The organism is Bradyrhizobium sp. JYMT SZCCT0180 (assembly GCF_018130165.1).
Lineage (GTDB): Bacteria > Pseudomonadota > Alphaproteobacteria > Rhizobiales > Xanthobacteraceae > Bradyrhizobium.
The window spans coordinates 1-111,429 of record NZ_JAFCLZ010000017.1; the positions used below are offsets into that span (position 1 = coordinate 1).

113 protein-coding genes and 2 pseudogenes (1 of these 115 only partly in view) are annotated in these 111,429 nt (G+C 63.5%); 55 read left to right on the forward strand and 60 right to left on the reverse strand.

Going from position 1 to position 111,429, the window contains the following annotated elements; genetic code table 11:
* Positions 1-180: pseudogene (locus JQ641_RS24035) on the forward strand (hypothetical protein); the annotation flags it as partial.
* 295 nt (positions 181-475) lie between these two features.
* Here the strand turns inward: JQ641_RS24035 and JQ641_RS24040 are convergent.
* Positions 476-760: pseudogene (locus tag JQ641_RS24040) on the reverse strand (REP-associated tyrosine transposase); the annotation flags it as partial.
* Positions 761-802: 42 nt separating this feature from the next.
* On the opposite strand from JQ641_RS24040, the gene JQ641_RS24045 reads away from it, so the two are divergent.
* The 8 genes from JQ641_RS24045 to flbD all read left to right on the forward strand — a co-directional run bounded on the left by JQ641_RS24045 (position 803) and on the right by flbD (position 8,688).
* Entirely contained in the window at positions 803-1,513 is a 711-nt protein-coding gene (locus tag JQ641_RS24045; protein ID WP_211998379.1) for a LysE family translocator, read from the forward strand.
* A gap of 147 nt (positions 1,514-1,660) precedes the next feature.
* Positions 1,661-2,536, forward strand: a complete 876-nt coding sequence (locus tag JQ641_RS24050; RefSeq protein WP_211998380.1) for a tetratricopeptide repeat protein — start codon at positions 1,661-1,663, stop codon at positions 2,534-2,536.
* A 572-nt stretch (positions 2,537-3,108) separates the two neighbouring features.
* Complete coding sequence (gene sciP, locus JQ641_RS24055) at positions 3,109-3,384, forward strand: CtrA inhibitor SciP (protein ID WP_002714638.1); 276 nt, start codon at positions 3,109-3,111, stop codon at positions 3,382-3,384.
* A 179-nt stretch (positions 3,385-3,563) separates the two neighbouring features.
* A complete protein-coding gene (fliF, locus tag JQ641_RS24060) occupies positions 3,564-5,186 on the forward strand; it encodes a flagellar basal-body MS-ring/collar protein FliF (RefSeq protein WP_211998381.1) in 1,623 nt (540 codons plus the stop codon).
* Between the two features lies 1 nt (position 5,187).
* A complete protein-coding gene (fliG, locus tag JQ641_RS24065; RefSeq protein WP_211998382.1) occupies positions 5,188-6,270 on the forward strand; it encodes a flagellar motor switch protein FliG in 1,083 nt (360 codons plus the stop codon).
* Positions 6,270-6,899, forward strand: coding sequence for a FliH/SctL family protein (locus tag JQ641_RS24070; protein WP_211998383.1), 630 nt, complete (start codon positions 6,270-6,272; stop codon positions 6,897-6,899). The genes fliG and JQ641_RS24070 overlap by 1 nt, the downstream gene beginning before the upstream one ends.
* Before the next feature lie 10 nt (positions 6,900-6,909).
* A complete protein-coding gene (gene fliN, locus JQ641_RS24075) occupies positions 6,910-7,260 on the forward strand; it encodes a flagellar motor switch protein FliN (RefSeq protein ID WP_192737547.1) in 351 nt (116 codons plus the stop codon).
* Between the two features lie 48 nt (positions 7,261-7,308).
* Positions 7,309-8,688 (forward strand): sigma-54-dependent transcriptional regulator FlbD, encoded by a 1,380-nt coding sequence (gene flbD, locus JQ641_RS24080; protein WP_211998384.1) that lies wholly within the window; start codon positions 7,309-7,311, stop codon positions 8,686-8,688.
* A gap of 77 nt (positions 8,689-8,765) precedes the next feature.
* Here the strand turns inward: flbD and JQ641_RS24085 are convergent, their stop codons facing one another.
* Positions 8,766-8,957 carry a hypothetical protein gene (locus JQ641_RS24085; protein ID WP_211998385.1) on the reverse strand — a complete coding sequence of 64 codons (192 nt, stop codon included), beginning with the start codon at positions 8,955-8,957 and terminating at the stop codon, positions 8,766-8,768.
* A gap of 273 nt (positions 8,958-9,230) precedes the next feature.
* On the opposite strand from JQ641_RS24085, the gene JQ641_RS24090 reads away from it, so the two are divergent.
* On the forward strand, positions 9,231-9,614 hold the full coding sequence (locus tag JQ641_RS24090; protein ID WP_211998386.1) for a hypothetical protein: 384 nt from the start codon (positions 9,231-9,233) through the stop codon (positions 9,612-9,614).
* Here JQ641_RS24090 and JQ641_RS24095 read toward each other — a convergent pair.
* The 6 genes from JQ641_RS24095 to JQ641_RS24120 are packed head-to-tail and all read right to left on the reverse strand — an operon-like array spanning position 9,607 to position 14,999.
* Entirely contained in the window at positions 9,607-10,215 is a 609-nt protein-coding gene (locus JQ641_RS24095; protein WP_211998387.1) for a flavin reductase family protein, read from the reverse strand. The two genes, JQ641_RS24090 and JQ641_RS24095, sit on opposite strands and share 8 nt — an antisense overlap.
* Before the next feature lie 7 nt (positions 10,216-10,222).
* Positions 10,223-11,068, reverse strand: a complete 846-nt coding sequence (locus tag JQ641_RS24100) for an ATP-binding cassette domain-containing protein (protein ID WP_211998388.1) — start codon at positions 11,066-11,068, stop codon at positions 10,223-10,225.
* A gap of 22 nt (positions 11,069-11,090) precedes the next feature.
* The gene (locus JQ641_RS24105) at positions 11,091-11,897 is read right to left on the reverse strand and encodes an ABC transporter permease subunit (RefSeq protein WP_211998389.1); all 807 of its coding nucleotides are present in this window, start codon (positions 11,895-11,897) and stop codon (positions 11,091-11,093) included.
* The gene (gene ssuD, locus JQ641_RS24110) at positions 11,894-13,060 is read right to left on the reverse strand and encodes an FMNH2-dependent alkanesulfonate monooxygenase (protein ID WP_211998390.1); all 1,167 of its coding nucleotides are present in this window, start codon (positions 13,058-13,060) and stop codon (positions 11,894-11,896) included. The genes JQ641_RS24105 and ssuD overlap by 4 nt, the downstream gene beginning before the upstream one ends.
* A complete protein-coding gene (locus JQ641_RS24115; protein ID WP_211998391.1) occupies positions 13,057-14,010 on the reverse strand; it encodes a sulfonate ABC transporter substrate-binding protein in 954 nt (317 codons plus the stop codon). Before JQ641_RS24115 ends, ssuD begins: the two co-directional genes overlap by 4 nt.
* Before the next feature lie 41 nt (positions 14,011-14,051).
* Positions 14,052-14,999 carry an aliphatic sulfonate ABC transporter substrate-binding protein gene (locus JQ641_RS24120; RefSeq protein ID WP_211998392.1) on the reverse strand — a complete coding sequence of 316 codons (948 nt, stop codon included), beginning with the start codon at positions 14,997-14,999 and terminating at the stop codon, positions 14,052-14,054.
* A gap of 435 nt (positions 15,000-15,434) precedes the next feature.
* Here JQ641_RS24120 and JQ641_RS24125 point away from each other — a divergent pair, with 435 nt between their 5' ends.
* Positions 15,435-16,403 (forward strand): aliphatic sulfonate ABC transporter substrate-binding protein, encoded by a 969-nt coding sequence (locus JQ641_RS24125; protein WP_211998393.1) that lies wholly within the window; start codon positions 15,435-15,437, stop codon positions 16,401-16,403.
* 199 nt (positions 16,404-16,602) lie between these two features.
* Here the strand turns inward: JQ641_RS24125 and JQ641_RS24130 are convergent, their stop codons facing one another.
* From JQ641_RS24130 to JQ641_RS24160, 7 genes are all read right to left on the reverse strand, one after another.
* Positions 16,603-17,112 (reverse strand): Lrp/AsnC family transcriptional regulator, encoded by a 510-nt coding sequence (locus JQ641_RS24130; RefSeq protein ID WP_211998394.1) that lies wholly within the window; start codon positions 17,110-17,112, stop codon positions 16,603-16,605.
* Positions 17,113-17,458: 346 nt separating this feature from the next.
* The gene (locus tag JQ641_RS24135) at positions 17,459-18,400 is read right to left on the reverse strand and encodes an ABC transporter substrate-binding protein (RefSeq protein WP_211998395.1); all 942 of its coding nucleotides are present in this window, start codon (positions 18,398-18,400) and stop codon (positions 17,459-17,461) included.
* On the reverse strand, positions 18,397-19,497 hold the full coding sequence (locus JQ641_RS24140; RefSeq protein WP_211998396.1) for an LLM class flavin-dependent oxidoreductase: 1,101 nt from the start codon (positions 19,495-19,497) through the stop codon (positions 18,397-18,399). Before JQ641_RS24140 ends, JQ641_RS24135 begins: the two co-directional genes overlap by 4 nt.
* A gap of 37 nt (positions 19,498-19,534) precedes the next feature.
* Positions 19,535-20,719, reverse strand: a complete 1,185-nt coding sequence (locus JQ641_RS24145; protein ID WP_211998397.1) for an acyl-CoA dehydrogenase family protein — start codon at positions 20,717-20,719, stop codon at positions 19,535-19,537.
* Positions 20,713-21,510 carry an ABC transporter ATP-binding protein gene (locus JQ641_RS24150; RefSeq protein ID WP_211998398.1) on the reverse strand — a complete coding sequence of 266 codons (798 nt, stop codon included), beginning with the start codon at positions 21,508-21,510 and terminating at the stop codon, positions 20,713-20,715. Before JQ641_RS24150 ends, JQ641_RS24145 begins: the two co-directional genes overlap by 7 nt.
* Positions 21,504-22,544, reverse strand: a complete 1,041-nt coding sequence (locus tag JQ641_RS24155; RefSeq protein WP_211998399.1) for an ABC transporter permease — start codon at positions 22,542-22,544, stop codon at positions 21,504-21,506. Before JQ641_RS24155 ends, JQ641_RS24150 begins: the two co-directional genes overlap by 7 nt.
* The gene (locus JQ641_RS24160) at positions 22,522-23,625 is read right to left on the reverse strand and encodes an ABC transporter substrate-binding protein (protein WP_502754985.1); all 1,104 of its coding nucleotides are present in this window, start codon (positions 23,623-23,625) and stop codon (positions 22,522-22,524) included. The genes JQ641_RS24155 and JQ641_RS24160 overlap by 23 nt, the downstream gene beginning before the upstream one ends.
* Before the next feature lie 484 nt (positions 23,626-24,109).
* Here JQ641_RS24160 and JQ641_RS24165 point away from each other — a divergent pair, with 484 nt between their 5' ends.
* Together JQ641_RS24165 and JQ641_RS24170 are read left to right on the forward strand one after the other, a co-directional pair.
* Positions 24,110-25,093, forward strand: coding sequence for an ABC transporter substrate-binding protein (locus JQ641_RS24165; protein WP_211998401.1), 984 nt, complete (start codon positions 24,110-24,112; stop codon positions 25,091-25,093).
* A 238-nt stretch (positions 25,094-25,331) separates the two neighbouring features.
* Entirely contained in the window at positions 25,332-25,574 is a 243-nt protein-coding gene (locus tag JQ641_RS24170; RefSeq protein ID WP_211998402.1) for a hypothetical protein, read from the forward strand.
* Positions 25,575-25,607: 33 nt separating this feature from the next.
* Here JQ641_RS24170 and JQ641_RS24175 read toward each other — a convergent pair whose 3' ends face one another.
* Positions 25,608-26,819 (reverse strand): LLM class flavin-dependent oxidoreductase, encoded by a 1,212-nt coding sequence (locus JQ641_RS24175; protein ID WP_211998403.1) that lies wholly within the window; start codon positions 26,817-26,819, stop codon positions 25,608-25,610.
* Between the two features lie 184 nt (positions 26,820-27,003).
* On the opposite strand from JQ641_RS24175, the gene JQ641_RS24180 reads away from it, so the two are divergent.
* Positions 27,004-28,113, forward strand: coding sequence for an ATP-dependent DNA helicase (locus JQ641_RS24180; RefSeq protein ID WP_211998404.1), 1,110 nt, complete (start codon positions 27,004-27,006; stop codon positions 28,111-28,113).
* Between the two features lie 147 nt (positions 28,114-28,260).
* On the opposite strand, the gene JQ641_RS24185 is transcribed toward JQ641_RS24180, so the two are convergent.
* Positions 28,261-29,937: a caspase family protein gene (locus JQ641_RS24185; RefSeq protein WP_211998405.1), complete on the reverse strand. Its 1,677-nt coding sequence runs from the start codon at positions 29,935-29,937 to the stop codon at positions 28,261-28,263.
* A gap of 263 nt (positions 29,938-30,200) precedes the next feature.
* Between JQ641_RS24185 and msrA the strand changes: the two genes are divergently transcribed.
* The 5 genes from msrA (at position 30,201) to JQ641_RS24210 (ending at position 32,894) form a co-directional block, all read left to right on the forward strand.
* Complete coding sequence (gene msrA, locus JQ641_RS24190; RefSeq protein WP_211998406.1) at positions 30,201-30,920, forward strand: peptide-methionine (S)-S-oxide reductase MsrA; 720 nt, start codon at positions 30,201-30,203, stop codon at positions 30,918-30,920.
* A 24-nt stretch (positions 30,921-30,944) separates the two neighbouring features.
* Positions 30,945-31,349, forward strand: coding sequence for a peptide-methionine (R)-S-oxide reductase MsrB (gene msrB, locus JQ641_RS24195; protein ID WP_211998407.1), 405 nt, complete (start codon positions 30,945-30,947; stop codon positions 31,347-31,349).
* 270 nt (positions 31,350-31,619) lie between these two features.
* Entirely contained in the window at positions 31,620-31,994 is a 375-nt protein-coding gene (locus tag JQ641_RS24200) for a hypothetical protein (RefSeq protein WP_249150648.1), read from the forward strand.
* Between the two features lie 215 nt (positions 31,995-32,209).
* Positions 32,210-32,374, forward strand: coding sequence for a DUF3309 family protein (locus JQ641_RS24205; protein ID WP_192737573.1), 165 nt, complete (start codon positions 32,210-32,212; stop codon positions 32,372-32,374).
* A gap of 235 nt (positions 32,375-32,609) precedes the next feature.
* A complete protein-coding gene (locus tag JQ641_RS24210) occupies positions 32,610-32,894 on the forward strand; it encodes a hypothetical protein (RefSeq protein ID WP_192737574.1) in 285 nt (94 codons plus the stop codon).
* A 68-nt stretch (positions 32,895-32,962) separates the two neighbouring features.
* On the opposite strand, the gene JQ641_RS24215 is transcribed toward JQ641_RS24210, so the two are convergent.
* From JQ641_RS24215 to JQ641_RS24230, 4 genes are all read right to left on the reverse strand, one after another.
* Positions 32,963-33,499 (reverse strand): DUF4112 domain-containing protein, encoded by a 537-nt coding sequence (locus JQ641_RS24215; protein ID WP_211998408.1) that lies wholly within the window; start codon positions 33,497-33,499, stop codon positions 32,963-32,965.
* A 420-nt stretch (positions 33,500-33,919) separates the two neighbouring features.
* On the reverse strand, positions 33,920-34,342 hold the full coding sequence (locus JQ641_RS24220; RefSeq protein ID WP_211998409.1) for a DUF5413 family protein: 423 nt from the start codon (positions 34,340-34,342) through the stop codon (positions 33,920-33,922).
* A 111-nt stretch (positions 34,343-34,453) separates the two neighbouring features.
* Positions 34,454-36,061 (reverse strand): hypothetical protein, encoded by a 1,608-nt coding sequence (locus JQ641_RS24225; RefSeq protein WP_211998410.1) that lies wholly within the window; start codon positions 36,059-36,061, stop codon positions 34,454-34,456.
* A gap of 37 nt (positions 36,062-36,098) precedes the next feature.
* On the reverse strand, positions 36,099-37,391 hold the full coding sequence (locus JQ641_RS24230) for an adenylosuccinate synthase (protein WP_211998411.1): 1,293 nt from the start codon (positions 37,389-37,391) through the stop codon (positions 36,099-36,101).
* Positions 37,392-37,666: 275 nt separating this feature from the next.
* On the opposite strand from JQ641_RS24230, the gene ybaK reads away from it, so the two are divergent.
* Positions 37,667-38,140 (forward strand): Cys-tRNA(Pro) deacylase, encoded by a 474-nt coding sequence (gene ybaK, locus JQ641_RS24235; protein WP_211998412.1) that lies wholly within the window; start codon positions 37,667-37,669, stop codon positions 38,138-38,140.
* A 128-nt stretch (positions 38,141-38,268) separates the two neighbouring features.
* Here the strand turns inward: ybaK and JQ641_RS24240 are convergent, their stop codons facing one another.
* The 4 genes from JQ641_RS24240 to JQ641_RS38075 are packed head-to-tail and all read right to left on the reverse strand — an operon-like array spanning position 38,269 to position 41,417.
* On the reverse strand, positions 38,269-39,468 hold the full coding sequence (locus JQ641_RS24240; RefSeq protein WP_211998413.1) for an MFS transporter: 1,200 nt from the start codon (positions 39,466-39,468) through the stop codon (positions 38,269-38,271).
* A gap of 17 nt (positions 39,469-39,485) precedes the next feature.
* A complete protein-coding gene (locus JQ641_RS24245; RefSeq protein ID WP_211998414.1) occupies positions 39,486-39,689 on the reverse strand; it encodes a hypothetical protein in 204 nt (67 codons plus the stop codon).
* Complete coding sequence (locus JQ641_RS24250; RefSeq protein ID WP_211998415.1) at positions 39,682-40,287, reverse strand: isochorismatase family protein; 606 nt, start codon at positions 40,285-40,287, stop codon at positions 39,682-39,684. Before JQ641_RS24250 ends, JQ641_RS24245 begins: the two co-directional genes overlap by 8 nt.
* On the reverse strand, positions 40,284-41,417 hold the full coding sequence (locus JQ641_RS38075) for a GNAT family N-acetyltransferase (RefSeq protein ID WP_249150649.1): 1,134 nt from the start codon (positions 41,415-41,417) through the stop codon (positions 40,284-40,286). Before JQ641_RS38075 ends, JQ641_RS24250 begins: the two co-directional genes overlap by 4 nt.
* Positions 41,418-41,668: 251 nt before the next feature.
* Between JQ641_RS38075 and JQ641_RS24260 the strand changes: the two genes are divergently transcribed.
* The 10 genes from JQ641_RS24260 (at position 41,669) to JQ641_RS24305 (ending at position 50,947) form a co-directional block, all read left to right on the forward strand.
* Positions 41,669-42,664 carry a LysR family transcriptional regulator gene (locus JQ641_RS24260; RefSeq protein WP_249150656.1) on the forward strand — a complete coding sequence of 332 codons (996 nt, stop codon included), beginning with the start codon at positions 41,669-41,671 and terminating at the stop codon, positions 42,662-42,664.
* A 9-nt stretch (positions 42,665-42,673) separates the two neighbouring features.
* The gene (locus tag JQ641_RS24265; protein ID WP_211998417.1) at positions 42,674-43,057 is read left to right on the forward strand and encodes a helix-turn-helix domain-containing protein; all 384 of its coding nucleotides are present in this window, start codon (positions 42,674-42,676) and stop codon (positions 43,055-43,057) included.
* Between the two features lie 163 nt (positions 43,058-43,220).
* Entirely contained in the window at positions 43,221-44,147 is a 927-nt protein-coding gene (locus JQ641_RS24270; RefSeq protein ID WP_211998418.1) for a DMT family transporter, read from the forward strand.
* Between the two features lie 76 nt (positions 44,148-44,223).
* Positions 44,224-45,024 (forward strand): MlaD family protein, encoded by an 801-nt coding sequence (locus tag JQ641_RS24275; RefSeq protein WP_211998419.1) that lies wholly within the window; start codon positions 44,224-44,226, stop codon positions 45,022-45,024.
* Between the two features lie 151 nt (positions 45,025-45,175).
* The gene (locus JQ641_RS24280; protein ID WP_211998556.1) at positions 45,176-46,351 is read left to right on the forward strand and encodes an alpha-hydroxy acid oxidase; all 1,176 of its coding nucleotides are present in this window, start codon (positions 45,176-45,178) and stop codon (positions 46,349-46,351) included.
* Between the two features lie 40 nt (positions 46,352-46,391).
* On the forward strand, positions 46,392-47,387 hold the full coding sequence (locus JQ641_RS24285; RefSeq protein ID WP_211998420.1) for an ABC transporter substrate-binding protein: 996 nt from the start codon (positions 46,392-46,394) through the stop codon (positions 47,385-47,387).
* A gap of 201 nt (positions 47,388-47,588) precedes the next feature.
* Positions 47,589-47,885 carry an antibiotic biosynthesis monooxygenase gene (locus tag JQ641_RS24290; RefSeq protein ID WP_192737587.1) on the forward strand — a complete coding sequence of 99 codons (297 nt, stop codon included), beginning with the start codon at positions 47,589-47,591 and terminating at the stop codon, positions 47,883-47,885.
* 203 nt (positions 47,886-48,088) lie between these two features.
* On the forward strand, positions 48,089-48,634 hold the full coding sequence (locus JQ641_RS24295; RefSeq protein ID WP_211998421.1) for a TRAP transporter small permease: 546 nt from the start codon (positions 48,089-48,091) through the stop codon (positions 48,632-48,634).
* 1 nt (position 48,635) lies between these two features.
* Positions 48,636-49,943, forward strand: a complete 1,308-nt coding sequence (locus tag JQ641_RS24300) for a TRAP transporter large permease (RefSeq protein ID WP_211998422.1) — start codon at positions 48,636-48,638, stop codon at positions 49,941-49,943.
* 14 nt (positions 49,944-49,957) lie between these two features.
* Positions 49,958-50,947, forward strand: a complete 990-nt coding sequence (locus tag JQ641_RS24305) for a TRAP transporter substrate-binding protein (protein ID WP_211998423.1) — start codon at positions 49,958-49,960, stop codon at positions 50,945-50,947.
* A gap of 186 nt (positions 50,948-51,133) precedes the next feature.
* Here the strand turns inward: JQ641_RS24305 and JQ641_RS24310 are convergent, their stop codons facing one another.
* Positions 51,134-51,550, reverse strand: coding sequence for a DUF1330 domain-containing protein (locus JQ641_RS24310; protein WP_211998424.1), 417 nt, complete (start codon positions 51,548-51,550; stop codon positions 51,134-51,136).
* Between the two features lie 146 nt (positions 51,551-51,696).
* Between JQ641_RS24310 and JQ641_RS24315 the strand changes: the two genes are divergently transcribed.
* Together JQ641_RS24315 and JQ641_RS24320 are read left to right on the forward strand one after the other, a co-directional pair.
* Complete coding sequence (locus JQ641_RS24315; RefSeq protein ID WP_211998425.1) at positions 51,697-52,632, forward strand: DMT family transporter; 936 nt, start codon at positions 51,697-51,699, stop codon at positions 52,630-52,632.
* Positions 52,633-52,742: 110 nt separating this feature from the next.
* Complete coding sequence (locus tag JQ641_RS24320; protein WP_211998426.1) at positions 52,743-53,720, forward strand: Bug family tripartite tricarboxylate transporter substrate binding protein; 978 nt, start codon at positions 52,743-52,745, stop codon at positions 53,718-53,720.
* 170 nt (positions 53,721-53,890) lie between these two features.
* Here the strand turns inward: JQ641_RS24320 and JQ641_RS24325 are convergent, their stop codons facing one another.
* A complete protein-coding gene (locus tag JQ641_RS24325) occupies positions 53,891-55,234 on the reverse strand; it encodes an amidase (protein ID WP_211998427.1) in 1,344 nt (447 codons plus the stop codon).
* A gap of 136 nt (positions 55,235-55,370) precedes the next feature.
* Entirely contained in the window at positions 55,371-57,056 is a 1,686-nt protein-coding gene (locus tag JQ641_RS24330; protein ID WP_211998428.1) for a methyl-accepting chemotaxis protein, read from the reverse strand.
* Between the two features lie 240 nt (positions 57,057-57,296).
* Here JQ641_RS24330 and JQ641_RS24335 point away from each other — a divergent pair, with 240 nt between their 5' ends.
* The 4 genes from JQ641_RS24335 (at position 57,297) to JQ641_RS24350 (ending at position 61,830) form a co-directional block, all read left to right on the forward strand.
* Positions 57,297-58,340 (forward strand): C-terminal binding protein, encoded by a 1,044-nt coding sequence (locus JQ641_RS24335; RefSeq protein ID WP_192737596.1) that lies wholly within the window; start codon positions 57,297-57,299, stop codon positions 58,338-58,340.
* Between the two features lie 156 nt (positions 58,341-58,496).
* On the forward strand, positions 58,497-59,837 hold the full coding sequence (locus JQ641_RS24340; RefSeq protein ID WP_211998429.1) for an ABC transporter substrate-binding protein: 1,341 nt from the start codon (positions 58,497-58,499) through the stop codon (positions 59,835-59,837).
* A gap of 132 nt (positions 59,838-59,969) precedes the next feature.
* Entirely contained in the window at positions 59,970-60,935 is a 966-nt protein-coding gene (locus JQ641_RS24345; RefSeq protein WP_192737598.1) for a carbohydrate ABC transporter permease, read from the forward strand.
* Entirely contained in the window at positions 60,928-61,830 is a 903-nt protein-coding gene (locus JQ641_RS24350) for a carbohydrate ABC transporter permease (RefSeq protein WP_192737599.1), read from the forward strand. The genes JQ641_RS24345 and JQ641_RS24350 overlap by 8 nt, the downstream gene beginning before the upstream one ends.
* Before the next feature lie 8 nt (positions 61,831-61,838).
* On the opposite strand, the gene JQ641_RS24355 is transcribed toward JQ641_RS24350, so the two are convergent.
* The 6 genes from JQ641_RS24355 to JQ641_RS24380 form a co-directional block, all read right to left on the reverse strand.
* Entirely contained in the window at positions 61,839-62,669 is an 831-nt protein-coding gene (locus tag JQ641_RS24355; RefSeq protein WP_211998430.1) for an energy transducer TonB family protein, read from the reverse strand.
* Between the two features lie 83 nt (positions 62,670-62,752).
* Positions 62,753-63,202, reverse strand: coding sequence for a TonB system transport protein ExbD (gene exbD, locus JQ641_RS24360; protein WP_211998431.1), 450 nt, complete (start codon positions 63,200-63,202; stop codon positions 62,753-62,755).
* Positions 63,203-63,205: 3 nt separating this feature from the next.
* On the reverse strand, positions 63,206-64,000 hold the full coding sequence (exbB, locus tag JQ641_RS24365; protein ID WP_211998432.1) for a tonB-system energizer ExbB: 795 nt from the start codon (positions 63,998-64,000) through the stop codon (positions 63,206-63,208).
* Positions 64,001-64,032: 32 nt separating this feature from the next.
* Entirely contained in the window at positions 64,033-64,548 is a 516-nt protein-coding gene (gene hutX / locus JQ641_RS24370) for a heme utilization cystosolic carrier protein HutX (RefSeq protein WP_211998433.1), read from the reverse strand.
* A 12-nt stretch (positions 64,549-64,560) separates the two neighbouring features.
* Positions 64,561-64,896 carry a heme-degrading protein HmuQ gene (gene hmuQ / locus JQ641_RS24375; RefSeq protein ID WP_211998434.1) on the reverse strand — a complete coding sequence of 112 codons (336 nt, stop codon included), beginning with the start codon at positions 64,894-64,896 and terminating at the stop codon, positions 64,561-64,563.
* Between the two features lie 162 nt (positions 64,897-65,058).
* Positions 65,059-67,431: a TonB-dependent hemoglobin/transferrin/lactoferrin family receptor gene (locus tag JQ641_RS24380; RefSeq protein ID WP_211998435.1), complete on the reverse strand. Its 2,373-nt coding sequence runs from the start codon at positions 67,429-67,431 to the stop codon at positions 65,059-65,061.
* A gap of 261 nt (positions 67,432-67,692) precedes the next feature.
* Between JQ641_RS24380 and JQ641_RS38080 the strand changes: the two genes are divergently transcribed.
* The 5 genes from JQ641_RS38080 (at position 67,693) to JQ641_RS24405 (ending at position 72,239) form a co-directional block, all read left to right on the forward strand.
* Complete coding sequence (locus tag JQ641_RS38080; RefSeq protein ID WP_249150650.1) at positions 67,693-67,899, forward strand: hemin uptake protein HemP; 207 nt, start codon at positions 67,693-67,695, stop codon at positions 67,897-67,899.
* 6 nt (positions 67,900-67,905) lie between these two features.
* On the forward strand, positions 67,906-68,853 hold the full coding sequence (locus JQ641_RS24390) for a heme/hemin ABC transporter substrate-binding protein (RefSeq protein ID WP_211998436.1): 948 nt from the start codon (positions 67,906-67,908) through the stop codon (positions 68,851-68,853).
* The gene (locus tag JQ641_RS24395; RefSeq protein ID WP_211998437.1) at positions 68,850-69,944 is read left to right on the forward strand and encodes a FecCD family ABC transporter permease; all 1,095 of its coding nucleotides are present in this window, start codon (positions 68,850-68,852) and stop codon (positions 69,942-69,944) included. Before JQ641_RS24390 ends, JQ641_RS24395 begins: the two co-directional genes overlap by 4 nt.
* Positions 69,941-70,741 carry a heme ABC transporter ATP-binding protein gene (locus JQ641_RS24400; RefSeq protein WP_211998438.1) on the forward strand — a complete coding sequence of 267 codons (801 nt, stop codon included), beginning with the start codon at positions 69,941-69,943 and terminating at the stop codon, positions 70,739-70,741. The genes JQ641_RS24395 and JQ641_RS24400 overlap by 4 nt, the downstream gene beginning before the upstream one ends.
* A 142-nt stretch (positions 70,742-70,883) precedes the next feature.
* Positions 70,884-72,239: an esterase-like activity of phytase family protein gene (locus tag JQ641_RS24405; protein ID WP_211998439.1), complete on the forward strand. Its 1,356-nt coding sequence runs from the start codon at positions 70,884-70,886 to the stop codon at positions 72,237-72,239.
* A gap of 172 nt (positions 72,240-72,411) precedes the next feature.
* On the opposite strand, the gene JQ641_RS24410 is transcribed toward JQ641_RS24405, so the two are convergent.
* The 11 genes from JQ641_RS24410 to JQ641_RS24460 form a co-directional block, all read right to left on the reverse strand.
* A complete protein-coding gene (locus JQ641_RS24410; protein ID WP_211998440.1) occupies positions 72,412-74,073 on the reverse strand; it encodes a mucoidy inhibitor MuiA family protein in 1,662 nt (553 codons plus the stop codon).
* 322 nt (positions 74,074-74,395) lie between these two features.
* On the reverse strand, positions 74,396-75,985 hold the full coding sequence (serA, locus tag JQ641_RS24415; RefSeq protein ID WP_211998441.1) for a phosphoglycerate dehydrogenase: 1,590 nt from the start codon (positions 75,983-75,985) through the stop codon (positions 74,396-74,398).
* A 126-nt stretch (positions 75,986-76,111) separates the two neighbouring features.
* A complete protein-coding gene (locus JQ641_RS24420; RefSeq protein WP_211998442.1) occupies positions 76,112-77,284 on the reverse strand; it encodes a phosphoserine transaminase in 1,173 nt (390 codons plus the stop codon).
* Positions 77,285-77,363: 79 nt separating this feature from the next.
* Positions 77,364-77,576, reverse strand: a complete 213-nt coding sequence (locus JQ641_RS24425) for a hypothetical protein (protein ID WP_211998443.1) — start codon at positions 77,574-77,576, stop codon at positions 77,364-77,366.
* A 175-nt stretch (positions 77,577-77,751) separates the two neighbouring features.
* Positions 77,752-78,222 (reverse strand): GNAT family N-acetyltransferase, encoded by a 471-nt coding sequence (locus JQ641_RS24430; protein WP_211998444.1) that lies wholly within the window; start codon positions 78,220-78,222, stop codon positions 77,752-77,754.
* 17 nt (positions 78,223-78,239) lie between these two features.
* On the reverse strand, positions 78,240-78,830 hold the full coding sequence (locus tag JQ641_RS24435) for a glutathione S-transferase family protein (RefSeq protein ID WP_211998445.1): 591 nt from the start codon (positions 78,828-78,830) through the stop codon (positions 78,240-78,242).
* A 127-nt stretch (positions 78,831-78,957) separates the two neighbouring features.
* Positions 78,958-79,767, reverse strand: a complete 810-nt coding sequence (locus tag JQ641_RS24440) for an outer membrane protein (protein WP_211998446.1) — start codon at positions 79,765-79,767, stop codon at positions 78,958-78,960.
* Positions 79,768-79,967: 200 nt separating this feature from the next.
* Positions 79,968-80,813: an outer membrane protein gene (locus tag JQ641_RS24445; protein ID WP_211998447.1), complete on the reverse strand. Its 846-nt coding sequence runs from the start codon at positions 80,811-80,813 to the stop codon at positions 79,968-79,970.
* A gap of 279 nt (positions 80,814-81,092) precedes the next feature.
* Positions 81,093-82,352, reverse strand: coding sequence for an MFS transporter (locus tag JQ641_RS24450; protein WP_211998448.1), 1,260 nt, complete (start codon positions 82,350-82,352; stop codon positions 81,093-81,095).
* A gap of 173 nt (positions 82,353-82,525) precedes the next feature.
* Positions 82,526-83,872 carry a phosphoglucosamine mutase gene (gene glmM, locus JQ641_RS24455; RefSeq protein ID WP_211998557.1) on the reverse strand — a complete coding sequence of 449 codons (1,347 nt, stop codon included), beginning with the start codon at positions 83,870-83,872 and terminating at the stop codon, positions 82,526-82,528.
* Positions 83,873-84,080: 208 nt separating this feature from the next.
* Positions 84,081-84,284 (reverse strand): hypothetical protein, encoded by a 204-nt coding sequence (locus JQ641_RS24460; RefSeq protein ID WP_211998449.1) that lies wholly within the window; start codon positions 84,282-84,284, stop codon positions 84,081-84,083.
* 103 nt (positions 84,285-84,387) lie between these two features.
* Between JQ641_RS24460 and JQ641_RS24465 the strand changes: the two genes are divergently transcribed.
* Entirely contained in the window at positions 84,388-85,524 is a 1,137-nt protein-coding gene (locus tag JQ641_RS24465; protein WP_211998450.1) for an alpha-hydroxy acid oxidase, read from the forward strand.
* A 162-nt stretch (positions 85,525-85,686) separates the two neighbouring features.
* Here JQ641_RS24465 and JQ641_RS24470 read toward each other — a convergent pair whose 3' ends face one another.
* The 5 genes from JQ641_RS24470 to JQ641_RS24490 all read right to left on the reverse strand — a co-directional run bounded on the left by JQ641_RS24470 (position 85,687) and on the right by JQ641_RS24490 (position 91,795).
* Positions 85,687-86,304, reverse strand: coding sequence for a single stranded DNA-binding domain-containing protein (locus JQ641_RS24470; protein WP_249150660.1), 618 nt, complete (start codon positions 86,302-86,304; stop codon positions 85,687-85,689).
* Positions 86,305-86,495: 191 nt separating this feature from the next.
* Complete coding sequence (locus JQ641_RS24475) at positions 86,496-87,074, reverse strand: hypothetical protein (protein WP_502754988.1); 579 nt, start codon at positions 87,072-87,074, stop codon at positions 86,496-86,498.
* 122 nt (positions 87,075-87,196) lie between these two features.
* Positions 87,197-88,039: a shikimate dehydrogenase gene (locus tag JQ641_RS24480; RefSeq protein WP_211998452.1), complete on the reverse strand. Its 843-nt coding sequence runs from the start codon at positions 88,037-88,039 to the stop codon at positions 87,197-87,199.
* A 248-nt stretch (positions 88,040-88,287) separates the two neighbouring features.
* Positions 88,288-90,351, reverse strand: a complete 2,064-nt coding sequence (locus tag JQ641_RS24485; RefSeq protein ID WP_211998453.1) for an elongation factor G — start codon at positions 90,349-90,351, stop codon at positions 88,288-88,290.
* Positions 90,352-90,631: 280 nt separating this feature from the next.
* Positions 90,632-91,795 (reverse strand): AraC family transcriptional regulator, encoded by a 1,164-nt coding sequence (locus tag JQ641_RS24490; protein ID WP_211998454.1) that lies wholly within the window; start codon positions 91,793-91,795, stop codon positions 90,632-90,634.
* 166 nt (positions 91,796-91,961) lie between these two features.
* Between JQ641_RS24490 and JQ641_RS24495 the strand changes: the two genes are divergently transcribed.
* Positions 91,962-93,479, forward strand: a complete 1,518-nt coding sequence (locus JQ641_RS24495) for an outer membrane protein (protein ID WP_211998455.1) — start codon at positions 91,962-91,964, stop codon at positions 93,477-93,479.
* A 206-nt stretch (positions 93,480-93,685) separates the two neighbouring features.
* Positions 93,686-95,254, forward strand: coding sequence for an outer membrane protein (locus JQ641_RS24500; RefSeq protein ID WP_211998456.1), 1,569 nt, complete (start codon positions 93,686-93,688; stop codon positions 95,252-95,254).
* A 54-nt stretch (positions 95,255-95,308) separates the two neighbouring features.
* Here JQ641_RS24500 and JQ641_RS24505 read toward each other — a convergent pair whose 3' ends face one another.
* The 3 genes from JQ641_RS24505 to JQ641_RS24515 all read right to left on the reverse strand — a co-directional run bounded on the left by JQ641_RS24505 (position 95,309) and on the right by JQ641_RS24515 (position 98,051).
* Positions 95,309-95,791 (reverse strand): DUF992 domain-containing protein, encoded by a 483-nt coding sequence (locus JQ641_RS24505; protein WP_211998457.1) that lies wholly within the window; start codon positions 95,789-95,791, stop codon positions 95,309-95,311.
* A gap of 290 nt (positions 95,792-96,081) precedes the next feature.
* Entirely contained in the window at positions 96,082-96,612 is a 531-nt protein-coding gene (locus JQ641_RS24510; protein ID WP_211998458.1) for a DUF992 domain-containing protein, read from the reverse strand.
* A 236-nt stretch (positions 96,613-96,848) separates the two neighbouring features.
* Positions 96,849-98,051, reverse strand: a complete 1,203-nt coding sequence (locus tag JQ641_RS24515; protein ID WP_211998459.1) for a pyridoxal phosphate-dependent aminotransferase — start codon at positions 98,049-98,051, stop codon at positions 96,849-96,851.
* 118 nt (positions 98,052-98,169) lie between these two features.
* On the opposite strand from JQ641_RS24515, the gene JQ641_RS24520 reads away from it, so the two are divergent.
* From JQ641_RS24520 to JQ641_RS24540, 5 genes are all read left to right on the forward strand, one after another.
* Positions 98,170-98,511 carry a hypothetical protein gene (locus JQ641_RS24520; RefSeq protein ID WP_211998460.1) on the forward strand — a complete coding sequence of 114 codons (342 nt, stop codon included), beginning with the start codon at positions 98,170-98,172 and terminating at the stop codon, positions 98,509-98,511.
* A 197-nt stretch (positions 98,512-98,708) separates the two neighbouring features.
* A complete protein-coding gene (locus JQ641_RS24525; RefSeq protein ID WP_211998461.1) occupies positions 98,709-99,362 on the forward strand; it encodes a glutathione S-transferase family protein in 654 nt (217 codons plus the stop codon).
* Positions 99,363-99,543: 181 nt separating this feature from the next.
* On the forward strand, positions 99,544-99,720 hold the full coding sequence (locus JQ641_RS24530) for a hypothetical protein (RefSeq protein WP_211998462.1): 177 nt from the start codon (positions 99,544-99,546) through the stop codon (positions 99,718-99,720).
* A gap of 69 nt (positions 99,721-99,789) precedes the next feature.
* A complete protein-coding gene (locus tag JQ641_RS24535) occupies positions 99,790-100,950 on the forward strand; it encodes a PQQ-dependent sugar dehydrogenase (protein WP_211998463.1) in 1,161 nt (386 codons plus the stop codon).
* A gap of 80 nt (positions 100,951-101,030) precedes the next feature.
* Complete coding sequence (locus JQ641_RS24540) at positions 101,031-101,528, forward strand: hypothetical protein (protein ID WP_211998464.1); 498 nt, start codon at positions 101,031-101,033, stop codon at positions 101,526-101,528.
* A gap of 3 nt (positions 101,529-101,531) precedes the next feature.
* Here JQ641_RS24540 and JQ641_RS24545 read toward each other — a convergent pair whose 3' ends face one another.
* On the reverse strand, positions 101,532-101,885 hold the full coding sequence (locus tag JQ641_RS24545; protein ID WP_211998465.1) for a DMT family protein: 354 nt from the start codon (positions 101,883-101,885) through the stop codon (positions 101,532-101,534).
* A gap of 244 nt (positions 101,886-102,129) precedes the next feature.
* On the opposite strand from JQ641_RS24545, the gene JQ641_RS24550 reads away from it, so the two are divergent.
* The 3 genes from JQ641_RS24550 to JQ641_RS24560 all read left to right on the forward strand — a co-directional run bounded on the left by JQ641_RS24550 (position 102,130) and on the right by JQ641_RS24560 (position 104,905).
* A complete protein-coding gene (locus JQ641_RS24550) occupies positions 102,130-102,942 on the forward strand; it encodes a PAS-domain containing protein (protein ID WP_211998466.1) in 813 nt (270 codons plus the stop codon).
* A gap of 131 nt (positions 102,943-103,073) precedes the next feature.
* Entirely contained in the window at positions 103,074-103,535 is a 462-nt protein-coding gene (locus JQ641_RS24555; RefSeq protein ID WP_211998467.1) for a GNAT family N-acetyltransferase, read from the forward strand.
* 428 nt (positions 103,536-103,963) lie between these two features.
* Entirely contained in the window at positions 103,964-104,905 is a 942-nt protein-coding gene (locus tag JQ641_RS24560) for an aldo/keto reductase (protein WP_211998468.1), read from the forward strand.
* A gap of 156 nt (positions 104,906-105,061) precedes the next feature.
* Here JQ641_RS24560 and JQ641_RS24565 read toward each other — a convergent pair whose 3' ends face one another.
* A complete protein-coding gene (locus JQ641_RS24565) occupies positions 105,062-106,300 on the reverse strand; it encodes a DUF1501 domain-containing protein (protein WP_211998469.1) in 1,239 nt (412 codons plus the stop codon).
* 5 nt (positions 106,301-106,305) lie between these two features.
* Positions 106,306-107,862 (reverse strand): DUF1800 domain-containing protein, encoded by a 1,557-nt coding sequence (locus JQ641_RS24570; protein WP_211998470.1) that lies wholly within the window; start codon positions 107,860-107,862, stop codon positions 106,306-106,308.
* A 101-nt stretch (positions 107,863-107,963) separates the two neighbouring features.
* On the opposite strand from JQ641_RS24570, the gene JQ641_RS24575 reads away from it, so the two are divergent.
* On the forward strand, positions 107,964-108,167 hold the full coding sequence (locus JQ641_RS24575) for a cysteine-rich CWC family protein (protein ID WP_211998471.1): 204 nt from the start codon (positions 107,964-107,966) through the stop codon (positions 108,165-108,167).
* The gene (locus JQ641_RS24580) at positions 108,164-108,853 is read left to right on the forward strand and encodes an HAD family hydrolase (protein ID WP_211998472.1); all 690 of its coding nucleotides are present in this window, start codon (positions 108,164-108,166) and stop codon (positions 108,851-108,853) included. The genes JQ641_RS24575 and JQ641_RS24580 overlap by 4 nt, the downstream gene beginning before the upstream one ends.
* Positions 108,854-109,035: 182 nt before the next feature.
* Here the strand turns inward: JQ641_RS24580 and JQ641_RS24585 are convergent, their stop codons facing one another.
* Complete coding sequence (locus JQ641_RS24585) at positions 109,036-109,635, reverse strand: TetR/AcrR family transcriptional regulator (RefSeq protein ID WP_211998473.1); 600 nt, start codon at positions 109,633-109,635, stop codon at positions 109,036-109,038.
* An 85-nt stretch (positions 109,636-109,720) separates the two neighbouring features.
* Here JQ641_RS24585 and JQ641_RS24590 point away from each other — a divergent pair, with 85 nt between their 5' ends.
* Positions 109,721-110,512: a crotonase/enoyl-CoA hydratase family protein gene (locus tag JQ641_RS24590; protein ID WP_211998474.1), complete on the forward strand. Its 792-nt coding sequence runs from the start codon at positions 109,721-109,723 to the stop codon at positions 110,510-110,512.
* 14 nt (positions 110,513-110,526) lie between these two features.
* Here JQ641_RS24590 and JQ641_RS38900 read toward each other — a convergent pair whose 3' ends face one another.
* From JQ641_RS38900 to JQ641_RS24600, 3 genes are all read right to left on the reverse strand, one after another.
* Positions 110,527-110,652: a VOC family protein gene (locus JQ641_RS38900; RefSeq protein ID WP_502754989.1), complete on the reverse strand. Its 126-nt coding sequence runs from the start codon at positions 110,650-110,652 to the stop codon at positions 110,527-110,529.
* The gene (locus JQ641_RS24595) at positions 110,610-110,963 is read right to left on the reverse strand and encodes a hypothetical protein (RefSeq protein ID WP_502754986.1); all 354 of its coding nucleotides are present in this window, start codon (positions 110,961-110,963) and stop codon (positions 110,610-110,612) included. The genes JQ641_RS38900 and JQ641_RS24595 overlap by 43 nt, the downstream gene beginning before the upstream one ends.
* 132 nt (positions 110,964-111,095) lie before the next feature.
* On the reverse strand, positions 111,096-111,429 hold the final stretch of the coding sequence (locus JQ641_RS24600; RefSeq protein WP_211998475.1) for a glutathione S-transferase family protein. 362 nt of this gene lie beyond the right edge of the window; 334 of the gene's 696 nt are visible here — the last part of the coding sequence; the start codon falls outside the window, past its right edge; the stop codon is at positions 111,096-111,098.

The window sequence follows — 111,429 nt, forward strand, 5'->3', positions numbered from 1 at the left end:
ACCCGGCCTTCCCTGCGCAATGGCTTTACGGCTTATGCCGTGATCTCCCCGGAGACGAGTTCTTGGTTGACTCCGTCGCTGCCGGTTCAGCTCGCGCTTCTCCGACAGCTTGACGCCGGCAACGGGCGCCAGGACCACACGGTTTTGCCGTACGCTTATCCACGCCGTCGTCAGGCGTGAACCAGCGTCCACCGCAACCCGTCCAACGTCCGTGACGACGGCCGACGCCCTTCTGACCAGGACGGGATGGGCAGATATATGCACCTGATTGTCGTTCTGGTAAACAGAAATATTTTTTAATTTGGGGCTTGACGCGAATTCCGTAAATCGGAATTGATTTGCCCGTCGGGTTGATTTGTCGCAGGGCGGTTGCGAGATTGCGCTTGTGTGAGAGGCGACGCAGACCGTAGGGCGGATTGAGCCGAAGGCGTAATCCGCCGATCAGAGCCACCAAACCACACGATCACAGTCGTTCGCTGAGCCGCTCCTCTTTCGGAAGCGCTCGCGCGAACCGCGTCTTGATCAGGCGCCAGCGCGTGGAGAAATCATGATCGCCCGGCGGCAGTTGCCAGATCGCATGCAGATGATCAGGCAGCACGACAAAGGCGTCGATCGTGAAGGGATGGTCGCGGCGGGTGATGGCGACGGCCTCGCGCAGGATCGCGACATGATCGACGAGCACGGTTTTCCGCCGCTCCAGCAGGTTGACGGTGAAGAACCAGCAGCCGCCCGGAATGAAGGCGCGACGATAATTCGGTATGGGAAGCAGCATAGCACATGCTATAGTTGTGGCACGGCCAAGATGGCGGATTACGCCTTCGGCTCCAATCCACCCTACGCGCTTTCATGGTATCCAACTTCTATGTTCAACTTTCACTTGCTGCTCGCCTTCACTCTTGCATCGCTGGTGCTGAACATCACTCCAGGTCCCGACATGATGTTGACGCTCACACGCGGCATGACCCAAGGCTTTAGAGCTGCCTTCATGAGCGTCTTGGGGACGTTCTTCGCCGGCTTCATCCAAATTCCGGTTGTCGTTCTGGGTCTCGCCGAAATTTTCCGGCATTCACCGGAACTGTTCTCCGCCGTGAGGTTGGTCGGCGCAGCCTACCTAGCCTACCTTGGCATCCGCGCTTTATGGCGCAGCATCCGCCTCGACCAGCATACGATGCGGGCGGCGCTGACAGGCGCACACCGAGCCGCCTTCATACAGGGCTTCACGACAAACCTTCTCAACCCGAAGGTTTTCCTGTTTATGACGGCGTTCCTGCCCCAATTCACTGATCCCGCTGTTGGTCCGGTCTGGCAACAATTATTCATTCTTGCAGTAGTCTCGAAGGCACTTGGCTTTGTCGTCTATGTCGGCTTCGCCGCTGGTGCTTCCAGCATTGGCGGGTGGCTTGCCCGCAATGCGTGGTTTGCCAAGCTGCAAGAAGGTATTCTTGGCGCTGTTATGTTGATGATTGCCGGATTTCTTTTCCTTGATCGTAGCGGCCCTGCGACCGCGCGCTAGTGTTCTGTCCCGGAAATTCACTGACAAAGTCGTGCGAATTTTTGGAGAATGGAGTCAGCAGTAGCGGTCCACATGAAGGGCTCTGAATTTGCGTTGTGAGTGCGAATGTAGCGGTCGGTGACTCCGTTTGATGTAATGGGAAGTTGCATGCTTCGCTGGGAAGGCCTGCAAAAATCCGTAGCAAGATACGCTGCAACAGCGGCGATGATGTTGATTTGCAGTGGCTCTCCGGGCGAGAGCGGTTCGAAAGTTCGCGCGGAGGCCGAACGGGCAGAGCGGGTCGGCGCCCATGACCGCGCAATTGAACTATATTCGACGGCATTCGGCGATGCCTCGATCTCCAATGCAGAACGTCGCGATATCCTCAAGCGAAGAGCGCGCCTGAATGAGCGCATCAATCAGATAGATCGTGCTCTCGGTGATTGGTCTGGTGCGATCAGTATCGAGCCCGTTGATCCTGTCCTCTACGCTTCGCGCGGCTTTCTCTTTTTGAGACTGCGTCGATATGACGATGCCCTGGCCGATTTTGCAAAGGGCACTGCGCTCGACGAAAAATCGGCAACGTACGCGTATGGCACGGGCCGCGTACACTCTGATCGCCAGCATTATGCCGAGGCGATCAGCTCCTACACGAAAGCGATCACGCTCGATGGGAATCATGCGACTGCCTATCTCTGGCGTGGTAAAGCTTATATTGCGCAGCACAGTTATCGCGATGCCCGATTGGATTTCGAGCGCGTGCTTGCGCTAAATCATCAGTTGCTTCCGAGCCAGCAGGGCAGGTTTTATCTTGGGTTGGGTTTTGTGAGGATGAAAACTAATGAATTTGCGCTTGCCCTAACCGATCTGGATAAGGGACTGGGGATTCTGCCCAACAACCTCAACGGTCTGCGTGCGCGCGCGTTCGTACTTGAGACTCTTGGCGACCGGAAGCGTGCGCTGAAAGATTACGACCGCATATTGGATTTAAAAGCAGACGATAGCTGGGCGTTGGAGCGACGCAGTCAGCTGCAGGTCCGCTAAACGCTCATCCGCACCAAGATTTTCGAACAAGCCCGTAGAGCGGATTGAGCCAAAGGCGTAATCCGCCGCACCGGTTACATCACCAACGGGGTCAGTGCTACCCTGCACCCCATATCGAATGATGTTCGCGGGCGAACAGCGATGGCCCGGGATGCTTGCCTAAAATGACGGAGTACGCCCTTCGGCTCCAATCCGCCCATCTACGGACTAGCGCCTCCGGCGACGTTCCGTTTTTCGCATCGCTCGGCCGTCATTGCGAGGAGCGAAGCGACGAAGCAATCCATTCCTCGGCTGGGTGCGCCATGGATTGCTTCGCTTTGCTCGCAATGACGCGGAGAGGCCGATACCTAATCAGGCTGTCACTCCGAGGCTCGCGTAGGCCCGTCGGGTGGATTGGAGCCCACTGGTCCGCCTACGCTCCTCCGTCACACCGTCCTGCCCTACCCGCCCCGCCCCCAGTTCCAGCCATTTCCAACGAGATTCGTATTGAACCCTTGGGCTTAGGCAAATTTTAAGTCGCACGGCGTAGGTTATCAGGGTGAGTTCAGTGGTTGAGAGTTTGTGAGTACGCCATGACAGAACCCCATCGCCCGAGGGTAAAATACGTCATCGGGCCTGACGGAAGTCCATTAACAATTGCGGACCTGCCCGCGCCCGGCACCAAGCGGTGGGTGATCCGCCGCAAGGCCGAAGTCGTTGCCGCGGTTCGCGGCGGCCTGCTCTCCCTCGAGGAGGCCTGCAGCCGCTACACGCTGACGGTGGACGAGTTCCTGTCCTGGCAGTTCTCCATCGACCAGCATGGCCTTGCAGGCTTGCGGACCACCCGCATCCAGCAATACCGGCAATAAACGCTCCAAACCGGAAGATTTGATGAAAACCGGCTTCGTTTTGCGAAGCTGGTTTTTTTCATGCCCAAACTTCTTCACCGGTTTTAACGGTCGTTAACCATATGGAAACCATCCCCTAGGCAATAATTGCCCAGTCGGTCCCCGGGTACGAATCTGGGCCGAACCCCTGGGGGCGGTTGGTGCAAAGTCTCGTTGCTTTCCTGAAAGGCCTGGGCGCGTCGCGGCTGATGGCGATGGTCGCCGTGACCGCCGCCCTGATTGGCTTCTTCGCGTTCGTCATCATGCGCGTCACGACGCCGCAGATGACCACCCTCTTCACCGACCTTTCGGCGGAAGACTCCTCCAGCATCATCAAGGACCTGGAGCGCCAGGCGATCCCCTTCGAAATGCGCAACGAAGGCGCCGTGATCATGGTGCCGAAGGACAAGGTGACGCGGCTGCGGATGAAGCTGGCCGAAGGCGGCCTGCCCAAGGGCGGCGGCGTCGGTTACGAGATCTTCGACAAATCGGACGCGCTCGGCACCACCAGCTTCGTCCAGAACATCAATCATCTGCGCGCGCTGGAGGGCGAACTCTCCCGCACCATCCGCGCCATCGACCGCATTCAGGCCGCCCGCGTCCATCTGGTGCTGCCGGAACGGCCGCTGTTCTCCCGCGAAATCCCGGAGCCGTCGGCGTCCATCGTGGTGCGGGTGCGCGGCAGCCTCGAGCCCCAGCAGATCCGCGCCATCCGCCACGTGGTCGCTTCCGCCGTCAACGGCCTGAAGCCGCAGCGGGTGTCGATCGTCGACGAGGGCGGCCGGCTGCTCGCCGACGGCGCCAGCAGCAATCCCGAGGGCGCCAGCGGCGACGAGCGCCGCACCGCCTTCGAGAAGCGGATGCGCAACGAGGTCGAGGCGATCGTCTCCTCGGTGGTCGGCCAGGGCCGCGCCCGCGTCCAGCTCACCGCCGATTTCGACTACAACAAGGTCACCCAGACCTCGGACAAGTTCGATCCCGAAGGCCGGGTGCTGCGCTCCAGCCAGTCCCGCGAGGAATCCTCGGCGACCGCCGGCGACACCGGCCAGGTCACGGTCAACAACGAACTGCCCGGCAACCAGACCAATGCCGGCGTCGCGGCGCGCGACCAGAGCAAGAAGAGCGAAGAAACCAACAATTACGAGATTTCCCGCGTCACCAAGACCGAAGTCACCGAGGCTGGCCGGGTCAACAAGATCTCGGTCGCGGTGCTGGTCGACGGCGCCTACACCAAGAACGAAAAAGGCGAGATGGTCTATTCCGATCGCAGCAAGGAAATGCTCGACCGCATCGCCACGCTGGTTCGCTCGGCGATCGGCTTCGACCAGAAGCGCGGCGACCAGGTCGAGGTCGTGAACCTGCGCTTTGCCGAAGCCCCGTCGGTGCCCCCGGTCGCCGAGCCGACCGGCCTGCTCGGCATGTTCCAGTTCACCAAGGATGACGTCATGTACGTCATCGAGCTTGGCGTCATGATGCTGCTCGGCCTCGTCGTGCTGTTCATGGTGATCCGCCCGCTGGTCAAGCGCATCCTGGCCGCCGAAGCCGTTCCCGCGCTGGCCGGCGGCGCCGCTCTGCCGGCGCTGGCCGACGGCACCGCCGAAGGCGCGCCCGGCCAGGCGCTGATTCCCGCCGGCGGCGCCGCCGCGCTGATCGACGTCGCCCAGGTTCAGGGCCAGGTCCACGCCCAGGCCGTGCACCGGGTCGGTGAACTCGCCGAACGAAATCCGAACGAGACCGCCTCCATTGTTCGTCAATGGCTGAGCGAAGGCGCTGAAGCGAGCTGACATGGCTGTACCTCAAACCACAAACGCCACCGATATCACCACCGTCATCTCGGCGCTGGCGAGCCGTCAGGCCTCGCGGCCGAAGGGCGAGAAGTTGAGCGGGCCGAAGCGCGCCGCGATCCTGATGCTGGCGCTGGGCGAACAATATGGCGGCAAGGTCTGGGCGCTGCTCGACGACGACGAGGTGCGCGAATTGTCGATCCACATGTCGACGCTCGGCACCGTCGAGGCCGACGTGGTCGAGGACCTGCTGCTGGAATTCGTCTCGCGGATGTCGGCCTCCGGCGCCCTGATGGGCACCTTCGACGCCACCGAACGGCTGCTGCAGCAATATCTGCCGACCGAGCGCGTCAGTGGCATCATGGACGAAATCCGCGGCCCCGCCGGCCGCAACATGTGGGAGAAACTCTCCAACGTGCAGGAAGAGGTGCTCGCCAACTACCTCAAGAACGAGTACCCGCAGACCATCGCCGTGGTGCTGTCGAAGCTGAAGCCGGAGCACGCCGCCCGCGTGCTGGCGATCCTGCCCGAGGATCTCGCACTCGACGTGGTCGGGCGCATGCTGAAGATGGAAGCGGTGCAGAAGGAAGTCATCGAGCGCGTCGAGCAGACGCTGCGGACCGAGTTCATGTCGAACCTGTCGCAGACCCGCCGCCGCGACGCCCACGAGGTGATGGCCGAAATCTTCAACAATTTCGACCGCCAGACCGAAACCCGCTTCATCACCTCGCTGGAAGAGGAAAACCGCGAATCCGCCGAGCGCATCAAGGCGCTGATGTTCACCTTCGACGATTTGATCAAGCTCGACTCCGCCTCGGCGCAGACGCTGATGCGCAACATCGACAAGGACAAGCTCGGCATTGCGCTGAAGAGCGCCAATGAGGAGGTCCGCAGCTTCTTCCTCGGCAACATGTCGTCCCGCGCCGGCAAGATGCTGCTCGACGACATGGCCGCGATGGGACCGGTGCGGCTGCGCGACGTCGACGAGGCGCAGGCGCTGCTCGTCAACCTCGCCAAGGACATGGCCGCCAAGGGTGAAATCACCTTGACCAAGAACCGCGCCGACGACGAGCTGGTGTACTGATGGCCGCGCCCGCAAAATTCCTGTTCGACATGGACTTCGGCGCGCCGGACAAGACGCGCGAGCGCCCCGCCACGCCGGCCGAGATCGCGCAGAAGATCGCCTCGGCGGAGGCCCGCGCCTATCGCGACGGCTACGAGGCCGCGCAGCGCGAGGCCAAGGCGGAAAGCGACCGCCGCGCCGCGCTGGCGCTGGAGGAGATCGGCATCGCGATCAAGGGCATCGCCTCGCGATTTGGCGGCATCGAAGCGCGGATGGAGACCGAGGCGGTCGACGTCGCGGTCGCGGTGGCCCGCAAGCTGTGCGGCGAACTGATCGCCGCCGAGCCGCTCGGCGAGATCACGGCACTGGTGGGCGATTGCTTCTCGCATCTGGTCGCGACGCCGCACCTCATGGTCCGCATCAACGATTCCCTTTATGAGGCGGCGCGCGTGCAGATCGAGCGGCAGGCCACGCAGAGCGGCTTCGAGGGCCGGCTGGTGATCCTGGCCGAACCGGGGATTGCAACCGGCGACTGCCGGATCGAATGGGCCGACGGCGGCGTGGTGCTGGAGCGCGCCGCCATCGAAGCCAAGATCAACGAACTTGTCGGGCGCTACATGGCGTCCCGCGATCAGGCCGGAAGGCCATGAGGACTGAACCATGAGCGACACCGACACACAGGTCCCGCTGCAAGACCTCAACGCGTCAGCCGCGGAGCCCGCGGACGATCTGGCCTACAATGAAGACGAACAGGCCTCGCGCATCGCGGCCGACCTGGAGGCCGTGTTCGACGTGCCGGTGCAGGTCTCGGCGGTGCTCGGCCGCTCCAAGATGGACGTCGGCGAGCTGCTCAAGCTCGGCCCCGGCACCGTGCTCGAACTCGACCGCCGCGTCGGTGAAGCGATCGACATCTACGTCAACAACCGGCTGGTGGCGCGCGGCGAAGTGGTGCTGGTGGAAGACAAGCTCGGCGTCACCATGACGGAAATCATCAAGGCGGAACGCAACTAAACAACGGCACGCGCACAAGCTGCGCGAACAGACGAACAGGAGACTATGATGCGGCTTCTCATCGTTGGCACATTGAAGGGCCAGCTCACCACGGCCACCAAGATCGCGATGGACAACGGCGCTTCGGTGACCCACGCCGAGACGATCGAACAGGCGATGGCGGTGCTGCGCGGCGGCAAGGGCGCCGACCTGATGCTGGTCGACGTCGCGCTCGATATCCGCGACCTGGTGATGCGGCTCGAGGCCGAACACATCCATGTGCCGATCGTGGCCTGCGGCATCTCCAACGACGCCCGCGCCGCGGTCGCCGCGATCCACGCCGGCGCCAAGGAATACATCCCGCTGCCGCCCGATCCGGAACTGATCGCCGCCGTGCTCGCCGCCGTCGCCAACGATTCCCGCGACCTGATCTATCGCGACGAGGCGATGGGCAAGGTCGTCAAGCTGGCGCAGCAGATCGCGGGCTCCGACGCCTCGGTCATGATCACCGGCGAATCCGGCACCGGCAAGGAAGTGCTGGCACGCTACGTCCACACCCGCTCGGCCCGCGCCAAGCGGCCGTTCATCTCGATCAACTGCGCGGCGATCCCCGAGCACCTGCTTGAATCCGAACTGTTCGGCCACGAAAAGGGCGCCTTCACCGGCGCCGTGGCGCGGCGCATCGGCAAGTTCGAGGAAGCCACCGGCGGCACGCTGCTGCTCGACGAAATCTCCGAGATGGACGTGCGGCTGCAATCGAAATTGCTGCGCGCGATTCAGGAGCGCGTGATCGACCGCGTCGGCGGCACCAAGCCGGTCCCGGTCGACATCCGCATCATCGCGACCTCGAACCGCAATCTGGCCGACGCCGTCCGCGAAGGCACCTTCCGCGAGGACCTGCTGTTCCGGCTCAACGTCGTCAATCTGAAGATCCCGGCGCTGCGCGACCGGCCGGCGGATATCATCGAACTGGCGCACCACTTTGCGAAGAAATATTCCGAAGCCAACGGCGTGCCGCTGCGCCCGATCTCCAGCGAGGCGCGCCGGGTGCTGACCGCCAACCGCTGGCAGGGCAACGTCCGCGAGCTCGAAAACACCATGCACCGCTCGGTGCTGATGGCGCAGGGCGACGAAATCGGCGCCGATGCGATCCTGACCCCGGACGGCGACCGCCTCGACCTTGCCAAGACCGCGCCGGCCGTGGCCCACGCCACCTTCGCCGCCGAACAGGTCACGCGCGCGCTGGTCGGCCGCACGGTTGCCGACGTCGAACGCGACCTGATCCTGGAGACGCTCAAGCATTGCCTCGGCAACCGCACCCACGCGGCCAACATCCTCGGCATCTCGATCCGCACGCTGCGCAACAAGCTGAATGAATATGCCGACGGCGGAATACCGATCACGCCGGCCGGCGCCGGCGACTATCAGCGCTTTGCGGCGGCGGGGTGAGCGAAGCGCACTCACCGTCATTGCGAGCGAAGCGAAGCAATCGATCTATCCGGTTTGCCGAAATATGGATTGCTTCGCTACGCTCGCAATGACGTCAGAACAACCGGGTCCCGCTCCGAATAACTCGGTGCGTCCGGCTTGCGGAAGATGTGGATGGGATCGCCGGGCTGCAGATCGCGGCCGGTGAAGACCGCATAGGCGTAAAGCGCGAGATAGCCGATCGCAAGCGCGCCGACGCCGTAGAAAGCCCAGGTCGCGATACGTTTCATCGGATCACCACACTGCATTGGGCGGGGCGCGCGACGCCGCGCCGGAGAAACCACCGCAGCGACAAAACAGTTTCAAGAAGCCTGCGTTCCAAGGCGCGCGCTCATTCCTTAAGCATCGGAAGTGAGCGTTTTAGTCCGTGCGCCCGCTGAACGCCACGGCAACAAACACCCTTCGCGCCCCGTCACCGGATTTTCACATTTCCCGAACCGTGATTCCATTTGCCTCACTCAACCTTTTGTTGCTAGGATTTATCAAACAACGGGAGAGCGATTATGGCCTTGTATGCGCAGACGACCGGGACTCAGTCGACCAACTCCGCTACTTTCGTACCCATTCCTGGCCTCAGCCTCACGATTCCCGAAGGCGTCGGCACCTCTGCGCTGATCATCCTGAATCTGCCGATGCCGTACGCACAGGGCAACAACTACCCCGGCGCAACCGTCGGAATTACCGTGAACGGTACCGCGTTGGGCGTTGCGGCAAGCTTCACCTACAACGAACAGGAACCGTCGAGCACCGGTCGCGTGCCCACCACGCTGGTCGTCAGCGTGCCGCTGGCAGGTGCGCCGCAGACTATCGCCGGGGTTTGGTACGGTGTGCGCGGCAGCACCGTCATCATCGACAGCCCGGCAACGCTCAGCGCGATTCTTACCTGAAACGCGCGGGAACGCTGACCTCCGCCAGCCTGACTGCGTCCTCGTCGCGATCGATCGCAACATACTGGCCCTGCCAATAGGCCAGCGCCGCGGTGCGGGTCGAGAGCTGCAGGTCCAGCACGCGGCCGATCAGAATCGCATGGGAATGCCGCTCGACGATTTCCTCCACCTCACACTCGATCGCGGCAAGCGCGCCCACCAGCAGCGGCACGCCTGAAGCGCGCGTCGTCCACTCGGCGCCGGCAAACCGCTCGGCGCCCTTGAGCCCGTCCTTGCCGGCAAAGCGCTCGGCGACGTCGATCTGGTCAGACGTCAGGATATTGACGCCGAAGAAGCCGTATCGCTGCACGAGCGGCCACGAGGACGCGTTCCGGTTGACGCTGACGATCAGTGCCGGCGGATCGACCGACAGCGACGACACCGAGGTCACCGTCATCCCCGAAATATCCTTGCCGCGCCCCGCCGTGATGACGCTCACGCCGCCCGTCAACTGACGCATGGCGCCGCGGAAATCGTCTTGAGAAACCGCGCGGGAAACCTCTTGGGAAACCTCTTCGGAAACCTGACGGTCGATCGCGATATGCCGGACAACGGAGTTCATGATGGCCTCACAGGTCGGAAGTGTCCTCGGTGCCTTGCAGCAGGTTCTTCAGGATCGAGCCTTCCAGCGCGGCCAGCTCCGCCGAACCCCGACGCCTTGGGCGCGGGATATTGACGTCGATGTCATGCGCGATGCGGCCGTCCTCAATCACCAGAACGCGGTCGGCCAGTGCCACGGCCTCGGCGACGTCATGCGTCACCAGGATCGCGGTGAACCCCTGATCCTGCCAGACCCGCTCCAGCAGCCGCTGCATCGAGATCCGCGTCAATGCGTCAAGCGCGCCGAGCGGCTCGTCAAAAGCCAGCACGCGCGGGCGGCTGACCAGGGCCCGCGCCAGCGCCACGCGCTGCTTTTGCCCGCCGGAGAGAACCGCCGGCCATTGCGCCCGCTTGTCGTCAAGGCCGACTTCGACCAGCGCGCTGTCGGCGCGGGCCTGCGCGTCCGGCGAGGTCCGCTCGCGGCCGAGGCCGACCTCGACGTTCGACAGCACCCGGGCCCAGGGCAGCAACCGCGGCTCCTGAAACATCACGCGGACGTCTTCCGCGCGCGTTTCCTCGCCAAAACTGATGGTACCGGCCGTAATCGTTTCAAGGCCCGCGATCAGCCGCAGCAGCGTACTCTTGCCGCAACCGCTGCGGCCGACGATGGCGACGGACTGCCCCGCCGGAATGTGCAGGTCGATGCCGCGCAGCACCTCGTTGTCGCCGAACGATTTGCGCAATCCCCGGATCGTCAGCGAAAGCCCGCGCGTTGGAGCTTCCGCACCACGTCGCACCTGACGCGCCTGTTCGATGAACTCGGCGCGGTCCACAACCTCGGCGTCCGCGGCACGAAAACGAAGAGCTTCTTGCATTGTAATCCTCAAGTTTCTCGCCTCAATGTTTCTGGAAGGCCGGATGCCAGGACAGCGTCAGCCGCTCCAGCGCGCGTGAAGCGCTGTCGGCAAGCTTGCCAAGCAGCGCGTAGATCAGGATGGAGAGCACCACGACGTCGATCAGCATGAATTCGCGCGCCTGCATCGCCATGTAGCCGAGGCCGGACGACGCCGCGATGGTTTCAGCCACGATCAGGGTCAGCCACATGATGCCGAGCGCAAAGCGCAGGCCGACGAAGATCGACGGCAACGCGCCCGGAAAGATCACCCGGCGAAACAATTCGCCGTCGGTCATGCCGTAGATGCGGCCCATCTCGATCAGCTGCGGATCGACGGTGCGGATGCCGTGCAGCGTGTTGAGGTAGATCGGAAAGAACACGCCGAGCGCGACCAGGAACAGTTTTGCCGATTCATCGATGCCGAACCACAGGATGACCAGCGGGATCAGCGCCAGATGCGGAATGTTGCGCACCATCTGCAACGTCGTGTCGGTCAATTTGCTCGATAGCTGCGACAGGCCGTTGGCGAGACCGAAGGTAAAGCCGATACTGCCGCCGATCAGGAAGCCGACGCTGGCGCGCCAGAAACTGACCCAGATATTGCGCACCAGTTCACCTGACAGCAGCAGCTTCCATCCCGCCAGCGCCACATCGCTCGGCGCCGGCAACACCCGCGCCGAGACGAAGCCGGTGACGCAAGCCACCTGCCAGAGCAGGATGATCGCAAGCGGCACGATCCATGGAATGAGGCCGTCGGCCCGCGGAAAGCGCAGGCGTCGGACGCGCGGAAGACTTTCGATCAGACTCATGATTGCGATGCCTTGACGAGGGGACGATGTTCGTTGGCGATGGTCTCGCCAAACGGGCCGGTGTTGACGCGGATCTGCGTCACATTGTTCGGCTGCTTCAGCGACAGCAGCGGAAACACCAATTCGGCGAAGCGATAGGCTTCCTCCAGATGGGGATAGCCCGACATGATGAAGGTATCGATGCCGACATCCTGGTATTCGCGGATCCGCGCCGCGACGGTCTGGGGATCGCCAACCAATGCCGTCCCTGCCCCGCCGCGTACCAGACCGACACCGGCCCAGAGGTTGGGGCTGATCTCGAGCTTGTCGCGCCTGCCGCCATGCAGCTGCGCCATGCGCTGCTGGCCGACCGAGTCCATTCGGGAAAATATCTTCTGCGCCGAGGCGACGGTTTCGTCGGTCACGTGCTGGATCAGCTCATCCGCCGCCTTCCAGGCTTCCGCATTGGTCTCGCGAACGATCACATGCAGGCGGATACCGAACGAGAGTTTTCGCCCGCGCGCGTCCGCGACCGCTTTCACGCGATTGATCTTGTCGGCCACCTGCGCCGGCGGTTCGCCCCAGGTCAGATATTTGTCGACGGTGTCGACCGCGACATCGATGCCGGCGTCCGACGATCCACCGAAGTAAAGCGGCGGCCGCGGCGCCTGCACCGGCGGAAACAGCAGGCGGCCATCCTCGATGCGGATGTGCTTGCCTTCGACATTGACGGTCTTGCCCGCGAGCAGGTCGCTATAAACGTTGAGGAACTCGCGCGTCACCGCATAACGCGCGTCATGATCGAGGAATATCCCGTCGCCCTTGTTCTCGACGGGGTCGCCGCCGGTGACGACGTTGACCAGCAGCCGCCCGTTCGACAACCGGTCGAGCGTCGCGGTCATTCGCGCGGCAACGCTCGGCGATTGCAGGCCGGGCCGCACCGCTACCAGATAGCGCAGCCGCTCGGTCCAGGGCGCGACGGCTGACGCCACCACCCAGGAATCTTCGCAGCTTCGCCCGGTCGGCAGCAGCACGCCGTAATAGCCGAGCTGGTCCGCAGCCTGCGCGATCTGGCGCAGGTAATTGAAGTTCACTTCCCGCCCGCCGGTGGTGGTGCCGAGATAGCGGCCGTCGCCATGGGTCGGCAGGAACCAGAGGATATTGGCGTTCGATTGGTTACTCATGAACCCGGCCTCCGCGCCGCGTCGGAAATTTTGATCTGTTTGGGAATGAGGCCGAGCGCGAAGAAGGTATCGGCAACCTGGTGCTGGTCGACGATCACGCTGTCGGTGATCGGCTTGATGCCGTAGGACTGCCGTTTCAACGCGACTTCGACGACCGGGACCGGAAGACCGATTGCCGGCGCCAGCTGTTCGGCGACGGTGTGAATGTCGCCCTTGGCCCAATCGTCGACTTCGCTGAGTTGGGCCAACACGAGATCGACGATGCCAGGGTCGGCGCCAATGAACTTCTTCGAGGCGAAGTAGAACTGATAGTTCGACACGATGCCGGCGCCGTCGGCGAGCGTCCGCGCGCCGGTGGCGGCTTCAGCGGCGGCCTGGAACGGATCCCAGATCACCCAGGCATCAACCGCGCCGCGCTCGAACGCCGCGCGCGCATCCGCCGGCGCGAGAAACACCGGCTCAATCTCGGAATATTTGACGCCGGCTTTCTCCAGCGCCTTCACCAGCAGATAGTGGACGTTGGAGCCTTTGTTCAGCGCCACCTTCTTGCCTCTGAGATCCGCGACCGAAGCGATCTTGCTGTCCTTCGGCACCAGGATGGCTTCGCCCTTCGGCGCCGGGGGCTCATAGGCGACATACTGGATCGGCGCGCCCGCGGCCTGCGCGAAGATTGGCGGCGCTTCGCCGGTGTTGCCGAAATCAATGGCGCCGACATTGAGCGCCTCGAGCAGCGGCGGCCCGGAGGGAAACTCGGTCCATACCACCTGATAACCCGCGGCCTTCAGCTTGCCTTCGAGCGTGCCCTTGCTCTTGAGCAGCACCAGCTTGCCGTACTTCTGGAAGCCGATGCGGACGACCTTGTCCTGGCCGTAGCTGAGGCCAACCGTCGAGCCGACGATGGCGAGAGACAGCATGGCGCTCGCGATCAGGCGTTTGATGAAACGCTTCATGATGAAATCCTCTGCGTTGAATGGAATGGCTTTTCTCGAATTCAGCTCTGGGTATGGCGCCAGACGATGTCGCGAACCACGACCGGCTTCGGGATCAGGCCGAGCTTGAAGAAGCGATCGGCGACGGCCTGCTGGGTCTCGATGATCGCGTCCGTCACCGGGCCGATCGCGAACGAGGCGCGGTTGGCCGCGACGGTCTGGACTTCCAGCGGGACGCCGGTCACGGCGGCCAGCGCAGTTGCCACGGCGTCGCGATTTCCTTCCGCCCAGCGGGCGGCTTCCGCCAGGCCGGCGATGATGTCGCGGGTGTGCTGGACGTTGGTGTTTGCGAAATCGCGGTTGGCGAGATAGAACGAATTGGCCTTGGCGACCTCGTAGGCGTTGATCAGGATCCGGCCGTTCTGCTTTTTCTCGCCGATCGCAAAATATGGATCCCAGATCGCCCAGGCTTCGATGCTGCCATTGGCGAATGCCGGCCCGGCATCGGGCGGCGACAGATAGACCGGCGTGATATCGGCGTAGGTGAGGCCGGCCTTTTCCAGTGTCGCGATCAGAACGTTATGCGCGCTGGTGCCCTTGGCGAATCCGATCCGCTTGCCTTTCAGATCGGCAATCGTGCGTATGCCGGAGCTGGCGGGAACCAGAATGCCCTGCCCGTTGGTGATCGGCGATCCCGCGACATAGACGATGTTCGCATTCGCAGCCTGGGCAAAGATCGGCGGGGCGTCGCCGACCGCGCCAAGATCGACACTGCCGGTGCTCATGGCCTCCAGCAACGGCGGACCCGACGTGAATTCGATCCATTTGACGGAAATTTGTTTCGCTGCGAAGTGCTTTTCCAGAATAGCCTGCTGGCGTGCGATCACGAGCACGCCGGTCTTCTGATAGCCGATGCGGATTTCCTTGACCGGCGCCTGCGCCCGCGCACCTGGCGACAGCGCGACAACGGCACCGGCAACCGACAATCCGAGAAACTCCCGACGCTTCATCACATTCTCCTGAACGATCATGCTCGCGAAATTGCGCGATCATGCGATGGCAGGGATGATGGTGCTGGGCGCGGGAGGTGTCGAGTGCTCTGCAAAAATAGCAATGACGGCACTGCCAAGCCGTCGCGCGACGACGCGTTTATTGCCGAAACACGATTTGCGACGACGCATTTTTCTTGACGCTTGCCCGAAGCCAATTCGTTAATCTTGCATCAGGCAGCGGTGGAACCTGATCCACCCGGAGACATAAGCGACCGCCGCTGGGATCCACGAACGCTTAGCAAATAAGCAGCTTGGAATTTATCTCCGCGAACCGCTGCCGGCGTAGCATCGTCATGCGGATCGCCTGACAACAATAGACGGCGGTTCTGTTGACTGAGGTCGCCTCGTCTTTAGCTTGACTGCATCCCTTCAATTTCAGGCAGATCAAATTCCATGGGCAACCGTACCGCATCAATTATCGGAGCCATCGCAACCATCGCGGCCGTTTCAGCAACATCCGTGGCCGCGCAGACGCCGCCATCCGATACGATCCGCATCGGCTATCAAAAATCCTCGACGCTGACGGCCATTCTGAAAACCAACGGCGAGCTGGAAAAGGCGCTCGCGCCGCTGGGCGTCCGCATCTCCTGGCATGAATTCACCAGCGGCCTGCCGCTGCTGGAAGCGATCAACACCGGCAACATCGATTTTGGCGCTGACGTCGCCGATACCGTGCCGCTGTTCGCGCAAGCCGCCGGCGCCACGCTTGCCTATATCGCGGAAGAAGCCGCTTCCCCGTCGGCGCAGGCCATTCTGGTCGGCGCGGAATCGCCCATCAAGACGTTGGCCGACCTGAAGGGCAGGAAGGTCGCAGTGACGAAAGGCGCCGGCAGCCATTTCCTGCTGCTCGCCGCGCTCGCCAAATCAGGCTTGAGCTTCAAGGACATTTCGCCGGCCTACCTCACCCCGGCCGACGGCCGCGCCGCCTTCATCGGCGGAAATGTCGATGCGTGGGTGGCCTGGGACCCGTTCCTGACCAGCGCCCAGCGCCAGTCCAACGCGCGGGTGCTGTCCGACGGCAGCAACGGCCTTGCCAGCTACAAGCGATATTATCTGTCGTCGGCTGTATTCGCCGATCGGCGCGGCGACGTGCTCAATGCCATCTTCGGCAAACTCGACGAGACCGGTAAATGGGTCAAGGCGCATCAGGATGATGCGGCCAAATTGCTGTCGGGCCTCTGGGGCATCGATGCGGCGACGGTGAAGGAAGCCAACAGCCACCGTTCCTACAAGGTCGGAATTGTCACGGCGCCCGGCCTGTCCGAACAGCAACGCATTGCGGATGCGTTCTTTGCGGAAGGATTGCTGCCGGTAAAGGTCAACGCGGGCGATGCGAAGATCTGGACGCCAAAGCGCGACTGAGCGAGGCGCTGGCTAGAGAGGCGTTGCGGGCAGATTGCCTGTGGCCCATCCTTCGAGACGCCGCTTCGCGGCTCCTCAGGATGAGGTCTTGTTTCGCGACGAAATCCTAGACCTCATGGTGAGGAGCGCCGCCTTGCGGCGCATCTCGAACCATGTGGCCCCCGTAAGCGGGAGAGGGAGCGCAATCCCTTCGCGGCTTCTACGCCGCCTCGAACGCCGGAACCGGCAATGCGGTGACCGACTTGATCTTTTCCATCGCGAACCGCGAGGTTACGTTCTTCAGCGCGACCGCGCCGATCAGCTTCTTGTAGAAAAGATCATAGCTCCGCATGTCGGCGACCACGACGCGCAGCACATAGTCCACGTCGCCGGCCATGCGATAGAACTCGATCACCTCGGGCATGGCGCTGACGGCGGCGGCGAACTTCTTCAGCCACGCATCGGAATGATCGTCGCTCTCCACCGACACGAACACCGACAGCCCGAGGCCGATCTTGTTCTGGTCGACCAGCGCGACCTTGCCGGTGATGATCCCCTCCTGCTCCATGCGCTGGACGCGCTTCCAGCACGGCGTGGAGGAAAGCCCGACGCGCTCTCCGATCTCGGCTACCGACAGCGATGCATCCTCCTGAAGCACCCGCAGGATCTTGCGGTCGATCGCGTCGATGCGGCGGGGAACTTCCGAGGAAGCGGTAATGACGTCGCTCATGTGTAAAACTTTCTTCCAAATGCATTGCTCTCAACAATGCTATTCAGAAAATAATTCCACACAAGCCGGCTACCGTTTCGAAAATTGGTGCCACCAGAGAAAGACTTGCTGCGCGGACCGCCTTCCAGAGCAGGACGACTTTTGCTTGACTCGGTCTGGCCGCGAACTCGCTTCACCTCTCCCGCTTGCGGGGGAGGTCGGATCGCATCGAAGATGCGATCCGGGTGGGGGCTCTCTCCACAGTACGACTCGCGGCGACACCCCCACCCCAGCCCTCCCCCGCAAGCGCGGGAGAGGGAGCGCAGTCCCGTCGCGGCTGCTACTCGACCCAATCTCGCTGAAGAGCCTAAAGACCCGCGCCCTTGCCAATGGATCCGGAGAACGAGCGGTCGACGATGTCGGCGGCGTTGAGCTTCTGCTTGATCAGGCCCGAGCGGAAATAGAGGTCGATCGTTTGCTGCTCGTCGGCCACCACACCGTCATCGATCGGTGTGACGCGGATTTTCGCCCGACTCAACCAGTTCAACGGCACCGCGGGCGGAATGTTCATCAGTCTGCCCCACGTCTCCGCATAGGCGCTGACATTGGTCTGCGACCACGCCCGCGCGGCCGTCAGCCGCCCGACAAAATCTTCCAGTTCCGGCCGCTTGTCGCGGATCGCATTCGGCGTCGCGACCTGGAATCCCAGGCCGGGCGTCAGACCCTCCGCCGTGATCACGCGCCGCGACTGGAACAACACTTCCTCCTGGCTGACATAAGGCTCCCATGTCGACCAGGCGTCGACGGAGCCTTGCGTATACGCGACCTTGGCGTCCGATGGCGCGAGAAACACGATCTGGACGTCGCTGGTCGACCACCCCTTCGATTCAAGCGCGGCCAGAATCAGCTGATGGCCGACCGAGCCACGGCCGGTGGCGATCTTCTTGCCTTTCAGGCTTTCGAAGTCAGGGATCGGCGAGTTTTTCGGAACGAGTACCGCGAGCCCTTCGCGAGTTTGCCGGATCGCGGCGATGGCTTTCACGGGAACATTGGCGGCCGCAGCGAATGTGAACGGCGCGTCGCCGACCAGGCCGGTTTCGATCGCGCCCGCACTCAACGCTTCCAGTAGCGGCGCCGCGGCCGCGAATTCCTTCCACTCGATCTTGTACGGAACATCCTTGAGCACGCCGGCCGCTTCCATCACGGCCTGCGAATTGCCCTTTTGATCGCCGACCCGCAATGTGGTCTGGGCGTCCGCCGAGGCAATCGCACTCAGCAGCAGCCCCGCAATGAGAATAGAGCGCATCATTCTGCGGCCACTCCCCGAGCAACACTGCGCCCGGCAATCAGTTGACGCGTCAACGGGATCAGTTCGCGGCCGTAGTCGATGGCATCGATCAGGGGTTCGAAGCCGCGGATCAGGAAATGGCTGATGCCGAGATCGTAATAATCGCCGAACACTTCGGCGACCTGTTCGGGCGTGCCGACCAGCGCCGTGGTGTTGCTATTGGCGCCGGTGAGCTTTGCGATCTCGGTCCACAGCCGCTTGTCGATCCTTGTCCCCTGCTCGGCCAGCGCCAGCAGCCGTTTCGCGCCGGCGGTGGCATGGCCGTCCGCAGGCTTGCGATAGCCGGTCTTGTCCTGCAGCGCGGTGGCGCGCGCCAGAATTTCATCGGCCTTGGCCCAGGCCTTCTCCTCGGTATCGGCGAGGATCGGGCGAACCGAGAGGCTGAAGCGCGGCGTCGGCCGGCCGTGCTTGGCGGCAGCCGCGCGGACCCGCGACGTCACATCGCGCACCTGCGCATAGGATTCGCCCCACAGCGCAAACGTATCGGCATGCTTGCCCGCGACCTCGATTGCCGCGTCGGATCCGCCGCCGACGAAGATCGGAATCCCCTCGCTGCGATACGGTTTCAACTGCGAGAAGCCGTTCTGCACCTGATAATATTTCCCCTCATAGGTGAACGGCCTTTCGCTGCTCCATTCGGCGCGAACCACGTCCAGGAATTCGCTGGTGCGGGCGTAGCGTTCATCCTTGTCGTCGATGACGTTGCCGTCCTGCCGCAGTTCGGTGGCGTTACCGCCGGTGATGACATGCAGGGCGACGCGGCCGCCGGAGAGTTGATCGACGGTCGCAAGCTGGCGGGCGAGCAGCGTCGGCGCGGTGAAACCGGGCCGCTGCGCGATCAGGACGTTCAGTTTGTCGGTCACGCCGAGCACGTGCTGGCCGATCTGCAGACCGTCAGGCGTGGTCGAGTGAAACGCCAGCAGCGCGCGATCAAAGCCCGCGTTCTCATGTGCCTTGGCAACGGTCTCGACATAGTGCCGGTCGAGAATCGGGCCGTTCCGCACCACGGTTTCGGACGAATAGTTGCTGCCGATGTATCCGATGAATTCCACTGACATGAGCTTGCTCCAGAGTTCGGGATTGGTTCGCTGATATTCAGGCGCCGAGCGCCAGACGTCCGGCGTTGACGCGGGTGGCGTCGTCCTGCGGCGTGTGAACCCGCCCGCACAGGACATCGCGATAATGCCGCTCCAGCGGATTGGCGCGGGTGAGACCATGATTGCTGGTCAGCGACAGCGCGTCTTCGAGAATCGCGACTGCATTGTTGGTGACCGTGAGCTTGACGATGCTGGATTCGGACGCGCTGAGCTGCACGCCATCGTCGAAATCGCCGGCAAAACTGTCGATCAGGCGCGCGTTGACGGCAAGACGCGCCTCGATGCCGCCGACGATCTCCTGCACCCTCGGCAGCGTCGCCAGCGATGCGCCGAGGTTGGACGGCTTCCGGTTTTTCAGGAATTCGACCAGCCAGTCGCGCGCCGCACGGGCGACGCCGTCATAGATCGCGGCGACGAAGATCGCATGCACCACGGACTGGGTGAAATCCGGCACCCGCCAATCCTCGGGCGCGCGGACGTCGATCTCATGGTCGAGCGGGAACACGACGTCTTCGAACACGACGTCATGGCTGCCGCTGGCGCGCAGGCCAAGATGGTCCCACGTTTCGACAATCCGCGTGCCCGGCAATCCCGCGGGAACCAGGAACAGGCCGACGCGCGTCTCCGGCTCGTCGGTCTTCGCCCACACCGCATACCATTTCAGGATCGGCGCGCCGGTCGAATAGATCTTGCGGCCAGAGAGCCGCCATCCGGTCTCGGTCTTTCGCGCGGTTGTCGCCGGCAGCCCGCCGCGCGCGGGCGAGCCCAGATCCGGCTCGACCCGCAGTGCATTGATCAGCGCCACGCCGTCGATTGCTTCCCGTGCCAGCTTGCGCGACAGACGCCCCGGCCAGCGCGTGCTGCGTGCCATCACCAGATGCTGGATGTAGTGCATCGACAGCACCAGCGCGGTCGATGGATCAGCCTTGCCGAAGATGCCGAGGATGCGCGCGGTATCGAGCGCACCGGCGCCGTGGCCGCCGAGCGCCGTCGGTACGGTCAGCGCCAACAATCCCGCCTCGGCAAGCTCCTTGAAATTTTCATGCGGAAAACTGGCGTCGCGATCGTGCTGCGCAGCGCGCGCTGCGAACTCCGACGCGAGTGCCCGCGCGCAATCGTACGGCACCGGCGCGGCCTCCGCCGGAGACTCCTTGCGTATCGAGCTGTTGATCGCGCTCACCATGTGGCGTCCAATCCGAGCAGGCCGAGGATGTTACGGCGAAGCTCCGCCAGCCTGGGATCACCGCGGTGCCGCGGATACGGACGATCGACCGCGATGTCGGCCTTGATGCGCGCCGGACGATCGCTGAACACGATGACGCGGTTGGCGAGGAACAAGGCTTCCTCGACGTCATGGGTCACCAGCAGCGTGGTAAATCCCTTGCGCTGCCACAGCGCCACGATTTCGGCCTGCATCGTGATGCGCGTCAGCGAATCCAGCTTGCCGAGCGGCTCATCGAGGATGAGGATCTTGGGATCGTTCACCAGCGCCCGCGCCAGCGCAACGCGCTGCGCCATACCACCCGACAATTGATGTGGATAGGCATTGCGAAACTGCGACAGCCCGACGAGGTCAAGCGCGGCATCAACACGATGGCGCTGGGTCTTCAGGATGCCCTGCGCCTCAAGCCCGAGCGCGACGTTATTCCAGACGGTTCGCCACGGAAATAGCGTCGGATCTTGAAACACCACCACGCGAGACGGAAACGGTCCGGTGACGGGATCGCCGTCCTCGCGCAGTACGCCCGATCGCGGCGCCTCAAGTCCCGCGACCAGCCGCAGCAAGGTCGACTTGCCGCAGCCGGAGGGGCCGAGCAGCGCGATGAATTCGCCGGGCTTGACGCTGAAATTGACGTCGTCGAGCACCGGCAAGACGCTGCCATCGATGTCGAAGGCGTGGCTGATGCGTTCGACATCGAGCGAGGCGCCGACGGCCGGATAAGTGACCGCTTCGGCCAACGCATGCGCTACCATTTGACGACTCCCTTCTGCCAGATCAGCAGGCGGTCGCGCGTCCGGAACAGCAGCGTGATCGCGCCTGAGCACAGCAGCGACATCACGATCAACGCGGCATACATGTTGGCATACGCCGCCCAGCCTTGCGCCCATTGCAGATACCAGCCGAGCCCCGCCTTGACGCCGATCATTTCCGCGACGACCAGCACCGCAAACGACGAACCGAGGCCCATGAACAGGCCGACGAACACATGGGGAAGCGCCGCAGGAATCGCGACCTTCAGCACCAGGAACGACGGCTTCGCGCCGAGCGTCCGCGCCACGTCGTAATAGGCGTTGCTGACGCTCGCGACGCCGGACCAGGTCAGCACCGTGACTGGAAATCCGGTCGCGAGCGCGATCAGGAACGTGCTCGCGCTCCAGCTCGACGGGAAGGTGAAGAACGCGATCGGCAGCCATGCCGTCGCCGGCAACGGGCCGATGAACCGCAGCACCGGATGCACCCAGTAACCGACGCTGCGCGACCAGCCGATCGACACGCCCGTCAGAAAGCCGACGGTGGCGCCGATGACGTATCCGCCGAGCTGAAGCCTTACCGAGGCAATGATGCTGTCGAGCAATTTGGGCAGATCATCGGTGTAGACTTCGATGATGGATTGCGGCGGCGGGAAGAACGGCAGCGGCAGCCACCCGAACTTTGCGGTCGCGACTTCCCACAGCGTCAGGAACAACGCTGATACCAGCAGCCACGGCGCACGCCGTTGCAGGCCGGTATTGAACCGCCCGAGCCGGCTGCCCGCCACCGTCGCCAGGAAAATGGCGCCGGAGATGACGAAGGCAGCGGCGGCGAGCTGATGGGTGCGCGTCCAGTCGCCGATGTCCGGCCACCACAGGCACGAAATGCCGAACCCGACCCACGCCAGGCTTGCGAACACGCCGGTTCCGCCTGCCGGTAGGGAGAACGCCAGCGACAGCGGCCGCCCTGAAAGTGCTGCGCCTTCTTCCGCCGATTGCGCCAGCGCGACCGTCTTAGACGCCGAATACGTCGACATAGATCCGCTCCGCAAATTTCGCCGTGTCGGTGCTGGCCTTGAAGACTGAAACGCTCTTCAAATCGTCCGCATAGGCCTTCAGTTCCCGCTTCAACACTTCGCCGACGGGATGGTGATGATGGGTGTGGTAACGGACCATCGCCTGCAGATCCTGCAGGCTCGCCGTCTTGGGCGCGTAAGGCTGGAACGAAGCCGCGGCGACGTCAGGGTTTTGCGCAGTGAACATCGCGGCATCGAGCAGCGCCTGCGTGATGGCACGCGCGACCTGCGGCTCTTCGCGAACCAGGCTGCCGCGCAATCCGAGAATGCAGCAGGTCTTGTCCTTATATTCACCGTCGAGGTTGGACGCGACCTCCTTGTAGGAGCTGTCCTTCAGCCAGATATGGGCAATCGGATCGGACGCCAGGAACGCCTGAACCTCGCCCTTCTCGACGGCGAGCTGCAGCAGATTGCCGGGATAGGCGCGCCAGTCGACATCCTTGTTGGGGTCGATGCCCTGCTTGGCAAGCTGGATCGAAAAGAAGTTCTTGTCCGGCCCGCCGAGATCGCCGACCGCGACGATCTTGCCCTTGAGGTCGGTCAGCTTGTCGACGCCCGAATTGACGCGCGACAGCACCCGCATGCAGCCGCCATGGGTTCCAGCCGCGATCTTGACGTCGAACCCCTGCTCCAGCGGCTTCAGCCAACGCAACGCCATGCCGAGCCCCGCGTCGCTCTTGCCGGTCGCGATCGCTTCCAGCAACTGATCGGTCGAGCCGCTGTAGTTGATCAGTTCGACATCGAGATTGTGCTTCTTGAAGATGCCCTGGTCGATCGCCACTGGAACCGGCACGAGGCAGACCGCGCCGGCATTCCATGACAATTTCAGCTTTCGCGGCGCTCCTGATAGCGCCGGTGCATTGGACGCGGTCCTGCAGATCGGAAACTCTGAGAAATCGATGCCGGGTGTCGTTGCGCGGAACGGAAAGGCCTGCGCGCCGAACACGCCTAACGGCGCGGCCAAAGCCGCGGCAGCCCCGCCGCGCAGCAACGTTCGGCGATCCAGCCGCGTTACGTCGTTCTTTCCATCTCGTGACATCATGCACTCCTGCTCTCAAAACGGCATGGCGCCGCCGCCGGCGCAGCACGTGGATGCTGCGGCCCGTTATGTTCCACACTGGCGATCGGTTATTCGGTGCAATCCCCGCGAGACTCCGATCTCGCGCCGTTGATCTGACGTTCAAATGATGCGCGGCAGCAACGCCGTCGTCAATGAAATGGAATTTTGAATGTGAAATCGAACGGAGAGATTTTCTCCACGCTGATATCGCCCTGCGATGAAACGGTTTTCGCGCGCTCACCCGCCATGCAGCGACCATGCGTCAGTTCAATTCTGTTGAATTCGAACTGATTCAAGGCTCGCAGCAGACACCTTTCATCTTCGCGTGAGTAGCGAGACGATCATTGCCGGCACATCAAAATATTCAGTCAGCCATTTCATTGACTGCGCACCCGTCGCTCGTACGCTTGGTGCATCGCTGATTGCCTCACGCAATGCGGCGGATCACATCGGAAAGAACAAAGGCATGAACAAACTCGAATCAACACCGCGCATACGCATCCGCAGACTCGGCGCCACGCTGTTCGGCGCGGCGCTGGGGCTGGCGATAACAGCATCGGCCATGGCGGCAGACACCGTGACGCTGCGCGTCGGCGACCAGAAGGGCGGCAACCGTTCGCTGCTCGAAATCGCGGGATTGGCGAAGGATCTTCCCTACAAGATCGAATGGTCGGAATTTCCTGCCGCGGCGCCGATACTCGAAGCATTGAACGCCGGCGCGCTCGATGTCGGCTACACCGGCGACCTGTCCTTCCTCACCGTCTATGCCACCGGCGCGCCGATCAAGGCGATCGGCGGCACGCGATCCGACGCCAGCACGCAGGCAATTCTCGTTCGACAGGATTCTCCGATCAAGACGGCCGCGGATCTGAAAGGCAAGCGGCTGGCGGGAACGCGCGGCGGCTGGGGCCAGTTCCTGATCGACGCGACGCTGGAGAAAGCCGGATACAAGGTCGACGACGCGACCTTTGCGCCGCTCGGACCGGTCGATGCCAAGATCGCGCTGGTCGCCGGCTCGATCGACGGCTGGGCGGTGTGGGAGCCCTACGTGTCCTACGCAACGCTGAAGGACAAGGCCCGCGTCGTCGCCAACGGCGAAGGCCTGACGCCGACCATCACCTTCATCGTGGCATCCGATTCCGCCATCGCCACCAAGCGGGCGGCCGTGCAGGATCTCGTGCAGCGGCTCAACAAGGCGCGGCTGTGGTCGCTCGATCACCTGCCAGAATATGCCAAAAACACCTCCGAGCTGACCAAGCTGCCGGAAGACGTGCTGCTCAGCGCCTACACCGCGCAGAAAACCAGCCCGATCGTGATCGATGCCGCTATCGTCAAGGAAGTGCAGGCGGCATCCGACCGCGCCACCCGCTACGGCATCCTTTCCAAGACACTCGATGTCGGCAAGGCCGTCGATCGCAGCTTTACGGCGGCGGCCGCCGGATCGAACTGACACCAACGCATCGACCCGAACGAACGGGCCGGCATCCGGTGCCGGCCCTTACTTCCGACCAAGCGAGTACGCGCATCAGGTGACCGATGATTCAACGCAGCACGATCTATCCAATCAAAATGGCGGCAGTGATCGTCTGCCAGGCGGCGCTGCTGGCGATGATCGTCTGGGGTTTTCACTAAACTCTGAACCTCCCGGCGGAAGGCCACTCAACGAAACGTACTGGGCTGCATCAGACATGATCCCGCATTACACCATCCGGCATCTCGCGGGAGCGCGCGAGGAGCTCTCATGCTTCCGACAGCTGGAGGATGAGAGCGCGGCGCTGTACTTCAATATTGTGCACGGCGCGAAGGTCCAGAGGCGCTTCACCACAGAAAAATCGGGAGTGCCTTGCACGGACTACGTCCTGATCGCGCGCGAGGATGGCAGCGGCGGAGCCGTCAGGGAACGGGCTATCGCGCTGTTCGACGCCTCCTGATCAAGACTTTCCCAGGCGACCTCGGCGTGCCCGCTATCCCGCTGCCGCGACCTTTTGCGTCGGCGCGACGCTGACCGCCAGTTTGCCGTAGCGGTCTTTGAACGCCTCGGTGTCGATTTCCTCGAGCTGGATCGCGCCGCTCATCACGCCGGCCTTCCAGGCCTCGTGCTCAGGATCGTGCTGGAATTCCGGCATCACTTCCCTGGCGAATAATTCCAGCGAGTCGCAGATGTGCTCATGGCTGTTCTTGCCGGCCTGATTGAGCAGGATCACCTGATCGATGTGCGAGGAGCGGAAGCGCCGCAACTTCTTGCGGATAGTTTCCGGGGAGCCGATCAGGCCGCCACGAAGGGCTGCTTCCTGCGCCTCCGGATTTTCGCGCTTCCACTTGTTGTATTCGTCCCACATGTTGACGGTGCCGGGGTCGGGGCGCTGCCGGTTCTGCGACGCGCCGTAATAGCGCAGCGCGAACTGGAAGAAGGTCGCGCCATCGGCGCGGGCGCGCGCCTCCTCGTCGGTCTTGGCGCACATGAAGAACGACACCAGCGCCATGTTCGGGTTGATCTGGTAGTCCGCCAGCTTCTTCAGCCGCTTGGTGATCGCGTTGTAATAGGCGTGCACCCAGGCATGCGCCGCTTCCGCGCTGACGAACTGAAAGCCCAGCGCGCCAAAACCGTTCTCGCCGGCGCGTTCGATGGTCTGCAATTGCGAGCACGCCATCCACAGCGGCGGATGCGGCTTCTGCACCGGCTTCGGCACCACGTTGCGCAAGGGGATGTCGAAATACTTACCGTGATGCTCGGTGCCCACTTTGGTGAACATCGGAAAGATCGCGGCGACAGCCTCCTCGAACACCTCGCGCTTGGTCTCCATGTCGCGGCCGAACGGCGTCAGTTCGGTGATCGAGGCGCTCTCGCCCATGCCGAATTCGCAGCGTCCGTTGCTGAGCAGATCGAGCACCGCGACGCGTTCGGCGACGCGGGCGGGATGGTTGGTGGTGAGCTGGAAAATACCGTGGCCGAGCCGGATCTTCCTGGTGCGCTGGGAGGCGGCGGCGAGGAACGATTCGGGCGACGGCGAATGCGAATATTCTTCCAGGAAGTGATGTTCCACGACCCAGGCGTGGTCGTAGCCGAGCCGGTCGGCGGTCTCGAGCTGCGTCAGGGCATTCTGGTAGAGCCGGAGCTCATCGCCCTCTTCCCACGGGCGCGGCAGTTGCAGCTCATAAAAGATGCCGAACTTCATGACGTCGCTCCCGATTGTTGTTTTGTTGCAGTGTATTCGCCGCGCTGCCCAAGTCTAGCCTCGGGCATGAAACTCCAATTCCGCGCAGCGGAAGCCGGCTTGCATGGAACGCGCGAATGATTAGTTTGAGGGTCTGCCTGAGTCGCGGCCGATCACGGCCCGCTCGCCCCTCCGCCGAGACCAAATGACCACGTTTACGCCGCATCAGGATTCCGCGCTGAAGGCCGTTGCCGACTGGATGAAGGCAAAGCCCGGCAGGAACGGCACGCCGCCGGTATTCCGGTTGTTCGGCTTTGCCGGAACCGGCAAGACCACGCTGGCGCGGCACATCGCCGACGGCGTCGACGGCGAGGTGAAATTCGCCGCCTTCACCGGCAAGGCCGCGCTTGTCATGCGCAACAAGGGTTGCGACAACGCCTCCACGATCCATTCGCTGATTTACCGCGCCCGGGAATCCGGCGTCGAGCAGCCGAGTTTCGAACTGTGGGACGACGCGCCGGCTTCGAAGGCGAAACTGATCGTGATCGACGAGTGTTCGATGGTCGACGCCGAGCTCGGCCGCGACCTGATGTCGTTCGACTGTCCGCTGCTGGTGCTCGGCGATCCTGCGCAGCTGCCGCCGATCCAGGGCGGCGGGTTCTTTACCGATAGCGAGCCCGACGCGATGCTGACCGAGGTGCATCGCCAGGCCCAGGACGATCCGATCGTGCGGATGTCGATGGATATCCGCGAGGGCCGCGAACTCGAAATCGGCCGCCATGGCGAGAGCGAAGTGGTGTCGCGGAGCGAACTCGACCCGGACCGGGTGATGAAGGCCGATCAGGTGCTGGTCGGGCGTAACAACACCCGCCGCGCCTACAACATGCGGGTGCGGCAGAAACAGAACATCGAGGATCCGTTGCCGGTTGCCGGCGACAAGCTGGTCTGCCTGCGCAACAACCGCAAGAAGGGCCTGTTCAACGGCGGGCTGTGGCGGGTCAAGTCGCGCGCGCAGTCGAAATCGAAAATCATCACGATGCGGCTGTCGCCGGATGAGGATTTCGGCCACAAGGTGACCAAGGTCTCGGTGCGCGGCGATTGCTTTGGCGGCGCCATCGAGACCATCCCGTGGGAACAGCGCAAGCCTTATGACGAGTTCGACTATGGCTACGTGCTGACCGTGCACAAGTCGCAGGGCTCGCAATGGGACGACGTGGTGCTGTTCGACGAAAGTTTTGCGTTCCAGGACAGCCGCGCGCGCTGGCTCTACACCGGCATCACGCGCGCCGCGAAGCGGCTGAGCGTGGTGGTTTGATCTAAACAGTGGGTCTGCGTGCCCCGGATGCTGCGCAGCGCGAAGCGGTGCGCTGCTGATCCGGGGCCCATCAATCGCGACACCACCGCGGGTCCCGGCTCTGCGGAGCAGCGCCAAGAGCGCTGCACCGCGTCCGGGACACGATACCTACTTCTCCGCGACGAAATAAAAATCTTCCCTGCCCGGCGGCGAGCCGTAGGTGAAGGGCTGTTGCGCGCGCTTGGTCATCGTCCAGACGTCGTCGCGGACGATATCGAACAGTTTCCGCACCTCGACCTTGGGCGTCTTGAGTTCACGCGCCAGCACGGTTGCGAACGGGCTGTTGACGGAATCGCCGTCGAGCGCGGTCTCGCCGTGCTTGGCGGCGTAGACCACCATGAAGCCGGCCTCCGGCTCGATGTTGGAAAAGCCCTTGTTGACCAGCTTCAGCGCAATGGTCCGCTGCATGTTCTTCTCGAACGGATTGTCGCGGCAGGCATCTAATATCACCAGCCGCAGCTTGCGCGCGCCGGAAACCGCGGCGATCAACTGTTCGAGCGCCACCGCCTGCGTCTCCGCATCGCGGTCGGCGGCGAGCTTGGCGTCGGTCGGGATCAGATAGTTGACGCCGCCGATCTCCATGCCGTGACCGGCATAATAGACCACCGCCCAATCGGCCTTCTCGGCTTGCGTGCCGAATTCGTGCAGGGCCGCGAAGAACTTGTCGCGGGTGAGGTCCGGCGCCAGCGTCACGGTCGCAAAGCCGAGGTCGCGAAGCGTGGACGCGATCAATTTGGCGTCGCGCGCCGGATTGGCCAGCGGCTGCACGTTCTTGTAGGCGCTGTTGCCGACGATCAAGGCGACCTTGCGCGGGCCTGATGAAGCGGGGGCTGCGGTCGTCAGCGCCGCCAGGCGCTCCTTGGCGAAGCGGCGCGCAATGGCGGTATCGATGTCATCGAACTTGGTCAGGGCCGCGCTCGCCGCACGGTATTCGCTGCGCGCGCCCGCGAGATCGCCGCGCTTTTCGAACACCTTGCCGCGGTTGGCATGGGCGCGGATATTGTTCGGGTTGATCTTGAGCGCCTCGTTGTAATCCTTCAGCGCAGCGTCGAGGTCACCCTTTGCCAGATAGACATTGCCGCGGCTGGTCATCGCATAGACCGAATTCGGCGTGTGGACCAACGCCACGTTGCAATCCGCGATCGCTTCGTCGAACTTCCTGATCTCGGTGTAGGTGATGCAACGGTAGGCCGCGACTTGCGGGGCATCAGGATTGATCTTTTTCGCCTCGGCGAAATCGGCGAGCGCCGCATCGTATTGCTTGCGGTAGGTCTGCACGCGTCCCCGGTTGAAGCGGTGATTGTAGCGGCTGGCGTCGTTGTTCGCGAGCCTGACGGCGGAATCGAGTTCGGTGAGGGCGCGCTGCAGGTCGCCCTGACGCATGAAAATAAGCGCGCGATTGTTGTAGGGGCTCGAGAAATTCGGCTGCAGTTTCGAGCTCTGCGCGTAGTCGGCCAGGGCCCGCTCGTCCTCGCCCTTGCTGCTATAGGCGAGGCCGCGCATGTTGATGTATCCGGCGTTTTCGGGAACCAGATCGATCGCCGTGGTATAGGCAGCGATCCCGCCGTCATAGTCGCGCTTCTTGATCAGCGCCTCGCCGCGAACGGCGAGAGCGCCCGCCCTGGCTTTGGCGGGCAGCTTGTTGTCGGCAATGACGGTCTCGCAGGCGGCCAGCCTTGCGACCGGTTCCGCATCCTTATTCCGGCAGGTGTCGATATCGCCCGCCGCCCGCGCGGAGCCGGCGGCGACAAGCGTGACGATGACCAGGAAGAAGGTGCGCAACATCAGTGAAACGCTCCGGCGCATGATTTTTGGTCGCCGGAGGCTGCCGGCGGTTCATTTTGGGAAGCTGTGCGAGGCTTGGTCAAGCGTGGCCAAACATCGCGCCTAACGTGTTGCGCCATCGCGGTTTTATTCACGAACTCGTGTGTCGCCGGCTGTAACAAAACGCGCCCGGACCCGTATCTCGGCGTATCTGAGGGAGCTGCGCCGATTGCGAAACGCGGCTCCCGCTCTAAACTGCCTTCCAACAGCCCCAAGAGGAAACCATGTCCCCTCGCCGATCCAGCCGCCTTTCGCGCTGCGCCGCCGCCATCGGCGCGCTCGCCATTGCCGCGTTCGCCGCCACCCCTTCGCGCGCCGCGGAAGAAGCCGTGATCATCCCCCCGCCCGCCGCCGACGTGCAGCCGGCCAGCGGCCTGCAAACCGCGGTCCTTGCCGGCGGTTGCTTCTGGGGCGTCCAGGGCGTGTTCCAGCATACCGCGGGCGTGGTCAACGCCGTATCCGGTTACGCCGGCGGCACCAAGGCGACCGCCGACTACAATCTGGTCTCGATGGGAACCACAGCGCATGCGGAAGTGGTCGAGGTCAAATACGACCCGAACAAGATCAGCTACGGCAAGATCCTGCAGATCTTCTTCTCTGTCGTGCACGATCCGACCCAGCTGAACCGCCAGGGCCCGGACACCGGCACGCAATATCGCTCGGCGATCTTCACCACCAGCGACGAACAGAAAAAGGTCGCGGACGCCTATATCGCCCAGCTCAACGCCGCCAAGGTCTACAAGAAGCCGATCGTGACCAAGGTCGGTCCGCTGGAGGCGTTTTATGCGGCGGAGGCCTATCACCAGGACTACATGACGCTGCACCCGAACCAGCCCTATATTGCCTTCAACGACATCCCGAAGGTCCATAACCTCAAGAAGGTCTTTGCGAGCGACTACCTCGACAAGCCGACGCTGGTGAGCAGTGCGAAGGCCAGCAACTGAGGGACCAAATTCAAAGGAGACTTCATGTCCGACACCAAGACCAAGGTCGAGAAGAGCGAGGCCGAGTGGCGCCGCGAGCTGACGCCGATGCAGTATGCGGTGCTGCGCGAAAAGGCGACCGAGCGGCCGTTCTCCGGCGAATACGAGCATGAGCACAGCAAGGGCACCTATACCTGCGCCGGCTGCGGGCAGACGCTGTTCGAATCCGACGCCAAGTTCGATTCCGGCTGCGGCTGGCCGAGCTTTACCGCGCCGGCCGTCGACAGCCATGTCGACGAGGAACGCGACGTCAGCCACGGCATGATCCGCACCGAGGTCTTGTGCTCGAAATGCAATGGCCATCTCGGCCACGTCTTCGAGGACGGCCCCGGCCCGACCGGCCTGCGCTACTGCATCAATTCGGCCGCGCTGAAGCTGCAGCCGAAGTAGCGTCAGCCGCCGTCGTCCCTCACTCGTCATGCCCGGCCTTGTGCCGGGCATCCACGTCTTTGGTGCCATAACAAGAAAGACGTGGATGGCCGGGCATAGGCGAGCGCCCGGCCATGACGGTGGATGGGGTTAAGCACTGCACTGGTTTATTTCTCAACTCCATTCGAACTCATTTCCTACCCCGTGCGACCAAGAGCTGGTCGCGCGGGGTTTTTCATTTTTCAGGGGGGCTTCTCCGGTTTGCCCGGCGCGCAAATCAAGGAAGGTTCAATGCAAATATCGAAACGTCTGCTGCTCGGTCTCGGCGCAGCCACCCTCATCATGGAGAGCGTTGTGATCCAGCCCGCTTTTGCCGCCGACAAGGTTTCCTTGTTCAAGGTCATTACCGCGAAAGATGAAATCGTCATCGGCATCGCCGAGGACGATCTGGCGCAGATGGACGGCAAGAACGCCGGCGGCATCGCCAAGATGCTGGTGGCCAAGGGCTCGATGAGCGTCTGGCGCTACGCCGTGCACAAGTCCGCCTCGGGCGACCTCGAACAGGCGCCGCTGCACAAGATCGGCCTGCTCGCCTCGGACTCGCTGCGCGTCGAGCCCTATGCGACGCCGCTGAAGGTGCTGCCGATCGACGAGACGAAGAAGTGACGCGCTAAGCGCGTCATCCCGGGGCGCGAAGCGAACCTCAGGTGCGCAATTGCGCACCGGGGGATCTCGAGATTCCGGGTCTGGTCCTTCGGACCATCCCGGAATGACGACCACCCCCCTTTTCGGCGGAGCGAGGACGCGCGGCCTGGAGTATGCTTTGCTCCGGGCCGCGGGGCGTTTTCACCTGACGCCGGCCACGCTTTCAGGAGGTCGCCATGTCGCTGGGCACGATCCTCATCATCATCCTGATTATTTTCCTGTTGGGCGGCTTCTCCGGCCGTTTTGGCGGCTATGGCTATGGTCTCGGCCATTCCGGCATGGGGCTTGTCGGGGTGATCCTGATCGTGCTGCTCATCCTGGTGCTGCTCGGCAAACTTTAGGCTTCGTAGCCCATTGAAATAACAGGGCTTATTTCGGTCCGAAACGGGCCCAAAGCCAGCCATGCGCGAATTCATCATCACCCCCGATCTGCGGATCAGGAGTCGCATTTCTGTCAAACAGGCTTATATTGGGGGTCGAAATGACGTGCACGGCGCGCCGCCCGGGATAGCGGCCCACCGTCATCCAATCCCCACTCGCTCGACGAACGAGCCAAAAAGATTGAGGTCACAAACCATGCGTCCATTCAGCTACGATACCGCTGCCGAACTGTTTCCTGCCGCGATCCGCAAGAAGAAGCGGGCGGGCTTTGCATATCGGCGTTTTGGCACCGCGGCCGAAGCGGTTCGCTTCGCGATCGAGGAGTTGCCGGCGGACTCGCTGAACGGCGCCTATCTGCAGGTGGAGGAAGCGCGCTTCGACCAGAGCGGCATCCGCACGCTCTATGAGAGCGAGGCCTTCCCGCTGACGCGCCGTCCCCGTGCGCCCGCCGCGACCGAAACCAACGCCGACGCTGCGTAACAGCAAGCTTTCGAGCTGTCTGCCCTCGGACGATGTCCGGGGGCATTTTTTCGCGCGTGTGAAGATGATTAGCGCGGCTGCTTGTCGAGCCAGCGCTTGAGCATCCGCACGTTGCGGACGTTGGCGCGGAACATGACGTCGAAGGCGTCGCCCGCGATCGGCACCAGGCCGACCACACCATCGAGCGCGACATTGCCCAGCATCCGCGTCGTGATGTACCAGGGCGCGCCGAGCGCGCGCGCCTCGCGCACCAGCCACAGCGAGATCGCTGTTGTGATGATGTCGCCGACGACGGGGATCAGCCCGATCAGCCCGTCGATGCCGTAGCGGAACTTGGTGCCCGGCACGATGAAGGCGACGTCGAGCAACTTCGAAATCGCTTCCAGCCGCGCCAGCCGCTGCTCGCGGGTGAGATTGCCGAACGGGTTGGCGCTGGAATTGCCGAAGTCGATCCGGAAACCCTCGAACTGCCCGCGCAGGCTGGGGTCGGGGATTTCGCGCCCCTCCTGGTCGATCACAGGCCCACGGCCCTTCGCGCGCCCCTGTGAGGGACGTTCGGTGCGGGCGCGGTTCGGCACAAAAATATCGTCGTTTGTCATGGCCATCAGATGGTAACGCAAAAGGCGTGCGCAAGTTGCGTCAAATTATCGCTGAACTTGCCGAGTTAGCACCCGTGCGGCCGTCGAAGTCCGTCTCAACCGCGCAGAACCCCACCTCCGTCATTGCGAGCGAAGCGAAGCAATCCATCGGAGCGCAAAGCAAGAATGGATTGCTTCGTCGCTTCGCTCCTCGCAATGACGTGGCTTCCAGTTCCGATTCAAAGTTCAAACAGCTAAGTCTTAAACCCGTCATCCTGAGGAGCGGCCCCTTGGCCGCGTCTCGAAGGACGACGGCCCGTCTGTGGCCGATTCATCCTTCGAGGCTTCCGCCTTCGCTCTTCGAGCTACGGCGGACAAGCGCTACGCTCAGGATGAGGGAACGCGGCTTCGTATTCTCGCGGTGCTTCGCGTCCGAGCTTTGCGATTTTACGTCGAATGCACCGGCGCCTGTTCGTCGGCATACTTGTGCGCCAGCCATGACGACAGTACCGCGGGCACGCCGCCGACCAGCCCGTAGAGGATGAACTGCGTCACGCCGGTGTCCGGGCCGCGCGAGCCATAGAGCAGTTCGGTGACCGTGAACCCGATCACGCCCACAATGCATAACCGAACCCACCATGGAATCCGCCGCACGTGGTACAGGATGTCGTCGATGGCGCCGATCATCAGCGCCGGCACGACGCCGAACAAATAGCTGTATTGCAGCGTCTTGGCGAAAGTGCCGAAGAATTTCCCGACTTCCTTCCAATCGGTCTGGGCCCAGTAGCCGGAAGCCATCGTGATCGCGAACAGCATCAGCAACCCGCCGACGAACGGGCCGATAGCTCCGAAGATCAGATAGCGTTTCATGGACCGTCCTCTGCCAATCGCGGGATCAGATGCGGTCTCAGTCTTACGACGATCTTGCGGAAAATTCGACAGGCTTGACGGAAGCGTTGCGAAACAATCCGCCGTCGCCCGCTACTCGCCCCAGGCCGCGAACGCCTCGTTGAACGCCCGTTCGCCCGGCGCGCCCTTTTCGATCGCGATGATGGCGCGGCGCTGGTTGACGTAGACCAGCGGCACGTCGAACCAGGAACGCTCCTTCAGGAGCTGCAGATTGCGGGCGCGGTCGGCGTCGACGTTGGAGAGGCCGACCAGGAAGAAGCCGTCGGTGACCTTCACGGCGAGCCCCGCCAGCGGCGTGCCGCGCGCCTGCTCGTTGGATTTCATCAAGATGCCCGGCACGTTGCCGACGCCGCCGCCGGAGAAATCCTGCGGCAGGATGAAGGTGAGCTCCGCGGTGTGGCTTGCGGGGAGCGACGTGTCGGTGTTGCGGCGGAACGACATCGTCATCTTGAACTTGCGGTCCGGAATTTCGATGTCGGCGCGCACGCTGATGTCAGGCTTCTGGTTGCCGCTCCCCTTGATCGGTTCGGTACGCCAGATCACCGAGCCTACATATTGCTTGCCCTTGGGATCGGACGGGTCCTCGTCATACAGCACCACGCGCTGCGCCACCGGCGCCACCTGGTCCGACGACGGCTGGCCGACGCGATCGGGGATCTTCGGCTTCGACTGCGGCGCCGCGGGATCCTTCGGCGCTTCGACGACGGGCGAGGATTTGAACAGGCTGCTCACCACGTTGATGGCGGACTTGCCTCCGACCATCGCAGCGCCGATCACGACAAGCACGATGCCGACCGCGATCGCGCTCTTGAACGGGAAAGCCGCGCCGACCCGGCGTGGCTTTTTCGGCTCGCGGTCGCGATCCTGCGACAACCGCGAACGCTGCGGCGGCGGCTGCATCGGGGAAGCCTGCGGCGAATAGCGGTCGGCCTCCTCGAGCGACTCTTCATAGGAATACGGCGCTTCCGGATCGGCGCCGCGGTTCTCCATGCTCGGCTCGAGCCGGTCGAACTCCGGCGAGGGCGAGGGCACGTTGGCGTAGGTCTTGCGCGCCGAACGGTTGGCTTGCGCCGCGGCGCGGCCGAGATCGTCGGCGTCGGCGGCGATGTCGCGGAAGCCGCGCATGCCCGGGGGCTGCGGCATCTGCGGCGCTGAATTGTCGGGGCCGCGGCGCGCGGCGCCGGTGCGTTCACGGGTCGGCGGCAGCGGCGGTTCCTGCGCCGGCAGTTGCGGCGGACGGGGTGGCGGCGGCGGCAAATCGGGCCGCAGGTTGCGCGGCGCGCGTTGCTGGTCGCCGTCACCAGACGGCGGACGGGGCTCGCGCGCGGGCGGCGGCGCAGCCGGGCGCGGACGGGGTGGGTTAGCTGCTGGCGCGCCGGATTCAGGCGGGCGCGCATTGGCGCGGCGGAAGGCGTCGCCGCCGCGCGAAGCCCCGGCGCCGCCGGGCCGCGAGGCGTCGCGGGCGCGCTGGGCGGCCTCGGACTCGACCTTGCGGACGGCCTCTTCCAGCGACAGCCGCTCCCGGGTGATTTCCGATTCGCTCAGCGGCGGCTGCACGCTGCGCAGCTGCGCGATCAGCGCCGAGCGGGCCCGCTCATAGAGCGCACGACGGCTCTCGCCGGGAGCACTGGGGTCCAGTCCGGCAATGGCGCGGGCGATCAGCGGGTAGTAGTCAGCCATAACGACTCAACAATGCGGACTTATGGGTAACAACTCGTTAAGCCTCGAACGGGTTTTGAACGAGAATAGTATCCTCGCGTTCCGGGCTGGTGGAAAGCAACGCGATCGGGCAGCCCACTAATTCCTCGACCCGGCGGACATATTTAATGGCCTGGGCCGGCAGATCCGCCCAGGAACGGGCATTGGCGGTCGGCTCCTTCCAGCCTTCGATGGTCTCGTAGATCGGCACCACCCGGGCCTGGGCGCCCTCGCCGGCCGGCAGATGGTCGATTTCCTTGCCGTCCAGCATGTAGCCGGTGCAGACCTCGATCGTGTCGAAGCCGTCGAGAATATCGAGCTTGGTCAGGGCGAGGCCGGTGATGCCGCAGGTTCTAGCGGCTTGTCGAACCAGTACGGCGTCGAACCAGCCGCAACGCCGCGGCCGGCCGGTATTGGTGCCGAACTCGCGGCCCCGCTCGCCGATCTTGCGGCCGATCTCATTGTCCAATTCGGTCGGGAACGGGCCCTGGCCGACCCTCGTCGTATAGGCCTTGCAGATGCCGAGCACATAGCCGACCGCGCTCGGCCCGAGGCCGCTGCCGGTCGCGGCCTGCGCCGCCACCGTGTTGGACGAGGTGACATAGGGGTAGGTGCCGTGGTCGACGTCGAGCAGCGCGCCCTGCGCACCCTCGAACAGGATGCGCTTGCCCTCGCGGCGCTTGAGATCGAGCAGCCGCCACACCGTCTCGGTGTAGGGCAACAATTGCGGCGCCAGCGCGGTGAGGTCCTTCAGGATCACGCCGCCGTCGAACTCCTCCAGCCCGAGGCCGCGGCGCAGCGCGTTGTGGTGCGCCAGCAGGCGGTCGATCTTGTGCGGCAGGGTGTCGAGGTCGGCGAGATCCATCAGGCGGATGGCGCGGCGGCCGACCTTGTCCTCATAGGCCGGGCCGATGCCGCGGCGGGTGGTGCCGATCGCGGTGCCGGCGTTGGATGATTCGCGCAAGGCGTCGAGCTCGCGGTGCAGCGGCAGGATCAGCGTGACGTTCTCGGCGATACGGAGATTTTCCGGGCTGATGGCGACGCCCTGGCCCTTCAGCCGGGTGACCTCGTCGAGAAAGGCCTGCGGATCGAACACCACGCCATTGCCGATGACGCCCAGTTTCGAAGGCCGCAGCACGCCCGACGGCAGCAGCGCCAGCTTGTAGGTCTCGCCATTGATGACGAGCGTGTGGCCGGCATTGTGGCCGCCCTGGAAGCGCACGACGATGTCAGCCTGCTCCGACAACCAGTCGACGATCTTGCCCTTCCCCTCGTCACCCCATTGGGCGCCGACGACGACAACATTGGCCATTTCTAAGGTTTTCCCTGCGGCTCACGTGGTTTCAGCATGACCTCCCCGGAAAACTACTGCCCGACTTTCCGGATCATGCTTTAGCTTGCCCAGCCGAATTCACGGCCGAGGGCCGTTCGCATGCGAGGCAGCCCAACCGGATAAAGGAAGCAGCCCGTCTAGGCAAGCAAGAAGCAAGCGTCGGGGGTCGTCAAAAAGGAGGACAACCCTTTGATATCCCCCAAAAATTTGTGGCGGCGCCAAGGCGGCGACATGAACGCGGAGTAATCTGGCAAATGTCTAAAACCACTCCTGCGACAAAGGCGCTGGAAAAGCTCGGCGTGAAGTTTGTGCTGCACAGCTATGTCTATGATTCCACCGCCGACAGCATCGGCCTGCAGGCGGCCGAGGCGCTCGGCGTGGAGCCCTCCCGGATGCTGAAGACGCTGATGGCCGAGGTCGACGGCAAGCCGGTCTGCGTCGTGGTGCCGTCGGACGGCGAAGTCAGCATGAAGAAGCTCGCCAGCGCGTTCGGCGGCAAGGCCGCAAAGATGATGCGCCCTGCGGATGCCGAGCGGCTCACCGGCTATCATGTCGGCGGCATCTCGCCGTTCGGGCAGAAGAAGCGCGTGCCGGTCGCGATCGAGGCCACCGCGCTCGGGCACGCGACCGTGTTTCTCAATGGCGGGCAGCGCGGATTGCAGGTCGAGCTCGATCCTGATGACGCGGTGCAGGCGCTCGCCGCGATCGCGCCGGCGCTGACGGTGTGAGGCCAGGGGCTGCATCCTTCGAGACGCGGCGAAAACGCCGCTCCCTCAGGATGAGGTCGAGAGGATCAGGTGTTGAACCCTCATGGTGAGGAGCGCGGCAACGCCGCGCGTCTCGAACCATGTGGCCCTCAAGACGCCGCGCGCAGTTTTGCTTCGGGGCTCGGCTGCGCGAACTCGCAGCGCTTGGCGACGACCAGGAACAGCAGGACCAGCGGCACCATCGATGCCAGCAGCACGGCGCTGGCGACCAGCGCCGCCGACGGCGATCCCCAGGCGTCCTGCAGGCTTCCGGCGGCGGTGGGTCCGGCCGCCATCAGGACGTAGAAGCAGGTATAGAACAGGCCGAATCCCATCGACCGATCGGCCGGCTCGAGCACCCTGGCAGGCATCGACAGGATCGCGCCCGACATCGGACCGATCGCGACGCCAAAAATCAGGCAGGCGATCGTCGAATGAAAATTCTCCACGAACAGCAACAGCGCACAGGCTGCGATCAGGCTGCAGGCGATGATTGCGGTGATCGGCCGGCCCGCGCGGTGCACGAGATAGCCACCGGCCGGAATGGCAATAATGGTGAACCAGATCGACAGGCTCGTCAGCGACGCCGCAACCGTCGGCGAGGATCCCTGCGCCACCATCAACAGCGGCGCGTAGCTGAAGAACAAAACGCAGGCGAGATTCATCGCGCCCCAGATCGCGCCCGATATCACCACCGGTATCAGCGCCGCGCGCGGCAGCCGTCCGGGGCCGGCGGCCTCCGCCTGAATTGACTGCGCCGCGCGCGGAATCATCGCAAACGCCAGCAGCGCCGCCACCGAACAGATCGCGCCCGACGCCATCACCGCCTGCCAGCCGAGCGAATGGGCGATCCAGGTCTGGATCGGCAGCGCAATCATGGCGCCGAACGGCCAGCTCATCTGCAAGATCGACATCGCCAGCACCATCTCGCGGGCGTCGAACCAGTCCGCCACCATCTTGGTCGCGACCAGCCCCACGATCGTGCCCCCGACCCCGCCAACCGTGCGCGCCGCCAGCGCGAAGACAAGATCGCCGGAATAAACCAATGCCAGGCCGGAAACCGCCATCAGCACCAGGCCGACGATCCCGAGCGTCTTTTCGCGGCCTCCGCCACCGAGCAATCCGGCCGGGAATGCGACGAGGACGCCCGGCAGCATATAGGCGCCGAGCAGCATGCCGACTTCCGAATAGCCGATGCCGAGATCGGCCATCAGAAGATTGGCCGCCGACCCGATCGATTGAAACTGGAATCCGATGGCCGCGCGCGTCGCGAACAACACCGCAAGGACGATCCACTTGCGTCCGGGCATACGGATACTCCCGGGGTTCAATCTCTGCGTTCGCCGCTGAGCACGTTTGAGAACTCGGATAATTCGTCCTCGGAGATCTCGTGCAGCGAGAGGCGCAGCTGCATGATCGCAAGATCGACCAGGTGGCCGGCAAAGGAGACGCCGCCGGAAACCAGCAAATTGCGCTGCTCTACCAGCACCGGAAGCACATTACGCAAACGACGCGCACTTAACTCATCCATAGCGATGCCCTTTGAGAGGTCGCTGCGACGTCGCGACCAGCCACTGGCCCGTGGTGGCGACGTCGGCGAAAAGTTCGATCGCCCTTGTGGCGAGCACATGCACGGTGGCGGCATCGGTATTGGGCCGCGACCGGCTCACGGATGCGTCGCTCAGGAAGGTGACGCTGTGCTCCCTGCGCGCGGCATCCATCGCCGTCGCAAGGCAGGTTTCCTCGGCGACGAGACCGGCAATGGCGAAGCTTCCGGCCTGCGAGACCACGCTTTCGAACAGATGATTGCTGTAGCAGGACGGCTGCTGGCGCTCGAACACCATGTCCGACCGCCGCGGCTCGAGACCGGAAATCCAGGCCGACTGGCTCGAGCGTTCAAGTATGCCCGGGCCATCGCCCCGCCCCTCGGCCTGCCGCGTGAACGCGATCGGTATGGCGAACTCGCGCGCATGCCGGATCGCGGCCATGCAGTTGTTCATCGACCGCTGGATGTCGCGCGCGTTGTCCCTGGCCAATGCGGCGTAGTTTTTCTCCTGCAGGTCGACCATGATCAGCAGGCGGCCACGCGAGGCGCCGACATAGGTGCGCAGATCAATGACCGAACTCATTGGACATCCGCCGCTTCGCAAGTTCCCCGGCTGGTGGATTTTTCGAGGATGCCTGGTCTATCCCAGCGGCCTTCGGGACGAATGAGCACGTAGGGATCATCGTTGAGGGTGATACATTGCGGATGCTTCTCGGTCTCGAGTTTGACCTCGACATAGTCAAAGTCGGAAAATACGAACTTGCGGCCGGGCGAGCGCTTGAAGCCACGTTGCTGCCAGAAGCCGAGCAGCCGGGCCTGCGCATGCGCGTACAGCACGCGGTAGCCCTTCTTCCGGCACAGCTCGATGGCCGTGTCCACGATCTGGCCGGCCAAGCCGGCGTTGCGGCTTTCGTTGCGGACGGCCAGTCGTTCGAGCTTGGCGAAACCAGCAAAGTAACGGATCCGCATGCAGCCGACCGGCTCGCCATCCTTGTGGCAGATCAGATGGGTGGCGGAGAAATCGTTGCCGTCGAATTCCTCTTCAAACGGGCAATGTTGTTCGCCCATGTAGACCGCTCCGCGGATCGCAATGACGCGCGCCATCTCGTCCATCGAGCGGACGACCTCGACGGTGACCGGCTCGGGCGGCATTGGCTTGACCAGCGGAAGATCCTTCGAGCGGTCGAACATCTGCAGATGCGGCGCGAACAATTCCTCGTAACTTGCGCCCGGCTGGAAGCCGAGCGGCTCCAGCACCCGCAGACCGCCCTTGGTGATGGGACGCGAATAGAGGTTGACGCCCTGGTAGAGCGGCGAGGAGATTTTCTGCAGCACCAGCGGGATCGCTGCCGCGAGCGTACCCTTGGCATGGATCGCCCAGACATAGATGCCGGCCGGACGTTCCGATTGCCGCGCGACATAGCACAGCTCGGGATCCTTGGTGTTGAGCCGGCCGTCGAGCAGCCGGCGCATGCCCTCGTGGGTTAGCGGCAACACCGCAAGGAAGCCTTCGCCCTTGGGGTCGCTGATGTCGAACCGGTCGCTTCGCGCGATGGCCCAGAAAATATCGGGGTTGTGGCGTGCCGCCGCCTGGAGGATTTCGTTTTTGGTTAATCCCGGTATGTCGGCGCGGGCCCTATCAACCAGCGCCGCGATGCCGGCCGCCCCGACGGTGAAAATCACCGTGCGTCTGGCCACTTGAAGATTGGTCATTCTCTCGAGAGAATGGGCCGTAGAGCGGCTGGCGGGAACCGAGCGGCTGGCGCGAGCGTGCTCCCGGGCGGATTTTCTGATCAGATCGATGTCGAGCGCGTTCATTGATCGTCTCTTGATTGTGTAAGGCTGAATTTTCTGCCAAGAATAGAAATATGGTTCCCTTAAATTAGAAGGCGATAAACGAGGCGATTTGTATGCACTCAGGTGAGCGCAGGGGCGCGCACAGCGGCGCGCACATGCCGGGACGAATGGCGAACTGGGATCTGGTCCGGATTTTCCTGGCGGTCGCCAGAACCGGAAGCTTCCGCGCTGCAGCTGCGGAGCTGAGCATGTCCGCCAATTTCCTCAGCAAGCGCATTTCAGTCCTGGAGACGGCCTACAAGACGCCGCTGATGACGCGCCACGTCGACGGCATCAGGCTGACGCCGGAAGGCGAAGCGGTTCTGGACGCCGCCAAACGGATGGAAGAGGCGTCCTTCGGGCTCGACCGCGCGCTAAGCCGGGCGACGCCTGCGCTCACCGGCGAGGTCCGGCTTGCCGTGACCGAGGGGCTCGGCACGTTCTGGCTGGCGCCCCGGCTGGTCGAATTCCAGCGGGTCTATTCCGGACTGCTGGTCGATCTGAAATGCGAGATGCGATCCGCGGACGTGCTCCGGCTCGAAGCCGATGTCGCGGTGCAACTCGAGGAGCCCGCCAATCCCAACCTGAAGCGCGTCAAGATCGGCCGGCTTCACATCATGCCGTTCGTCAGTCCGTCCTATGTCGAAATCTACGGCATGCCGACAGACCTGGACGACCTGCAGCAGAACCATCGCATGGTGATTCAGGAATCAGAACAGACCAAAGGCAAGGAGATGTACGAGCGGCATGCCGCACGCGAACAGCTCGGCTTTGTCGCGATGCGCAACAACGTCTCCAGCGCGCATGTCTGGGCCGTCTCCAAAGGCGCCGGCATCGGCTGGTTGCCGACCTACATACCGGCGATCGCCGGGCCCCTGATTCCGCTCGATCTCGGCGTCCAGTTTCCGCTCGATATCTGGCTCACCTACCATCCCGATGCGAAGCGGATTCCACGCGTCAAGCAATTGATCGACTGGACCATCCAGGCGTTCGACGGCCGCAAATATCCGTGGTTTCGGGATGAGTTTGTCCATCCCAACGATTTGCAGAAAACCTACAAGGGTGAGCCGCTGGTGAATCTGTTCGCTGGTTTCATGAAAGAATCACGGTCAAAGATTGGCTGAGCGAGACAAATGAGCAAGTCGACCGACGGGCAAATCGATCAACTGGTGAAGGCGCGATGGCTCGCGCTCGGGCTTTCGCAGGACGATCTTGCGGAAGTACTCGCCGGCCAGCCGACGCCGAAAACCAACAACGGGTCGGGCCGCGTCAGCGTCGGCCGCCTGATGCAGGTGGCGGACGCGCTCGGCGTTTCCCACGATCTGTTCGAGGGCCTGTCGCCGTCGACCAAGCCGCAATCCGGTAACGCCAATGCCGATACGATGCAGGCGCTGCTCGAACTGCGTTTGCTGCGCGTGTTCCGCGAAGTGCAGGACAACAATACCAAGCGGATGCTGATCCAGCTCGCCGAACAGATCGTCAAGCGTCAGGCCGCGGGCCCCGACCAGGCGGGTTAACCGGAACGCCCGCGCATCTCCCTCCGCGCATGGTCGCGATGCATCTGCCCCATTGATGAACCCGGCAAATCGGTGTCTGTGACACAGGCCGGGCGACCTTCTCCGGCCTGGCTTCTGTCGCCGGGCGGGCCGCGGCGTCATGAACCGGGCCTTGTCTTTGCGAATGTCTGCTTCCGAACCCAACGCGCCCGCGCAGCCCGCGACCTGGATCGCCAACCAGCCTTATTTGTTGCTCAGCATCACCGCGCTGTGCTGGGCCGGCAACGCCATCGTCGGGCGGCTGGCCGCCGGCCATATCCCGCCGATAACGCTGTCGTTCCTGCGCTGGACGTTCGCGTTCCTGATCATTCTTCCCTTTGCCTGGAAACATCTGGTGCGCGACTGGGCCGCGATCCGCGGCCGTCTCGGCACGATGATCGTGCTCTCGATCACCGGCATCGGCGCCTTCAACACCCTGCAATATTGGGCGCTCGAACACACCCAGGCGCTGAACACGCTGCTGCTGCAGTCGGCCGCGCCGCTGATCGTCGCAGTGTGGTCGCTGGTCCTGTTCGGCGTGCGCCTGACGCTGGCCCAGGCCGGCGGGGTTCTGCTGTCGCTGGCCGGCGTGCTGGTGATCCTGCTGCACGGCGATCTCACCACGCTCAAGAACATCGAGTTCAACAAAGGCGACCTCATCTTCACCGTGGCGCTGGCGATCTTCGGGCTTTATTCGGTGCTGTCGCTGAAACGCCCGGCCATCCATGGCCTGTCGTTCGTCGCCTTCACCTTCGGCGCAGGTGCTGCGTGCCTGATCCCGCTGTTCATGTGGGAACTGTTCGCACGGCCCCTGATGCGGATCGACACCGCCAACCTGCTGACGCTGTTTTATGTGGCGCTGTTTCCCTCGACGCTGGCCTATCTCTGCTTCAATCGCGGCGTGCAGCTGATCGGCGCCAACCGCGCCGCCCCCTTCTTTCACGTGGTGCCGGTGTTCGGAACCGTGATGTCGATCGCCTTCCTCGGCGAGCACCCGCAGCCTTTCCACTTCCTGGGGTTTGCGCTGGTCCTGACCGGTGTTTTTGTGGCGTCGCGAAAGCAGCCCAGCTAGTTTTGGACAGCCCGGTTGCGGTGACTTGCAGCGGCAAATCCGTTATCTATTGGGCCTGCTTCGCAGGATTTCGCTAATGGCGCGCGCCAGCAATCTGATGATCGGGACCTTGACCCTGGCGTTGATCGCCGGGTCGCTCGGCTCGTTCCTTGGCTATCAGAAATTTGCCGGCAATAAGCAGAAGACGCCGTTCCGGGTGATCTTCGAGGGCTCCGCCTCCGGCCTGCGCCAGGGCGGCAGCGTGAATTTCGCCGGCGTGCGGGTCGGCGAAGTGGTGTCGATGAAACTGGATAATCCCCGCCGCGTCGTCGTGCTCACGATGATCGACGGCAACACCCCGGTGCGCCGGGACACCCAGGTCGGCCTCGAATTCCAGGGCCTGACCGGCATCGCCGCGATCTCCTTTACCGGCGGCACGGTCGATCCGCCACCACTCGGCGCCGACGGCATTCCCGAACTGACCGCGGATCCGGAAGGACTGCTGGACATGCAGGAAAGAATCCGCGTGGCGCTGCGCAACGTCGACAAGATCATCGCCGACAATGAAGTCGCGGTGAAAGACACGCTGCGCAATTTCGAAACGTTCACCGCCTCGCTGTCCGGCAGTGGCGAGCGGATCAGCAACATCATCGGCACCGCCGATGACGGCATCAATGCGGTCGACGGAGCGCTGACCAAGACCAGGGATTTCCTCGGCGGGCTCGGCAGCGACAAATATGGCGGCGACCTGTTGCCGACCGTGATTTCGATGCGCGAACTGATCGTAAGCTTCGACAAGAAGTCCGACACGGCGCTGAAAGAAGCCCGGAAAATGCTGATCGATCTCAGCCAGTCCATCAACAGCAGCAAGTTTGCCGCGCCCCCCGCCAGACGCTAAAGCGCTCTTTGTTTGAGCATGATCTTTTTCGGAAAACCGCTTCGCACTTTTCCGGATCATGCTGTAGCGTCTTGCCCCGATAATAACCAAGAACAGGGACTGCTCCGCCGTGCTCGATAAATCCGCTGGCCTGACCGCTCCGCCCGCAACAGTGACCCGGGCCACGAGCGCGGTTCCACGTCACCTGAAACGCTATCTCTCGCTCGACGATTTCGAAGCGACGGCGCGGCGGCGGATTCCGAAATTCCTCTATGGCTATATCGCCGGCGGCGCCGAGACCGACGCCGCGGTCCGCGACAACCGCACGGCCTTTGACGAATACGGCTTCGTGCCGCGCGTGCTCAACGACGTCTCCGGCCGGGACCAGACCACGACGCTGTTCGGCAAGGCCTACGCCTCGCCGTTCGGCATTCCGCCGATGGGCTCCTCGGCGCTGTGCGCCTATCGCGGCGACATCGTGCTGACGCGGGCGGCGGCCGCCGAAAACGTGCCGATGATTCTCTCCGCCTCCTCGCTGATCACGCTGGAGGACGTGCGCCGGGAAAATCCGGCCGCCTGGTACCAAGCCTATCTGGCGGGCCTGCCCGCCCGTATCGAGCCGCTGGTCGACCGGGTCGCCGCGGCCGGCTACGACACGTTCGTCGTCACCGCCGACGTGCCGGTACCGCCCAACCGCGAGAACAACATCCGCAACGGCTTTCAGGTGCCACTGGCGATCACGCCGCGCGTCGCCTGGGACACGGTGACCCATCCGCACTGGCTGTTCGGCACCTGGCTGCGCACCGTGAAGAACCACGGCATGCCGCATTTCGAGAACATGGACGCGCAGCGCGGCCCGCCGGTGCTGGCCAAGAATCTGATGCGCAACATCGGCGCCCGCGACCAGCTGGCCTGGAAGCATGTCGAACTGATCCGCAAGCGCTGGAAGGGCAAGCTCGTCGTCAAGGGACTGGTCTCGCCCACCGACGCCCGGATCGCGCGCGAGAGCGGCGTCGATGGCGTGATGCTTTCCAACCATGGCGGCCGCCAGCTCGACTACACGATGTCGGGCCTGCGCACGCTGCCGGAGATTGCGGCCGAGGCGAAAGGCATGACCGTCATGGTCGACGGCGGCATCCGCCGCGGCACCGACGTGATCAAGGCGCTGGCGCTCGGCGCCCATTTCGTCTGGGTCGGCCGTCCCTTCCTCTATGCTGCGATCGCCGGCGGCGAGGCCGGCGTGCAGCGCGCCATCAGCCTGCTCCATGCCGAGATCGACCGCGACCTCGCGCTGCTCGGCATTCGCAGCATCAGCGAGATCACGCCGGATCTGGTGCGGAAGTTCTAGAGCCGGTTCTGAGACGTGCTTGCTCATGACGGAGGGTTCGATGGCGGCGTTGTTGCATCGGCGGGACTTCGCCAGGGTTTTGGCCGGATCGGCGCTGTGGCCGCTCACAGCACATGGGCAGAAGTCGGTAATTCCGCGCGTTGGCATTGTCTGGATTGCTTCCCGATCGGAGGTAGCGCCGTTTCAGGAGGCGTTCCGCCAGGGGCTGCGTGAGCTCGGTTATGTCGAGGGCGAGACGATCGCAATCGAGGCACGCTTCGCGGAGGGAAAGGTCGAGCTTGCGCCCGGCATTGCCGAAGAGCTGCTGCGGCTCAAGGTCGATGTCATCGTGGCGCCCTCCGCGACGGTCGTGCGGCTCCTGAAGCAGGCGACCACGACGATCCCCATCGTGATGGCGAACGTGTCCGATCCTGTCGGGTTCGGGTTCGTCGCGAGCCTTCAGCGGCCTGGCGGAACCATCACCGGCTTTTCCAACTTGATGGTCGAGCAAGTCGGCAAGAACGTCGAATTGTGCAAGGAGGCCATTCCCGGCCTGTCCCGGCTTGCTGTACTCGTAAACCCGGCAGTCCTCGATGCGACGCTCGTGTTGAAGGAGGTGCAGGCGGCGGCCCCGGCCCTGGGCTTCACCGTCCACCCGGTGGAGGCACGCCAGCCGGGCGACCTCGAAGGCGCCGTCGCGCAAGCGCGGGAACAAGCCAACGGGCTCCTGGTGTCGACGATCGAGGGCATGTTCTTCGTGAACCGCGTCCAGATCATCGAGGCGGCCGCCAGGCACCGGCTGCCGGCGGTGTTTGCCGCACCGCCGTTCGGACTTGCCAGCGCAGGCGCGCTGCTGGCCTACGGCGCCAACACGCCGGACATGCTTCGGCGCGCCGCCAGCTACGTCGACAGGATCGTGAAGGGCGCGAAGCCCGCCGATCTTCCGGTCCAGCAACCGACAAAGTTTGAACTTGGGGTCAACCTGAAGACCGCAAAGGCGCTCGGCCTGAGCATTCCTCCCTCGATCCTTGTGCGCGCCGACGAGGTGATTGAATGAGAGTTGGGAATCGCCGTCCCGACCAATCGACCGCGGGGCTGACCAAAGAGGCGCAAGGTCAGCCGGTCAGACGAGTTCAGGACATTCTCGCATTGCAGGCACAGGACTGCTCGCGCGGCGGGTCAGGGGGCCCCTATTGTATTGCCCAACCCTGTGCAGGCTGGGTATCCTCGGCCCCTCAAAGGCGAGGGGAGAAGGCCGATGACCGCTTTCAATACGGTGCGTTTCCGGGTGAAACCAGGACGCGATCAGGAATTTCTGGATGCCCACAAGAACGTTGAAGCGACGTGGCCGGGCCTGACGCACGCCAACATCATCAAGACCGGCGACCGCTCCTACTGCATTATCGCCGAGTGGAAAGACATGGACGCGTGCGTCGCGGCGCGGCCGAATATGATCGCTACCCTCAATTCCTTTCGCGATACGCTCGAAGACCTCGGCGGCGGCCTCGGCGTCACCGATCCGGCGGCGGGTGAGGTCGTCCTGGCGCTGAAATAGTTCGTGGCGGCCTTGTTCGGCATTCTCAGAACGTCCCATTGACGGTTCTGAACAACTCGGAAACCCTGCCCGCGCTTTTCGGGATTGACTTCAGTCGCCCGTTTCGAGCACGGCTGACGGGGCATTTCCGGCCAGCGACGGTTGGCTGAAGTGGTACGTCTATTGCTTCCGGGCAATCTGCGCGTGAGGGGAAAGAACACACGATGATCCGCCTGTTTCTCGATCGGCTCTATTTGTTCTCCGGCTATCTCGCCGGACTTTTCCTGATTGCGATTTTCGTGCTGATGATGCTGCTTTCGGCCGGCCGGCCGCTCGGCATCAACATTCCGGCGGGCGACGATTTCATCTCCTGGTGCATGGCGGCCACCGCCTTCCTCGGGCTCGCCCATACGTTCAAGCACGGCGAGATGATCCGCGTCGGTCTTTTGATCGACCGCCTCAGCGACGGCGTCCGCCATTATGTGGAGATCGCCGCGCTGCTGGTCGGCACCGGCTTCATCGGCTTTTTCGCCTGGAACGCCTCGGTCATGACCTGGCAGTCGTGGAAATTTTTCGACATCTCGCAAGGCGTCATCGCGGTGCCGCTGTGGATCCCGCAGCTCGGCTACAGTGGCGGCCTCGTGATTCTCTTCATCGCCTTTGTCGACGAGCTGATCCACGTGCTGCGCGGTTTTCCGCCGCGCTACGAATTGCCGAAACCAAAGAGCGCCGAAGAGATCGTCGAACGCGCCATGCAGAGCGGGGTCTGACATGGAACTGCTCTCGATCGCCGCCATCCTGCTGGGATTTCTGGCGCTGCTGCTCGGTGGCGGCGTCTGGATCGGCGTCGCCTTGCTGGCGACGGGATGGGCCGGCATGCAATTCGCCGGCGGCGCCATTCCGGCGGGCAGCGTGCTGGCGACAACGGTGTGGGGCAACAGCGCGTCGTGGTCGCTCGCCGCCCTGCCGCTGTTCATCTGGATGGGCGAAATTCTCTTTCGCACGCGGCTCTCGGAAGAAATGTTTCGCGGATTTGCGCCGTGGCTGAACTGGCTGCCGGGCCGGCTGATGCACGTCAACGTGCTCGCCTGCGGCGTGTTCGGCTCCGTCTCCGGATCATCGGCCGCGACCTGCGCCACGGTCGCCAAGATCGCGCTGCCCGAGCTGAAGAAGCGCGGCTATGACGAAGGCCTGAGCCTCGGCTCGCTGGCCGGCGCCGGCACGCTCGGCATTCTGATCCCGCCGTCGATCACCATGGTGGTCTACGCCGTGCAGGCCAACGTCTCCATCATTCAGGTCTTCCTCGCCGGCTTTCTGCCGGGCTTGCTGGTGATGGCGCTTTACTCCGGCTACATCGCCGTCTGGTCGCTTGCCAATCCGAAGCGGACGCCGCCGGCCGACCCGCCGATGAGCTTTCGCAAGCGCATCTCGGAATCGCTCAATCTGTTCCCCTGTCTGCTGCTGATCGCTTTCGTCTTTCTGTCGTTGCTGATGGGCTGGGCGACGGCGACGGAATGTGCGGCCTGGGGCGTTTTGGGATCGCTCGCGATCGCATGGTGGCAGGGCGCGCTGACGTGGGAAGCGTTCTGGGCCAGCGTGATGGGCGCGACGCGGGTCAATTGCATGATCCTGCTGATCCTGGCAGGCGCCTCCTACATGGGCACATCGATGGCCTATACCGGCATCCCGCTGGCGCTGGCGAACTGGGTGAACGGTCTGCAGCTCAGTCCCTATGCGCTGATCGCGGCGCTCACCGTCATGTACATCGTGCTCGGCACGGCCCTCGACGGCATTTCCATGATCGTGCTAACCACGGCCATCGTTATTCCGATGGTGAAGCAGGCCGGCTTCGATCTCATCTGGTTCGGCATTTTCCTGGTGCTGGTGGTGGAAATGGCTGAAGTCTCTCCGCCCGTCGGCTTCAATCTGTTCGTGTTGCAAACCATGAGCGGCAAGGATTCCAACACGGTCGCCAAGGCCGCCCTGCCGTTCTTCTTTTTGCTCGTTGTGGCGGTTGCCATCATCACGGTCTTTCCTGCTATCGTGATGCTGCTGCCGCGGATCGCGTTCCCTGGCTAGAGAAAGGTATTGTCATGTTGAGGCTTGTTAAAACGTGCGCAATCGCTGCCGGCGTCGCGGCGCTTGCGGTTTCCGCAACGGTCGCTCCCGCAACCGCGCAGACGAAATGGAATCTTCCGGCGGCCTATCCGGCGGACAATCCGCATTCGGTCAATCTGATCGCGTTTGCCAAGGACGTCGGCGACGCCACCGGCGGCAAGCTGCAGATCACCGTGCATCCGGCGGCGTCGCTGTTCAAGGCGCCGGAAATCAAGCGCGCGGTCGCAACCGGTCAGGCGCAGGCGGGCGAGGTCCTGATCTCGCTGCATGAGAACGAAGACCCGCTGTTCGGCGTCGATGTCGTCCCGTTCATGGCGACGAGCTATCCGGCGGCCAAGAAGCTGTGGCTGGCGTCAAAACCCGCCGTCGAAAAGAAGCTCGCCTCGCAAGGCCTGATGCTGCTGTTCGCGGTGCCGTGGGGTCCGCAGGGCATTTTTGCCAAGAAAGAACTCAACACCGTCGAGGACATGAAAGGCCTGAAGTTTCGCGCCTATAATGTCGGCACCTCGCGCATCGCAGAACTCGTCGGCGCGCAGCCTGTCACCATCCAGGCGGCGGAACTGCCGCAGGCGCTGGCGACCGGCGTTGTCAACTCGTTCATGACCTCGGGCTCGACCGCCTACGACAGCAAGGCCTGGGAAACCATGACGCATTTCTATGATGCGCAGGCCTGGATTCCGAAGAACGTCACCTTCGTGAACAAGGCGGCTTTCGACGCGCTCGACAAGCCGACCCAGGAAGCGATCCTCAAGGCGGCCGCTGTCGCCGAAGAACGCGGCTGGAAGCTCAACGAAGAAAAGGCGAAGTGGTATCTTGAACAGCTTCAGGCGAATAAAATGAAGGTGCTGCCGGTGCCTCCGGCGCTGAAGTCCGGCCTTGAGAAAATCGGAGAGCAGTTGACGGCCGACTGGTCGAAAAAGGCCGGCGCCGATGGGGAAGCCGTGATCTCCGCGTATAAGAAGTAGGACGATCGTTTCTCTGTTACGAGGAATGCGTCATGGCCGGGCTTGTCCCGGCCATCCACGTCTTGCTTGTCACGTAAAGTTAAGACGTGGATGCCCGGCACAAGGCCGGGCATGACGAGAGATGGGAATCGTTTTCAACCCATTGGGCAAGACCCGAAAACGCCGGCGCCTTGTTCGGCCACCCTCTCAGGATGACGGCGACGGCCCAATCCCGAACTTGCTGTACGCCTCATTCGTACAAATGATCACATGCTCGGCGCAGCCATTGTGGCGGTGCGCATCGCAGCGGTTTTCGTAATCCGCCGACGTCATCATCTCGATGAAAGCAGCGACGTCGGGGTAATACACCAGCGCCAGATAATCCCACTGGTTACCTTCCTGCGCGCCGAGCGCGACCGCCTTGGCGTCGCCGGTCCAAAGCAGCGTGCCGCCGCGCGCCTTGATCATCGGCACGGTGAGCGCGCTGTAGCGCAGATAGGCATCCCACCCCGACCCGTCACCGTCGAGCGAGCGTTCGCGGAACCGCATCAGATTGACCATCACGACCGGCCCCTGATGCGCCAGCTCGTTGAGGCCCCTGACATTCAACAGATCGACGCCCATGACTTACTCCTAAGTGACTTGCTCCTAAATGACCTGCTCCCGGCCGACTCAGACGAATTCAGGACATTGTAGCATTGCAGCCATAGTAGCATTGCAGACTCAGGCCTTGTCGCGCAGCGAAAATCCGGCACAACTCCCGCGAGACCATGACCAGCCCCGCGCCACTGCCGCCCGCCCGCGATCCGGTCGGCTGGCTCAACAACCAGCCTTATATCCTGCTGACCCTGACCTCGCTGTTCTGGGCCGGTAACATCGTGCTGGCGCGGCATGTCGGCGATCACGTGCCGCCAATCACGCTGACTACGATCCGCTGGTTCGGTGTCTTCCTGATCCTGCTGCCGTTTGCCTGGCCGCATCTCAAGCGCGACTGGAAGGTTTTGCGCGCGCATCTGCCGCTGATGCTGTTCCTCTCGCTGATCGGCTTTGCCTACAACAACGCGATCTCCTTCTGGGCAATGCAGTACACCCAGGCGCTGAACGCGCTGCTGATCCAGTCGTCCGGCCCGCTATTCGTGGCGATGTGGTCGCTGGTCCTGTTCGGGGTGCGGCTGACCGGCGCGCAGCTGGCCGGCATTGCCCTTTCGCTGATGGGCGTCCTGACCATCATCCTGCGCGGCGATTTCGGAGCGCTCGCCAGCATCAGCTTCAACAAGGGCGACGTGATGTTCGGCTCATCGCTGGTGTCGTTCGGGCTTTACTCGGCGCTGATGCTGCGCCGCCCGGTGACGCATCAGTTATCGCTGATCTCCTTCACCACCTGCTGCGGCGCGATGATGCTGGTGCCGTTCTCGGTCTGGGAGTTTTCGACCGGTGCCGTGCTGAAATTCGATTTCCTGACGCTGGCCACTTTGGCCTATGTCCTGATCTTTCCATCGACGCTGGCCTACACGTTCTTCAACCGCGGCCTGGCGCTGATCGGGCCGAACCGCGCCGCGCCGTTCTTCCATCTGGTGCCCGTGTTCGGCTCGGCGATGGCGATCCTGCTGCTCGGCGAGCAGTTGCGGCTGTTTCACCTGGTCGGCTATGCGCTGGTGCTGGCCGGCGTCGTGATCGCGTCAAGGCGCGGCTCGGCGCGGAAATGAAAACGCGCGGCTGCGACTTCTCGACCATGCTGTACCGCTTCCGCTTTCCCTCCGGGCAGGCTAGCTTGCCCGCCAACCCCTCAAAAAAACCAAACGGGAGAAACGACCCTATGATCGCGTCCTTGAAACGATACCGGCGCATGGCGGCGGCAACATCTCTGCTGTTCGCGCTGGCATCAACGGCTTCCGCGCAGGCTCCGTATCCGAACCGCAACATCACGCTGGTGCTGCCGTTCGCCGCCGGCAGCGGCACTGACACCACGACGCGCCTGATCTCGAAGGAAATCGGTGTTTCGCTCGGCGTCAGCATGGTGATCGACAACAAGGCCGGCGCCAACGGCTCGATCGCGGCAAGCTATGTCGCCCGATCGGCGCCGGACGGCTACACGCTGTTCGTGACGACCAACACGACGCATTCGGCCAATCCGTATCTGCTCAAGACCATGAGCTACGATCCGGTCAAGGATTTCACGCCGATCGCGCGCACCGGCGACCTGCCCTTCATGCTGGTGATCCATCCCGACGTTCCCGCCAATTCGGTCGCCGAGCTGATCGCACTGGCGAAGAAGGAGCCGGGCAAATACTCCTATGCCAGCGGCAGCTCGTCGGCGAGCGTCTCCGGCGCGACGTTTGCCCGCCTCGCCGGCATCGATTTGCTGCACGTGCCCTACAAGAGCTCGCCGCCCGCCTTGACCGACGTCATCGCCGGCCGCGTCTCGATGATGTTCATCGACGTTCCGACCGGCCTGCCCCACGTCAATGCCAAGGCGCTGAAGGCGATGGCCGTCACCACCAAGAAACCCTCCGCTTTGTTGCCACAGCTCCCCACGATGGACGCCACGGTGAAGGGCTTCGACATCACCTCATGGCAGGGCTATTTCGGCCCGGCCAATTTGCCGAAGGACATGGTCGCCAAGCTGAACGCGGAAATCCGCAAGGTCATCGAGCGGCCGGACATCAAGAGCCAGCTCGCCGAGCGCGGCATGGAGGCCTTCTCGAGCACGCCGGAAGAGTTCGACACGTTCCTGAAGGAGCAGCTGGTGCTGTGGGAAAAGCTGATCGCCGACGCGGGGATCGAGAAGCAGTAGGCGTGGCTGACACAGGTGGCTTCATCCTTCGAGACGGCCGCCTTGCGGCCTCCTCAGGATGAGGTCTGGCACTTGAGATCGTAGGGTGGGCAAAGGCGCTCCGCGCCGTGCCCACCATCTATCGATTGACCGTCATCTGCAATGGTGGGCACGCTTGCGCTTTGCCCACCCTACGAAGCGAGGCCGGTCGGAATACCTGGCTCGAAGCCTAAAGTGGCCTCGATCCATTTCGCCACCCGCAGCATACGATGGTCATTCAGATACGGGCCGACGATCTGAAGGCCGAGCGGAAGGCCATGCTTGCCGAATCCGGCCGGAAGGGTGACGGCCGGCACGCCGAGCAAGGTCCACGGCGCGCAATATTCCGCGTCGCCGGTATAGTGCAGCCCGCGCGGGGCTTCGCCAAACGCCGGCAAGGTCAGCACGGCATCATAGCCCGACATTTCCGAAGTCAGCCTGTGGCGCCAGGCGTCCTGGAACGCCCTGGCCGCAAGGTAGCCGCTCGCCGAATGCGTCTTGCCGCTCTCGACGAGCGACTTCAGGTGATCACTGGTGCGGTCCGGATAATTTGCGACGAGATCCGCGAATATCAATGCAGCCTCGCTCGACAGGATGCAATTGATCGTCGTCCAGTTCGCCTCGTCGAGTTCGGGTAATTCTAGCTCCTCCAGAATGGCGCCCTCGCCACGCAATTTGTCGATTGCAGCGTCGAACACCTTCTGCTGCTCGCCTTCAACGCGCGACCATTTTGCAAAACGCACGACGGCAAGCCGCGGCTTGTTCAGCGGCGGCAGGCCGGTGTCAATCTCGACGGTAAAGGCGGACAACGGCCGGCCATGGAGATCGCGATCGCTCGAGCCGGCGAGATGCGACAATGCGAACGCGACATCGTCGACGCGCCGGGCAAAGAAACCGACATGGTCAAGCGACGGGCTGAGCGGATGCACGCCGATGCGAGGGATGGCGCCGAAGCTCGGCTTGAATCCGACAATGCCGTTGAACGCGGCGGGCCGGATGATCGATCCGAGCGTCTGGGTGCCGAGCGCCAGCGGTACCAGTCCCGCGGCAACGGCGGCCGCCGAACCCGACGAAGATCCGCCCGGCGTATGCTCGCGATTCCAGGGATTGACCGTCGGCCCCGGATGCCGCCAGGCGAATTCGGTCGATACCGTCTTGCCGAAGATCGTCGCGCCGAGATTGCGCAACCGCTCGACCACCCAGGCATTTGCGGTTGGAACCTGACCGGCATAGACGGGCGAACCGTTCGTCGTCGGCATATCCGACGTGGCGATGATATCCTTGATCGCCACCGGAATGCCCGAGAGCGGGCCTGGCCGCCGCGCGGTATCGACCGGCAGGTATTCAAACGCTTTCAGCGCGGGCTCGAGGGCTTTCGCCTTCTGCAGGCACGAGGCCGCATATTCGTCCGCCATGGGCTGGCTGTCGCCAAACAGGCGCAGAAGCTCAAGAACCCCTGCTTCCGAATTGGATAGACGCGCGCGTCGATCGGTCATGCCAGCTTCCGGGGAGAATTAGCTCAAGAAGGCAGAATAGCAGGCCCGCCCCCGGTCCAAAAGCATCATGCCCGGGACATCGCGAAGACGCGCTTCGCGAAATCCCGGGCATGAAGAGATTAGCGCTGAGAACTGCTTACGCCGCCCGCACCTTGACGAGGAATTCGTCGACCGCGTTGCGCAGCATGCCGGACTGATTGTCGAGCTCGCGTGCGTTCGAGAGCACGTCGGACGCCGCCTTGCCGGTGGCTGCCGCCGCCGTGGTGACGCCGCCGATATGGGCGCTGATCTCGCTCGATCCCGCCGCCACCGACTGGATGTTGCGCGCGATCTCGCGCGTCGCGTCGCCCTGCTGTTCGATCGACGTCGAGATGCTCACGGTGATCTCGCTCATCTGCGCGATGGTTTCGCTGATGCCGCCGATCGAGGAGACCGCCTCGCTGGTGGAAGCCTGCATCGCCGCGACCTGGGCCGAGATTTCCTCGGTCGCCTTCGCGGTCTGGTTGGCCAAAGCCTTCACTTCGGAAGCGACGACCGCAAAGCCGCGGCCGGATTCACCGGCGCGCGCCGCTTCGATCGTCGCATTCAGCGCCAGGAGATTGGTCTGCGCGGCGATCGAGTGAATCAGTTTGACGACCTCGCCGATCTTCTCGGCGCCGGTGGAGAGTGCCTGGACGGTGGAGTTGGTGCGTTCGGCATCGCCGACGGCCTTGCTGGCGATTTCGCTGGAACGCGCCACCTGGCGGGCGATCTCGGCCACCGAGCTCGACAGCTCTTCGGCAGCGGCCGCGACCGTGCCGACATTGTTGGACGAGCTTTCCGATGCCGATCCAACCGTAGCCGCGCGCGCGCTGGCGTCGCTGGCGGTCGCCGTCATCGACTGCGCCGTGGTCTGCATGCCGGCGGCAGCCGTCGATACCGAGCGGACGATGCCGTTGACGCTGCGCTCGAAATCGCTGGCGATGTTCTCCATCGCGGTCCGGCGTTCGGTTGCAGCTCGCGACTGTGTCGCCGCTTCGGCCTGTTCGAGGCCGCGGATCCGCACCGCATTGTCCTTGAAAATCTGCACGGTCGCCGCCATCGCGCCGACCTCATCGCCGCGCCCGAGACCGGGAATTTCACCGTCGAGCTTGCCGTCGGCCAGCGCCTGCATGCGCGCGCCGAGTTCGCCGAGCGGCTTTGAGATGCTGCGACCGATCATCCAGGCGATGCTGCCCGCGATCAAGCCGATACCGAGAATGGCGAGCCCCAGCAGCCACGCGATCGGCTTCAGCTTGGCATCGAGATCGTCGAGATAGGCGCCGGTGCCGACATACATGTCGAAGCCGGGGACCGCCACCGCGTAGCCCATCTTGCGGATCGGCTTTTCCTCACCGGGCTTCATGTATTCGTAGGTGAGCAGGATCGAACCGTTGGCCTTGACGCCATCCATCAGTTCCTGGGAAAGTTTTCGGCCGTTGGTCACCACGTCCATGCGGTTGGTGCCGACCTGCGCCGGATTGGGCGCCATGATGGTGATGCCGTTATAGGCGGTGCCAAACAGATAGCCGGCGCCCTTGTCGTAGGTCAGGGTGTTTCCGCGCTTGCCGAACTCGGCGATGGCCGCTTCCTTGGTCATCTTGCCGGCATCGACCTCTTTCTTCAGGCCGGCGGCCATGTTGAGCGCCATATCGACGATCGCCTTGGTCTGGTCGATGCGCGCGTTCAGCATCTCGCGCTGCATCAGGTAGCCCGCGAGCACGCCGGCCGCGCACAGGCCGAACAGCGTCACCCCCACCAAGATACCAAGCTTGGGGGTGATCTTCAGATTTGTCAGCTTCACGGGGGGCACTCCGGGGATGCGCGCGGGACGCGATTGGCGAATTGATTCGCCGCACGTTATCGTGCGAGCCTTTAGCGCTTTGTTACGAAGCCGCTCCGTAGAAGCCCGGACATGCAAAAAGCATTGGTCTCTATGCGGCGGGATTGTGCGAGAAGCTGATCAGGACGTTTATAATTCGGGGGGCCGCGGCACGCCGCCGCAGCCATAATCAACACCGAAGAGTCAAATCGGGAGCAGGAAATGCCGAAATTCAGGATATTGACGCCGAAAGGCGCGAGTTTCACGGTCGCCGGCGGCGGCTACGACTATGAAATGGAGGCGCTGGACCCGATCGGGGCCGAGATCATCGAAGCGCCGGCCAACGAGGCGGAATTCATCGCCGCCGCCCGCACCGCCGACGCCATCTACGCCAAGGGCATGCGGATCTCGAAAACGGTCATCGACGCGCTCGATAATTGCAAGGTCATCACGCTCGGCAGCGTCGGGGTCGACAGCGTCGACGTCAAAGCCGCGACCGCCCGCGGCATCCCCGTCACCAATATCCCCGACACCTTCATCGAGGAGGTCGCCGACCACGCCATGATGCTGCTGCTCTCGGGCTTCCGCCGCCTGGTCGAGCAGGACAAGATGGTCCGCACCGGCCGCTGGTCCGAAGGCCGGCCACAGCTTTTGAAGATTCCGCGGCTGATGGGCCAGACGCTCGGCTTCATCTCGTTCGGCCGGGTGGCACGCGCGGTCGCCAAGCGCGCAGCCCCGTTTGGCCTGCGCATGATCGCCTATGACCCCTTCATCCAGGAAACCCTGATTTCCGACCATGGCGTGCTCCCGGCGACCCTGTCGGAGGTGCTGTCGCAGTCGGATTTCCTCTCGATGCACGCCCCGGCGCGGCCGGAGGTGCATCACATGCTCGGCGAGAAGCACTTCAAGCAGATGAAGAAGAGCGCAATCTTCATCAATACCGGCCGCGGCGCCACCGTGAACGAGGAAGCGCTGATCAAGGCGCTGCAGGAGGGCTGGATCGCGCACGCCGCCCTCGACGTGCTGGAAACCGAGCCGCCGTCACACAACAACCCGATGCTATCAATGGAAAACGTCACGCTGACGGCGCATGTCGCCTCGGCATCGGCACGATTCGACGAGGCGCGCAAGCGCCGCGTGGGCTACGAATTGTCACTGGTATTGTCCGGCATGTGGCCGGTAAGCTGCGTCAATCCGTCGGTGCTGCAAAACACCTCGCTTCGTCGCTGGCAACCTGTCAGCATGGACCGGGGGCCCAACAGCTAGGGCCGGCTGAACGCGCTATCTATCGGGCAACGCGGAGAGCGGTCCGCGCCCGGGAAGACGCACCAGAAAGAAATACCCTTTGGTTCCGCCAGGAACCGGAGGCCGCGAGCTCATTGGCGATCAACGCCGGGAGCAGAAAACAGGGAGACGATAATAATGACGATCGATATTACCCGCCGCGAGGCGCTGGCACTGGGTGTTTCCGCCGCCGCGCTGGCCGCCACCGGCGCATCGGCGCAATCACCGATCAAGGCCGCCGATGTTCCGGCGCCGAAGTTTGCGATCGAAAAAGGCGCATCCTTGCGCATGCTGCGCCCGGTCCGCTTCGTGCAGGCCGACGAGGACGTGTTCCGCGCCAATGCCGCCAAGTTCACCAAGGAGACCGGGGTCGAGGTCAAGGTTGACTTCGTCGGCTGGGAAGACATCAACCAGCAGACCGCGGTGACCTCGAATTCCGGCGCCGGCCCGGACATGATCATCGGCTTCTCCGACGCGCCGCACATTTACGCCGACAAGCTGGTCGAACTGAGCGACGTCGCCGATTACCTCGACAAGCGCTACGGCGGCTGGCTGCCGCTGGCGCAGACCTACGGCAAGCGCAGCAAGGGTAACGCCTGGATCGGATTGCCGTTCGGCGCGACCGCCGGCCCCCTGATCTACCGCAAGTCGATCCTGAAGTCGGTCGGCTACGACAAGGTCCCGGAAGATCACGCCGGAATTCTCGAACTGTGCCAGAAGCTGCAGAAGGCCGGCAAGCCTGCCGGCTTCGCGCTCGGCAACGCCAAGGGCGACGGCAACGGTTTTGCCAACTGGGTGCTGTGGTCGCATAACGCTGCCCTGCTCGATGAATCCGGCAACATCGTCATCAACAGCAAGGAGACCATCGCCGCGCTGAAATGGGTCAAGGAACTGTACCCGACCTTCATCGCCGGCACGCCGTCGTGGAACGACGTGAGCAACAACCGCGCCTACTCCGCGCAGGAAATCTCGCTGACCGCCAACGGCGTCTCGTTGTATTTCTCGCTGAAGAACGATCCGGCGACCAAGGCGATCGCCGAGGACAGCGAGCATCAGTTGCTGCCGAAGGGCAACGCCAAGATCTCGCCGATGGCGGGCCTGACGCTAAACGCGATGCTGTTCAAGCACAGCCAGTATCCCAACGCCGCCAAGGCCTTCCTGACATTCATGCTGGAAAAGGACCAGTACGAGCCGTGGCTCAACGCCAACTCCGGCTACTGGTCGCAGCCGCTGGCCGCCTACTCCGAGGCCAAGGTCTGGTCGGAAGACCCCAAGGTCGCGATCTTCAAGAACACCATGCAGAGCACGTATTACGACGGCTACAAGGGTCCGATCTCGACCGCGACGGGTGCTGTCAGCGCCGATTACGTGCTGGTGCAGATGTGCGCAGCGGTTGCGACCGGCGCCTCGACGCCGGAAGCCGCCGCCGCCGAGGCGGAGCAGCGTGCGAAGCGTTACTTCCGGCGCCAGGAGCGGTAACGGCGCGCCGTTGCAGAAGTAAATTCCGTCATTCCGGGATGGTGCGTAAGCACCAGACCCGGAATCTCGAGATTCCGGGTTCGGTCCTGCGGACCAGCCCGGAATGACTGGGACACCTAGGACAACCATCTGATGTCTGTGACGACCCTACCTTCTCGACCTCGACGCATCATTGAGCAGCGGCAACCGGGCTGGATCGTGCGCCTGTTCGACTACAAGCCGTTCCTGATCGTGATGTGCCTTGCGCCGGCGATCGGCCTCTTGGCGGTGTTTCTCACCTACCCGCTCGGCCTCGGCGTCTGGCTCGCCTTCACCGATACCACCATCGGCCAGCGCGGCGTCTTCATCGGCCTGGAGAATTTCCAGTATCTGCTGAAGGATCCCTTGTGGTGGAACGCGGTGTTCTACAGCGTGTTCTACACCGCGGTCGCGACCATCGGGAAATTTGCGCTCGGCTTCTGGCTGGCGCTGCTGCTCAACAACCACTTCCCGCTCAAGAGCCTGCTCCGCGCCATCATCCTGCTGCCGTGGATCGTGCCGACGGTGCTGTCGGCGCTGGCGTTCTGGTGGATCTACGATCCGCAATTCTCGATCATTTCCTATCTTTTGGTCGACGTGCTGCACGTCCGCACCACCAACATCGACTTCCTGGGCACGCCGTGGCCGGCGCGTTTCTCGCTGATCGTCGCCAATATCTGGCGCGGCATTCCGTTCGTGGCGATCTCGCTGCTGGCGGGCCTGCAGACCATCTCGCCCTCGCTCTATGAGGCGGCGATGCTCGACGGCGCCACCGCCTGGCAGCGCTTCCGCTTCATCACGCTGCCGATGATGATGCCGATTCTCGCCATCGTGATGACCTTCTCGATCATCTTCACCTTCACCGACTTCCAGCTCGTCTACGCCATTACCCGCGGCGGGCCGGTCAACTCGACGCATCTCTTGGCGACGCTGGCGTTCCAGCGCGGCATCGCCGGCGGCGAGCTCGGCGAGGGTGCGGCGATCGCGGTGTCGATGATCCCGTTCCTCGTTTTCGCGACGTTGTTCAGCTACTTCGGCCTCGCCCGCCGCAAATGGCAGCAAGGAGAAGCCAATGACTGACGTAGCCGCCTCACCGGGCAACAGCAATGTCGCCAGCGCCACGCCGGACACCATGTCGTGGGATTCCCGCGCCCGGCGGGTGATGATGATCTATCTGCCGCTGTCGTGCTTCGTGCTGATCCTGCTGTTCCCGTTCTACTGGATGGCGATCACCTCGTTCAAACCGAACGCGGAGCTTCTGAACTACAAGGAGCACAACCCGTTCTGGATCACCTCGCCGACCATCGCCCACATCAAGCATCTGCTGTTCAACACGGCGTATCCAACCTGGCTGAAGACCACGATGTTCGTGGCGGTTGGTTCGACCTTCCTGTCGCTGTTCGCCTCGACGCTGGCCGCTTACGCGATCGAGCGACTGCGCTTCCGCGGCAGCCCCTATGTCGGCCTTGGCATCTACCTCGCCTATCTGGTGCCGCCCTCGATCCTGTTCATTCCATTGGCCACCGTGATCGTGCAATTCGGCCTGTTCGACTCGCCGATGGCGCTGATCCTGGTGTATCCGACCTTCCTGGTGCCGTTCTGCACCTGGCTGCTGATCGGCTACTTCAAGTCGATTCCCTATGAGCTGGAGGAATGCGCGCTGGTGGATGGCGCCACAAGGCTGCAGATCCTGCGGCGGATCACGCTGCCGCTAGCGGTGCCCGGCCTGATCTCGGCCGGCATCTTCTCGTTTACGCTGTCGTGGAACGAGTTCATCTATGCGCTGGCCTTCATCCAGAGCGGCGCCAACAAGACCGTTCCCGTCGCGATCCTGACCGAACTCGTCACCGGCGACGTCTACCAGTGGGGCGCGCTGATGGCGGGCTCGCTACTCGGCTCGCTGCCGGTCGCGCTGTTCTACTCGCTGTTCGTCGACTATTACGTCTCGTCGCTGACCGGCGCGGTGAAGGAATAGACGATCGATTATCTGACCGTAAACGCCACAGGGATCGTGAAGCTGATCGATCCCTGCGGGATTTCGGATGGAATCGGGGGAAATGGCGAAGCCTGGCGGATCATCGCCGAGGCCTGCGCGTCGAGCGCGGCAACGCCTGACGATCCGCTGAGGCGGCCCCCGCTGACCTGTCCGCCGCGGCTCACCGTAAAGGACAGCCGCGCGACGCCGCGCTGGCCGTTGGCCCCCGACGGATACTGGTGGAAACGCATCAGATGCGCGCGGACGCGCTGGTTATAGGATGCGAGCGCCGAGGCCGATGCACCGGCGCTGGCGGCGGAGGCGGTCTGGGCCTGGCGCTCAACACGCGGCGGCGCCGCGGTGCGTGGCGCGGGTGTCGCCTGGTTCGGCTTCTTCGCGTCGGGCCGGACCACCTTCGGCTTGACCGGTGTCGGCGTGGCCGTCGGGACAGGCTTGGCGGGCTCGGCCGCCGGCTTCATTTCCACCTTCTGCTCGGGCGGCGCCACCACCTCGGGCTTCTCCTGCGGCGGGGTCGGCGCGATCTGCTCCTCGACCACCTCCTGCTGCTTGACCGGCTCCGGCGGCGAGGCGTCAGCCTGCTCCATCAACTGGTCAGGCGCGCGCTCCAGCTCAGTCGATTGCGGCGCCGCCGATACCGGCGCCATCTCGACCATGATCGCGGGCAAGGTGGCGCCCGGCGGCGGCCGCTGCGTGTACCAGTTCATGAACAGCGCGATCAGCGCGGCATGGGCTGCAAGAATCGCAATGCTCGATGCGCTCCAGCGCCGTACCCCGGCGTGATCGGTGGCATCATACAGCGCGAACGCGTTCATGGTCATCTATTTTGTTTGCGCATGATCTCCGAGCAAACGCTTCCGTGTTTGTCGAGGGAAAACCGGCGTCCACTTTTCCGGATCATGCGCTAGGTTCGTCCGTCGAGGCCGACCAGCGCGACCTTGAGATAGCCGGCGTTGCGCAAGAGGTTCATCACCTCCATCAGGTCGCCGTAGCTGACGGCCTTGTCGGCGCGCAGATAGATCCGCTCGTCCTTGCGGCCCTTGGTGGCGCCATCGAGCGTCGCGGTCAGCGTGTCGCGCGCGATGATGTCCTCGCCGACCGCGACCGACAGGTCCGGCTTCACCGTGACGAACACCGGCTTGTCCGGACGCGGCGCCGGCTCGACCGCACTGGCGGGCAGATCGACGCCGAGATCGACGGTGGCCAGCGGCGCGGCCACCATGAAGATGATCAAGAGCACCAGCATCACGTCGATGAACGGCGTGACGTTGATCTCGTGGTTCTCGGCAAGATCATCGTCACTGCCGCGCGACCGGCCGCCGAAGCTTGCGCGTGTGCCCAATCTAGCGCCCATGATTCACTCCGCGGCGCGCGCCAGCCGGAACGAGCCGCGATCGCCCTCGCGGCTGATCAGCAGCATGACCATGACAGAGGCGTCGCCGAGCAGCGCACGGTGAGCCGAAATCGTGCGCGTCAGATGGTTGTAGATCACGACCGCCGGGATCGCCGCCACCAGCCCCAGCGCGGTCGCCAGCAACGCCTCGGCGATGCCGGGGGCGACCACGGCAAGATTGGTGGTGTGGGCTTCGGAAATGCCGATGAAGGCATTCATGATGCCCCACACTGTGCCGAACAGGCCGACAAAGGGCGCTGTCGCGCCGATGGTCGCCAGCACGCCGGTGCCGCGCGCGATCTGCCGCGACATCGCGGCCTCGACCCGTTCCAGCCGCAGTGCGATCCGCTCCTTGAAACCGTCATCGGCGATGCCGTCGGAAAGACTGGCTTCGCGCGCGGCGGACTGCACGATCTGCGCCACCGCGTCGCCACTGTTGCGGCACTGCTTTTCGACGTCGGCGAGCACCGTATCGGTCTCGAGCAGGGAAATCCGCCGCCTGGCGGTCGCGGTCTTGCGCCTGATCTCGAGCGTCTTCGCCAGCCAGATCGTCCAGGTCACCAGCGAGGCAAACGCCAGACCGACCATGACGGCTTGCACCACGATGTCGGCATTGACGAACATGTTCCATGGCGAGAGATTGCGCGGCAGCAACGCGGTATCGGTGGCGGCGAGCGCCGCCGCCGGAAACGCCGCCACGCCAGCGGCCATCAAGACCGCCAGCTTTCTCGATCCCGACTTGCGCACATTCTGCTGCATCGTCACCTCCCGGCTGACAACAACGCGGATGGTCAGGCCGCCTTTGCCGAAGCAAGGCTGTCCGCAAGCGACTGAAAACGCTTCAGCTGATCGCCGCGCAACGCGCGGGTCTCGTCGCGGCCGACGAACACCTTGAACATGATGCCGCCATCGACATTGATGAAGGCGACGAAGGCCGACGATTTGCCCATGAAGGGACGCTCGACAAAGGCGAGCGCGTCGCAGCGTTCATGCCTGAGATGGCCGTGCAATCCCTTCGGCTGCATCAGGTTGAAATAGCCGCGGCCGACCTCGCCCGCCGGGATCGCGCCGGTGAACTCGAAGATCGCATCAACGGTATGGACAATCAGCGTCACCTCGCCCCATTGCGCGATGTCCTGCATCGCGGCGGCGAAATGGCTGCCGGCACCGATACGCACCATCGTTTCGGGCATCGCCTCGATCACCGCGCGCGGCGTGACGTTGCGCTCGCGCGCAACGTCCTCGATCACCGCGCCCGGATTTTCCGCCATATACGCCTTGAGATCGGCGCTCTGCGTGCTCGACATGCAGGCCTCCCGTCAGGCGGCGGCGCTGGTTTTGCGCTCGGACTGGATCACCTCGAAACCTTCGAACTTGGGATGGCCGAGGTAGAGGCTTTCGCCGGTCTTGTTGTCGGCGCGGGCGTGGGCGCGGCGGAACTCGTCCGAGCGGGTCCAGGCTTCGAACGCCGCCTTGTCGACCCAGGTGGTGTGCGACGAATACAGCGTGTGGTCGTCGGCGACCGGACCCTTGAGCAGATGAAATTCGACGAAGCCGGCCATGGAGCCGAGATAGGACTCCCGCGTTGCCCACACCGTCTCGAAAGCCTGCTCCTGGCCGAGCTTCACCTGAAACCTGTTCATCGCGATAAACATGAAAATCTCCTTGTTGCGGTCCGTCTCTGTTGCGAGCGAACCAGTTGAATTTGACGAAAACACGAACGCACCGCAGCCGCGCTGGAGCATCAACGCGGCCCGGTGGGTCGATGGTGGCCGTCTCTCACTCAATCAAGAGACCGCCGATTCTTCTTACCTCGATCAGGTGCCTCCGAAGTGATATTTGAGACCGCCCTTGAAGACCATTCCGGGTCCCGCACTCGCCCATTTCACATCGTTCTGCGTGTCGCCGGTGGTGCCGACCGGGATGGCGTAAGGCCGGTAGTACGTGTTGAAGATATTCTCGGCTGAGAGATTGAGGGTCAGGTCGGCCGTCGGCTTGTATTGAAGATACAGGTTGACGAGATCGTACGACGTTGCAGGCGTATAGGTCACGGGAATGTCCCTGTTTGCCTTCGCCGACGTCCACATCACCGAGACCACCAGCTTGTTCTCAAGGAACCTCAAACCAGCCGTCGTCGTAATCTTCTGCGGCGGGACGCTGTATAGCCCGAAATTGGTCTGAAGGTTCTTGCCCTCCTGGAAGGTGCCTGCGACCCCGACGAACCAGAGGTTGGCGTCGTACATGGTTTCGGCCTCGAAACCATGAATCCTGGCCCTTGCAACGTTCTGGTACTGCAGGAACGGGAAGAAGCTGCCAAAGCCGGGAACGATGACCGGCGTTCCGAATGCAACCTGATCGATGTAGTCGGTGATATCGTTGCGGAAGAAGTTGAACTTGCCGCGGATGCTGTCGCCGGCAACCCACACGTCGTTCTTCTTCAGATTGAAGCCGATTTCCTTGGTCTTGCCGATTTCGGGACGCAGGTTCGGATTGGGAACGAAGCAGAATGTCGAATCCGCGCCGGGTCCTGTCGTGCCTGACGGACAGCGGAAGAACGAGTCCTGCGGAGTGGCGCCGGAATGCGGGCCGTTGACGAGCGTCTCGGTGATCGACGGCGCACGGTAGCCTTCAGCATAGCTGACGTAGGGCGTCAGCACGGCCAGGGGCATCAGGCCGACCGTGATCTTCGGCGACAAGCGATCGCCGCTGGAGGATGTCGTGGCTGATTCCAGCTTGTAGTTGTCGTAACGCAGCGCGCCCACCACTTCGAGCATAGAGGTGTAATTGGCCTTCCACTGCACGAATCCGCCGGACACCGTGCGACGGCCACCCGGAGTCGTAATCTCGGAGGTTCCGCGAAGGTCCTCGGTCGACACCCTGTCCTGGAACGCATCGAGCCCGTAGGTGACGGCGTGGCGCCAGTCATAGGTCTCGAAACGTGTCGTGTTGTGAACGTCGACACCGACCGTGTCGAGCAGATATCCACGGTTGCTGCCGATGCAGCCCGAGACCGCATTTCCGGGGACGCCGCCGCAGAAGGCCGACGCCGTCGTGGTCGTATGTCCCGTCTTGATCTGGTCGTTGTCGGTGCGGTTCCAGTAGACCTTCGCGTCCCAATCGAACCACTTGTCCTCAGGCTTCGAATATTTCCAGCCGAGCGTGGTCGTGTAGTTCTTCACATTGGTCGCGTAGATCGACGTGCCGTTGAGGTTGTTGGTGCCGTTCGCGTTGGTCGAATTGGGATCACCGGCGAGTCGCGGTGGCTGGCCGACGCTGTAGATATTCTCCTGGAAGATCGCGCCGAGCTTGACCTCGTGCCCGTCGGCCGGGCGCACCGTCAGCTTGCCGATACCGCTGTTGAGACGGTTTCCGGTATTGGCGACCTCATAGCCGGTGCCGTCCTTGTAGTTCTCCTGCGTGCTGTAGGTGCCGCCGGCAAACACATCGACGTTCGGATTGACGTGAACGCCGCCGAAGATCGAACCGAGCGCACGGCCGTAATTGGTTCCGAGGATCGTCTTGGCATCCACGCCCCAGCGCTCGCCCGGGCGCACGACATCTTCGATGTCCTTGGTGCGGAACGAGGCCACGCCACCGATCGCGCCGGAGCCGTAGATGTTCGCGGTCGGGCCGCGCACGATGTCTATACCGGCGATCAATTCGGGATTGAGGAAGAACGAGCCGTTCGCAAAATGGCCGGTGCGCTGATAATTCTGCCGGGCGCCGTCGACCACCACGGCGACACGACCGAAATCCTGCAGGCCGCGAATGTTGATTGCGGTGGACGGCTCATCGCCGCGATTCTGCACCCAGACGCCGGGGATATTGTAGAGGAGGTCGCCGACCGTAGAGGCCTGACGCCCCTGGATCTGTTCGAGCGTCACGACGCTGACCGGCGCCAGCGCATCGATCGCGCGCTCCTCGGTCTTCGATGCCGCGACGGTGATGGTGTCGAGCGACTGCACCGGCGCGCGGCCGACCTGCGCATACGCATTCAACACCGGCGCGGCTGCCTGCTCGGCTTGCGGTTTGGCGGGTTTGCGCTTGGCCTGTTTTTTCCGTTCCGACGGACGACCGGTCTCCTGCGTGTCCGCGGTCTGCGCAACCGCGGCATCGCCCATCAGCAACGCAAATGACACCACCGACGCGCCCAAAAAAAGCGCGCGCGGATACCTAGCCCCGTCAGCCATAACAACCCCAACCTGTTATCTATTTCTCGGGTCTGGCTGGCGGGCGCTGCGCGACGTGCGAGCTGCTTGCTGGCTACCACTTTTCGAACGCGGGCCCCCCGGCCCGCATTCTGTCATAATTGGTTAAGCGGTGGCGTCGGGGCGGTCAATGACCGCAGGCCGCACTTTATATCTATTGTAAATTGCCGCGGTTGGATTGCGCTTCGGCCCACCTATACAAGGTTGGATCATAAGAACTTCTTTGGGGCACAACAGAATTAGATGGCCGCACCTTCCGGAGACAAACTCGCAGACGCCACCGGGAAAGCAGGGACTCCCCCTGTTGCCGCACGATCGGTAGTCATGAGCGGCAACCGGCTCGACAGCCGCGAGCTGTTTGCAACCGAACGCGAGATCATCATTGCGCACGGCGAAGACAATTACCGCTTGCGACTGACGTCGCAAAACAAGCTGATCCTGACCAAGTGATCCCTGATGGCAATCTGTCGCACACTCGCTCTGCTCGCCACCACCTTCGCCATTGGCGGCGCGGCGCTGGCGGCGGGCATTACGGTGCATGACGCGCGCAACCGCGACGTCACGATCTCGGACCCGGCGCGGATCGTTTCGATCGGCGGCGCCATCACCGAGATCCTCTACGCGCTGGGCTTCGAGGACCGGCTGGCCGGTGTCGATGCGACCAGCCTCTATCCGACGTCGGCGCTGCGCGACAAACCCAATGTCGGCTATATGCGCCAGCTCTCGGCCGAGGGCGTGCTCGGGCTCAACCCTTCGCTCGTGCTTGCCGTGCAGGGATCGGGGCCGAAGGAAACCATGGACGTGCTGGAGGCGGCAAAGGTGCCGCTGGTGCTGGTGCCCGAGACCTTTTCCGAACAGGGCCTGCTCGACAAGATCAAGCTGGTCGGCCACGCCATGGGCGCCGACGCGCGCGCCGAATGCCTCACCGCGGCGGTATCCGGCGACCTGGCGCAACTGCGTGCACTGCGCGCCAAAGTGACAAAGCCCGTGCGCGTGATGTTCGTGATGTCGCTGCTCAACGGCCGCGTTATGGCGGCGGGCCACAACACCGCGGCGAATGAAATCATCGCGCTGGCCGGCGGCGTCAACGCGATCGACAGCTATGAGGGCTACAAGATCATCAATGACGAGGCGATCGTCGCGGCGAGGCCCGACGTGGTGCTCTCGATCGAGCGCAGCAAGGGCTCGCTCGAAGCCGAAGCCGTCTTTGTCCATCCGGCCTTCGCGATGACGCCTGTGGTGGCGAACAAGGCCTTCATTGCAATGGAAGGCCTCTATCTGCTTGGCTTCGGTCCGCGCACCGCGGCCGCCGCGCGCGACCTCTCGGTCAAGCTCTATCCGGCGCTGGCGCCGCAGATGGCGAGTTTCACGCCGGCCGCGCTGACGGCGAACTGCCGGCAATGACCGCCGTGGCCGAGGCGGAGAGCGCGAAGCGCCGCAGCGGCATCGCGCTGCGGCCCGCCGCCACGCTGACACTGGTCGGGTTGCTGCTGGCGCTGGCCGGTGCGGCGCTGATCGCGCTGACCATGGGCGCTGCGGGAATTCCGCTGTCGCGGCTACCGGCAGCGCTCGGCCTGTGGAGCGATGCATCGCCGCATCCGCTGGCGGCGCGCGATCAGCTCGTGCTGTGGTCGATCCGGATTCCGCGGATCGCGGCGGCGGCGATGGTCGGCGGCCTGCTCGCCGCGTCCGGCACCATCATGCAGGGGCTGTTCCGGAATCCGCTGGCCGATCCCGCCCTCGTCGGCGTCTCCAGCGGTGGCGCGTTTGCGGCGGCCAGCGCCATCGTGTTCACCAACAGCCATCTCGGCGAAAACCTGCACTTCATGCAGAACCAGCTGCTGCCGCTCGCCGCCTTCTTCGGCTCGCTGGCGACCACCATCGTGCTCTACGGCATCGCCAGCCGTTCGGGACGGACCTCGATTGCGATCTTCCTGCTGGCGGGGCTGGCGATCGCCGCCATCGCCAATGCAGGCATCGGGCTCCTGGTGTTCGTCGCCGACGACCGCCAGCTGCGCGACATCACCTTCTGGCTGCTGGGATCGCTGAGCGGCTCGACCTGGCCCAAGGTCGCCACGCTGGCGCCGGTGCTGCTGTTCGCGCTGATCGCCTGCCTGTGGATCGGCCGAGGGCTCGACGTGCTCGTGCTCGGCGAGGCCGAGGCGTTTCACAGCGGCGTCGATGTCGAGCGGCTGAAGCGTATTTCGATCGTGCTGGTGTCGGCGATGACCGGCGTCGCGGTGTCGATCTGCGGCGTCGTCGGATTTGTCGGCATCGTGGTGCCGCATCTGCTGCGGCTGGTGATCGGGCCGGCGCACCGGCTGCTGCTGCCCGCCTCTGTATTATCAGGCGCGATCCTGCTGGTCGGGGCCGATACGCTGGCGCGCACCATCGTTGCGCCTGCCGAATTGCCGATCGGCATCCTGACCGCGGCGGTCGGCGCGCCGTTCTTCCTCGCCATGCTGCTGCGCCAGCGCGGGCTGGTCGGGCTATGAACCCGATCCTCGAAGCACGCTCGGTGTCGCTGCGGATCGGCGACGCGACCCTGGTCGACGCCATCGACCTGCGCGTGTCCGCCGGCGAGATGGTCGCGATCGTCGGGCCCAACGGTGCGGGTAAATCGACGCTGCTGCGGATGCTGTCCGGCGATCTCCGGCCGACCCGCGGCCATGTCGAACTCAAAGGGCGCGGCATCGACGCCTACAGACCGCGCCAATTGGCCCAGCATCGCGCCATGCTGTCGCAGCACGTCAACGTCACCTTCCCGTTCACGGTCGAAGAGATCGTCGCCATGGGCGCCGGCGACAACAGCCGCGCCGCCACGCAAAGGCTGGTCGAGACAGCACTGCACGAGGTCGGGCTGGAGCGCTTCAGCCACCGGCAATTGCCGACCTTGTCCGGCGGCGAACAGCAGCGCGCGCATTTTGCCCGCGTGCTGGTGCAACTCGCCTGCGGCGAGGCGCAGCACGGGCCGGGACTGCTGCTCCTGGATGAGCCGACCTCGAGCCTCGACATGCGCCACCAGATCGATCTGGTGGAAACCGCCAAGCTGCGCGCGCGGGGCGGCACCGCCGTGATCGCGGTGCTGCACGACCTTAATCTCGCGATGCGCTTCGCCGACCGGATCGTGCTCTTGCACCGCGGCAGGCTGGCAATCGACGGCGGCCGCACCGACGCCATCACGGCCGAAACCATCCGCCGCATCTTCGAAGTGGACGTCACGGTCGAATATACCGACCATGGCGTGCCGTTCCTGCTGCCGCAGACCATGCGGCCGGTCGCGACCCGGTAGCCGCCCAAGGAATCCTCGTTGGCGCGGGCGGCGTAAGGCCGCAACTTTATCCAACGGCATCACCGGTGTTTCATAAAACTGTCAGGCGGCTGTTACACGCTCCCCGGAGAACACGGCATCGCTTCTCACAGGAGATCTTACCATGCGCATGTCACTGCTCTGTTCCGTCGCCTCGGTGTTTCTGGCTACAGGTGCCGCGTTTGCGCAAGGCGAAGGCGAGTTTCCCGCCACGCTGAAGGGCCACGCCCTCCTCCCCGCGCAATCCTTTGTCGAGGCCCCCGCCGACGCGCCTGATGATCTCAAGACATCAGGCAAATACACCACCGGTCGCCGCGTGGATGCCGTCGGCAGCGTGATGGGAAAATCCTATGAGCGCCCGACCGGCGTCGCGCTGCCGTTCAAGGGCCAGCCGCTGCAGGGCCATTCCGGCATCAAGGTGATGGCGGACGGTTCGTTCTGGGTGCTCACCGACAACGGCATGGGCTCGCGCTATAACTCGGCCGACTCGATGCTGTATCTGAACCGGCACAAAATCGACTGGGCGACCGGCAAGGTCGACCGCCAGGAAACCGTCTTCCTGCATGACCCCGACAAGAAGGTGCCGTTCCGCATCGTCCACGAAGCCACCGCCAAGCGCTATCTCACCGGCGCCGACTTCGACACCGAAGGTTTCCAGATCATCGGCGACACTTTCTGGATCGGCGATGAATTCGGTCCCTACATCCTGAAAGCCGACAAGACCGGAAAAGTGCTCGCCGTGTTCGACACCACCGCCGACGGCAAGCCGGTGCGTTCGCCCGACCATTGGTCGGTGCAGTCGCCGGGCGCACCCGGCGCCAGCTACACCACTGTCAACCTGCGCCGCTCCAAGGGCTATGAAGGCTTTGGCGGATCGAAGGACGGCAAGTTCCTCTACGGCCTGCTGGAAGGCCCGCTGTGGGACGCCGAGAAAAAGGATTGGGAAAAGGTCGACGGCAAGGAAGCCGCGCGGATCCTCGAATTCGACGTCGCGGCCGAAAAATTCACCGGGCGCTACTGGCACTATGTGTTCGAGGCCAACGGCCACGCGATCGGCGACTTCAACATGATCGACGCCTCCTCCGGCCTGATCATCGAGCGCGACAATGGCGAAGGCACCGCGGACAAGGCCTGCCCGCAAGGCACCCGCGGCGAGAACTGCTTCCCGGACCTCGCCAAATTCAAGCGCGTCTACAAGGTCGAGCTTAACGACGCCAACGCCGGCAAGCCGGTGCGCAAGATCGCCTACATCGACCTGATGAAGATCCGCGATCCCGACAAGAAGGCAAAGAAGCCGCTCAATGACGGCGTGCTGACGTTCCCCTTCTTCACCATCGAGAACGTCGACCGCGTCGACGACACCCACATCATCGTCGGCAACGACAACAATCTGCCGTTCTCCTCGAGCCGCGATCCGAACAAGGCCGACGACAACGAGTTCGTGCTGCTGGAAGTGGGTGAGTTTTTGAAGGCGAAGTAGCCTCTGCTCCCTCTCCCCGTCCTTCACGGGGAGAGGGTCGGGGTGAGGAGCTCTCTCCGCCAGCGAGGTCTGTCGATAGACCTGTACCCCCTCACCCGGATCGCAAGTGCGATCCGACCTCTCCCCGCAAGCGGGGCGAGGTTGGCAAGCACAAGGCCGGGCATGACGAGTTCTAGCCCGCCGGAAGCATCACCACGCCCTTGTCCTTGGGCCAGCGCACGCGCCAGGCAAAGCCGATGTCGCGGACTTCGCCGGCCTTGGCCTCGAACGCCCATTCCAGCACGCCGCGCTTGTCGCGCAGGTTGCTCGTGGTCGGCGGTGTCGAGGACGACAGCATTTCGACCTGGATGTCCTCGTTCTCGCTGACCGGCAGTTGATCCTCGATCGCGACCTTGATCGGGAAGTCGTGGCCGTTGCGGATGGTGGTCTTGAACGAGCGTTCGTCGGTCTTCGACGTTGTCACGATCAGGCCGGCGGAACCCTCGTTGCGTTTCACCACCGTGCGCTCGATCTTGATCTTGTCGTCGGCGCCGAAGCCGAGGCGGACCGTTTCGTCCTTGCCGGCTGCCGCCATCTGGCCGCGGCCGACGAACACGCCGTCGCGGTAGATCGAGACACGGCCGGGCAGCAATGGCGCGTCCTCGGTCTGCTTGAAGCTGGCTTCAAGGAACGCGGTCGTGTCCAGCACCGGCACCGCGCGGACCGCAAGATCGGGCGCGATGATCGCAGAGGAGACGCGCAGGCTTTTGGCGCCCTCGCTCGCGCCGAGGCTGACACGACCGGGAATTTTGAAGGTGACCTGGAAGCCGTCGACTTCTGCCGTGGCTTGTTGCTCCTCAGCTACCTTGCTACGTGCCTCCTGCGTCATCGGCGCCGGGGCCGCGCGCGCCAATGGCTTGGCGGCATCCATGCCACCGCTGATGGATGCGGCAGCCCGCGGCGGCGGCGGATATTGCACGATCAGCGAATTCAGATCCGGCGCCTTGCCGCCACGCGCGGTGCGCACGGTGGAAACGGCGAGCGCGACGTTAGACCAGTCCTCGCCGGTGTTCTGGGTGATCTCGGCGCGGCGCACCAGTTCGAGCGCGGGCTTGCGGTCCCTGGCGCCGGTGTCGAGACGGGCATCATACAGCGGCATCCAGCGCGCGTTACGCACCACATAGGTCACCCGCAACGTGGCCTTGGTCGCGGCGGCCGCGGCGAGTTCGATCCGGACCTCGAGCTTGCTCGGCGGCTTCTGCGCCCGGTCGGCTTCCAGCCGCGCGATCTCGCGGTCGAGTTCGCGTTGCTTGCGTTCGGCCTCGCGGATCGCGCTGTCGGCGGTGGCGACTTCCTCGGCCACGGCGGCAAAGGCCGCGCGCCATTCGGCAATTGGGCGCGCCTCACCCTTGTCGCCGATCCCGGCCGGCGAGGCTTCCGCAAACCGCTCGGCGAATTTGCGTCGCGCCGCGGCTGAATTGATCGCGCCCTGCAGATCGGCGCGCTGGTCCTTTAGCACCTCGATGCGTTTGTCGAGTTCGGGCAGATTGACCGGCGGCGCCGCGCGCGGCGGCTTGGCGTCGATGGCGCCAATGGTGAGTTTTGCCCCCGCCTCGCCCTCGACCCGCAGCGAGGACGGATCCAGCGTCAGCGGAAAATCCTTCAGCACGGCCGAGTGGTCGCCGGCCGGAAGGTCGACGGTGATGACCCGGGTGATGCTGGCGCCGTCGGGATAGACGGTGACGGCATCGACAGCCGAACTTGCAGGAACATCGGCCGCCCGCGCCGGAGCTGCGGCCAACGCCGCAACCACGACGAGGCTGGTCGTCACAAGATACTTGGCTAGAAACTGCATTGGTTTCCCTCTCCGAAAGGCCGCCTGCTGAACGGCGACGCAAAAAATCCCACCACCCCTGGTGATGAGACGTTGCGAGCGAGGAACTGGTTCGATTGGGGTTTCGGTGAGGCAGCGCCGCGGCGGGATCGCGGCGGGCGGGCTAGTAGAGCATGCCAACGGCAGCAGGAATGGGCACGATGTCGTCCCGGCGAACGCCGGGACCCATACTCCGCGGCCCATCGATTTGGAGAAAGCTGGAGCGACCACCTGGGGTAACCACAAATGCCTGTGGTTATGGGTCCCGGCGTTCGCCGGGACGACAAAAAAGAAAGCCCCTTTCTTAAAACACCAGCGCCTTGGCCTGCTTCACCTGCGGCAACGCCTGCACCTTGGCGAGCACGTCGGCCGGAATTTCACCGTCGATTTCGACCAGCGCGATGGCGTCGCCGCCCTGCTTGACGCGGCCGAGGTGGAAGGTCGCGATGTTGATCTTGGCGTCGCCGAGCAAACCGGCAAAGCTGCCGATGAAGCCGGGCTTGTCCTCATTGGTGACGTAGATCATCGACTTGCCGAACTCGGCATCGACGCGAATGCCCTTGATATCGACCAGCCGCGGCTTGCCGTCGTGATAGACGGTGCCCGACACCGAACGCTCCTGGCGTTCGGTGACGACGGTGACGGTGATCAGGCTTTCGTAATCGCTCTGCGCCGCGCGCACGATCTCGTCGACCACCATGCCGCGCTCCTTGGCGACGACAGGCGCCGAGACCACGTTGACGTCGCCCAGCATCGGCCGCAGCAGGCCGGACAGCACCGCCGAGGTGATCGCCTTGATCTTCATTTCGGCGACATGGCCCTCATAGGTGATCTGCACCTGGAGGATGCCGCTCTCGGTGAGCTGGCCCGCGAACGAACCGAGCTTCTCGGCCAGTTCGATGAACGGCTTCAGCTTCGGCGCCTCTTCGGCGGTGATCGAGGGGAAATTGACCGCATTGGAGATCGCGCCGGTCAAAAGATAATCCGACATCTGCTCGGCGACCTGCAGGGCGACGTTCTCCTGCGCTTCGGTGGTGGAAGCGCCGAGATGCGGCGTGCAGATCACGTTGGGATGGCCGAACAGCACGTTCGAGGTAGCGGGCTCCTCGATGAAGACGTCGAAGGCGGCGCCCGCGACGTGCTTGGAATTCAGGGCATCGACCAGCGCCTGCTCGTCGACCAGGCCGCCGCGGGCGCAGTTGATGATGCGCACGCCCTTCTTCATCTTGGCGATGGCTCCCGCGTCGATGATGTTTTTCGTCTTCTCGGTCAGCGGCGTATGCAGCGTGATGAAATCGGCGCGCTTCAAGAGGTCGTCGAGCTCGACTTTCTCGACGCCGATGTCCTTGGCGCGCTCCGGCGACAGGAACGGATCGAAGGCGATCACCTTCATGCGCAGGCCGAGCGCGCGGTCGGCGACGATCGCGCCGATATTGCCGCAGCCGACCACGCCGAGCGTCTTGGCCGTGATCTCGACGCCCATGAAGCGGTTCTTCTCCCACTTGCCGGCCTGCGTCGAGGCATCGGCCTGCGGAATCTCGCGTGCCAGCGCCAGCATCAGGGTAATCGCATGTTCGGCAGTCGTGATCGAATTGCCGAACGGCGTGTTCATCACGATGATGCCCTTGGCGGTCGCGGCGGGAATCTCGACATTGTCGATGCCGATGCCGGCGCGGCCGATCACTTTCAGCTTCTTGGCCTTCTCGATGATCTTCGCGGTCGCCTTGGTCGCGGAGCGGATCGCAAGCCCGTCATAATTGCCGATGATCTCGGCGAGCTTGTCCTTGTCCTTGCCGAGATTGGGCTGGAAATCGACATCGATGCCGCGGTCCTTGAAGATCTGCACGGCGGCGGGCGATAGCGCGTCAGAGATGAGAACTTTGGGTTTGGACATTGGTGTGATCCCTATGGGCGACGATGTACTGATGTCGTCACCCGCGGGCTTGACCCGCGGGTCCATCTTCTTTTTCGATGGATGGCCGGGTCAAGCCCGGCCATGACGATGTGAGATGACGCTAGCTCAAGCAGCCTTCGGCAACGCGGCCTTGGTCTCGGCGAACGCCCAGTCGATCCACTGCGTCAGCAGCGCGACGTCGGAGGCTTCCACCGTGGCGCCGCACCAGATCCGCAGGCCCGCCGGCGCGTCGCGGTAATAGGCGAAGTCGTAACCGGCGCCTTCCTTCTCCACCAGCGCGACCAGCTTCTTGGAGAAGTCAGCCTGCGCGTCCGCCGTCAGCGAGGTGATCGCGGGATCGACGAATTTCAGGCACACCGAGGTGTTGGAGCGGATCGCCGCATCCTTGGCCAGGAAGTCGATCCACGGCGTCCTGGCCTTCCAGTCGGCAATCGCCTTGGTGTTGGCATCGGCGCGCGCGATCAGCGCCTTGAGGCCGCCGATCGATTTCGCCCAATTCAGCGCATCGAGATAATCCTCGACGCACAGCATCGACGGCGTGTTGATGGTCTCGCCTTCGAAGATGCCTTCATTGAGCTTGCCGCCCTTGGTCAGGCGGAAGATTTTGGGCAACGGCCAGGCCGGTTTGTAGGTCTCCAGCCGTTCCACCGCGCGCGGCGACAGGATCAGCATGCCGTGCGCGGCCTCGCCGCCCAGCGCCTTCTGCCAGGAGAACGTCACCACATCGAGCTTTGCGAAATCGAGCGGCTGCGCGAAAGCGGCGGACGTCGCGTCGCAAATGGTGAGACCTTCGCGGTCGGCCTTGATCCAGTCGGCATTGGGCACGCGCACGCCGGAAGTGGTGCCGTTCCAGGTGAAGACGATGTCGGAGGCGGGATCGGCCTTGGAAAGATCGGGGATTTCACCGTAGCCGGCGTGCAGCTTGGTGACGTCCTTGAGCTTCAGTTCCTTGACGATGTCGCTGACCCAGCCTTCGCCGAAGGATTCCCAGGCGATGGTGGTGACGGGACGCGCACCGAGCAACGACCACAGCGCCATCTCGACCGCGCCGGTATCGGACGCGGGCACGATGCCGATCTTGTAACCGGCCGGCACGTCAAGCACTTCGCGCGTCAATTCGATCGCGAGCTTGAGCTTGGCCTTGCCGACCTTCGCGCGATGCGAACGGCCGAGCGTGGCGTCCTTGAGATTTGCGGGGTTCCAGCCGGGGCGCTTGGCGCAGGGGCCGGAGGAGAAATGCGGCACGTTGGGCCGCAAAGCGGGCTTCGCTACGGTCATATTCTATCCTTCCAGATAGCAAGCCTCCCGTTGGGGGGAGGTGTCCCGCGGCGGTGATTAAGGGAATCGCGCCCAATCGTCAAGGAACTTCGGGCGCTTCCGATATGTCCCTGACATCACAGGTGATTGAAGCATCGACGTCGGTGGACGAGACCGGCTGCTGCTCCAGCAGTCCGGCCGCATCGTTGATCAGCCTGGCGGCCATGCGCCGGCTCGAAGTTTTCAAAACGCTTTTCTCGCCAGCCTGCACGACATATTCGTTGCCGATCCGCACGATCGAAAAATCCTTCATCGAAAATCCCCAGAGTTGCCCACGGCCCCATGGGAGACGCTGACATAGCGGAGACGTTCCTCTCCGTAAAATCACGGAGGTCGAGGTAGTTTATCGCCTGTTAATGGGATTGCAGAGTCACGACTACTCTAGGCAATTGCCTGCGCCGCGACTCAACTTTGCACAAGAATAAAGCTCAGAATCTCAAGGTCATGCCGACATGACTGCGCGCGAACCCAAGCCGTTCATAAAACCGTTGCGCATCCACGCGCGTATGATGCGTCAGCAGTTCCACCAGCTTGCAACCGTTTGCGCGCGCTTCTGCAACCGCCCATTGCACCAACTGCTCGCCAATGCCCCGGCTGCGGCAATGGCTGGCGACGCGGACATCCTCGAGCAAACCGCGCGAGGCGCCCTGCGAACTCAATCCAGGGAGGATGCACAGCTGCAGGCAGCCGACGACAGCGCCCTCGCCGTCTTCGGCGACCACGAGCTGAATATTCCGGTCGCCCGCGACGCGTTCGAACGCGTCGAAATAGGCGTGCGGCAATGGATCTTCGAGCCGCTCGCGCGGGCCACCGAGCGGATCGTCCGCCAGCATGGCAACGATGTGACCGACATCGTCACGGCGCGCGCGACGGATGGTGACTTGCGAAACGGTGGCCATGGTGCTTACCGGTGAATTCAGCGCGCCGGCGGCAGGCCGAGCAATTTTTCGGTCTCGCCGATCCAGCGGCGCACGGCGGCATAGCCGTCGAGATGGAAGCCGCCTTCATGCGCCAGCCTTGTATAGGCCAGCAGGGAGACGTCGGCGAGCGAGGCGGCGTCGCCGACCAGGAACGGCGTGATGGCGAGCTGATGTTCCATCCGCGCCAGCGCCGCATAGCCGCGTTTGACCTTGTCGGGGTCGAGATCGGAGGCAGATTTGCCGAGATAGAACATCTGGAAACGGCAGACCGCGATATAGGGCTCGTGGCTGTATTGTTCCCAGAACAGCCACTCGTCCATCTTCGCGGCGGCGAACGCATCCGCCGGAATGAGGTCGCTGCCGCGGGCGAGATAGCGGATGATGGCGTTGGATTGCGCCAGCGTGCGGCCGTCATCGAATTCGACCGCCGGCACCTGGCCGGCATAGTTGAGCTTGAGGAACTCGGTCGTGCGGGTCTGGCTCTTGAGCGTGTCGATCGCAACCCAGCTATAGGGCAGCGCGAGTTTGTCGCACACCCACTTCACCTTCAGGCAGTTGCCGGAGTTGATGTCGCCGTAGATTTTCATGCGCGGCCGCCCTCGTTACGGCGACAGTGCAACAGCCCGCGGCAAATCTGTCAACGGCATCAGAATCGACGCCGGACCAGGCCAAGTATGGGGCCAGGTCTGAGGCCAAGTCTGAGCTTGTAGCCCATCAGAACTTGTAGCCCAGGCCCGCGCGCACCGTGTTGACGGTGGTATCGACACTGGAGGTGAAGCGGAGATATTCCCACTCGGCGCGCAGGAAAAGACCCGCATACAGCATCATGTCGATGCCGAGACCGCCGGCAAATCCCGTGACGAGGTGAGAATTGGCGTTGTCGGTCAGGGCCATGCGAGGGGCGAAAGTGGAAGCCACACCCGGCGCATCGTACCTGACAACGAGTTCAACGCTGCGGTTGATATCGGCCTGCCCCAATCCGACGCCGACGAATGCGTAGGGCAAGAAGCTTCCGACCGCATAGCCGCCGCGGACGCGAAGCGAACCGAAATCGGTCACGCGCATCGAACCGCTGGCCAGGCCGATGACGTTGGTCGTCACATTGTTAGACGTAACGGTTCGCACCTGCGAGCCGGTGCTCGAGGCCCCAAACGCACCATGGCTGTAGTTGAGTTCGATGCCGATCAGCACGTCGCTCCATTGAAAATTGTAGCCGGCAAAGGCCCCGTAGGCGGAGTTGCTCGGCGCATGCGCCTTGCCGAGCAAGGGCCATTGCGAGACGTTGAACTGCGTGTCAGCCGAGGAATTGTTGACCAGCCGGGTCATCATGTCCGTGGTGGAATTGGTGAAGTCCATGTCCGCGGCGCCGCGCGCGACCTGGCCGCCGACATAGACGCCCGACCAGTTGACTTCGATTCTGCTCAGCCCGTCAGTGAAACTGCCGCGGAGATAGTCCGGCATATCTGCCGCCTGCGCGCCAGCCGCCGCGCCACACATCATCGCCACCAGCAAAAAACGACGCATCGCAATACTCCATCGAGCAACTCTAACTTGCGTTGATCATCGCTCGTTAACCCTAACCAATCGTTATCGCAGGCTCCGATGCGACGTGATCTTGCGGGAAAAAGCCAGATGCATCGCGCGCCTGGTGCGGCCGCGCCAAAAGCAAAACGGCGCGGGAAGATCCCGCGCCGTTCTCAATCCTTAACGGATGGCAGTTGCAATTAACCTTTGCGCATCAGCGGCGCCGGCGCATAGACCTGCGGGCTTTCCAGGTTCCAGCGCACGCCGAGCTTGAGGTCATGCGAGGTCATGTCGCGGTACTGGAAGGTCGAGGGACCGGCATTGGTGCCATCGAAGAAGCGACCGTTGCCGTGGATGCCGGTACCCATGTCGAGGTAGCGGTACGCCAGTTCGACCGTGAAGTTGTTGCTGACCTTGTAGGCAAGACCGGCATGCACTGCCCAGGCGAAGTTGGTCTTGCTCGCGCCCTCGGCGAAGTACGCGCTGCTGCGGCCATCGAACGCCGGGAACGTCGCGACATCGCTAAAGCCGGTGGTCTTGATGGTGGCTGCGCCGAAGCCGGCACCGATGAACGGCGTGATGCACCACCAGGTGCCGAGGTCGACGTAACCGTTGACCATTCCGACCCAGCTCTTGTAGCCGCCGCTGTAGGTATCAGCGAGCCCGCCGCCGGGATTGAACATGAAGAAGTCGTTGCCCTTGAAGCTGACCTTCGAGCGATATTCGCCGGTGATGTCGGCACGGAACCAGCTGTTGAACTGGTAGCCGACACCGACGCCGTACATCATGCCGCTGTCGAAGCCATGGCCGTTCTGAGTCCAGACCGTATTGGCCGGCAGCGTGTCGTAGGCGTTGACGTGCAGCTTGCTCTGGGTGTTGGTCATGCCGATGTCGCCGCGCAGATACCAGCCACCGAAATCCTGTGCCGGAGCCGGTGCATAGGCCATCGGAGGCGGCGGCGCGATCGAAGGCATGTCCGCGGCGAAGGCCACCGACGACAACAGGGATGCCGCTCCGGCGGCAAGAAGAGACTTAACGCTACGCATTGGCTTCGTCCTTTTGTCCGGTGAGGCGACTGCGGAGGCCTCACATCAAAAACTCACGGGCGGACGATGCCAGCAAATGCTTAAGCGGCGCTTAACCCTAATTTTTAAGGTTGATAATCTCCGAACATTTTTCGCGCGGGCGTTTATGCGGCATGCAACCTGATGCATTTGCAGCACAGAAAATGGCGAAACCGCCATACATCCTAACGATGTGTTGACGGAAATGACACGGATGCTGACCTACCTGCTTGCCTGCCCCCGCCGTTTGCAAACACTTCGTTAACGCGCGAGCTTCGGCATCTTCGGCAGGAACACGGCAAGCAGGCCGAGCGCCGGCAGGAAGGCGCAGAGCTGGTAGACAAAGGCGATGCCGGTGTGATCGGCAAGCTTGCCGAGCACCGCCGCCCCGAGCCCGCCGATGCCGAAGGCGACGCCGAAGAACACGCCGGAAATCATTCCGAAGCGATGCGGCATCAGTTCCTGCGCGAACACGATGATCGACGACGTCGCCGAGGACAGGATCAACCCGATGATGACGGTCAGCACGGCGCTGCCGAACAGGCCGGCATAGGGCAGCGCCAATGTGAACGGCAGCGCGCCGAGGATCGAGAACCAGAGGACGTATTTGCGGCCATAGCGGTCGCCGAGCGGCCCGCCGAAGAACGCGCCTGCGGCATTGGCGGCGAGAAAGATGAAGAGATAGAGCTGGGCCGCCTGGGTCGACACGCCAAACTTGTCGATCAGATAGAAGATGTAATAGCTCGACAGGCTCGACACGTAGAGCTGTTTTGAAAACAGCAGCGCCACCAGCACCACGAGTGCGATCTTGACGCGGCGCGCGTCCGGCGCATCCGGATGGCGTTCGACCACGGCGGACTTCTTCGTCGTGATCTGCGGCCGGTACCAGACGCCGATCCGCCACAGAATCACGATCGCCAGAAACGCGATCGAGGAAAACCAGGCGATGCTGGGCTGGCCGAACGGCACCACGATCAACGCCGCCAGCACCGGCCCCATCGAGGTGCCGAAACTGCCGCCCAATTGAAACACCGATTGCGCAAAACCGTAGCGCCCGCCCGAGGCAAGCCGCGCGATCCGCGCCGATTCCGGATGGAACACGGCCGATCCCAATCCGACCAGCGAGGCCGCGATGAGGATGACCGCGTATTGATGCGCGACGCTGAGCAGCAGCAGGCCGAAGAACGTGAACCCCATGCCGATCGCGAGCGAGAACGGCTGCGCCTTCTTGTCGGTGTAATGCCCGACCAGCGGCTGCAGCAGCGACGCGGTGAACTGGAACGCCAGCGTGATCAGGCCGATCTGCGCATAGTCGAGCGCGTAATTGTCCTTCAGGATCGGATAGACCGACGCAATCAGGGACTGCATGGTGTCGTTGAGGAAGTGCGAGAAGCTGATCCCGGTGAGCACGATATAGGCCGGCCCTGCGGCGGCCGCCTTCGCGGCGAGCGCCGGCGACACGTCGGGCACCACCACGGGCGCGGTGAGCGCTTCCTCGGAGACGGTGACGGGCTTGTTCAAGGGCGCGATTCCCGAATATCGACTTGCAATAATGCCCGTTCCTACGCCGCGTGCGGTGCTGCGACCAGCATCAATAGCTAATGGCTGCGATGCGTTGGGGTGCTCGCTGGCAGGCACTTCTTCCCTTCTCCCCTTGTTGTGGGAGAAGGAAGAAAACGCCCACGAGAGCTAGCCTAGGCCGCGGCGGCGTGGCCGAGGGCGGTGACGATGTGATCGACCACTTCCTCGACCAGGATGCGATCGTCACCCTCGCCCATCACGCGGATGACGGGCTCGGTGCCGGACGAGCGGACCAGCAGGCGGCCGCATCCGTTGAGGCGTTTTTCGCCATCGACGATCGCGGATTTGACCTCGGCGTCGTCGAGCGGCTTGCCGCTGCGATAGCGTACGTTCTTCAGGATCTGCGGCAGCGGATCGAATTTGTGGCAGACTTCCGACACCGGGCGGCGGAGCTTTTGCACCACGGCCAGCACCTGCAGCGCCGCGACGAAACCATCGCCCGTGGTCGCATAGTCGGACAGGATGATGTGGCCCGACGGCTCGCCGCCGAGATTGTAGCCCTGCTTGAGCATCTGCTCGAGCACATAGCGGTCGCCGACCGGCGTGCGCACCATCTCCAGCCCAATGCCTTCGAGGAAACGCTCCAGCCCGAGATTGGACATCACGGTGGCGACGATGCCGGGCTTGGCGAGACGGCCGTCTTCCTTCCAGCTCTGCGCGATCACTGCGAGCAGCTGGTCACCGTCGACCACATGGCCGCGCTCGTCGACCAGGATGACGCGATCGGCGTCGCCGTCGAGCGCGATGCCGATATCGGCGCGCATTTCCCGCACTTTCCGACTCAATGCCTCCGGCGAGGTCGAGCCGCATTCCTTGTTGATGTTGAAACCGTCAGGATCGACACCCATGGCAACGACGTCGGCGCCGAGTTCCCACAGCGCTTCCGGCACCACCTTGTAGGCCGCGCCGTTCGCGCAGTCGATCACGACGCGCAGGCCGTCGAGCGAGAGTTCGCGCGGCAGCGTACGCTTGGCGAATTCGATGTAGCGGTCATGGACGCCGTCGATGCGGCGGGCGCGCCCGAGGCTGGCGCTCTGCGCCAGACGCCGGTCGATCGGCTCGTCGAGCAATTGCTCGATCTGCTTCTCGACGTCGTCGGAGAGTTTGAAACCCTGCGGGCCGAACAGCTTGATGCCGTTGTCCTCGAACAGATTGTGCGAGGCCGATATCATCACGCCGAGATCGGCGCGCATCGACTTGGTCAGCATCGCGACCGCCGGCGTCGGCATCGGGCCGAGCAGCAGCACGTCCATGCCGACAGAGGTAAAGCCCGCGACCATGGCGTATTCGATCATGTAGCCGGACAGCCGCGTGTCCTTGCCGATGACGACGCGATGGCGGTGATCGCCGCGCTGAAACACCAGGCCGGCCGCCTGCCCCACCTTGAGCGCGAGCTCCGGCGTGATCAGACCATTGGCACGGCCCCGAATTCCGTCGGTACCGAAATATTTGCGGCTCATATAACCCCCAGCCATTCCGCGTCTCTTAAAGCCATCCGGCAAGAAGCAGCGAACGCGCACCATAGCGTGCACCGGCCTTATAGTCTCTCAGGCGCTAAAATGGCTTCAAAAAATATGATGAATCATTACCGGCACCGGAAGCCGCGATCGGCGCATAAACCATTGCAAAACATGATATTTTTCAATTCACCCGCTGCTTGGGTACCCCTTAATCGCGCCGCTTGATGTGATGGTCGCCCTTCGACGGCGCCGGCTGGGTCACATTCACGGCGTCCGAGCCCGGAAAAGTCTCCTCCAGCCCCACCTCCAGGGCCTCGTCCAAACGGCGCTTTTCGGCGCTCTCGCGGGGCGTGCGAACATGCTTGAGATCAGGCTTGTGATCAGGCTTGGGATGACGATCGGATCCGGTCATGGAATGTCCTCCCCGCAGGGTTCCGCAAGCCTGATTTGGCTGAGGTACTAACCATGCTAGATGACGACACAGACAAGAAATTCAAGAAGGGGCCGGATCGTCCATGAAGCACATTACCTGCATCGAAGATCTGCGCCAGTTGCACAAGCGCCGGGTGCCGAAGGCGTTTTTCGATTATGCGGATCGCGGCTCCTATTCCGAGGACACGCTGCGCGCCAACCGCGCCGATCTCGAAGCGATCAAGTTCCGCCAGCGCATCCTGGTCGATGTGTCGAGGCGCGATACGTCGACGACGATCCTGGGCGAGCCGGCCGCGTTGCCGCTGAGCCTCGCCCCGGTCGGATTGCTCGGCATGCAGCACGGCGACGGTGAAATCGCCGCCTGCCGCGCCGCGCAGGCCGCCGGCATTCCGTTCACGCTGAGCACGATGTCGATCTGCTCGATCGAGGACGTCGCCGCCAATGTCGACAAGCCGTTCTGGTTCCAGCTTTACGTGATGAAGGACCGCGGCTTCATCAAATCCCTGATCGAGCGCGCGATCGCGGCGAAATGCAGCGCGCTGGTGCTGACCGTCGACCTGCAGGTGATGGGACAGCGCCACCAGGACATCAAGAACGGCATGACGATTCCACCGGAATGGTCGTTGTCGAAGCTGATCGACTTCGCCACCAAGCCGGCCTGGGTCGCCGGCGTGATGCGCGGCAAGCGCCGCACCTTCGGCAACATCGCCGGCCACGTCAAAGGCACCGACGATATCACCCAGCTCTCGCAATGGACCAACGCGCAGTTCGACACCACGCTGAGCTGGAAGGATGTCGACTGGATCCGTTCGATCTGGCCGGGCAAGCTGATCCTCAAGGGCATTCTCGACGTCGAGGACGCCGAGGAGGCCGTGAAGACCGGCGCGCATGCGATGGTGGTCTCCAACCATGGCGGCCGCCAGCTCGACGGCGCGCCGTCTTCGATCGAGGTGCTGCCCGAGATCGTCGATGAGGTCGGCGACAAGATGGAGATCATGTTCGACGGCGGCATCCGGTCCGGCCAGGACGTGATGCGCGCGCTCGCGCTCGGCGCCAAATCCTGCATGATCGGCCGCGCCTTCGTCCACGGCCTCGGCGCCGGCGGACAAGAGGGTGTCGCCAAGGCGCTCGATCTGATCCGCAACGAAATGCTTGTCACGATGGGCCTGTGCGGCGTCAACACCGTCGCCGAAATCGACGATCACGTGCTGGCGATTTAGCCCCACTGTCGTCCCGGACAAGCGAAGCGCGATCCGGGACCCATAACCACCGCCCCACGTGTTTGCAAAGGCTGGAGCTGCAGCCCGGTGCAACAACAGGCATTGGTGGTTATGGGTCCCCGCCTTCGCGGGGACGACTCGATGAGAGGTCGCGCCTCACCCTCACATCGGCGGTGTGATCCCGTTGCGGCCGACATTGACGCGGGCGGCCTCCAGCGTGCCGTCGTCCTTTTTCGTCGCGCTGAAGATGATGACCTTGGCACCCGGCTTCAGTTCGGACTTGTCGCCGGCGACGAAGGTGACAACAGGCGTGTCCGGCGGCACCACGACTTTCTTCTCGCCGTCCTTGTACTTGACCAGGATGTTCTGACCGTCGGTGCCCTTGACCGTCTGGGCGACGGTGGCGTTGGTCATGGTCGAGTTCGGGCGCGCATCCCAGGGCCGGAAACCTTCCGCGGCACCGCGCTGGTTTTCGGGGAAGATGTGAACGGCAACCGCCCGCTGGGTGCCGTCGGGCTCCGGTATGCCGGTGACGCCGATGTAGGAGCCTTCCTTGATGTCAGACAGTTCGGTCCTGGCGACACCGAACACCGCCACATTGTCGGTCATGCGCACCTTCAGGTCGGTGCCCTCGCGCGACTTGATCGACAGGACAGATCCATCGACGGCCTCGATGGTGCCGCGGATCCGCACCGTCGGCGTCGGCGGTTGTTGCGCCCAGGCGGACGCCCCAAACACGGTGGCAAATGTCAATGCAGCAGCGAGCAGGCGTGACGTCATCCGCATGGCGGTATCCCTTCCGATGTCTTTGAGCGTCCCCTCAACGCGAACACCGGGAGGGAATGCGTATTCCCATTCTCTTCGTCATTCCGGGGCGCGCAAAGCGCGAACCCGGAATCCCGAGATTCCCCGATGCGCAATTGCGCATCTGAGGTTCGATGCTACGCATCGCCCCGGAATGACGCTGCGCGTCACATCGGCGGAGTCAGCCCGTCGCGGCCGACGCTGACGCGGTTGGTTTCGAACGAGCCATCCGGCAGCTGTTTGATGGCCGCGATCACCTTGGCACCAAGCTTGAGATCGGATTTGTCGGCGGGAACAAAGGTCACGACCGGCGTCTCCTGTGAGACCTGAACCTTCTTCTCGCCACCCCTATATTTGATCAACAGCGTGTGACCGTCATTGCCGGCTACCGACTGATCCACCGTCGCATTGGTCATGGTGCTGTTGGGGCGCAGATCATAAGGCCGTGAGCCCTCGCCGGTGCCGCGCATCGCCTCGGGAAACACATGCACCTCGACCGCATTCTGGCTGCCGTCCGGTCCCGGCACCGTGGTGGCGCCGATGAAGGAACCGACCTTGACGTCGGACAGCGAGATTTTGGTAACCCCGACCACCCTGATATCGCCGGTCATGTGCAGTTTGACGTCTTCACCGCCGCGCGACTTGACCGCAAGCACGTCGCCCGCGACGCCCTCGATGGTGCCGCGAACCCGCGTCGGCGTCGGCGGCTGCTGGGCAATGGCGTAGATGGTGGACGCGGCCACCATCGCGACGGCGAGCAGCGGACGAATGAGTGTAGAACGATGCTTGGACAGATTGTTGCGCATGAGGGATCTCCGATAGGCCACCACGTAGCCACTGCCCCCAATTCCCGCAACGATATTCCCGCTCAAACCTTGGTGAGATCGGCCTCGACGATCGCACGAAGTTCTGATGTCACTTCGGGGCGCTTTCCGAACCACAATTCGAACCCGCGCACCGCCTGGTGCAGCAGCATGCCGAGCCCGTCGACGGTCTGTAGCCCGCCCCCGCGCGCGGCGACAAGCAATGGCGTATCCAGCGGCACGTAAACGAGATCGTTGACGACGGCGCCCTTCGGCAACCGGCCGACATCGAGTTCGAGCGCCGGCTGGCCGTGCATGCCGAGCGAGGTCGTGTTCACCAGCAGCCCCGCGCGCGGCAGCAATTCACTCAATGCATCCCATGCCACCGGCAATACGCTCGCGCCGAATTGATCCGCCAGGGCCTGCGCGCGCTCCCCGGTCCGGTTGGCCAGATGCACGCGCTTGACGCCGCGTTCGATCAACCCGAACAGCACGGCGCGCGCCGCACCACCGGCGCCCAGCACCAGCGCCTCCTCGGCACGCTCCCATCCGGGCGCGCAGGCATCGAGATTATTGATAAAACCCTCGACATCGGTGTTGGTCGAACACAGCTCACCGTTCTCGAACCACAAGGTGTTGGCGGCGCCGACCGCGCGGGCGCGCTCGTCCGGCTTCGACAGCACCAGCGCCTGCTCCTTGTGCGGAATGGTGACGTTGGCGCCGACAAAGCCGCGCAGCGAAAGCCGAAAGACAAAGTCCTGAAACTCGTCGGGCGGCACCGCCTCGATGACGTAGCCGCCCTCGATGCCCAGCGTCCGCAGCCAGTAATGATGGATCAGCGGCGAGCGCGAATGCGCGGCCGGCCATCCGATCAGGCACGCGGCGGGGGGTCTTGGGGCACGGGTCATGGCAGTCAATTCGGCCATGGCGGCGGCGGTGTCAATGCCGGGGTGCTAGCGACGATCCCCCTCGCTGCCAGCGCAACGATGGCCCTAACCTCTCCCCACTCTTATGCGGGGAGAGGTCGGATTGCGAAGCAATCCGGGTGAGGGGCATGGCACGATACCCGTCGCGAATTCAGAGCCAGCGGATAGAAGGGCCCCTCACCCCAACCCTCTCCCCGCAAGAGCGGGGCGAGGGAGCAGAGCACAAACCATCACGCCGCGACCCGATGCGCCGCGATGATCTGGTCGGCGGCGCGGCCGGTTACTTCGGCCATGCGGTCGAACTGCCGGGTGAAGCCGCCGGCGCCGGCGGTGGCGGACCGCAGCTCGACGATCAGGTCACCGATCTCGGCTTCCGGCATGGTGGCTCGGACGCAATCCCAGCCGGCCCAGCCCTCGCGGGTGTCAAAGCCGAGGATCTGGCCGCGCCGCGCCGACAGGATGGCGTTGATTTTTGCCGTCGCCTCGGTGGGGCAGACGATCTCCACCATGTGGATCGGCTCCAGCAGCACCGGCTGGCACTGCGGCAGCGCCTCGCCCATGCCGAGCCGCGCCGCGGTGCGGAAGGCTAGATCGGAGGAATCGACGCTGTGATAGGAGCCGTCGGTCAGGGTGACGTGGAGGTCGATCACGGGAAAGCCGAGCGGCCCGCGCGCGAGGCTGTCGACCACGCCCTCTTCCACCGCGCCGATATAGTTACGCGGCACCGCGCCGCCAACGACCTTTTCGTGGAATTCGAAACCCGAGCCGCGCGGCATCGGCTTGATTTCCAGCACCACGTCACCGAACTGGCCATGGCCGCCGGACTGCTTCTTGTGGCGCCCGCGTTGCGTGATCGATTTGCGGATCGTCTCCTGATAGCCGATCGCCGGCGCCTGCGATTTGACGTTGACGCCGAAGCGATCCTTGAGGCGTTCGAGCGCGACGCGCAGGTGCATCTCGCCCTGGCCCCACAGCACGATGTCGTGGGTCTGGGTGTTATGGATCATCGACAGCGACGGATCTTCCTCGTTCAGCCGCAACAGCGCCTGGCCGAGCTTGACGTCGTCTTTGCGATCGTTCGCGGCCAGCGACATCGCCAGCACCGGCGGCGTCGGCTCGACCCGCGCGAGCGAAGCCGGCGCGGTCTTGCCGCTCGATAGCGTGTCGCCGGTCTTGATGGAATCGAGCTTGCCGAGGGCCACGGTTTCGCCGGCTTCCGCCGCCGCCCGCTTGCTGTCGTGCCCGCCACTGACCGCGAGGATGCCGGAGACCCTGCCCGCCTCGCCGGACGAGGATTGCAGCGTCGCACCGTCATCGAGGTGCCCGGCGAGCAGCCGCACCAGCGACAGCTTGCCGCCGTGCGGCTGATGCACGGTCTTGAACACATAGCCCAGCGCATCTTTCGACGAAGACGCGCCGAGGCGCTTGGCGGTCTCGGTCACGCCGGGCGCTTCATGCCGCAACGCCTTCATCAGCCGCAGCACGCCGTTCTCGCGTGTCGCGGCACCCAGCAGTACCGGGCAGATCAGGCCTTCGCGCAATTCGCGCGCAAGATCGTCGAACACGGCGTCGCGCGGCGGCTGGATGTCTTCCAGCAGTTGCTCCATCAGCACGTCGTCGTGATCGGCGAGCTTTTCCAGCATCGAGAAGCGCGCTTCCTTCTCGCGGTCGAGATTGCCGCCGTCCAGCGCGATCACTTCCGAGGGCTTGTGTTCGCGGTAGACAAAGGCGCGCTCCAGCGCCAGATCGACAAAACCTTCGATCAATTCGCCGTTCCAGATCGGAATCTGGCGCAACACCAATGGCACGCGCGAGGCCGGCTGCAGTGTCGCCAGCGTTTCGCGGATCCGCTTGTTGGCCTTGTCGATCTTGTTCAAAAACAAAAAGCGCGGAATGCCCAATTCCTCGAGCTCGCGCAGGATGATCTGCAGCTGCGGCAGCTTCTTTTCATCGGCTTCGCAGACCACGACCGCGGCATCGACCGCCGGCAGCGCGGCGCGCATGTCCTGCGCGAACTCGATCGAGCCGGGACAATCGATAAAGGTATAGCTGTCGCCCATGAAACTGGTGGTGGCCGCACTGAGGCCCACGCCCATCTTGTGGAGCCGCGCCTCGGGGCTGGAATCGCCGACCGAAGTTCCGGCATCGACGCTGCCGGCGCGGTGGATGGCGCCTGTGCGCGCCAATATGGCTTCAAGAAGTGTAGTTTTACCGCTCTGGAAAGGGCCCACCAGCGCAATGCACCGTGGACCCGATTCTTTAGTACCTGGGGGACTTCTGACGTCTTGTCCCATTGCCGCCTCCTTGTTTGGAGCTCGGCCCATGATTGGGTCGGCGGATCAGATGCTCCGCCCGCCGCGACGATTTGGCAAGTCAGAAAAAGTTGCTGCGGTGCATCGTGACGGGCGCGGGGGCGGCCGGCTCACCCGCCTCCCGCGGCGGCGGCCGAGGGAGAAAAGTTGACGCTCCGGCCTAAGTTCCAGGCTTTCCCGCCCAACGATGCTGTGCAGGCTCGGGTCGCGTAAGCTCAACGACAGCACGCGATTGAAACTCGCGGAACGGTCGGCTCGTCACCTACTTCGTTCGTCGCGACGCTTCGCGCAGTTCGGTCGGCGTCATGCCGAAACGGCGGCGAAAGCGGCGATTGAAGTAAGGGACCTCGTTGAACCCGCAGGTCCATGCGATTTCGCTCACCTTCAATCGGTCGTGGACTGCATCCGTCAGCATCACCCTCGCCTCATGCAGCCGCATCTCAAGCACGCGCTCGGCGAAACCAGATCCGCTTTCGGCCAGCAGATCGTTCACGTAGCGACGCGACAGGCCCAAACGCTGCGCAACGCTCTGCGACGAGAACTCCGGATCGTGAAAGCCCGATTTGATGGCCGCAAGAACGTCGTGCAATCGTGCTGCGCGCAGGCCGCGGCTCACTGCAATCTCCGGCGGATCGCCGCGCGCGCCGAGCGCAAGTGCGACGAGATCGACAAGCATGGTTTCGATGTGCCGGTCGAGCGCCGGATCGCCATCCTGCTTCAGGCCCATGAGAAACTCGGCGTACCGGCAAAGATGACGCAACGCCGGCGAGGACGCATCGAGCGGCTTGCCTATGAGGTCGTCAGCGTTTGGGACCAATGCAAGAAGCCGGGCGCGCGAAATATTGATCGTATACCAGCCATTTTCCGGACCTCCGACCAACTCGCCGGGTTCGGCAGTCAGAAGCACCGCGGTGTCGCGGTTGATCGTCGCCTCCTGCCCGTTCTGGATTATATCGGAGCGACCGCTATGAAGCGCGACGCAAAAATTGTCCGCACCATCGGAAGCGACGTCGCGCTGGCTGCGCTTCATCCGATCGATGCTGCCGTCGAGCCGAACGATACCGACCGCGCCGATCGGCACGAATTCAAAGTTCACCGTGGACGGGCGGTCATCCGCGCGCTGGTGATCGACTGAACCATAAACCGCATTCCACTGATCCTGCCAAAGCGAGAATTTTTCCTGATCGTTCAGATGGGACGGAAGTTGCTCTGACGCAAAAACAACTTTCTGGATCCCGCCGCCAACGGCCTTTCCGCCCAACTCATCAACGTCCATCGCCTGCGACGCCCTGAAAATTCGCTTCGCTTCGAGCTGATCCCGATCAAGACAAAATAGCTGCATCGGCACGATCCAGACAGTGCCAGTTAAACCAATTGTGCCAGCCAGTTTCGCAACCCGTGGCGCGATTGCAACGCTCGCCGGCAATCGCGAGCCGATGCCACGCGGTGCAAATCAGGAGCCCGTCAGGACAATCCCATTTTGCGCGGCTTGGTAAGAATGCACCGAGACCAGATGACACGCGACCTGATGAATCCGGACCTGACGATTTGAGGGTCGGGACTCATCCGCAGAATTGTTCGGGGGTGACACTATGGATTATGTATCGCGGACGACGCTCGCAGCCGCTGCCATTTCGTTGGGCAGTCTCTCTGCCGGATTGGCGGCCGATCTCGGACCGCGCCCTGCGGCGCCGATCGCGCCGGCCTTTTACGACTGGAGCGGCGTCTATATCGGTTTGCATGCCGGCTACGGCGGAGGCATGAAGGATTGGACCCAAGCGTTAGGGAACAATTTCACTGCGAAGGGTTTCCTCGCCGGCGGCCAGATCGGAATCAACAAGCAAATCGGCAGCCTGGTGTTCGGCCTGGAACTTGATGGATCGTGGGCCGACATTGGGGGTTCGCAACTACTTTCCGACGGCGGACCGGCCGCGGCCTTCCAGGTGGACTTCACCGGCCGGTCGAAGATCGATGGCCTTGTAACGTTGACGGGGCGTGCCGGTTTGGCCGCCGACCGTTGGTTCGTCTATGCCAAGGGCGGCCTTGCCGTCGCGCAGGAAAGGCATTCTTTCAGCAATAACACCTCTACCTTCCCGCCAGCACCTCCGTTTACCGCCGTCATCTCGGGCAGCAGCAGCGAGCGTCGATGGGCTCCTACGGTCGGCTTCGGAACGGAGTATGCGTTAGGAAACAACTGGTCAGTCAAGGCCGAGTACGACTACGTCCACCTGGGCAACAGAACGGTGGGATTTACCGGAACGGCGAACTTCAATGGCGTCGCAGCTCCCCTTGATCCGACCAACGTGCCAATCGAGCAGGCGCTCCATCTCGTCAAGATCGGCGCGAATTATCGATTTGGCGGAATTCAGACCGATCCGACGTTTGCACCGGTCAGGGCCGCGCCAGGATACAACTGGTCGGGCGCCTATGTCGGCGTTCAGGGTGGATACGGTTTCGGCCACGAGCAATGGCCCGATCTGTTCGATCCGGCGAATCCCCAAACCGGAAAGTTTGATTTGAACGGATGGCTTGCCGGGGGAACCGTCGGGGTCAACGCGCAAGCAGGCTCATTCGTCTTCGGCGTCGAAGGCGAATGGATGTGGACCGGTATCAAAGGCAATCAGACAACCGTCGTTGATTTAGGTCGACGAACCACGCAGACGCTCGGCCTCGACACAAAGGTCAATTGGCTTGCGATCGCAGCGGCGCGTGCCGGCTTTGTAGCCGCCGAGCGCTTCATGATCTATGGCAAGGCCGGCGTCGCGCTCGCTGACGAGAGGCACACGTTTACTCAAAGCACGATCGGTCCAGTTTCCAGCTCGGTATTCAACCTGGAAGGCAAGGCCTTGCACACCGGGCTCGTGGCGGGTGCCGGCGTCGAGTACGCCCTCGGCGGCAATTGGTCGGCCAAATTCGAGTATGACTACATCAAGATGCTTGCGCAGAACTTTACAGCGATCGGCACCCAGAGCGTGAACGCCCCGCCCATTGTAGGATCGGCCGCTTTTACCGCCCAGTTCTCAAAGATGCCGCAGGACCTGCACCTGATCAAGTTCGGCGTGAACTATCACTTCAGCCCGGCGCCGGTCGCAGTCAGTGCCCGATACTGATCAGCACATCGCGACGAGCTGCAGGTCGTAGGATTTCCTGAACATATCTGACAGACAAAAGGCTCGCATTCCGCGGGCCTTTTTTTGTCGACCAGGTCCAGAAAGCGTGGCGCGATTGCAACGCTGGCCGGCAATCGCCGGCCCATGCCACGCCGTACAAATCGAAGGCCAACCAGGACAAGGCGATTATTGCGGCCTTGGTAAGAATGAAACAGGAATTGGTGAACCCGGACCTGACGATTCAGGATCAGGACTCATCCGCAGAATTGTTCGGGGGCGACATCATGTATCATCTATCGCGGACGACGCTTGCAGCCGCAGCCATCTCATGGGGCAGCATCGCCACTGCATTCGCGGCCGATCTCGGGCCGCACCCCGCCTATAAGGCGATGCCGGTCGCCACCGTTTATGACTGGACCGGTCTGTACATCGGCGCTCATGCCGGTTGGGCTGGCGCCGACCGTACGTTCGAGCGAACGTTTATCGGAGGCGAGACCATCAATCCCGGCTTCTCGCAGCATCCAAACGGCTTTGCCGGTGGCGGCCAGATCGGCTTCAACCGGCAGACCGGCAACTGGGTGTGGGGCCTGGAGGCTGACATCTCGGGCACGAAACAGCGCAGCTCGACCACCGTTGCCGGTCCCATAATCCCGTTCTTTGCTCAAACTACTCACACCTACGACGTGTCGATCGATTGGACCGCGAGCCTGACCGGACGTCTCGGTTATGCGTGGGACCGCTGGATGCTTTACGGCAAGGGCGGCGCCGCCGTGATGCAAGAGACCTATGGCCTGAGGGCGCCCGGCCTCTTCCCACCGGATTCCCCCTACCATAATGCCAAGGTCCCCCGACTCGGCTGGACCGTCGGCGCAGGCGTCGAAAATGCCTTCCTGGATAACTGGTCATGGAAAGCCGAATACAATTATATGCGGTTTGACGGCAACGACAGCATTACCAATGTTCATTCACTAAGAGCATTAGCCGGGGTCACGTCGCACACGGAAGTGAACCTTCACCTCGTCAAGGCCGGCATAAATTATAGATTTGGCGGCCCCATTGCAGCGCCAGGCATTCGACCGACGCTTGCCTACAAAGCCCCGGTCGCGACGGTGTATGACTGGACGGGATTGTACGTCGGCGGGCACGCCGGCTCGGCCAGTGCCGAGCGAAATTTCCTCACCATTTTTGATTTTGATGTTTTTGGTTTCGGCAGAACCGTCTTTAGTCCGCCCTTCACACAGAAGCCCACCGGCTTTGTGGGTGGCGGGCAGGTTGGCTTCAACCGGCAGGCAGGCAGCTGGGTGTTCGGAATGGAGGCCGACGCTTCAGGTACCAACCTTGGTGCAAGAACAACCGTCATCGACTCAACCGCGACCTTCCTGCAAACCTACCACGTCGAGATCGACTGGACTGCTACCCTGGCGGGGCGCGTGGGTTACGCCTGGGACCGCTGGATGCTTTACGGCAAGGGTGGCGGCGCGCTGTTGCGCGAAACCTACGCGCTGTCAGGTCCGCTGCTTGGCGCCCGCAATGACGCCCATGCGACCCGGGCCGGCTGGACCATTGGCGCCGGTATCGAGAACGCCTTTCTCGACAACTGGTCGTGGAAAGCGGAATACAACTTCATGAGCTTCGGTGACACGAAAACGATCAGCAACAGCCGCACCACCACAAACGCGGTCGCGACAGCGAACGAGACGAATGTGAACCTTCACACCGTCAAGCTTGGCGTCAATTACAGGTTTGGCAATTACGGCATCGTCACCAAGTACTGACTTAAGAAAAAGGGCCCGCATCGCACGGGCCCTTTTTACGTCGGTTGACCGAATTCACCTTCCCGGCCGAAGTTCCAGGCTTTCCAGTCCGGCAGCGATGCTGACGCCGACCTGGCCCTGCAGGCTGAGCGGCTGCAGCGCGATCGAGTTAGCCGAGCCGCCGACCAGCACGTTGCCGCCGACGCCGACACCGAGCGTCGCACTGCCCTGCGCGCCGACATAATCGCCGGAGAGCCCGCCCGGCCCGAGCTGCGCCGACGGCGCAAACACGCCCCAGGCCAAAGCGGATTCCTGGGTGATGCCGAGATCGAGACCGACTTTGCGGATGGTGGCGACGTAACGGTCTTCCGGCATGCCGTCGGCGCGCAGCACGCAGCCGAGATTGGTGACGGACCCGACGATGAAGCCGATGCTGGCGCCACCGCGGCATTCGAGAATGCCGACCTGCACCCGCGCCACCTGCTGCGCATTGGCGCCGGGAATCGAAGCGACCCACATGGTGATGGCGGCAGCGGCGAGAACGAGGGAGCGACGCATGAGGAAATCTCCGGCTGAAACGATGTGATGCGAGCAGGGAATTGAGAAAGGCGCCGCCAAGCGGTGAGCGCCTTTCTATGGCACAACATCCGCAGCCGTTCCAGATTTGGTCTTGGTTCGTCATTCCGGGACGCGCGAAAGCGCGAACCTCAGATGCGCAGTTGCGCATCGGGGAATCTCGAGATTCCCCGGGGCGCAATTGCGCCCCTGAGGTCTGGTCCTTCGGACCATCCCGGAATGACGGCGCAAAAAAAGGCCCGCTTCCGCGGGCCTTTTCATCAAAACTATCTTCAGCCGCGGCGATGATGCCGGCGGTGGTGACGGCGCGGAGGGCCATAGCCGCGGAACGGCTCCAGCTGGATGTCGGCAATCCCGGCGGCGACGTTCAGCCCGGTCTGGCCCTGCACGCTGAGCGGCTGCAGCGCGTAGGAATTGGCCGGACCGCCGACGAGGAAGTTGCCACCACCGCCGATACCGACCGACGCGTTGGCGCCGACGCCGCCGTAATTGCCGGCGAGATCACCGCGGCTGACCCGGCTGTTCGGCGCGTTCACCGCCCAGGCCAATTGCGTCTGTGCGGTGATGCCAAGATCGAGGCCGTAGCGGCGCACGGTGGCGATGTAAGGCTCCGGCCGGCGGCCTTCGCTCTTGAACACGCATTCGAGGCTGGTCACGGAGCCGACGACATAGCCGACATTCTGGCCGCCCTGGCATTGCAGGACGCCGGCGCGAACCGGCGGCGCCGCATCCGCGCTCGCGATCGGCGCAACGAGCGCCGCGATCGCGATGCCGAAGGTCGTAAAACGTTTTCCGAAAAGCATGTGTCGTCCCCGCTTGATGAACTGAATGTGCGGGGGACAGGAAGGAAGCGCCGTGTCCAAAACATGGCGCTTTGCAAAAAGAAGACTTCAAAACATCATGCGCTTCACGCGTGATGTGATTTGACACGCCTTTTTTCCGACGTGTTTTCTTTCGCGTTTTCTTTGACAGAAACTTTGGGAAACAAACCGGAACCTGTCCCGCATCATTTGCGGAACAGGCTTCGCTTCAAAACGCGTTATCTCAGATTGCCGCAAAAGCGCTGGATGCGTTTGCAGGCGTCTTCGAGATCGGAAGTCTTGGTGGCGTAGGAGATCCGGAACGCCGGGCCGAGCCCGAACGCGGAACCTTGCACCACGGCGACACCTTCGGTTTCAAGCAGTTCCGTGACGAAGTCCTCGTCATTCGCGATCACCTTGCCGGACGGCGCGGTCTTGCCGATGGTGCCGGCGCAGGACGGATAGACGTAGAACGCGCCCTCGGGCCGCGGGCATTCGATGCCCTTGGCCTGGTTCAGCATCGACACCGCAAGGTCACGGCGTTCCTTGAACACCTTGTTGTTCGCGGGGATGAAGTCCTGCGGACCGTTGAGCGCCTCGACCGACGCCCACTGCGAGATCGACGACGGGTTCGAGGTCGACTGCGACTGAATCGTCGCCATCGCCTTGATCAGTTCCGCCGGGCCGCCGGCATAGCCGATGCGCCAGCCGGTCATGCAATAGGCCTTCGACACGCCGTTCACCGTCAGCGTGCGGTCGTACAATTTCGGCTCGATCTGCGCCGGCGTCGTGAACTCGAAGTCGTCATAGACCAGGTGCTCGTACATGTCGTCGGTCATCACCCAGATATTGGGGTGCTTCACCAGCACGTCGGTGATCGCCTTCAGCTCGCTGCGCGAATAGGCAGCGCCGGTCGGGTTCGACGGCGAGCAGAGAATGATCCACTTGGTCTTCGGCGTGATCGCCTTTTCCAGCGCGTCGGGCTGCAGCTTGAAGCCCTGCTCCGCCGGGCACACCACCGACACCGGCTCGCCGCCGGCCAGCGCCACCATCTCCGGATAGCTGACCCAATAGGGCGCGGGGATGATGACCTCGTCGCCCGGATTGATGGTCGCCATCAGCGCGTTGTAGAGCACCTGCTTGCCGCCGGTACCGATGATGATCTGGTTCGGCTTGTAGGTCAGGCCGTTCTCGCGCTGGAACTTGGCGATGATCGCCTCCTTCAGCTCGGGAATGCCGTCGACCGCGGTGTATTTGGTCTTGCCGGCCTCGATGGCGTGGATCGCCGCCAGCTTGATGTTGGCGGGCGTGTCGAAATCGGGCTCGCCGGCGCCAAGGCCGATGACGTTGCGGCCGGCCGCTTTCAGCGCGCGTGCTTTATCCGTGACCGCGATCGTCGCGGACGGCTTCACACGGTCGAGCGCAGCGGACAGAAAAGGCATCATCATCTCCTGGGAATGGCGTGTGTGGGCACACGTGTGCCCGTTTCGGGAATGATCCGTGATTCCAAATGTTGGGATCGGCGCACCCTAAAGCGCTCAGCGCCGCATCGCAAGAAGCTTGGCCCGAAAGGCTCAAATTTTACGGGGGTCGCAGGCTCGATCGGCGCAATATTCGGAAAAATTCTGCGCCGAAATGACTCATATCTGGCCAAGGAAACCGGCGAAGGAAACCGCCGCGGCCGCGATGGTCTTGGAGATGGTCTTGGAGATGGTCTTGGACGACGGTCTTGGCGACGGCCTGATCATCCCCGGCCCGGACGCCGCGCCGGGGTATGGCCCTCCGACGCGATCAGGTGCCGCGATGGATTGCTCCGAGGTCAATTCAGATTTGACGTCGATCCATCTCGCAGAGATTTCAAATTCCGCACCTGCACGCATCGACAATATCGCGAAAGCTTGAAGCGTTCCGATCACAAATCCCGACCACGTGATCGCTCCGTCGAGGCATGGCGTTCTGCGCGCGTGCAGTGCGGTAGAGGTTTTCGACTTTTTCCATAATGCGGGTCTTGCGACGCAACCCTAACGGCATCATTGTTTAACCGCGTTGCGGCGATCCGCGCGCGATAGACGTGCAACTGATCGATTGAAATTCATACGATGTACAAGCTCTATTCGATGCAGCGCTCCGGCAACAGCTACAAGGTCCGCCTTGCGCTGTCGCTGCTCAAAGCGCCGTATTGCGCGATCGAAGTCGACATCCTGCGCGGTGAAAGCCGGACGCCGGATTTTCTGGCGATGAACCCGAGCGGACAGGTGCCGCTGCTGGAAGTCGCCGATGGACGCTACCTCGCCGAATCCAACGCCATCCTCTGGTACGTCGCCGGCGGCACCTCGCTGGCGCCGGAATCGCGGGTCGAGCGCGCCGAGGCGCTGCAGTGGATGTTCTTCGAACAGCACGCGCTGGAGCCCAATCTCGGCGCGGCCTATTTCTGGCTGTCGCTGGTCAAGGGCGGCCGCGACCTGCAGACCCACGCCTTGGAGGACTGGATGGAGCGCGGCTACGCCGCGCTTCAGGTGATGGAAAACCATCTCAAGACCCGGGCCTATTTCGCCGCAGACCAGCTCACGGTCGCCGACATCGCGCTGTACGGCTACACCCATGTCGCCGACCGCTGTGACTATGACCTCGCGACCTTCCCCGCGATCCGCGCCTGGCTGCGGCGGGTCGAACAGACCCCCGGTTTCGTGACCATGGACTGGCGGCCGGATGCCGAGGTTGAGGATCCCGCCAGCGTCGCCGCCGGAGCCTGAGCCGCGGGCTGATTCACGTTCGCTTGAAGAGGCGTCCGAAGGTTAAGGACAGCGGGAATAACGTTAACCTTTGCCGTGATTTCGCCATTTTTGGCACTCTCGCGCCCCAATATTGCCGGCCACAATTGTGAACTTCCCGATGTCGCGGGTGATTCGCCCGCGTCTTGAAGGAATTAGACCCATGACACGGTCGCCCGGCACGGTCGGCTTCGAAAGCCGCCCTGCGCCAGTCGCTTCCGCCCGACTGACCAACGCCATTGCCGCCTCTCTGGCGATCGGTACGCTGTCGCTGTGCCTCGTCGTCGCGCTGACAGTGCTCTCGATCAAGGTGACCATGGCCATGCCGATTCCGGCGTGACTGCGGCATTTCCTGATTGGACCTTTTCCGAGCGCAACGCACGATGATTGGCATCGCGGGCGGACGAAGATGAAGACACCTGTCGGACTTGTGACCGTGGCGCTGACGGCAGCGATCCTGCTGACCGCGACCCTGGTGATCGCCACCGGCACGCGCGGCGAAGAGACGGAGTTTCCGTCGTCCGCCGGCGCGCTCGAAGTGCGAACCTTTGCAAGGGGTCTGGTCAATCCGTGGTCGCTGGCGTTCCTGCCCGACGGCAAGATGCTGGTGACCGAACGGCCCGGCCGAATCCGGATCGTATCCGCGGAAGGACAGCTGTCGCCGCCGCTCAAGGGCGTGCCCGACGTGTGGGCGTCCGGCCAGGGCGGAATGCTCGACGTCGCGATCGACAAATCCTATGCGCAGAACAAGACGATCTATTTCTGTTTTGCGGAGCGGACCAGCGGCGGCGGCCGCACCGCGATCGCGCGCGCCAAGCTCAACGACGCCGCCGGCCGCCTCGACGAAACCAAAATCATCTTCCGCCAGGAAGGCCCGCTGTCATCGGGCAATCATTATGGCTGCCGCATCGCGCAGGCCGACGACGGCAATTTGTTCGTGACGCTGGGTGACCATGGTTCGCATCGCGACCAGGCCCAGGACCTCGGCAATCATCTCGGCAAGGTGATCCGGATCGCACCGGATGGATCGGCCGCCGCCGGCAACCCGTTCATCGGCCGCGCCGGCGCCAAGCCGGAAATCTGGAGTTACGGCCACCGCAACGGCCAGGGCCTCGCGATCAACCCGGCGTCGGGCGACGTCTGGGAAGTCGAGCACGGCCCACGCGGCGGCGATGAGCTCAACATCATCAGGCCGGCAAAGAATTACGGCTGGCCGGTGATCGGCTTCGGCCTCGAATACAGCGGCGGCAAGATCCACGAAAGCACCGCCAAGGACGGCATGGAGCAGCCGGTCAAATACTGGGTGCCGTCAATCTCCCCCTCCGGCATGCAGTTCTATACCGGCAAGCTGTTTCCAAAATGGTCCGGCAACCTGTTCGTCGGCGCGCTGTCCGGCAGCATGCTGGTGCGGCTGTCGCTGAACGGCAACGGCGTCGCGGGCGAAGAGCGCCTGCTGCAAAATCTGCACGAGCGGATTCGCGACGTCAGGCAAGGCCCGGACGGCGCGCTGTGGCTGCTGACCGACAGCTCCAACGGACGCATCCTGCGGGTGACGCCCTCTGTAAAGTGATGACGCCCAAACGCAGATGAACGCGTGAACGGGAAGCTGCGACCAAAGGCAAGGTCCAACAGTTTTCGGACACGCAACGCATGAACCGGCGCCAGTTTGTTTTCGCCCTGTCGGGAGCCCTGACACTGCTCGCCGCCACGCGGCCCGGCCGCGCCGAATGCGGCGGCCTCAGTCTCAGGGAATTCGTCGAAACCACTTATTACAAGCAGGCGCGCCTGCACGCCGCCAAAACCCCGCCTGGCAACGACGAGTTCCACGCGCTGTTTTCGCCCGGCATGCGCCGGTTGATGCAGGCGCCGCGGCAATATCCGAAGAACCAACCGATCGGCCCGCTGCTCAACGCCTTCTTCGGCTGGGGCGTGCTGCCGGGCGCCGAGATCAAGGTCGGCAAGGTCGAGCACCATTCCGGCGACGAGATGGGACCGGCCACCATCCGCGTCGAGATCGAGCATCGCGGCCAGCCGCACCGGATCCTGGTTCACGTCATCGGCCCGGACGACGATTGGCGCATCGCCAACATCATCTATGATTCCGGCAAAAGCCTGCTCGATCATTACCGCTCGATCACCGGGCTTTGAAAGTTACCCCCATTTGTGGAAAATCAAAAACGCCCCGCCGGCAATCAGGAGAAAACCCAATGCGTGATTCCAGGCCAGCGGCTCCTTCAGATACAGCGTCGAGAAGCCTGCGAACACCACCAGCGTGATCACTTCCTGCATGGTCTTGAGCTGGGCTGCCGAATAGACCGCGCTGCCCCAGCGGTTGGCCGGCACCGCCAGCCAGTATTCGAAGAACGCGATCCCCCAACTCGCCAGAATGATCAGCACCAGCGGGCTTTGCTTGAATTTGAGATGGCCGTACCAGGCAAAGGTCATGAAGACGTTGGAGGCGAACAGCATCAGTATCGGCAGGATCTGCGGGGAGACGGTCGGCATCATGTCCTCATCAATTTCGTGCGCTAACAAGCGGGCACGGATTCCGGTTCCAGCCGTTTCGCATAGCATTTGAATTCAAAAACGCGAAAGCTTTGCGCAGGCAGTCAACCCCGTCTTAATGACAGAAAAAGAAAACCCGCCACAAAACGAAACATCCGTCACACTGCGTGCCTTATTCTCGACGCAACGGGAACGGCCTCAAACGGCCGCTCGATCAACGCCTTGGGAGGCAGCGAGAACCGGCATGTTCGACTGGCGCGCCATCTCCGGTCCGGCTCTGACGACAGCGACGGCGCTCGCCGCTTTCCTTGTCGACCGCTATGTCATTGCGGTCCCGAACCCCGCGCCGCTGTTCGTCTGCATCGTGGCATTGGCCAGTTCCGTCAGCGGGCTCGCCTCCGGCCTGACCAGCGCCGCGATTGCCGTGGTGTCCTCGGCGCTGTTCTTCCTCAACCATCGCGCCGTGCCGGGCTATGACGCCTCCGACCTGATGCGCATGCTGCTGCTGGCGGCGACCGCGGTCGGAACCGCCGTGATCACCGGGATGTTGCGGCAAAAATGGATCGACGCCTTCGCCTGGGAGCAGAAGCACCATGCCACCGCGATGCGGCTGTCGGCAGCCCTCGACCAGGTCGATATCGGCATCGTGCTGCTCGATTCCGACACCCGCGCCGAATTCATCAACCGCGCCTTTCGCGACTATTTTTCGCTGTCCGACCAGCAGGCCGACGCCAAGCCGCCGTTCATCGCGCTGATGTATCACGGCCGCGACACCGGCGCCTACGAGCTGCCGGAAGACGAATTGAGCCTCTTCATCGCGCAGCGCACCGAGATGATGCGGGCCGGCGATTCCACCCCGATCAACATCAAGATGGCTGACGGGCAGGTGCTGCGCTTTTCCTGCACGGCGCTGCCCGATGGCGGGCGCATGCTGAGCTATACGCCGGTCACCGACCTCGTCCGCCATACCGACGACATCGGCAATGCCGACTACTACCGTTCGCTGCGCGGCGGCAGCGAACGCAGCCTGGCGCGGCACCTGCGCGCCGCCGAATAGCGGCAGCGACGCGGCAAAGCCTCTCTCCCGATTGATCCGTCGCGGCGGCGCCTGTAGGCTGTCGCCATCAGCCAGCGCGTCGACGACGCCGCTCCCTTCCCGAAGCTCCCTTGCCGAATACGGAATCAAACATGCCCGGCGATGTAACGATTCGTTTTGTCACAAGACAGGACTACGCAAAATGGCTGCCTTTGTGGGACGGCTACAACGCGTTCTACGAGCGGACCGGACCGACCGCGCTCGATCCCGCCATCACCGCGATGACCTGGGCCCGCTTCTTCGATGCCTACGAGCCGGTGCACGCTTTGGTCGCCGAACGCGACGGCGAACTGCTCGGGCTGGCGCATTACCTGCTTCACCGCTCAACCACCGCGATCGAGCCGACGTTCTACATGCAGGATCTGTTCACCAGCCAAGCCGCGCGCGGCAAAGGTGTCGGCCGCGCGCTGATCAACGGCGTCTACGAACAGGCCAGGCTCGCCGGGTCGCCGCGCGTGTACTGGTTCACCTACAACACAAATCACACCGCGATGCAGCTTTACGACAAGGTGGCGGAGAAGACCGGGATTATCGTTTATCGCAAGGTGTTCTGATGTGCGTTCCCCGGATGCAGCGCAGCACGAAGTGATGCGCTGCTGATCCGGGGTCCATCTATCGATGTGGCGCGATAGGTCCCGGCTCTGCGGAGCAGCGTGAAGGACGCTGCACCGCGTCCGGGACACGGATGCATTTCACGGCCTGTGGATAAATCTGGATGTCACCGGGGCGTAACAAAGCCCGGCTAGGTTGCGCCTGCGTTTGATCAGGCCCCCCGTCTCGGATCACGCGCCCCCAGCGGCCCCCGTCAGTCGCCGCGTCTGACCGGGGCCGCATCTTTTTTCGCAGCACTTTCAGACCCTTTACGCCGAGCTACGCCGGAACTGCTGCTCAGGCATGCCGTGCGCGGTCAGACCGCATCTTGCGGGCTCAGGGGTGCGCGGGCCACAATGCGGCCTTCTCGCCCCACCCCACAGGATCTCCCATGCAAATTCGCAATCTCGGCGGCTCCGGCCTGCGCGTTTCCGCCGTCGGCCTCGGCTGCAACAATTTCGGCCAGCGCACCGACCTCGAAACCTCGCGCAAGGTGATCCACAAGGCGATCGACCTCGGCATCACCCTGTTCGACACCGCCGACATCTATGCCGGGATGGGCGGCTCCGAGACCGTGCTCGGCACCGTGCTCGGCGACCGCCGCAAGGACATCGTGCTGGCGACCAAATATTCCAAGCCGATGAGCACGGACGGCACCAAGCAGGGCGCCTCGCGCCGCTACATCATGTCCGCGGTCGAGGCCAGCCTGACGCGACTGAAGACCGACTACATCGACCTCTACCAGCAGCACGATTACGATCCCTTGACGCCGATCGAGGAGACCATGCGCGCGCTCGACGATCTCGTCCGCCAGGGCAAGGTCCGCTACATCGGCAATTCGAATTTTCCGGCCTGGCGCATCGCAGAAGCCGAACTGGTCGCGCGGCAGATGAACGTCAACCGCTTCGTCTCCTGCCAGGACGAATACAGCCTCGTGGTGCGCGGAATCGAAAAGGATCTGCTGCCCGCAGCCAAGGAATACAAGCTCGGCCTGCTGCCGTTCTTCCCGCTGGCAAGCGGCCTGCTCACCGGCAAATACAAGCGCGGCACGGCGGCGCCCGACGACACGCGTTTTGCAAAGGCCCCCGCGCTTAGGGAGCGTTACGTCACGCCGCGCAACGAAGACATCGTCGAAAAGCTGCAGGCCTTCGCCGACAAGAGCGGCCACACCATGCTCGAGCTCGCCTTCTCCTGGCTCGCCTCGCACCCGCAAGTCTCCAGCGTCATCGCCGGCGCCACCCGCGTCGAACAGGTCGAGCAGAACGTGAAAGCGATCAACTGGCAGTTGAGCGCGCAGGAACTCGCGGAGATCGATGCGATTACGAAGGGGTGAGCCCGGCTCTCTCACTCCCTCTCCCCGTCCGCGCACAACTATTTCGTCATGGCCGGGCTTGTCCCGGCCATCCACGTCTTTGCTTCCTTGGAGCTCCAAAGACGTGGATGCCCGGGACAAGCCCGGGCATGACGCTCTTGGTTGAGCGGGGCGAGGTTAAACCACCAGCCCCTTCATCGGCTTCACTGACGTGCTGTCCGGAAACACCGTTTCCGCCAGCACGCGCTCGGCGAGACCGAACTGGTCCTGCAGCACGCCCTTCATGATGGCGCGGAGGTCCGTGGTCGGGGCGAGGTCGCGGGCCTGATAGAGATTGGCTACCTTCAGGCCGGGCCAGTCCGCAATCACCCGGCCGCCCTTCACCGCGCCGCCGGCGAGCAGCGCCACGGTGCCGGTGCCATGGTCGGTGCCGGCGGTGCCGTTGATGCGCGCGGTGCGGCCAAACTCTGTGACGACGACCACGACCGTGTCGCGCCAGCGCGGCCCCAGCCCGGTTTCGAATTCCGCCAGCGCGCCGTCGAGACCCGACAGCAGCTGCGCCAGACGCCCGACCGGTCCGCCTTCATTGGCGTGGGTGTCCCAGCCGTCGAAGGCGAGCGCGCCGATCCGCGGGCCGTCATCGGCCGCCATCAGCTTGGCGGCGCCGCGCGCCACCAGCCGCATCGCGGCAATGCCATTGCTGCCCGGCTTCGGTTTCATGTCGTCGCCTTGCGCGGCCTTGTCGAGCGCGAGCCCCTGCGTCAGCGCCGCCGCCAATGCGGGGTCGCGGTGGCGATAGAGTTCGATCAGGCGCATCGCGGTGTCCTCCGCGGCCTGCGGCAGCGCCACCGGGGTCCAGCCGACGGTCGGCGCCGCGCCGCGCAGCACCAGCGGCGTGGTCGGGCCGACGCCGAGCGCGCTCGTCACGCGCTCGCCCTTCGGCAACGATTCCAGCGCACGGTTGAGCCAGCCCGACTGCACCCGGCCCGGGCCGGCAAAGCCGCTTTCGAGCACATCCTGCCCGTCGAAATGCGAGCGCTCGCGATAGGAGGTCGCGACCGCATGAATCACCGCGGCCTGCTTCTGGCGGTACATCCGCGCGAATTCAGGCATCGCCGGATGCAGCGCGAAGAACGAATCCAGCATCGGCGCCGCGTTGGGCCCGCTCGACGTCAGCGCGATCGAGCCATGCAGGCCGGCATAATCGGGGTCGCCGATCGGGGCGACGGTCGCAAGGCCGTCCAGTGCGCCGCGCAGGATGACGACGACCAGACGTGGATCGCGCCCATCGGCAGCGCGCGCGAATTTCGGCAAATAAGCCCAGGCCGCAAACGAAGCGCCGCCGAGCAACATCGCGCGGCGCGAGGGCGATGTCGGGCTTTCGCAGCAATCCGTTGTCGGTACAGTCGTTTCCATCGGCGTCATCTCCTCTGGAATTCCGGCGACATCAATAGCAGCGCCAGCGCCTGCTGCCGCGATTCCGCGCGCTCGACGGTGCGCCTTGTTTCCATCGACGCAGCGTCGGCGGCGACGAGTTCAAGCAGGTCGCGCGGATCGATGGTGTCGGCGAGGCGCGAGGCGATCTGCGCCGATATATCGAGCCGCAACTTCATGCCTTCAGGGGCTGCCCATGCCGCATTGCTGTCGGGAAAACCGTTCGGGCCGGCGGGCGCCCATAATGGCTGACCCAGCACGTTGAGGCCGTTGAGATAGCGGCCGGGATCGCCGGGGATTTGCGCCAGCAAGCGGCCGGACGCGACCAGGAATTCATACGGCGAGCGCACTTTGGTCAGCGGCGCCTTCCAGGCTTCTTCGGAATCAACCAGCGCCGTCGCCAGCGCCTTGAGATCGCCGTCGGTCTTGCCGAACACGTCGGCCAGCCGCGCCACCAGCGCCGGCGGCGGATCGTCGGCGACGAAATGGCGGACGAATTTGGTGGCGATGAATTTTGCGGTCGAGGGATGCCGCGCGATATCAGCCAGCACCGCCTCGCCCTGCGCCACGCCACCAGACTCGTAGCTCTTGCCCATCACGCGCTGCGCGCCGGGCTGGTGCGCATTGGCGTTGAAGACGAAGGTGCCGGGGGCGCCGAGCTGGCCCTGCCGTCCGGCATAGGTCCACCCCGTGATGATGCGCGCCAGCGACGTCACGTCGTCCTGCGAATAGCCGCCGCCGACGCCGAGCGTATGCAGCTCCAGGATTTCGCGCGCGAGATTTTCGTTCAGGCCGCGGTTGCGATTTTTGCCGGCGCGCGAATCCGGCCCCAGCGATTGCTGGTTGTCGAGAAAGAACAGCATCGCCGGATGCTGCTCGACCGCCTTCAGCATGTCGCCGAAACGCCCGAGCACGAAGGGCCGGATCGCTTCGCGCTCGAACGAGCCCGCCCACATCCGCGCCACCCCGCCCTTGTTGGCGGAGATGCAAAAATGATTGGACCAGAACACGACCAGCCGCTCGGTGAACCCGCAATCGGCGATGACGGCCCGCTGCAGCCGCGCCAGCGCTTCGGCGCGAAACGTCTTCTGGATGATGTTGAGCGGTTGCGGCGGCGGCTTTGGCGCGGCGGGCTGCATCGTCTCGGGAGGCGTCATAGACGCATTGGCGTTTTCCTGCGGCTTTGCCGGCGGCTCCCTCGGCGCCATGTCCATGGCGATGCTGTTCAGCGACAGGTTTCGCCGTTGCCCTTTCGCATCGACAGGCGGTTGCGGTCCCTCGGTCGCGGCTGCCGGCGCTGATTTGGCAGCCGCGTCGCGGCCCTGCTGGATCTCGAACTGATAGTCGAACACCGCTTTGCCGAGCGCCGCGGTCGACTGCAAACCGGGCACTTCAAGCAGCACGCCGTTGGGCCGGCTCATTTCCGCCTTGACGAAACCTCTGGGATCGGAGGCCGCGTTGACGAAATCGCCCGATGCGCCGCCGCGCGCGCCGAATCCGAAGCGATTGAGCGCCACCAATGCGGCTTGCGAATCGCGGGCCATCGGATTTCCCTTGAGCTGTCCCCGGTATATGATTTGCCGGCAAGCATAACGCCTTTCGAGATGAACCCCGAATTAAAACCCGGTTAGAAAACGCCTCGTTCATGACAAATCGGTCTGACAATCCTCCCTCGCGGCGCCTCGCCTGCGCCGGCTGCGGCACCGAGTTCTCCTGCAGCCTGTCCGGGCCGTGCTGGTGCAGCGAGGAAACTTTCCGGATGCCGATGCCGCTGGACGGCAGCGATTGCCTGTGCCCGGCTTGCCTGCGCAAGGCGGCGGCGCACGCCTCGAGCGCGGCCGCAACGTGACAAGCGAATGGGACGTCCGGGCCGTTCTGCTCGATATGGATGGAACGCTGCTCGACACCGAGCGGGTTTACTTCGACAGCCTGGTCTCGGCGCTCGGCGCGTTCGGTTATACCGACGATGTCGAGACGCTTTGCCATGCGATGGTCGGCCTGCCCGCTCCGGACTGCGAGGCCATGCTCATTGCGCGCTATGGTGACGACTTTCCGCTGCCTGCGATCAACGAGGCCTTCATCGCACGGCGGGACGAAATTCTTGGCGCCGGCCTTCCGCTGAAGCGCGGCGCCCTCGAATTGCTCGATGCGTTGCACGGCAGCGTATGCCCGATGGCAATCGTGACCTCGTCGTCGCGTCGCACGGCGGATGCGCATTTGACGCTGGCCGGAATCCGCAGCCGTTTCGATCATGTCCTGACCCGCGACGACGTCACGCGCGGCAAGCCAAGCCCTGATCTGTATCTGCTGGCGGCGTCCAGGCTCGGCCTGAACCCGGAGTTCTGCGTGGCCGTCGAGGATTCCAATCATGGCGTGACTTCAGCGCATGCTGCCGGCACCATCACCATTATGGTGCCGGATATGGTGCCGCCGACCGACGAGTCGCGCGCGCGATGTGCGGCGGTGGTGGACGATCTCGGCGCGGTGCTTGAAGTGCTGCGAACGCGCGGCAAGCTTACGCGCCGTTCGGCATAGCTGCGTTCCCCGGATGCTGCGCAGCGCGCAGCGGTGCGCTGCTGATCCGGGGTCCATCCATCGGCGCAAAGCGTGGGTCCCCCGATGCGCAATTGCGCATCTGAGCTCTGCGGTGCACCGTGAAGAACGCTGCACCGCGTCCGGGACACGGAAATCGGACGCGGGTCCAGACGACCAGCTAACTATCGCGCCCGCGACTTCCCCCGCCCCGGCAGCGCCGCCTTGGTCAGCGCATGCGCGGCTTGACCTGCGGTCTCCATGTAACTGGGATCGCGGTGCAGCAGGACGACGGCGAACGATCCGTCCAGCAACAGCAATATCTGCCGGGCGAGCTGCGCTGCTTCGGCGATCCCCGCGGCCTCGAACGTCGCGCGCAGCCAGTGCTCGAACTTCTTTTTGTGGGCGGCGCCGATCTTCATCGCGGGATGGCCGGGCATGTTGGCCAGCTCCGCGGAGGTGCGCAGGAAGCCGCACCCCTTCCATTTGGGATGCCGGGCCGAGCGGGCGAGATTGCGAAAAATCCGCTCGATCTTTACCGGCAATCCGCCGTCAGCCTCCGCGAACCATTGCTTGAACAGCGCGAGATTTGGCTGGTCGCGGCCGGCCAGATAGGCCGCCACGAGGTCATCCTTGCTCTTGAAATGATAGTACAGCGTCCGCTTGGTGACGCCGGCCTTCGCCGCCACGGCGTCGACGCTCACGCCGCGAATACCGTCCGCGTAGAACAGCGCGTTTGCCGCCGAAACGATCCGCTCGCGGGTGGGAGTTTCCGATTTCGCCATGACTCTATGTATACCGACCAGTGAATATACACAATGTACTGCCGCGCCTAAGGTGCCGCCGACACCGACATTTGCGGAGACCATCATGTCCGACGCCGTGCTGCTCGAAACCAAAGACGCGATTGCGCTGATCACGCTCAACCGGCCCGAAAAACTCAACGCGCTGAACTACGATCTGATCGACCGCCTGATGGCAGCGCTCGACACGATCGAGACCGATGCCGGCATTGGCGCCGTGATCCTGACCGGCGCCGGCGAGCGGGCGTTCTCGGCAGGCGCCGACATCAAGGAGTTTTCGGGCAGCGTTCGGCAGGGCCCGAACGCGGCGATACGCGACTTCGTCCGGCGCGGACAGGCGATGACGGCGCGTCTTGAAACATTCCGAAAACCCGTGATCGCCGCGGTCAATGGCCTGGCATTCGGCGGCGGATGCGAGATCACCGAGGCGGTGCATCTGGCCATCGCCAGCGACCGGGCGCAATTTGCAAAACCGGAAATCAATCTCGGCATGCCGCCGACCTTCGGCGGAACCCAGCGCCTGCCCCGGCTGGCCGGGCGCAAGCGCGCGCTGGAGCTGCTATTGACCGGCGATCCCTTTTCGCCCGCGCGGGCCCTGGAGGTCGGGCTCGTCAATTCAGTCGTACCGCATGATGAACTGCTGCCGGCGGCGCGCCAACTGGCAAGCCGCATCATGCGTCACTCGCCGCTTGCGGTCGGCAGCATCATCACATCAGTCACCCGCGGATTGAACATGGCCATCGGCGAAGGACTGCAAGTCGAGAGCGAGCAGTTCGCCGCGATGGTGCCGACCAGCGACCTCCGCGAAGGCCTGGCCGCCTGGAGCGAACGGCGGCCGCCGAGCTATGGCGGCCGCTGATGTCGGTTGCCGGACTACTCCGCCGGCCCGGCAAACAGCAGCAGATTGCCGTCTGCATCTTTCAGAATGAAATCCCTGGCGCCCCATGGCTCTCGCTTCAGTGTCTGGAAGAACGTGACACCCGCAGCCTGGAACTCCAGGAAGAGTTGCTGATCGCTTCCGCCGTCGCGACCGTGAGTGACGCTGAGAGCAATTGCTCGCGGTCGCGCAGGCCAGGAGACATGGTGTTGAGTCCTGTCTTGAGCGCCTGCCAGTTCTCAAAGCCATGCTGCCGCGCGACCAGTTCCTGCGCATCGCCGAGCTTGAAGCTTTGCGCGAGGATTTCGGAATCGGTCATTTGGCCATAGCGAGGCAGGCCCGACCTGATCTGGGCCGCGACCGGATAATAGCGGTCGCGATGCCAGCGCAGAACGAGCTTGGCCTGCGTCCTCAGGTTTTCGAGATTCGGCATGGGCGCAGCTACGGTTGACGTTACGTAGGTGGGCATTGCCCCTTCGGCGAAAGCCGATGCGCCCTACATGCAGCCCGGCAAGAATGACGGAGACGACCGGTTTCTGTCAAGCGGGCTGTCGCGCGCCGGAACCTACACCGCAAACCCCGGCGATTTGCGCGCCATGCCGTCGAACGCGTCGAGCAGCCGCTCGCGCCAGGCATAGACCGGATCGTCTTCCCCAAGCAGCCTGAACGGGCTGACCACGCGCGCCCACTGGAACCCGCCGAACACGATGTAGTCCGCGTAGTTCGGCCGCTCGCCGCCGAGATAGGATTGCGTCTTCAAGGTCAGCCGCAACGGGTCGATCGACCTGCGAAAGCCTTCGACTGCCTTGTCGCGGCCCGCCACCACCTCTTCCAGCGGCTTGCCGAAGCGCACTTCCCGTGACTTGCGGAAATAGGCGGCGTCCACCGGCTTCAGGTTT

Excerpts from the sequence above, each read along its gene's own strand:
- JQ641_RS24310 (WP_211998424.1), bottom strand. The coding sequence starts at position 51,550 with ATGGGCGTCGATCTGTTGAATGTCAGGGGCCTCAACGAGCTGGCGCAT.
- JQ641_RS24320 (WP_211998426.1), top strand. The coding sequence starts at position 52,743 with ATGATCGCGTCCTTGAAACGATACCGGCGCATGGCGGCGGCAACATCT.
- JQ641_RS24410 (WP_211998440.1), bottom strand. The coding sequence starts at position 74,073 with ATGCAGTTTCTAGCCAAGTATCTTGTGACGACCAGCCTCGTCGTGGTT.
- JQ641_RS24250 (WP_211998415.1), bottom strand. The coding sequence starts at position 40,287 with ATGAGTTCGGTCATTGATCTGCGCACCTATGTCGGCGCCTCGCGTGGC.
- JQ641_RS24475 (WP_502754988.1), bottom strand. The coding sequence starts at position 87,074 with ATGGTGGCCGCGTCCACCATCTACGCCATTGCCCAGCAGCCGCCGACG.
- JQ641_RS24275 (WP_211998419.1), top strand. The coding sequence starts at position 44,224 with ATGGCGCGCGCCAGCAATCTGATGATCGGGACCTTGACCCTGGCGTTG.
- JQ641_RS24155 (WP_211998399.1), bottom strand. The coding sequence starts at position 22,544 with ATGTCGACGTATTCGGCGTCTAAGACGGTCGCGCTGGCGCAATCGGCG.
- JQ641_RS24430 (WP_211998444.1), bottom strand. The coding sequence starts at position 78,222 with ATGGCCACCGTTTCGCAAGTCACCATCCGTCGCGCGCGCCGTGACGAT.
- JQ641_RS24460 (WP_211998449.1), bottom strand. The coding sequence starts at position 84,284 with ATGACCGGATCCGATCGTCATCCCAAGCCTGATCACAAGCCTGATCTC.
- JQ641_RS24200 (WP_249150648.1), top strand. The coding sequence starts at position 31,620 with ATGCAAATATCGAAACGTCTGCTGCTCGGTCTCGGCGCAGCCACCCTC.
- JQ641_RS24090 (WP_211998386.1), top strand. The coding sequence starts at position 9,231 with ATGGCCTTGTATGCGCAGACGACCGGGACTCAGTCGACCAACTCCGCT.
- JQ641_RS24210 (WP_192737574.1), top strand. The coding sequence starts at position 32,610 with ATGCGTCCATTCAGCTACGATACCGCTGCCGAACTGTTTCCTGCCGCG.
- hmuQ (WP_211998434.1), bottom strand. The coding sequence starts at position 64,896 with ATGTTTATCGCGATGAACAGGTTTCAGGTGAAGCTCGGCCAGGAGCAG.
- JQ641_RS24325 (WP_211998427.1), bottom strand. The coding sequence starts at position 55,234 with ATGACCGATCGACGCGCGCGTCTATCCAATTCGGAAGCAGGGGTTCTT.
- JQ641_RS24560 (WP_211998468.1), top strand. The coding sequence starts at position 103,964 with ATGCAAATTCGCAATCTCGGCGGCTCCGGCCTGCGCGTTTCCGCCGTC.
- JQ641_RS24405 (WP_211998439.1), top strand. The coding sequence starts at position 70,884 with ATGCGCATGTCACTGCTCTGTTCCGTCGCCTCGGTGTTTCTGGCTACA.
- JQ641_RS24540 (WP_211998464.1), top strand. The coding sequence starts at position 101,031 with ATGAACCGGCGCCAGTTTGTTTTCGCCCTGTCGGGAGCCCTGACACTG.
- JQ641_RS24100 (WP_211998388.1), bottom strand. The coding sequence starts at position 11,068 with ATGCAAGAAGCTCTTCGTTTTCGTGCCGCGGACGCCGAGGTTGTGGAC.
- JQ641_RS24380 (WP_211998435.1), bottom strand. The coding sequence starts at position 67,431 with ATGGCTGACGGGGCTAGGTATCCGCGCGCGCTTTTTTTGGGCGCGTCG.
- JQ641_RS24230 (WP_211998411.1), bottom strand. The coding sequence starts at position 37,391 with ATGGCCAATGTTGTCGTCGTCGGCGCCCAATGGGGTGACGAGGGGAAG.
- JQ641_RS24480 (WP_211998452.1), bottom strand. The coding sequence starts at position 88,039 with ATGACCCGTGCCCCAAGACCCCCCGCCGCGTGCCTGATCGGATGGCCG.
- JQ641_RS24500 (WP_211998456.1), top strand. The coding sequence starts at position 93,686 with ATGAAACAGGAATTGGTGAACCCGGACCTGACGATTCAGGATCAGGAC.
- JQ641_RS24140 (WP_211998396.1), bottom strand. The coding sequence starts at position 19,497 with ATGTCAGTGGAATTCATCGGATACATCGGCAGCAACTATTCGTCCGAA.
- JQ641_RS24570 (WP_211998470.1), bottom strand. The coding sequence starts at position 107,862 with ATGGCCCGCGATTCGCAAGCCGCATTGGTGGCGCTCAATCGCTTCGGA.
- JQ641_RS24180 (WP_211998404.1), top strand. The coding sequence starts at position 27,004 with ATGACCACGTTTACGCCGCATCAGGATTCCGCGCTGAAGGCCGTTGCC.
- JQ641_RS24590 (WP_211998474.1), top strand. The coding sequence starts at position 109,721 with ATGTCCGACGCCGTGCTGCTCGAAACCAAAGACGCGATTGCGCTGATC.
- JQ641_RS24335 (WP_192737596.1), top strand. The coding sequence starts at position 57,297 with ATGCCGAAATTCAGGATATTGACGCCGAAAGGCGCGAGTTTCACGGTC.
- JQ641_RS24265 (WP_211998417.1), top strand. The coding sequence starts at position 42,674 with ATGAGCAAGTCGACCGACGGGCAAATCGATCAACTGGTGAAGGCGCGA.
- JQ641_RS24340 (WP_211998429.1), top strand. The coding sequence starts at position 58,497 with ATGACGATCGATATTACCCGCCGCGAGGCGCTGGCACTGGGTGTTTCC.
- JQ641_RS24545 (WP_211998465.1), bottom strand. The coding sequence starts at position 101,885 with ATGCCGACCGTCTCCCCGCAGATCCTGCCGATACTGATGCTGTTCGCC.
- JQ641_RS24305 (WP_211998423.1), top strand. The coding sequence starts at position 49,958 with ATGTTGAGGCTTGTTAAAACGTGCGCAATCGCTGCCGGCGTCGCGGCG.
- JQ641_RS24175 (WP_211998403.1), bottom strand. The coding sequence starts at position 26,819 with ATGAAGTTCGGCATCTTTTATGAGCTGCAACTGCCGCGCCCGTGGGAA.
- flbD (WP_211998384.1), top strand. The coding sequence starts at position 7,309 with ATGCGGCTTCTCATCGTTGGCACATTGAAGGGCCAGCTCACCACGGCC.
- JQ641_RS24355 (WP_211998430.1), bottom strand. The coding sequence starts at position 62,669 with ATGACCATGAACGCGTTCGCGCTGTATGATGCCACCGATCACGCCGGG.
- JQ641_RS24485 (WP_211998453.1), bottom strand. The coding sequence starts at position 90,351 with ATGGGACAAGACGTCAGAAGTCCCCCAGGTACTAAAGAATCGGGTCCA.
- fliN (WP_192737547.1), top strand. The coding sequence starts at position 6,910 with ATGAGCGACACCGACACACAGGTCCCGCTGCAAGACCTCAACGCGTCA.
- JQ641_RS24115 (WP_211998391.1), bottom strand. The coding sequence starts at position 14,010 with ATGAAGCGTTTCATCAAACGCCTGATCGCGAGCGCCATGCTGTCTCTC.
- JQ641_RS24465 (WP_211998450.1), top strand. The coding sequence starts at position 84,388 with ATGAAGCACATTACCTGCATCGAAGATCTGCGCCAGTTGCACAAGCGC.
- JQ641_RS24130 (WP_211998394.1), bottom strand. The coding sequence starts at position 17,112 with ATGAGCGACGTCATTACCGCTTCCTCGGAAGTTCCCCGCCGCATCGAC.
- JQ641_RS24185 (WP_211998405.1), bottom strand. The coding sequence starts at position 29,937 with ATGTTGCGCACCTTCTTCCTGGTCATCGTCACGCTTGTCGCCGCCGGC.
- JQ641_RS24135 (WP_211998395.1), bottom strand. The coding sequence starts at position 18,400 with ATGATGCGCTCTATTCTCATTGCGGGGCTGCTGCTGAGTGCGATTGCC.
- JQ641_RS24505 (WP_211998457.1), bottom strand. The coding sequence starts at position 95,791 with ATGCGTCGCTCCCTCGTTCTCGCCGCTGCCGCCATCACCATGTGGGTC.
- JQ641_RS24435 (WP_211998445.1), bottom strand. The coding sequence starts at position 78,830 with ATGAAAATCTACGGCGACATCAACTCCGGCAACTGCCTGAAGGTGAAG.
- JQ641_RS24150 (WP_211998398.1), bottom strand. The coding sequence starts at position 21,510 with ATGGTAGCGCATGCGTTGGCCGAAGCGGTCACTTATCCGGCCGTCGGC.
- JQ641_RS38080 (WP_249150650.1), top strand. The coding sequence starts at position 67,693 with ATGGCCGCACCTTCCGGAGACAAACTCGCAGACGCCACCGGGAAAGCA.
- JQ641_RS24220 (WP_211998409.1), bottom strand. The coding sequence starts at position 34,342 with ATGAAACGCTATCTGATCTTCGGAGCTATCGGCCCGTTCGTCGGCGGG.
- JQ641_RS24095 (WP_211998387.1), bottom strand. The coding sequence starts at position 10,215 with ATGAACTCCGTTGTCCGGCATATCGCGATCGACCGTCAGGTTTCCGAA.
- JQ641_RS24300 (WP_211998422.1), top strand. The coding sequence starts at position 48,636 with ATGGAACTGCTCTCGATCGCCGCCATCCTGCTGGGATTTCTGGCGCTG.
- JQ641_RS24260 (WP_249150656.1), top strand. The coding sequence starts at position 41,669 with ATGGCGAACTGGGATCTGGTCCGGATTTTCCTGGCGGTCGCCAGAACC.
- msrB (WP_211998407.1), top strand. The coding sequence starts at position 30,945 with ATGTCCGACACCAAGACCAAGGTCGAGAAGAGCGAGGCCGAGTGGCGC.
- JQ641_RS24445 (WP_211998447.1), bottom strand. The coding sequence starts at position 80,813 with ATGCGTAGCGTTAAGTCTCTTCTTGCCGCCGGAGCGGCATCCCTGTTG.
- JQ641_RS24470 (WP_249150660.1), bottom strand. The coding sequence starts at position 86,304 with ATGACGTCACGCCTGCTCGCTGCTGCATTGACATTTGCCACCGTGTTT.
- JQ641_RS24085 (WP_211998385.1), bottom strand. The coding sequence starts at position 8,957 with ATGAAACGTATCGCGACCTGGGCTTTCTACGGCGTCGGCGCGCTTGCG.
- JQ641_RS24395 (WP_211998437.1), top strand. The coding sequence starts at position 68,850 with ATGACCGCCGTGGCCGAGGCGGAGAGCGCGAAGCGCCGCAGCGGCATC.
- JQ641_RS24125 (WP_211998393.1), top strand. The coding sequence starts at position 15,435 with ATGGGCAACCGTACCGCATCAATTATCGGAGCCATCGCAACCATCGCG.
- JQ641_RS24400 (WP_211998438.1), top strand. The coding sequence starts at position 69,941 with ATGAACCCGATCCTCGAAGCACGCTCGGTGTCGCTGCGGATCGGCGAC.
- fliG (WP_211998382.1), top strand. The coding sequence starts at position 5,188 with ATGGCTGTACCTCAAACCACAAACGCCACCGATATCACCACCGTCATC.
- JQ641_RS24575 (WP_211998471.1), top strand. The coding sequence starts at position 107,964 with ATGACAAATCGGTCTGACAATCCTCCCTCGCGGCGCCTCGCCTGCGCC.
- JQ641_RS24290 (WP_192737587.1), top strand. The coding sequence starts at position 47,589 with ATGACCGCTTTCAATACGGTGCGTTTCCGGGTGAAACCAGGACGCGAT.
- JQ641_RS24585 (WP_211998473.1), bottom strand. The coding sequence starts at position 109,635 with ATGGCGAAATCGGAAACTCCCACCCGCGAGCGGATCGTTTCGGCGGCA.
- JQ641_RS24530 (WP_211998462.1), top strand. The coding sequence starts at position 99,544 with ATGACACGGTCGCCCGGCACGGTCGGCTTCGAAAGCCGCCCTGCGCCA.
- JQ641_RS24420 (WP_211998442.1), bottom strand. The coding sequence starts at position 77,284 with ATGACCGTAGCGAAGCCCGCTTTGCGGCCCAACGTGCCGCATTTCTCC.
- JQ641_RS24315 (WP_211998425.1), top strand. The coding sequence starts at position 51,697 with ATGACCAGCCCCGCGCCACTGCCGCCCGCCCGCGATCCGGTCGGCTGG.
- JQ641_RS24050 (WP_211998380.1), top strand. The coding sequence starts at position 1,661 with ATGCTTCGCTGGGAAGGCCTGCAAAAATCCGTAGCAAGATACGCTGCA.
- JQ641_RS24070 (WP_211998383.1), top strand. The coding sequence starts at position 6,270 with ATGGCCGCGCCCGCAAAATTCCTGTTCGACATGGACTTCGGCGCGCCG.
- JQ641_RS24345 (WP_192737598.1), top strand. The coding sequence starts at position 59,970 with ATGTCTGTGACGACCCTACCTTCTCGACCTCGACGCATCATTGAGCAG.
- msrA (WP_211998406.1), top strand. The coding sequence starts at position 30,201 with ATGTCCCCTCGCCGATCCAGCCGCCTTTCGCGCTGCGCCGCCGCCATC.
- JQ641_RS24145 (WP_211998397.1), bottom strand. The coding sequence starts at position 20,719 with ATGGTGAGCGCGATCAACAGCTCGATACGCAAGGAGTCTCCGGCGGAG.
- ybaK (WP_211998412.1), top strand. The coding sequence starts at position 37,667 with ATGTCTAAAACCACTCCTGCGACAAAGGCGCTGGAAAAGCTCGGCGTG.
- JQ641_RS24425 (WP_211998443.1), bottom strand. The coding sequence starts at position 77,576 with ATGAAGGATTTTTCGATCGTGCGGATCGGCAACGAATATGTCGTGCAG.
- JQ641_RS38075 (WP_249150649.1), bottom strand. The coding sequence starts at position 41,417 with ATGACCAATCTTCAAGTGGCCAGACGCACGGTGATTTTCACCGTCGGG.
- JQ641_RS24515 (WP_211998459.1), bottom strand. The coding sequence starts at position 98,051 with ATGCCTTTTCTGTCCGCTGCGCTCGACCGTGTGAAGCCGTCCGCGACG.
- JQ641_RS24205 (WP_192737573.1), top strand. The coding sequence starts at position 32,210 with ATGTCGCTGGGCACGATCCTCATCATCATCCTGATTATTTTCCTGTTG.
- JQ641_RS24525 (WP_211998461.1), top strand. The coding sequence starts at position 98,709 with ATGTACAAGCTCTATTCGATGCAGCGCTCCGGCAACAGCTACAAGGTC.
- JQ641_RS24350 (WP_192737599.1), top strand. The coding sequence starts at position 60,928 with ATGACTGACGTAGCCGCCTCACCGGGCAACAGCAATGTCGCCAGCGCC.
- JQ641_RS24510 (WP_211998458.1), bottom strand. The coding sequence starts at position 96,612 with ATGCTTTTCGGAAAACGTTTTACGACCTTCGGCATCGCGATCGCGGCG.
- JQ641_RS24550 (WP_211998466.1), top strand. The coding sequence starts at position 102,130 with ATGTTCGACTGGCGCGCCATCTCCGGTCCGGCTCTGACGACAGCGACG.
- JQ641_RS24270 (WP_211998418.1), top strand. The coding sequence starts at position 43,221 with ATGTCTGCTTCCGAACCCAACGCGCCCGCGCAGCCCGCGACCTGGATC.
- sciP (WP_002714638.1), top strand. The coding sequence starts at position 3,109 with ATGACAGAACCCCATCGCCCGAGGGTAAAATACGTCATCGGGCCTGAC.
- JQ641_RS24555 (WP_211998467.1), top strand. The coding sequence starts at position 103,074 with ATGCCCGGCGATGTAACGATTCGTTTTGTCACAAGACAGGACTACGCA.
- JQ641_RS24295 (WP_211998421.1), top strand. The coding sequence starts at position 48,089 with ATGATCCGCCTGTTTCTCGATCGGCTCTATTTGTTCTCCGGCTATCTC.
- JQ641_RS24170 (WP_211998402.1), top strand. The coding sequence starts at position 25,332 with ATGATCCCGCATTACACCATCCGGCATCTCGCGGGAGCGCGCGAGGAG.
- JQ641_RS24120 (WP_211998392.1), bottom strand. The coding sequence starts at position 14,999 with ATGAAGCGTCGGGAGTTTCTCGGATTGTCGGTTGCCGGTGCCGTTGTC.
- JQ641_RS24215 (WP_211998408.1), bottom strand. The coding sequence starts at position 33,499 with ATGGCCATGACAAACGACGATATTTTTGTGCCGAACCGCGCCCGCACC.
- JQ641_RS24390 (WP_211998436.1), top strand. The coding sequence starts at position 67,906 with ATGGCAATCTGTCGCACACTCGCTCTGCTCGCCACCACCTTCGCCATT.
- ssuD (WP_211998390.1), bottom strand. The coding sequence starts at position 13,060 with ATGAGTAACCAATCGAACGCCAATATCCTCTGGTTCCTGCCGACCCAT.
- JQ641_RS24595 (WP_502754986.1), bottom strand. The coding sequence starts at position 110,963 with ATGCCGAATCTCGAAAACCTGAGGACGCAGGCCAAGCTCGTTCTGCGC.
- exbD (WP_211998431.1), bottom strand. The coding sequence starts at position 63,202 with ATGGGCGCTAGATTGGGCACACGCGCAAGCTTCGGCGGCCGGTCGCGC.
- JQ641_RS24245 (WP_211998414.1), bottom strand. The coding sequence starts at position 39,689 with ATGGATGAGTTAAGTGCGCGTCGTTTGCGTAATGTGCTTCCGGTGCTG.
- glmM (WP_211998557.1), bottom strand. The coding sequence starts at position 83,872 with ATGAGCCGCAAATATTTCGGTACCGACGGAATTCGGGGCCGTGCCAAT.
- exbB (WP_211998432.1), bottom strand. The coding sequence starts at position 64,000 with ATGCAGCAGAATGTGCGCAAGTCGGGATCGAGAAAGCTGGCGGTCTTG.
- JQ641_RS24225 (WP_211998410.1), bottom strand. The coding sequence starts at position 36,061 with ATGGCTGACTACTACCCGCTGATCGCCCGCGCCATTGCCGGACTGGAC.
- JQ641_RS24165 (WP_211998401.1), top strand. The coding sequence starts at position 24,110 with ATGAACAAACTCGAATCAACACCGCGCATACGCATCCGCAGACTCGGC.
- JQ641_RS24535 (WP_211998463.1), top strand. The coding sequence starts at position 99,790 with ATGAAGACACCTGTCGGACTTGTGACCGTGGCGCTGACGGCAGCGATC.
- JQ641_RS24045 (WP_211998379.1), top strand. The coding sequence starts at position 803 with ATGGCGGATTACGCCTTCGGCTCCAATCCACCCTACGCGCTTTCATGG.
- JQ641_RS24495 (WP_211998455.1), top strand. The coding sequence starts at position 91,962 with ATGGATTATGTATCGCGGACGACGCTCGCAGCCGCTGCCATTTCGTTG.
- serA (WP_211998441.1), bottom strand. The coding sequence starts at position 75,985 with ATGTCCAAACCCAAAGTTCTCATCTCTGACGCGCTATCGCCCGCCGCC.
- JQ641_RS24440 (WP_211998446.1), bottom strand. The coding sequence starts at position 79,767 with ATGCGTCGTTTTTTGCTGGTGGCGATGATGTGTGGCGCGGCGGCTGGC.
- JQ641_RS24565 (WP_211998469.1), bottom strand. The coding sequence starts at position 106,300 with ATGGAAACGACTGTACCGACAACGGATTGCTGCGAAAGCCCGACATCG.
- JQ641_RS24285 (WP_211998420.1), top strand. The coding sequence starts at position 46,392 with ATGGCGGCGTTGTTGCATCGGCGGGACTTCGCCAGGGTTTTGGCCGGA.
- JQ641_RS24160 (WP_502754985.1), bottom strand. The coding sequence starts at position 23,625 with ATGATGTCACGAGATGGAAAGAACGACGTAACGCGGCTGGATCGCCGA.
- JQ641_RS24105 (WP_211998389.1), bottom strand. The coding sequence starts at position 11,897 with ATGAGTCTGATCGAAAGTCTTCCGCGCGTCCGACGCCTGCGCTTTCCG.
- hutX (WP_211998433.1), bottom strand. The coding sequence starts at position 64,548 with ATGTCGAGCACGCAGAGCGCCGATCTCAAGGCGTATATGGCGGAAAAT.
- JQ641_RS24240 (WP_211998413.1), bottom strand. The coding sequence starts at position 39,468 with ATGCCCGGACGCAAGTGGATCGTCCTTGCGGTGTTGTTCGCGACGCGC.